General features: G+C 36.9%; 94 protein-coding genes and 7 pseudogenes (2 of these 101 cut by a window edge). 28 read left to right on the top strand and 73 right to left on the bottom strand.

What is annotated here, in order from left to right:
- Positions 1 to 483, bottom strand: the 5' portion of a protein-coding gene (locus GMB29_RS09605; protein ID WP_227551642.1) for a beta-glucosidase. The gene continues 1,905 nt to the left of window position 1, outside the view; 483 of the gene's 2,388 nt are visible here — the first part of the coding sequence; the start codon lies at positions 481 to 483; its stop codon lies beyond the left edge, outside the window.
- Between the two features lie 740 nt (positions 484 to 1,223).
- Here GMB29_RS09605 and GMB29_RS09600 point away from each other — a divergent pair.
- From GMB29_RS09600 to GMB29_RS09580, 5 genes and pseudogenes are all read left to right on the top strand, one after another.
- Positions 1,224 to 1,670, top strand: coding sequence for a PTS sugar transporter subunit IIA (locus GMB29_RS09600; protein WP_136356502.1), 447 nt, complete (start codon positions 1,224 to 1,226; stop codon positions 1,668 to 1,670).
- 269 nt (positions 1,671 to 1,939) lie between these two features.
- Positions 1,940 to 3,373 carry a PTS fructose transporter subunit IIC gene (locus GMB29_RS09595; RefSeq protein ID WP_136356503.1) on the top strand — a complete coding sequence of 478 codons (1,434 nt, stop codon included), beginning with the start codon at positions 1,940 to 1,942 and terminating at the stop codon, positions 3,371 to 3,373.
- Positions 3,363 to 4,226: a ketose-bisphosphate aldolase gene (locus tag GMB29_RS09590; protein ID WP_136356505.1), complete on the top strand. Its 864-nt coding sequence runs from the start codon at positions 3,363 to 3,365 to the stop codon at positions 4,224 to 4,226. Before GMB29_RS09595 ends, GMB29_RS09590 begins: the two co-directional genes overlap by 11 nt.
- A 133-nt stretch (positions 4,227 to 4,359) precedes the next feature.
- Positions 4,360 to 5,145: a DeoR/GlpR family DNA-binding transcription regulator gene (locus tag GMB29_RS09585; protein ID WP_136356507.1), complete on the top strand. Its 786-nt coding sequence runs from the start codon at positions 4,360 to 4,362 to the stop codon at positions 5,143 to 5,145.
- A 383-nt stretch (positions 5,146 to 5,528) separates the two neighbouring features.
- Positions 5,529 to 5,812, top strand: a pseudogene (locus GMB29_RS09580) (cell wall hydrolase); the annotation flags it as partial.
- Positions 5,813 to 6,108: 296 nt separating this feature from the next.
- Here GMB29_RS09580 and GMB29_RS09575 read toward each other — a convergent pair.
- From GMB29_RS09575 to GMB29_RS09560, 4 genes are all read right to left on the bottom strand, one after another.
- Positions 6,109 to 8,145 carry a glycoside hydrolase family 3 protein gene (locus GMB29_RS09575; protein WP_211091267.1) on the bottom strand — a complete coding sequence of 679 codons (2,037 nt, stop codon included), beginning with the start codon at positions 8,143 to 8,145 and terminating at the stop codon, positions 6,109 to 6,111.
- Positions 8,146 to 8,646: 501 nt separating this feature from the next.
- On the bottom strand, positions 8,647 to 9,432 hold the full coding sequence (locus GMB29_RS09570; RefSeq protein WP_136356509.1) for an SDR family oxidoreductase: 786 nt from the start codon (positions 9,430 to 9,432) through the stop codon (positions 8,647 to 8,649).
- A gap of 431 nt (positions 9,433 to 9,863) precedes the next feature.
- Complete coding sequence (locus GMB29_RS09565; protein WP_136356511.1) at positions 9,864 to 11,132, bottom strand: (Fe-S)-binding protein; 1,269 nt, start codon at positions 11,130 to 11,132, stop codon at positions 9,864 to 9,866.
- The gene (locus GMB29_RS09560; protein WP_406600342.1) at positions 11,125 to 12,534 is read right to left on the bottom strand and encodes an FAD-binding oxidoreductase; all 1,410 of its coding nucleotides are present in this window, start codon (positions 12,532 to 12,534) and stop codon (positions 11,125 to 11,127) included. Before GMB29_RS09560 ends, GMB29_RS09565 begins: the two co-directional genes overlap by 8 nt.
- A gap of 565 nt (positions 12,535 to 13,099) precedes the next feature.
- Here GMB29_RS09560 and GMB29_RS09550 point away from each other — a divergent pair.
- Positions 13,100 to 13,774 (top strand): hypothetical protein, encoded by a 675-nt coding sequence (locus GMB29_RS09550; RefSeq protein ID WP_136356516.1) that lies wholly within the window; start codon positions 13,100 to 13,102, stop codon positions 13,772 to 13,774.
- Between the two features lie 198 nt (positions 13,775 to 13,972).
- Here the strand turns inward: GMB29_RS09550 and GMB29_RS09545 are convergent, their stop codons facing one another.
- The 9 genes and pseudogenes from GMB29_RS09545 to GMB29_RS27320 all read right to left on the bottom strand — a co-directional run bounded on the left by GMB29_RS09545 (position 13,973) and on the right by GMB29_RS27320 (position 23,960).
- Entirely contained in the window at positions 13,973 to 14,770 is a 798-nt protein-coding gene (locus tag GMB29_RS09545) for an ABC transporter permease (RefSeq protein ID WP_136356616.1), read from the bottom strand.
- Positions 14,770 to 15,711: an ABC transporter permease gene (locus GMB29_RS09540; protein ID WP_136356518.1), complete on the bottom strand. Its 942-nt coding sequence runs from the start codon at positions 15,709 to 15,711 to the stop codon at positions 14,770 to 14,772. The genes GMB29_RS09545 and GMB29_RS09540 overlap by 1 nt, the downstream gene beginning before the upstream one ends.
- Complete coding sequence (locus tag GMB29_RS09535) at positions 15,675 to 16,775, bottom strand: ABC transporter ATP-binding protein (protein ID WP_136356520.1); 1,101 nt, start codon at positions 16,773 to 16,775, stop codon at positions 15,675 to 15,677. The genes GMB29_RS09540 and GMB29_RS09535 overlap by 37 nt, the downstream gene beginning before the upstream one ends.
- 16 nt (positions 16,776 to 16,791) lie before the next feature.
- Positions 16,792 to 17,892 carry an ABC transporter substrate-binding protein gene (locus tag GMB29_RS09530; protein ID WP_136356521.1) on the bottom strand — a complete coding sequence of 367 codons (1,101 nt, stop codon included), beginning with the start codon at positions 17,890 to 17,892 and terminating at the stop codon, positions 16,792 to 16,794.
- Between the two features lie 19 nt (positions 17,893 to 17,911).
- On the bottom strand, positions 17,912 to 18,910 hold the full coding sequence (locus GMB29_RS09525) for a TAXI family TRAP transporter solute-binding subunit (protein ID WP_168733914.1): 999 nt from the start codon (positions 18,908 to 18,910) through the stop codon (positions 17,912 to 17,914).
- 161 nt (positions 18,911 to 19,071) lie between these two features.
- Positions 19,072 to 20,448 (bottom strand): sigma-54-dependent transcriptional regulator, encoded by a 1,377-nt coding sequence (locus tag GMB29_RS09520; RefSeq protein WP_136356525.1) that lies wholly within the window; start codon positions 20,446 to 20,448, stop codon positions 19,072 to 19,074.
- Positions 20,423 to 22,390, bottom strand: a complete 1,968-nt coding sequence (locus GMB29_RS09515; RefSeq protein ID WP_136356527.1) for a transporter substrate-binding domain-containing protein — start codon at positions 22,388 to 22,390, stop codon at positions 20,423 to 20,425. Before GMB29_RS09515 ends, GMB29_RS09520 begins: the two co-directional genes overlap by 26 nt.
- A 530-nt stretch (positions 22,391 to 22,920) precedes the next feature.
- Positions 22,921 to 23,256 (bottom strand): annotated as a pseudogene (locus GMB29_RS09510) (ATP-binding cassette domain-containing protein); the annotation flags it as partial.
- Positions 23,257 to 23,876: 620 nt separating this feature from the next.
- On the bottom strand, positions 23,877 to 23,960 hold the full coding sequence (locus tag GMB29_RS27320; protein ID WP_227551729.1) for a putative holin-like toxin: 84 nt from the start codon (positions 23,958 to 23,960) through the stop codon (positions 23,877 to 23,879).
- A 577-nt stretch (positions 23,961 to 24,537) separates the two neighbouring features.
- Here GMB29_RS27320 and GMB29_RS09505 point away from each other — a divergent pair.
- Complete coding sequence (locus GMB29_RS09505; RefSeq protein ID WP_136356529.1) at positions 24,538 to 25,233, top strand: helix-turn-helix transcriptional regulator; 696 nt, start codon at positions 24,538 to 24,540, stop codon at positions 25,231 to 25,233.
- A gap of 144 nt (positions 25,234 to 25,377) precedes the next feature.
- Here the strand turns inward: GMB29_RS09505 and GMB29_RS09500 are convergent, their stop codons facing one another.
- From GMB29_RS09500 to GMB29_RS09490, 3 genes are all read right to left on the bottom strand, one after another.
- The gene (locus GMB29_RS09500) at positions 25,378 to 25,824 is read right to left on the bottom strand and encodes a nuclear transport factor 2 family protein (RefSeq protein WP_136356531.1); all 447 of its coding nucleotides are present in this window, start codon (positions 25,822 to 25,824) and stop codon (positions 25,378 to 25,380) included.
- A gap of 119 nt (positions 25,825 to 25,943) precedes the next feature.
- Positions 25,944 to 27,584: a flavin-containing monooxygenase gene (locus GMB29_RS09495; protein ID WP_136356533.1), complete on the bottom strand. Its 1,641-nt coding sequence runs from the start codon at positions 27,582 to 27,584 to the stop codon at positions 25,944 to 25,946.
- 105 nt (positions 27,585 to 27,689) lie between these two features.
- The gene (locus GMB29_RS09490) at positions 27,690 to 28,637 is read right to left on the bottom strand and encodes an alpha/beta hydrolase (RefSeq protein ID WP_227551639.1); all 948 of its coding nucleotides are present in this window, start codon (positions 28,635 to 28,637) and stop codon (positions 27,690 to 27,692) included.
- Positions 28,638 to 28,937: 300 nt separating this feature from the next.
- Between GMB29_RS09490 and GMB29_RS09485 the strand changes: the two genes are divergently transcribed.
- Both GMB29_RS09485 and GMB29_RS09480 read left to right on the top strand, forming a co-directional pair.
- The gene (locus tag GMB29_RS09485) at positions 28,938 to 29,084 is read left to right on the top strand and encodes a BH0509 family protein (protein WP_136356535.1); all 147 of its coding nucleotides are present in this window, start codon (positions 28,938 to 28,940) and stop codon (positions 29,082 to 29,084) included.
- A gap of 401 nt (positions 29,085 to 29,485) precedes the next feature.
- On the top strand, positions 29,486 to 31,051 hold the full coding sequence (locus GMB29_RS09480) for an MIR domain-containing protein (protein ID WP_136356537.1): 1,566 nt from the start codon (positions 29,486 to 29,488) through the stop codon (positions 31,049 to 31,051).
- 310 nt (positions 31,052 to 31,361) lie between these two features.
- Here GMB29_RS09480 and GMB29_RS09475 read toward each other — a convergent pair whose 3' ends face one another.
- The 9 genes from GMB29_RS09475 to GMB29_RS09435 all read right to left on the bottom strand — a co-directional run bounded on the left by GMB29_RS09475 (position 31,362) and on the right by GMB29_RS09435 (position 42,526).
- Positions 31,362 to 31,508 (bottom strand): hypothetical protein, encoded by a 147-nt coding sequence (locus tag GMB29_RS09475; protein ID WP_155443865.1) that lies wholly within the window; start codon positions 31,506 to 31,508, stop codon positions 31,362 to 31,364.
- A 25-nt stretch (positions 31,509 to 31,533) separates the two neighbouring features.
- Positions 31,534 to 31,725 (bottom strand): hypothetical protein, encoded by a 192-nt coding sequence (locus GMB29_RS09470; RefSeq protein WP_136356539.1) that lies wholly within the window; start codon positions 31,723 to 31,725, stop codon positions 31,534 to 31,536.
- Positions 31,726 to 33,180: 1,455 nt separating this feature from the next.
- Entirely contained in the window at positions 33,181 to 34,017 is an 837-nt protein-coding gene (locus tag GMB29_RS09465; protein WP_136356541.1) for a DMT family transporter, read from the bottom strand.
- A gap of 618 nt (positions 34,018 to 34,635) precedes the next feature.
- Positions 34,636 to 35,688, bottom strand: coding sequence for a zinc-dependent alcohol dehydrogenase family protein (locus GMB29_RS09460; RefSeq protein ID WP_136356543.1), 1,053 nt, complete (start codon positions 35,686 to 35,688; stop codon positions 34,636 to 34,638).
- 86 nt (positions 35,689 to 35,774) lie between these two features.
- Entirely contained in the window at positions 35,775 to 36,197 is a 423-nt protein-coding gene (locus GMB29_RS28015; RefSeq protein WP_136356545.1) for a Zn-ribbon domain-containing OB-fold protein, read from the bottom strand.
- Complete coding sequence (locus tag GMB29_RS09450; RefSeq protein ID WP_136356547.1) at positions 36,198 to 37,367, bottom strand: thiolase C-terminal domain-containing protein; 1,170 nt, start codon at positions 37,365 to 37,367, stop codon at positions 36,198 to 36,200. It abuts the gene before it with no gap.
- A 283-nt stretch (positions 37,368 to 37,650) separates the two neighbouring features.
- Entirely contained in the window at positions 37,651 to 39,237 is a 1,587-nt protein-coding gene (locus GMB29_RS09445) for an AMP-binding protein (protein ID WP_136356549.1), read from the bottom strand.
- A 50-nt stretch (positions 39,238 to 39,287) separates the two neighbouring features.
- Positions 39,288 to 40,874, bottom strand: a complete 1,587-nt coding sequence (locus tag GMB29_RS09440) for an AMP-binding protein (protein WP_136356551.1) — start codon at positions 40,872 to 40,874, stop codon at positions 39,288 to 39,290.
- Between the two features lie 158 nt (positions 40,875 to 41,032).
- Complete coding sequence (locus tag GMB29_RS09435; RefSeq protein ID WP_136356553.1) at positions 41,033 to 42,526, bottom strand: aldehyde dehydrogenase family protein; 1,494 nt, start codon at positions 42,524 to 42,526, stop codon at positions 41,033 to 41,035.
- A gap of 181 nt (positions 42,527 to 42,707) precedes the next feature.
- On the opposite strand from GMB29_RS09435, the gene GMB29_RS09430 reads away from it, so the two are divergent.
- A complete protein-coding gene (locus GMB29_RS09430) occupies positions 42,708 to 43,298 on the top strand; it encodes a TetR/AcrR family transcriptional regulator (protein ID WP_136356555.1) in 591 nt (196 codons plus the stop codon).
- Between the two features lie 176 nt (positions 43,299 to 43,474).
- On the opposite strand, the gene licT is transcribed toward GMB29_RS09430, so the two are convergent.
- The 12 genes from licT to GMB29_RS09370 all read right to left on the bottom strand — a co-directional run bounded on the left by licT (position 43,475) and on the right by GMB29_RS09370 (position 62,059).
- The gene (licT, locus tag GMB29_RS09425) at positions 43,475 to 44,305 is read right to left on the bottom strand and encodes a BglG family transcription antiterminator LicT (RefSeq protein ID WP_136356622.1); all 831 of its coding nucleotides are present in this window, start codon (positions 44,303 to 44,305) and stop codon (positions 43,475 to 43,477) included.
- Positions 44,306 to 44,518: 213 nt separating this feature from the next.
- Positions 44,519 to 45,931 (bottom strand): aryl-phospho-beta-d-glucosidase, encoded by a 1,413-nt coding sequence (locus GMB29_RS09420; protein WP_136356557.1) that lies wholly within the window; start codon positions 45,929 to 45,931, stop codon positions 44,519 to 44,521.
- A 44-nt stretch (positions 45,932 to 45,975) separates the two neighbouring features.
- Positions 45,976 to 47,397, bottom strand: coding sequence for a 6-phospho-beta-glucosidase (locus GMB29_RS09415; RefSeq protein WP_136356559.1), 1,422 nt, complete (start codon positions 47,395 to 47,397; stop codon positions 45,976 to 45,978).
- A gap of 65 nt (positions 47,398 to 47,462) precedes the next feature.
- Complete coding sequence (locus tag GMB29_RS09410; protein ID WP_136356561.1) at positions 47,463 to 49,358, bottom strand: beta-glucoside-specific PTS transporter subunit IIABC; 1,896 nt, start codon at positions 49,356 to 49,358, stop codon at positions 47,463 to 47,465.
- A 329-nt stretch (positions 49,359 to 49,687) separates the two neighbouring features.
- Positions 49,688 to 50,323, bottom strand: a complete 636-nt coding sequence (locus GMB29_RS09405; protein ID WP_168733915.1) for a histidine phosphatase family protein — start codon at positions 50,321 to 50,323, stop codon at positions 49,688 to 49,690.
- 781 nt (positions 50,324 to 51,104) lie between these two features.
- Positions 51,105 to 55,574, bottom strand: coding sequence for a hypothetical protein (locus GMB29_RS09400; RefSeq protein ID WP_136356567.1), 4,470 nt, complete (start codon positions 55,572 to 55,574; stop codon positions 51,105 to 51,107).
- Positions 55,552 to 56,298, bottom strand: a complete 747-nt coding sequence (locus GMB29_RS09395; RefSeq protein WP_136356569.1) for a DUF6063 family protein — start codon at positions 56,296 to 56,298, stop codon at positions 55,552 to 55,554. Before GMB29_RS09395 ends, GMB29_RS09400 begins: the two co-directional genes overlap by 23 nt.
- A complete protein-coding gene (locus tag GMB29_RS09390; RefSeq protein ID WP_227551637.1) occupies positions 56,295 to 57,809 on the bottom strand; it encodes a hypothetical protein in 1,515 nt (504 codons plus the stop codon). The genes GMB29_RS09395 and GMB29_RS09390 overlap by 4 nt, the downstream gene beginning before the upstream one ends.
- Positions 57,800 to 58,873 (bottom strand): Wadjet anti-phage system protein JetD domain-containing protein, encoded by a 1,074-nt coding sequence (locus tag GMB29_RS09385; protein WP_136356573.1) that lies wholly within the window; start codon positions 58,871 to 58,873, stop codon positions 57,800 to 57,802. The genes GMB29_RS09390 and GMB29_RS09385 overlap by 10 nt, the downstream gene beginning before the upstream one ends.
- A 723-nt stretch (positions 58,874 to 59,596) precedes the next feature.
- Positions 59,597 to 60,457, bottom strand: a complete 861-nt coding sequence (locus tag GMB29_RS09380; protein WP_136356575.1) for a sulfurtransferase — start codon at positions 60,455 to 60,457, stop codon at positions 59,597 to 59,599.
- A 328-nt stretch (positions 60,458 to 60,785) separates the two neighbouring features.
- A complete protein-coding gene (locus GMB29_RS09375; protein WP_136356577.1) occupies positions 60,786 to 61,508 on the bottom strand; it encodes a DUF6060 domain-containing protein in 723 nt (240 codons plus the stop codon).
- A 62-nt stretch (positions 61,509 to 61,570) separates the two neighbouring features.
- Complete coding sequence (locus GMB29_RS09370) at positions 61,571 to 62,059, bottom strand: hypothetical protein (RefSeq protein ID WP_136356579.1); 489 nt, start codon at positions 62,057 to 62,059, stop codon at positions 61,571 to 61,573.
- Between the two features lie 301 nt (positions 62,060 to 62,360).
- On the opposite strand from GMB29_RS09370, the gene arfA reads away from it, so the two are divergent.
- A complete protein-coding gene (arfA, locus tag GMB29_RS09365; RefSeq protein ID WP_227551634.1) occupies positions 62,361 to 62,501 on the top strand; it encodes an alternative ribosome rescue factor ArfA in 141 nt (46 codons plus the stop codon).
- 2 nt (positions 62,502 to 62,503) lie between these two features.
- Positions 62,504 to 62,707: a hypothetical protein gene (locus tag GMB29_RS09360; protein WP_136356581.1), complete on the top strand. Its 204-nt coding sequence runs from the start codon at positions 62,504 to 62,506 to the stop codon at positions 62,705 to 62,707.
- Positions 62,708 to 63,070: 363 nt separating this feature from the next.
- On the opposite strand, the gene GMB29_RS09355 is transcribed toward GMB29_RS09360, so the two are convergent.
- The 5 genes from GMB29_RS09355 to pxpB form a co-directional block, all read right to left on the bottom strand.
- On the bottom strand, positions 63,071 to 63,250 hold the full coding sequence (locus tag GMB29_RS09355) for a hypothetical protein (protein WP_136356583.1): 180 nt from the start codon (positions 63,248 to 63,250) through the stop codon (positions 63,071 to 63,073).
- 141 nt (positions 63,251 to 63,391) lie between these two features.
- Positions 63,392 to 64,744 carry an acetyl-CoA carboxylase biotin carboxylase subunit gene (gene accC / locus GMB29_RS09350; RefSeq protein ID WP_136356585.1) on the bottom strand — a complete coding sequence of 451 codons (1,353 nt, stop codon included), beginning with the start codon at positions 64,742 to 64,744 and terminating at the stop codon, positions 63,392 to 63,394.
- Between the two features lie 39 nt (positions 64,745 to 64,783).
- Positions 64,784 to 65,266 carry an acetyl-CoA carboxylase biotin carboxyl carrier protein gene (accB, locus tag GMB29_RS09345; protein WP_227551631.1) on the bottom strand — a complete coding sequence of 161 codons (483 nt, stop codon included), beginning with the start codon at positions 65,264 to 65,266 and terminating at the stop codon, positions 64,784 to 64,786.
- A 23-nt stretch (positions 65,267 to 65,289) separates the two neighbouring features.
- Positions 65,290 to 66,309, bottom strand: a complete 1,020-nt coding sequence (locus GMB29_RS09340; RefSeq protein WP_136356587.1) for a 5-oxoprolinase subunit C family protein — start codon at positions 66,307 to 66,309, stop codon at positions 65,290 to 65,292.
- Complete coding sequence (gene pxpB / locus GMB29_RS09335) at positions 66,306 to 67,067, bottom strand: 5-oxoprolinase subunit PxpB (protein WP_136356589.1); 762 nt, start codon at positions 67,065 to 67,067, stop codon at positions 66,306 to 66,308. The genes GMB29_RS09340 and pxpB overlap by 4 nt, the downstream gene beginning before the upstream one ends.
- Positions 67,068 to 67,558: 491 nt before the next feature.
- Here pxpB and GMB29_RS09330 point away from each other — a divergent pair, with 491 nt between their 5' ends.
- The 3 genes from GMB29_RS09330 to GMB29_RS09320 are packed head-to-tail and all read left to right on the top strand — an operon-like array spanning position 67,559 to position 70,403.
- Positions 67,559 to 68,320 carry a LamB/YcsF family protein gene (locus tag GMB29_RS09330; protein WP_136356590.1) on the top strand — a complete coding sequence of 254 codons (762 nt, stop codon included), beginning with the start codon at positions 67,559 to 67,561 and terminating at the stop codon, positions 68,318 to 68,320.
- 35 nt (positions 68,321 to 68,355) lie between these two features.
- Positions 68,356 to 69,573 carry an NRAMP family divalent metal transporter gene (locus GMB29_RS09325; RefSeq protein ID WP_227551728.1) on the top strand — a complete coding sequence of 406 codons (1,218 nt, stop codon included), beginning with the start codon at positions 68,356 to 68,358 and terminating at the stop codon, positions 69,571 to 69,573.
- A gap of 38 nt (positions 69,574 to 69,611) precedes the next feature.
- Positions 69,612 to 70,403, top strand: coding sequence for a putative hydro-lyase (locus GMB29_RS09320; protein ID WP_136356593.1), 792 nt, complete (start codon positions 69,612 to 69,614; stop codon positions 70,401 to 70,403).
- A gap of 201 nt (positions 70,404 to 70,604) precedes the next feature.
- Here the strand turns inward: GMB29_RS09320 and GMB29_RS27315 are convergent.
- The 5 genes and pseudogenes from GMB29_RS27315 to GMB29_RS09295 form a co-directional block, all read right to left on the bottom strand.
- Positions 70,605 to 70,776: pseudogene (locus GMB29_RS27315) on the bottom strand (aldo/keto reductase); the annotation flags it as partial.
- Positions 70,777 to 71,202: 426 nt separating this feature from the next.
- Positions 71,203 to 71,634 (bottom strand): YsnF/AvaK domain-containing protein, encoded by a 432-nt coding sequence (locus GMB29_RS09315; RefSeq protein ID WP_211091268.1) that lies wholly within the window; start codon positions 71,632 to 71,634, stop codon positions 71,203 to 71,205.
- A gap of 68 nt (positions 71,635 to 71,702) precedes the next feature.
- Positions 71,703 to 72,191: a YsnF/AvaK domain-containing protein gene (locus GMB29_RS09310; RefSeq protein ID WP_136356596.1), complete on the bottom strand. Its 489-nt coding sequence runs from the start codon at positions 72,189 to 72,191 to the stop codon at positions 71,703 to 71,705.
- A gap of 311 nt (positions 72,192 to 72,502) precedes the next feature.
- Positions 72,503 to 72,712, bottom strand: a complete 210-nt coding sequence (locus tag GMB29_RS28010) for an LbetaH domain-containing protein (protein ID WP_211091269.1) — start codon at positions 72,710 to 72,712, stop codon at positions 72,503 to 72,505.
- 427 nt (positions 72,713 to 73,139) lie between these two features.
- Positions 73,140 to 74,084 (bottom strand): DMT family transporter, encoded by a 945-nt coding sequence (locus GMB29_RS09295; protein ID WP_136356598.1) that lies wholly within the window; start codon positions 74,082 to 74,084, stop codon positions 73,140 to 73,142.
- A 121-nt stretch (positions 74,085 to 74,205) separates the two neighbouring features.
- Here GMB29_RS09295 and GMB29_RS09290 point away from each other — a divergent pair, with 121 nt between their 5' ends.
- Positions 74,206 to 75,096 carry an AraC family transcriptional regulator gene (locus GMB29_RS09290; protein ID WP_136356600.1) on the top strand — a complete coding sequence of 297 codons (891 nt, stop codon included), beginning with the start codon at positions 74,206 to 74,208 and terminating at the stop codon, positions 75,094 to 75,096.
- 827 nt (positions 75,097 to 75,923) lie between these two features.
- Here GMB29_RS09290 and GMB29_RS09285 read toward each other — a convergent pair.
- From GMB29_RS09285 to GMB29_RS09265, 6 genes and pseudogenes are all read right to left on the bottom strand, one after another.
- Complete coding sequence (locus GMB29_RS09285) at positions 75,924 to 78,464, bottom strand: glycoside hydrolase family 32 protein (RefSeq protein WP_406600341.1); 2,541 nt, start codon at positions 78,462 to 78,464, stop codon at positions 75,924 to 75,926.
- 30 nt (positions 78,465 to 78,494) lie between these two features.
- A pseudogene (locus tag GMB29_RS28005) lies at positions 78,495 to 79,538 on the bottom strand (glycoside hydrolase family 32 protein); the annotation flags it as partial.
- A 48-nt stretch (positions 79,539 to 79,586) separates the two neighbouring features.
- Positions 79,587 to 80,573: an ABC transporter permease gene (locus tag GMB29_RS09280; protein ID WP_155443864.1), complete on the bottom strand. Its 987-nt coding sequence runs from the start codon at positions 80,571 to 80,573 to the stop codon at positions 79,587 to 79,589.
- Between the two features lie 6 nt (positions 80,574 to 80,579).
- Positions 80,580 to 82,136, bottom strand: a complete 1,557-nt coding sequence (locus GMB29_RS09275) for a sugar ABC transporter ATP-binding protein (protein WP_155443863.1) — start codon at positions 82,134 to 82,136, stop codon at positions 80,580 to 80,582.
- A 384-nt stretch (positions 82,137 to 82,520) separates the two neighbouring features.
- Positions 82,521 to 83,480, bottom strand: coding sequence for an ABC transporter substrate-binding protein (locus tag GMB29_RS09270; RefSeq protein WP_136351500.1), 960 nt, complete (start codon positions 83,478 to 83,480; stop codon positions 82,521 to 82,523).
- A gap of 643 nt (positions 83,481 to 84,123) precedes the next feature.
- Positions 84,124 to 84,876, bottom strand: coding sequence for a DeoR/GlpR family DNA-binding transcription regulator (locus GMB29_RS09265; protein WP_136351501.1), 753 nt, complete (start codon positions 84,874 to 84,876; stop codon positions 84,124 to 84,126).
- A gap of 114 nt (positions 84,877 to 84,990) precedes the next feature.
- On the opposite strand from GMB29_RS09265, the pseudogene GMB29_RS27310 reads away from it, so the two are divergent.
- Positions 84,991 to 85,125: pseudogene (locus GMB29_RS27310) on the top strand (IS110 family transposase); the annotation flags it as partial.
- A 537-nt stretch (positions 85,126 to 85,662) separates the two neighbouring features.
- Here the strand turns inward: GMB29_RS27310 and GMB29_RS28000 are convergent.
- The 3 genes and pseudogenes from GMB29_RS28000 to GMB29_RS27825 all read right to left on the bottom strand — a co-directional run bounded on the left by GMB29_RS28000 (position 85,663) and on the right by GMB29_RS27825 (position 87,282).
- Positions 85,663 to 85,818: a DUF2750 domain-containing protein gene (locus tag GMB29_RS28000; protein WP_227551726.1), complete on the bottom strand. Its 156-nt coding sequence runs from the start codon at positions 85,816 to 85,818 to the stop codon at positions 85,663 to 85,665.
- A gap of 53 nt (positions 85,819 to 85,871) precedes the next feature.
- A complete protein-coding gene (locus GMB29_RS09255) occupies positions 85,872 to 86,687 on the bottom strand; it encodes an STAS domain-containing protein (protein WP_136351502.1) in 816 nt (271 codons plus the stop codon).
- Between the two features lie 178 nt (positions 86,688 to 86,865).
- A pseudogene (locus tag GMB29_RS27825) lies at positions 86,866 to 87,282 on the bottom strand (MarR family winged helix-turn-helix transcriptional regulator).
- A gap of 143 nt (positions 87,283 to 87,425) precedes the next feature.
- Between GMB29_RS27825 and GMB29_RS09245 the strand changes: the two are divergent.
- Entirely contained in the window at positions 87,426 to 87,902 is a 477-nt protein-coding gene (locus GMB29_RS09245) for a GNAT family N-acetyltransferase (RefSeq protein WP_136351504.1), read from the top strand.
- A 272-nt stretch (positions 87,903 to 88,174) separates the two neighbouring features.
- Here the strand turns inward: GMB29_RS09245 and GMB29_RS09240 are convergent, their stop codons facing one another.
- Both GMB29_RS09240 and norA read right to left on the bottom strand, forming a co-directional pair.
- The gene (locus GMB29_RS09240; RefSeq protein ID WP_155443862.1) at positions 88,175 to 88,339 is read right to left on the bottom strand and encodes a hypothetical protein; all 165 of its coding nucleotides are present in this window, start codon (positions 88,337 to 88,339) and stop codon (positions 88,175 to 88,177) included.
- 178 nt (positions 88,340 to 88,517) lie between these two features.
- Positions 88,518 to 89,720 carry a multidrug efflux MFS transporter NorA gene (gene norA / locus GMB29_RS09235; RefSeq protein ID WP_136351506.1) on the bottom strand — a complete coding sequence of 401 codons (1,203 nt, stop codon included), beginning with the start codon at positions 89,718 to 89,720 and terminating at the stop codon, positions 88,518 to 88,520.
- A gap of 120 nt (positions 89,721 to 89,840) precedes the next feature.
- On the opposite strand from norA, the gene GMB29_RS09230 reads away from it, so the two are divergent.
- A complete protein-coding gene (locus GMB29_RS09230; RefSeq protein WP_136351508.1) occupies positions 89,841 to 90,674 on the top strand; it encodes a MerR family transcriptional regulator in 834 nt (277 codons plus the stop codon).
- Between the two features lie 1,203 nt (positions 90,675 to 91,877).
- On the opposite strand, the gene GMB29_RS09225 is transcribed toward GMB29_RS09230, so the two are convergent.
- The 3 genes from GMB29_RS09225 to fbp all read right to left on the bottom strand — a co-directional run bounded on the left by GMB29_RS09225 (position 91,878) and on the right by fbp (position 95,228).
- Positions 91,878 to 92,636 carry an IclR family transcriptional regulator gene (locus GMB29_RS09225; protein ID WP_136351510.1) on the bottom strand — a complete coding sequence of 253 codons (759 nt, stop codon included), beginning with the start codon at positions 92,634 to 92,636 and terminating at the stop codon, positions 91,878 to 91,880.
- 440 nt (positions 92,637 to 93,076) lie between these two features.
- Positions 93,077 to 93,160: a putative holin-like toxin gene (locus GMB29_RS27305; RefSeq protein ID WP_227551724.1), complete on the bottom strand. Its 84-nt coding sequence runs from the start codon at positions 93,158 to 93,160 to the stop codon at positions 93,077 to 93,079.
- A gap of 136 nt (positions 93,161 to 93,296) precedes the next feature.
- Positions 93,297 to 95,228 carry a fructose-1,6-bisphosphatase gene (gene fbp / locus GMB29_RS09220; protein ID WP_136351851.1) on the bottom strand — a complete coding sequence of 644 codons (1,932 nt, stop codon included), beginning with the start codon at positions 95,226 to 95,228 and terminating at the stop codon, positions 93,297 to 93,299.
- Positions 95,229 to 95,803: 575 nt separating this feature from the next.
- On the opposite strand from fbp, the gene GMB29_RS26970 reads away from it, so the two are divergent.
- From GMB29_RS26970 to GMB29_RS09210, 3 genes are all read left to right on the top strand, one after another.
- A complete protein-coding gene (locus GMB29_RS26970) occupies positions 95,804 to 95,950 on the top strand; it encodes a hypothetical protein (protein ID WP_168733750.1) in 147 nt (48 codons plus the stop codon).
- Between the two features lie 429 nt (positions 95,951 to 96,379).
- Entirely contained in the window at positions 96,380 to 96,991 is a 612-nt protein-coding gene (locus GMB29_RS09215; RefSeq protein WP_136351512.1) for a cell wall hydrolase, read from the top strand.
- A gap of 189 nt (positions 96,992 to 97,180) precedes the next feature.
- Positions 97,181 to 97,357, top strand: a complete 177-nt coding sequence (locus tag GMB29_RS09210) for a hypothetical protein (protein ID WP_319941494.1) — start codon at positions 97,181 to 97,183, stop codon at positions 97,355 to 97,357.
- Positions 97,358 to 97,587: 230 nt separating this feature from the next.
- Here the strand turns inward: GMB29_RS09210 and GMB29_RS09205 are convergent, their stop codons facing one another.
- Both GMB29_RS09205 and GMB29_RS09200 read right to left on the bottom strand, forming a co-directional pair.
- Positions 97,588 to 98,430, bottom strand: a complete 843-nt coding sequence (locus GMB29_RS09205) for an aldo/keto reductase (RefSeq protein WP_136351514.1) — start codon at positions 98,428 to 98,430, stop codon at positions 97,588 to 97,590.
- Between the two features lie 960 nt (positions 98,431 to 99,390).
- On the bottom strand, positions 99,391 to 99,825 hold the full coding sequence (locus tag GMB29_RS09200; RefSeq protein WP_136351516.1) for a DUF1801 domain-containing protein: 435 nt from the start codon (positions 99,823 to 99,825) through the stop codon (positions 99,391 to 99,393).
- A 281-nt stretch (positions 99,826 to 100,106) separates the two neighbouring features.
- Here GMB29_RS09200 and GMB29_RS09195 point away from each other — a divergent pair, with 281 nt between their 5' ends.
- Positions 100,107 to 100,478, top strand: coding sequence for a VOC family protein (locus GMB29_RS09195; protein WP_136351518.1), 372 nt, complete (start codon positions 100,107 to 100,109; stop codon positions 100,476 to 100,478).
- Positions 100,479 to 100,735: 257 nt separating this feature from the next.
- On the opposite strand, the gene GMB29_RS09190 is transcribed toward GMB29_RS09195, so the two are convergent.
- Together GMB29_RS09190 and GMB29_RS09185 are read right to left on the bottom strand one after the other, a co-directional pair.
- A complete protein-coding gene (locus GMB29_RS09190; protein ID WP_136351519.1) occupies positions 100,736 to 101,131 on the bottom strand; it encodes a VOC family protein in 396 nt (131 codons plus the stop codon).
- A gap of 173 nt (positions 101,132 to 101,304) precedes the next feature.
- Positions 101,305 to 101,763, bottom strand: a complete 459-nt coding sequence (locus GMB29_RS09185) for an SRPBCC family protein (RefSeq protein ID WP_227551628.1) — start codon at positions 101,761 to 101,763, stop codon at positions 101,305 to 101,307.
- Positions 101,764 to 102,653: 890 nt separating this feature from the next.
- Here GMB29_RS09185 and GMB29_RS09180 point away from each other — a divergent pair.
- Positions 102,654 to 104,153 carry a malate:quinone oxidoreductase gene (locus GMB29_RS09180; RefSeq protein ID WP_136351523.1) on the top strand — a complete coding sequence of 500 codons (1,500 nt, stop codon included), beginning with the start codon at positions 102,654 to 102,656 and terminating at the stop codon, positions 104,151 to 104,153.
- A gap of 217 nt (positions 104,154 to 104,370) precedes the next feature.
- Here GMB29_RS09180 and GMB29_RS09175 read toward each other — a convergent pair.
- The 5 genes and pseudogenes from GMB29_RS09175 to GMB29_RS09160 form a co-directional block, all read right to left on the bottom strand.
- Positions 104,371 to 104,710: pseudogene (locus GMB29_RS09175) on the bottom strand (YmaF family protein).
- Positions 104,711 to 104,797: 87 nt separating this feature from the next.
- Positions 104,798 to 105,592, bottom strand: coding sequence for a DUF2935 domain-containing protein (locus GMB29_RS09170; RefSeq protein ID WP_136351524.1), 795 nt, complete (start codon positions 105,590 to 105,592; stop codon positions 104,798 to 104,800).
- A gap of 188 nt (positions 105,593 to 105,780) precedes the next feature.
- Positions 105,781 to 105,987, bottom strand: coding sequence for a UxaA family hydrolase (locus GMB29_RS27655; RefSeq protein WP_235883118.1), 207 nt, complete (start codon positions 105,985 to 105,987; stop codon positions 105,781 to 105,783).
- On the bottom strand, positions 105,941 to 106,264 hold the full coding sequence (locus GMB29_RS27650) for a UxaA family hydrolase (protein ID WP_235883125.1): 324 nt from the start codon (positions 106,262 to 106,264) through the stop codon (positions 105,941 to 105,943). Before GMB29_RS27650 ends, GMB29_RS27655 begins: the two co-directional genes overlap by 47 nt.
- Before the next feature lie 147 nt (positions 106,265 to 106,411).
- Positions 106,412 to 107,845 carry an NCS1 family transporter gene (locus GMB29_RS09160; RefSeq protein WP_136351526.1) on the bottom strand — a complete coding sequence of 478 codons (1,434 nt, stop codon included), beginning with the start codon at positions 107,843 to 107,845 and terminating at the stop codon, positions 106,412 to 106,414.
- Positions 107,846 to 108,412: 567 nt separating this feature from the next.
- Between GMB29_RS09160 and GMB29_RS09155 the strand changes: the two genes are divergently transcribed.
- From GMB29_RS09155 to uraH, 4 genes are read left to right on the top strand one after another with little or no spacing between them, the layout of a single operon-like run.
- Positions 108,413 to 109,738: a nucleobase:cation symporter-2 family protein gene (locus tag GMB29_RS09155; RefSeq protein ID WP_136351528.1), complete on the top strand. Its 1,326-nt coding sequence runs from the start codon at positions 108,413 to 108,415 to the stop codon at positions 109,736 to 109,738.
- An 18-nt stretch (positions 109,739 to 109,756) separates the two neighbouring features.
- Complete coding sequence (uraD, locus tag GMB29_RS09150) at positions 109,757 to 110,272, top strand: 2-oxo-4-hydroxy-4-carboxy-5-ureidoimidazoline decarboxylase (protein ID WP_136351530.1); 516 nt, start codon at positions 109,757 to 109,759, stop codon at positions 110,270 to 110,272.
- Between the two features lie 57 nt (positions 110,273 to 110,329).
- Positions 110,330 to 111,757, top strand: a complete 1,428-nt coding sequence (locus GMB29_RS09145; RefSeq protein WP_136351532.1) for an NAD(P)-binding domain-containing protein — start codon at positions 110,330 to 110,332, stop codon at positions 111,755 to 111,757.
- 58 nt (positions 111,758 to 111,815) lie between these two features.
- On the top strand, positions 111,816 to 112,169 hold the full coding sequence (gene uraH, locus GMB29_RS09140) for a hydroxyisourate hydrolase (RefSeq protein WP_136351534.1): 354 nt from the start codon (positions 111,816 to 111,818) through the stop codon (positions 112,167 to 112,169).
- 163 nt (positions 112,170 to 112,332) lie between these two features.
- Here uraH and GMB29_RS09135 read toward each other — a convergent pair whose 3' ends face one another.
- A complete protein-coding gene (locus GMB29_RS09135) occupies positions 112,333 to 113,709 on the bottom strand; it encodes an allantoinase (protein ID WP_136351536.1) in 1,377 nt (458 codons plus the stop codon).
- 648 nt (positions 113,710 to 114,357) lie between these two features.
- Positions 114,358 to 115,343 carry the 3' portion of a YfcC family protein gene (locus GMB29_RS09130; RefSeq protein WP_136351538.1) on the bottom strand. 463 nt of this gene lie beyond the right edge of the window, so only the last 986 of its 1,449 coding nucleotides appear in the window; its start codon lies off the right edge, out of view; the stop codon is at positions 114,358 to 114,360.

Raw genomic sequence — 115,343 nt, 5'->3', positions numbered from 1 at the left:
TTCATTTCCTTGTGCTTGGCCAACTTTGTTTACAACACTAGTATCCCATGTTGAAGCAAGGGATGTTGCGATCGGAAAGGCTGTTGAATAATACGTCTTCGTTTCCCCAGGTCGTGTTGGACTTATTCTTAATCCAGCGGGTCCATCAGCATAAAACATGGCAGGTATTCCCAAACGTTCAATAGCAGGAGTTCCCCCTACAGCACCTGCAACTGATAGTTTAGGGATTGTCATACCAGGCATACCTACACCAACAACTAACTTAGCTTTTTCCTCAACAGTCATGGCTGCTATAACAGCATCAATTGACGCCTTGTCTATAAGCTGAGGCACTTCCTTTGATATCTGATCCGATTGTTGGCTTCCTGCTTTTCCCTCGTTTGCAGCTAAAGCTGATTGAAAGCTAAAACCCGAAAATGCGACACCCGTTGCTAATGCGATGGCTAACATTTGTCTTCTTTTCTTCTTCATTTTTTTTAACATGTTCCATCCCCTCGGTTTCCTGCGATTTATTGTTAACGCTTCCAATTCTATTTTATCGCGCTTTTTAGCCTGTTATATATGGACTATTTTGTTATTCCTAGCATTTTTTTATTACTATTGTTCTAAGAATGTTTTGCTAGTGATTCAAACCATGTTCTTAATCTTAATTAAAATACCTCTCACCATTCACTGGTAAGAGGGTATTCGTCAATCTTTACATTAACTTTAAAATTTCGTCGAACAGAATAGGTTCATTTTCTGCATCTGAATTTCTTTCGATCCTCGATTTGAATCTACACGTCTTTTTGAAAAATATTTTCATTAAACTATTAATGGAAATTTAGAAAAGGTTATGACTTGCATCTTAACTAGCCCTTTCCTGGGATTACTAGATTATTTGTTTGATATGGTAATTGATTTAGCGACCTCTTCCACCCTTGCCAATGGTTAAAATAGTCATTAGCAGATGTCATGGTTGATACTTGTTAAGTACTAATTTTTATATAAAAGGTGCGTGTAATATATAGATTGCAGACTTAGGCTAACTTACTATTGAGATGGTTAACTTGTCCTCCGAGTCTTCCTTCACAATTGATCTAAATCGTTCATATTTTTGAGCCAAAACGTTTATTTATAGTTTAATAATAAAAAACCGTTCAAAGGTTTGACGTATTTCGCTCACGGTGCTATTCTCAATTCATAAGAAAGCGCTTTCTAAAAATATGAAATGGAGGGTAAATATGGATATTTCTTCACTGTTGCAGCCCAAAAATATTCTATTTGATGAAACCATTCATTCAAAAAAAGATTTATTTAGAACGATGGCTGAATTACTTGAAAAAAATGGGTGTATCAAAAACAAAAAGAAATTAATCGTGGATTTAGAAAAAAGGGAAAAGGTTGTTTCTACAGGTATAGAAGATGGTTTTGGTATCCCTCATGCTAAAAGTAAATGTGTAGTGAAACCTACAATCGCTTTTGCCCATACGAATGAGATCTCAGATTATATTGCTTTAGATGATACGAAGGTTCAATGTAGTTTTTTGCTAGCTATTCCTTCCGATTCAAATGATCTTCATTTAGACATTTTGAGTTCGTTATCAAGAAAATTAATGAATGAAGATTTTAGAAACAAGTTAAAACAAGCAAAGACACAAGAAGAAGTTATGACCATTCTATCAGACTAGCTTAATTGAAATCATTGCCATTGCTTTAACTTACTTATGACATGGTAATGAAATTAAACTAATTATCTATTGAATAATAAAGATTCCACCCGAAACACACACGAAGTTTTCGGAATATTCAACAATTGTTCAAACTCCCGCTAAGTGCAACTAACAATACTCGGTGTCTAATATTACTTAGAATGATTACTCCTTTACTCTTGTGAAAAAACCTTATCACACTTGGTCAATGTATTGTGGTTTCAACCAATTTATAAGGAGGTTTTTAGGTGAAAATTGTTGGAATTACATCATGTCCCACTGGAATTGCTCACACGTATATGGCAGCCGAGAAATTACAAAAGACGGCTGAAGCCAAAGGGTATGAAATAAAGATTGAAACTCAAGGAGCTAGAAGTGAAAATATCTTGACCACACAAGAGATTGAAGAAGCAGATGTTGTGATATTAGCAATAGATAAAGAAGTTGATATGAGCCGGTTTAGTGGTAAAAAAATTAAAAAGGTTTCTACTGCAAAGGCAATAAGAGATGCAGATACTATCATTGACGAAGCAATAAATGAAATCGGAACCTATACAAGTAAAATAACAAGTGATACACATACGACTAATAACCAAGGTATAATGAAGAACTTATACAATCATTTTATGAACGGTGTCAATTACATGCTTCCATTTGTCATTGCGGGCGGAATTTTAATCGCTATTAGTTTTGCTTTTGGAATTGATGCTTCGAATCCTGAAAGTGAAAGTTATAATGCGCTAGCTGGAGCATTAAGCAAGATCGGTGGAGATACAGCCTTTGCTTTAATGGTACCTGCCCTAGCAGCAGGTATTAGTATATCGATTGCAGGGAGAGCAGGACTGGCAACTGGCTTTGTTGCAGGTACTTTAGCTGCCGCTGGTGGTTCTGGATTTCTAGGCGGGATGATTGGTGGTCTTTTAGCGGGATACATTACGAATTTGTTTGCTAATAAAGTAAATATCAAGGCATCTATTGCTCCCATCTATCAATTAATTGTTGTTCCATTACTAGCTATTTCTTTAACAGGTTTCATCATGATATTTTTGGTAGAAGCCCCAGTCACAGCTCTTTTGAACCTTTTGACAGGTTTCTTAAACGGTTTAGGTGAAACAAGCGGCATTATATTTGGATTATTAATCGGAATCATGATGGCAGCTGATATGGGTGGTCCTATCAATAAATCCATTTCAACTTTCTCCATAGGATTAATGTCTGCTGGTGTAAATGCCCCGATTGCGGCTTGTATGGCTGCTGGTATGGTTCCACCTTTAGGGCTAGCACTGGCAACAATACTCTTTAAAAACAAATTTACAAAAGAAGAAAAGACTTCAGGTAAATCATGTTGGGTTTTAGGTTCCTCTTATATCACTGAAGGTGCTATTCCATTCGCTGTAGCAGATCCAATCCGAGTCATTCCAAGCTTAATGGTGGGTTCAGCAGTAACTGCATCTATATCAATGGGAGCAGGAATTACATCAATGGCACCACATGGCGGTATTTGGGTCATGTTTATTCCTAATGTGATTAATAATGTTCCTATCTATCTATTAGCCATCGTTGCAGGAACGATTGTAACGGCAGTAATGGTTGGACTATTAAAAAAAGAAGTTGTCTCTAATAAGGATGAATATTCAACTGAATCACTTCAAAGAAATGGGGATCGTACGAATGTTATATAATATGAAAGATTTGCTGAAAGTAGCAAAAGAAAATAAGTTTGCTGTTCCTGCCTTTAATATTTGTAGTTATGACATGTTGAAAGCAATCATGGAAGAAGTAGAAGAACAAAACGCACCAGTTATATTCGAAATTCATCCCGACGAAATTGCCTATCTTAAAGACGAATTTGTTGCAAGCGTTCGAGAATTCGCCTTAAGAAGCGCTGTTCCAGTAGTTATTCACTTGGATCATGGAGGTTCCATTTATGATGTGATGCGTGCCATCAGAAATGGATATACTTCCGTCATGATTGATGCCTCCTTAGAAAGTTATGAGAAAAATGTGGAAATCACAAAGAAGATTGTGGAACTAGCACATGAAGTAAATGTTTCTGTTGAAGCTGAGTTAGGAACAATAGGAAACAATGGTTCTTATGAAGGCGGTTCAGACCAAATTATTTATACCGATCCTGAACAGGCAATCGACTTTGTTGAACAGACAGGAATTGATACCTTAGCTATCGCTATCGGAACGGCTCATGGCTTATATCCAAAAGATTTCACTCCAAAGTTGAATATGGAATTATTAAAAGAATTAAACGATAAAATTGATATTCCATTTGTACTTCATGGCGGATCAGGAAATCCGGATCATGAAGTAAGCGAATCAGTAAAATATGGCATTGGAAAAGTAAACTTATCATCGGACCTAAAAAGTGTGTTCTTTAATGAAATTCGAAAAATATTATTAGAAAACCCAACTATGTATGAACCAGGCGAGATTTTTCCTATACCAAATGAAAAAGTAAAAGAAGTAGTAAGACATAAATTACAAGTATTAAATACTGTAGGAAAAGCAGAGTTATATAATTAAAAAAACAGCATGGGCACATGAAAGGTGCTCATGCTTTGTTCATTCTTTTCATCTACCGTACTGGAAAAATTGTAAGCGAAGTGATCAATCTCTAGTTAACTTAGAAAGTATTGTAGCAAAATGAGGTGATATTGTGGTTACTAACGCTAGACAAGTAAGGCAAAATAAAATCATAAACTACCTACAATCAGAAGGGTTTGTAAAAACGTTAGATTTAGTTGAGATGTTACGTTATAGTGAAGCAACAATCAAAAGAGACCTTGTTGATTTAGAGAACAAAGAATTAATTCGCAGAACTCGCGGCGGTGCGATGATCATTGATAAGGGAAAAATTGATATTCCATATCTAATGAAAATAAATAGATTTAATAATGATAAAAAGATGGTAATGCTAGCTAAGATTGCTCAGAAACTATTAAAAGATGATATGGTCATTTTCATAGATTCCAGTAGTACGGCTTTACATTTAGTAGATGTTTTAACAAAATATGACGGACTACAGATCATTACGAACGGATTAATTACCGCAAGCCTTTTATCAGAGTACACAACTGCACGGGTTAATATTGTTGGCGGCTCTATCGTTCCGAAAAGATTCACTATAAATGGTTCAAAAGCTCTGCATGATATAACTACTTATTATGCAGATATCACTTTCGTTTCTTGTAGAGGATATGATTTTACCCTAGGGGCTACGGAAACCACAGAAGGAGAGGCTTATATCAAGCAGGCTTTTCGTAAGCAATCCAAAGAAGTAGCTTTAATTATTACTTCAGAGAAGTTTAATCACCGTTATATGAGACAAAGTTTAAGTAATCATGATATAGACTATATCATAACAGATAAAAACTTGAGTAAAGATGAGAAAAATATATTGGTAAGAAACAATATTCGATTTATGTCTGAGTCTGAGCAATAATCAAGAATTATTCAGATAGTAGAAAAAGCATAAACTAAAAAAGACTGTTCGGTGGTAGAACACCAAACAGTCACACAATAGCTAGATTCACTTCAAGGGATCAGCGATGTTGGCAAATAATCCACCCTATCTCCGTGCTATGCTCAAGGCTGGGTTATTTTTCGTCTAAAAAATGTTTGAAACACCAATCTATTACAAAGCAGTAAATCGGATTCCTTTTCAAAAATAATAAGAGATCTTTATTCTACATCCTTATTAATGACCTCTTGTTCGACACTAACTTCTTCCATGTTCTCTAAGATCCGCTTTGCCATGAGTTTATATCCGCTCGTGTTTAGGTGGAAATGATCATCAGATAATAGCTCTTGTCGGAATCACTAAAAACAATACCTCACGTGATTTTTCAAGTACAGGGAGGAAATTTTTCTTTTGAAGCCGTACAAAAAGGTAATGTTTTTTATCAAAGAGCAAGAAGCGAAGAAAAAAGATTAGCCAAACAAACGTTAGACTATTGGAGAGAACATCCTTCAAAGTATGCTCTTTGGTATTTTAACCCGTATGCTCCATGCCCCCAACCTGGTACAACCAACCAATTGCAGGACAATATAAACAGCATTGTTATTATGAGCCACAGGCTAATACATGTGAAGGTGCTTATACTTGGTAAATCCCCACATATTGTGGGGATTTCAGAGTGTAGACAAACTCGATGAAATTCGAGTTTGCCTACACTCTTTTTTATTTGGAAGTAACTTAATTCTTGAGGTGATGACCATGCTTTCAAAACACAATTTAAACCAACGAGATCAAATCGAAATGATCGCTTTAGATCAACTTGTACCAGCTGTAACAGTTATTTACTAATTTAATCTTTGAAAGGAATTCTCGAGAACAAAAAGAGCTGCCCTATTGGACAGCCCCCTTTCAAATATTCGAGTTAACTTATTAGGAAAACCTAACTACCTACTTGTCGTAGCTTAAACCGAAGCCGAATGAGTAATCGTCACCAGCTTTATTTCTGTAGGTGTAGTCGAACGATTCAGCATAGCCTGGAACATCTGAAGCGTTTTTATCAACGGCTTCTTGGTTCGCAGGGATTGTGATTGGCAGTTTACCCGTTGGGTTAAAGCGACCACGTAGCACGTCTAACAGTGCTTCACCCTTCACATTGTAGGTTGCTACAACTGCTGCAGCATGAGGCTCGACCTCATCAATAACCCACGGATTGTTCATATTGATGACGAGAGCTGTTGGAACAGTGTTTTCAATCTCCTTCACTCTGTCAACGTCAATACCAGTCAGTGTACCTAGCTTGATGTCAACAGGTGCATCAAGGTTGACTGGGTTTTCAAATGGACTTGGACGCAGCATAACGAGAGCGGCATTTGCCTCTTCAAGCGTGTTGACAATTGTCACTGACGGATCTTCTTTTTTAATAAGTTCCTTCAGCGAAGATGTACGTATAGCACTGTTATTACCAGCGAATACTTCAACGTAAAGCTTAGTCGTTGCAATTTTTTCATCAGTCAGTGGCAGCATATTTTCGTCGTTACGCAGAAGTGTCACTGATTTCAGGTGAGCCTCGTCAGCACGTGCCTGAGATTCATCCGAGTCAGCGATTTTTTGCGCCTCTGTCGGGTCAGTATACGGATCCTCGAACAGTCCAAGATTGAAAATCTCAGTAAGAAGCTGCGACACTGATGGATCAAGTTCCTCTTCTTTAACTAGGCCTTTATTTATCGCAGATATCAACCCGCTTGGATCGTTGTTGTCTGAGAAAATATTCGTTCCAGCATCAATCGCTTTTGCGAATTTCTCCTCGATCGTTAGATCTTGTACACCCCAGTCACGGTTAGTCAGCACACCGCTATCACTGTTCACGTAGCCCTTGAAGCCCATTTCACCACGAAGCAAGTCGGTTATGATTTTCTTATTATAAGCAGCTGCTACTTCTTCGAATTGCTGAGTCTCAGAGTACCAAAGCTCCTTCGGAAGCTGGACTGCACTCATATCATTTTTAGGGACATTATAATATGACATAATTGAGCTTGTCCCAGCGTCAATCGCAGCTTGGAACGGTGGGAGATGGTATTTATATAAGCTTCCCTCAGTCGGATAGATGGCCCACTGGCCTTGCTCATTGTGTGGATCAAGACCGTTTAAGACCGCACCATCACCAGGAAAATGTTTCACCGTTTGTGCAACAGACTGGCTACTTAGCTTATTTCCTTGGAAGCCTAGTGTTACCTCACGGGCAATCTCGGCATTTAACGTAGGGTCCTCACCAAAGGTACCAGAAATACGTCGCCAGCGTGGCTCAGTCACTGTTTCAATTTGGTAGCCGTAATTTTTCTGGATTCCTGCTGAGCGCCATTCATCCTGAGCAATTTCAGCGAAATCACGGATTAGCTCAAGATCACGTGTTGCCGCAAGCCCTAAAGTACCTGGCCATGTCGAGAATTGACCAGAAGCCTCACTGATACCAAATTGGTTTTGCTCATTGATATGGTTACGCGGGTTAGAAGTAAAAACAATCGGGATACCTAGTGGTGAAGCCTCTGCGATCTCCTGGTAACTGTTCGCACGCTTTGCTAAATCTTGAGCTGTTGGGTTGTCGCGAATAATCATATATCGAATGTGTCGGTTATTAACGTAGTCCTTCACCACATCAGCGTTTGCTCCAAGAGACGTGATTTGCATCATCCCTGCCTTTTCCTCCATGCTCATCCGCGGCAGGAGGTCAGCTACACGCTCCTCTGTAGACAAGCGCCAGTCCTCGTAACGGTCAAGCTTGCCGTTGTTATTGAGATCCTTGAACTTGCGTTGACCAACTTTAATGATTGGCTTAACATGAGCCTCAACTGATGGAGCCTTCTTACCACCAGCATTTGAATGTTCTGGTGGAGCAGCTAATGCCCCGCTTGCAATGGTTGTTGCTGCTACAGTAGTCACTAGTGACGCCATTACTATTTTTCTTAAGCGTTTCGATAAACTACCCAATGTTTCAATCCTCCCCTTCATTTTGTTTCATTAAGATTAAATTACTAATAGCTTTCTCATTATCGTTAAACTGTTTCAACACACCTCCTCTTTTTTTCATTTAGGATTACGTCTCATTTAAGCGCTTTCACATGGTGTTGATTCTATTGTATAAAATATCTTTCTATTTTGAATTGTGATAACTTTGGGACTTTTTGTGAAAAATATAGTTTTATTTGTGATTTTTTTGTTGAATAATTGAAAGGTAGTTTTTTCTATATAGAAGATGAAAAAAAGCGAACACAATAGTCCGCCGAAGATTATTTTTCTTTTTGAAGTTTTCGAAATGGATTGTTTATTAAGTAATCAATTGCCCACTAATTAACTTCCTTTAAAAAATCTGTGGCATCCGCCGGAGGCTTTAACTTTATTCAGTCGAAGTTTGAACCCCGACTGAATTGTAGGGCTTTTATCGCATTCATCCCACCACTTATAGTAGTGGGGGACTTCTGCTGAATAAAGTTAAATTGATTTAATCATTCCTCCGTCAACTAAAATTGAACTGCCAGTTACATAAGTACTTGCATCAGAAACTAAAAATACTATTACATTAGCAAATTCCTCTGGAGTTCCATACCGTTTTAAGGGAATTGTATTTTGGGTTCTTTCTTTAATTTGCTCTTTAGAAACGCCTAATCTCTCGGCATTCATTTTATCAAGGTGTGCAACACGCTCTGTTGCAATTCTTCCTGGGCTAACTGTATTAACTAATATGTTATATGGAGCCAGTTCTTCTGCCAATGTTTTAGCCAGTCCTACAATACCTAATCGAAATGTATTCGAAAGAATAAGTCCAGGTATAGGTTGTTTAACAGAAGAAGAAGCAATATTAACAATTCGTCCACCTGCCTCTTTCAAATCTGGAAGAACCCCACGGATTATTCTAATATAACTCAACAAATTTAGCTCAAATGCATTTTGCCAGTCTTTATCAGAAAATGATTCAAATGATCCTACAGGAGGTCCACCAGCATTATTAATTAATATATCAATTTTACCGAACACATCATTAGTTTTGCGGACTAACGATTTAATGTCTTCTACTTTTGTAATATCAGCTGGGCAATAGGAAACTCTTCCTTTATTTAAGGTCTCTAATTCTTTTTGAACAATAGCTAACTTTTCAGCATCTCGGCTAGTTAGCATAACATTTGCTCCTTCTTTTACTAGTTGCATTGCTATTGCTTTCCCTAGACCTTGACTGGAGGCTATTACAAGTGCAACTTTATTATGTAAATTTAGCTCCAAATCTAAACACCTTCTTTTTCGTATAGTTTAATAGAATATTTTTTTTATAACATGAACTCCCTGTCGAAAGCGTTGCATGAAACGCAGCATTTAACTGAATATATCGTTGATTGGTTTCGTCACATAATTGAAACTCTTCCATTTGAGTTAATATTTCTTTTAATTAGTTTTTGTCCTAACCCAATCGTTCAGCCCATTCCTCTTGAATAAGACAATCCGAGTTTACATTCACGAGATACTCTGAGCAGCTTGTTGTAAAAGCAAGATAAGATGTTCGATATCATACTCATCGTGACGAATGTAACGAAATGTTATAGACAACGCACCTAGTAATATTGCCGATTAGCAATAATTGGAACACTAATGGAAGTAGCACTTTTGACCCGTTTCCCTTTTGTCAAAGCATAGCCTTGATTGTCGTTGTTTATGAACTAGTATATCTCACAGGCTTCGGCTAGAAGCTCAACAATATGAACAACTTTTATTTTTTCTGTTTTCCCTTCGCGCTCAACACCTAATTTCATCTGTAAATGGCATCCTGGATTACTTGTGACGATGATATCTGGCTCCACTTTTTCAATATGAGTCATCTTTTGATCCAACACTTCCATTGCTTCATTGTAGTGGACAACATTGTAAATTCCTGCAGATCCGCAGCACATGTCCTGTTTTTCAAAAGTACGATAATCAATTCCCGGAATCTTCTTTATTAATTGGTGGGGCTCATCAATGACTTTTTGAACATGCCGTAAATGACACGAAGGTTGGTATGCTACGACTTTTCGAATTTCTTTGGTAAATGGCAATGAACTCTCAGCTAATAAAACGCTAATATCTTTACACCGCAAGGCAAATTTTTCTGCTCGAGAATGCCATTCTGAGTGTTCGTCAAACAATTCAGGATACTCCACTAACATCGCACCACAGCCACCGATACTATTGATAATAAAATCAAAATCATATTTTTCAAAAACTGCAATATTTTTTTTGGCTAGTGCAATTGTCTCTCTTTTTTTCCCGCTATGATGTAAAAGAGCTCCACAGCATGTTTGTTCTTCAATTAAGGTGACTTCATAGCCAGCGAGCTGTAGCAATTTCATACTGTCATCATTGATTTTTGAGAACATCATATCCATAATACAGCCAACAAAAAATCCAACAGTATAGGTCTTCTTCCCAATTGGAGGTAATACTCTGTATTTTCTTTCTTTTTTTTTCGGCATCTTTATCATGGGTGCAATTGATTCCATTGCCTGAATACTTTCTGGAAATACCCTCATGATGCCTGCTTTTCTCGCTAAAGATACCATTCCTGTTTTTTGTGCTATTTCTAACCCTCTTCCAGCAGCTTTTTGCCACTTTTTATTTGGTAATCCTTTTTCAAGGAGTAGCAATTCCATTTTAGAAGAAGGCATCTCTTTTGTGATTAATTCCTTGGCAGATTGTAAAATTGTCCCGTATTGAACATTGGTCGGACAAGCTGTTTCACAGGCTCTACAGCCTAAACATAATTCAATGGAAGAAGCTGCAGAATCTATCGAAATTTTTTCTTCTGCTAATAACTTCACTAAATTAATTCGCCCCCGTGGTGACTGGGTTTCCACACCTGTCGTCTCGTAGGTTGGGCATTTTGGCAAACAATAGCCGCATTGGACACATGCAAACGTTTCTTCATAGGCTAATCGATAGCTTTTACTCATTTGTTAATGCAAACCTTTGTCCAGGATCAGGAAACATTTTCCCGGGATTTAAGAGGTTATGAGGATCCCAGGCTTCTTTAATCCGTTTCATCATGTATAAACCGGTTGTACCAAGCTCCATCTCCATAAAAGGGGTCTTCATCATTCCAATTCCATGCTCTCCTGATAAAGTGCCACCCATTTCCAATGCGGCTTTAAAAATCTCCTCGACTGCTTTTTCAACTCGCTTCATTTCTTCGATATTACGTTTATCCGCTATTATATTGGGATGTAAATTCCCATCTCCAGCATGGCCAAATACAACTAAATCGATGTTATACTTATCTCTTATTTCCTTTAAGCGTTGAAACATTTCTGGAATCCTACTGCGCGGAACAGTAGCATCTTCTGAAATTTTCGTTGGCTTTTTTCGGACTATCGCTGGAGAAACTAGTTTTCTCGCCTTCCAAAGTTCGGCTTCTTCTTCCTTTGTTTCTGCTGTTTTCACTTTAATAGCGCCAATTTCTAAGCAAATTTCCTTCACCCTTTTGGCTTCTGCCTCTATGGCAGCAGGATGTCCGTCCAATTCTATTAATAAAAGTGCTTCTATATCGGTAGGTAACCCTAATGGATCAAATTGCTCTACAGCGACAACAGATGCTTGATCCATAATTTCTAATTTAGATGGTAAAATGCCACCTGTCAGGATGCTAGAAATGGCTTTTCCGGCAATGAATAGATCATCAAAAAGGACCATTAAAGTTCCTGTAGACTGTGGTTTAGGGATTAGCTGTAAAATCGCTTTTGTTATAATCCCTAAGGTCCCTTCAGATCCAACAATTAATTTTGTTAAGTCATATCCTGTTACATTTTTTACAGTTCTTCCCCCAGTTTGGATTACTTCACCGTCAGCAGTAACAACTTCAAGGCCGAGCACATAATCTTTCGTAACCCCATATTTAAGTCCACGCGGGCCACCGGCGTTTTCCGATAAATTTCCACCAATCGTTGAAACATGAGAGCTGCTCGGATCAGGAGGATACATAAGACCAAATTTATTGGCCATTTTATTAATATCTGCCGTTATAACTCCTGGGGAAACAATGGCGACTAAATCATCTGGTTCGATAATTAAAGTATCTGTCCATTTAGAAAAATCAAGAACAATTCCTCCATGAACAGGTAGTGGTCCCCCGCTTAAGCTTGTTCCCTTTCCCCTTGGATAAATCGGGGTTTTATGTTTATTGGCCACTTTGACAATTCCAACCACTTCATTCGTAGAAGTTGGCTGTACAACAACATCCGGGGGAAAAACGCCGAAAGAGGCATCATATGAATAACTGGCAAGATCCGCTTCATTTGTAAGTACTCGACGTTTATTATTGATCACTTGGCGTATTTCTTTTTCTATTTCTGCATGTATCAAGACCCAACCTCCCTTTGAAAAAATATCTAATATCCTATTGTAACGTTCTCGTATCTCCTAGTTTTAATCTTGCGTTAGTAATATGCTGCTTAATTGCATGAGCAGCTGAAACGGCATCTCTTTTTTAAATTCCAATCAAATGCGCCTTGGCGTATTTACGCCAAGATTTTTTTCGAGCTTGCTCGAAAAACTTCCTTTAAAAAATCTGAGGCATCCGCCGGAGGCTTTAACTTTATTCAGTGGAGTTTGAACCCAAACTAAAATTGTATGGCTTTTATTGCATTCATCCCACCACTTATAAAAGTGGGAGACTTCTGCTGAATAAAGTTAAAAACTTGTAAATGTTCTTTATACACCTGTTCTCTTCTCCATGGGAGTCCTATATTTTTCCTCAAAGAAAAGGCCAATCCTCCACGATTAAGCTCATCAAGATTTTTCATAAACTCCATTAAATAGCGGCTACCAGAGGCTTTTACGATTTCACGATAAAAGAGATAATCTGCATCATTCCCAATATTATAATAATAATGAACAAAATAAGAATGAAAGAGGATGAAAAATTTTGAAAGTAGCCTTGATCCATGCAACGACCACAGCCTTAAAGCCTATTGAAAAAGCTTTTCAGAAAGCAGCCCCTGAAATTGAACTGTTGCATTTTATGGATACAAATTTGCTTTCCATGATGGAAAGGTCCGGGGGCTTAACCCCGGAAATTATTCGCAGATTTTCGGCATTGGTAAACCTTGCTGCTGAATCTGAAGCAAATTGCATTCAATTGACTTGTTCAGCCTTTAATAACATCACATCGATTTTGCAGCCAATGCATGCAGTTAAACTTTTTCGATCAGATGAAGCCATGTTAGATGAAGCACTTGCCTATGAACGAATTGGCCTAATTTCCACAGTTAAAGAAACACCAGTTGCCTTAATGAGTTATTTAAGAGAAAAAAAACCGGATTGTAACATTGAATCTCTAGTAGATCCAGGAATTATCCATCTTCTTTTTAAAGGGAGGAACGATGAACATGACGAAAGAGTACGAAACATGATACAGCAAATGGACGGAATAGTGGATGTAATAATCCTTTCTCAGTACAGCATGGATCATATTGCCCATCAGGTTCAGACCTCTGTTCCTATTCTTACTGCTCCACAAGCAACTGTGAATAGGTGTATAAGCTATTTAAGAAAAGCACAAGCGCCTTGTTCAGGCCCGACAGGCATAAGACGCGTATGAATAGAAGGTGTATTTTACCTTCAATTCATACGTGGCTTATGACCCGAGGGACTAGGCGCTGGAGCTAGACACCGACACTAAGTTCAAAATTTATACTTATTATTTTAAAAAATCATTCTTCTTGAACTGAAACAGTCGGCCGTTTTGCTTTAACAAGTAAAACGGCCGGCTATGTTATTTTTTTCACCTCATAATTTCCTAATGCTGAGTGCCACCGAATACCTTTCCAACCCCATGAATTTTTTCAAGTACTACTATTAATATGACAGAAATAAAAATAACCACACTTGAAACGGAAGCTACTATTGGATTATAAGCATCCTGCATCGTTGAGAAAATCTCGATTGGAAGTGTTCGCATATCAGGGGAAATCATAAACAATGAGATTGTGACATTATCAAAAGATGTCAAGAAGGCAAATAATCCTCCAGATATCATTGCCGGTCTGATGAGCGGCAGTGTCACCTTCCAAAAGACGATTAATGGATTTGCCCCAAGAATAGCTGCAGCTTTTTCCAAATTGTAATCAAATCCACTTAATCCTGTTAGTACCAAGCGAATAACATACGGGATACAAATGATCGTGTGTGCAATCAAAAAGCCTGTTGATGTACCTGCAAGCATCATCGGTGTGAAATAAATAAGCAGGGCAATCCCCAATACTAGTTGTGGTACACTTAACGGCGCTGTCAATATTGATGTAATATAGTTCTTTCCTGGAATATCATACTTCGCAATTGCCAGTGCACCTAGCGTCCCGAATAAAACAGCAAAAAATGCGGCTAAGAAAGCAAATTGCAAACTATTATAGAAGGCTTCGATGAATTCAGAACGTTCCAAAATCATTGTATACCATTGCAGAGAAAAACCTTTTGGTGGAAAGCTTGGATAATTTGCACTTGTAAAAGATGCAGGAACGACAACAACTAATGGAATTAATATATAGATGATCCCCAACACAGCAAGGATCGTTCGGAACTTTCCAAGTATTTTCATCATCGGAACACCTCCCTAAACTTACTTTTTTCAAATGCTCGTGTAAAGACGAATACTGAAAGAAGCGTAATGATTAGAAGTACGTACGACAATGCTGAACCAAACGTCCATTTCAACAGGTTGTTAATTTGATCGTATACAACAACTGGCATCATAGGAACATTCGCTCCTCCCATTAAAGAAGGAGTGACATAGGCACTCATCGATAAACTAAAGACAAGCACACAACCTGATACGATTCCTGGCAAGCTAAGCGGAAGTGTAATGGAAAAAAAACTGCGCAGTGGACTTGCCCCAAGAATTGCTCCCGCTTTCTCTAATGAAGGGTCAATATTATACAAGCTAGTCACAATTGCTAAAACCATGAAAGGCAAATAGGCGTTTGAGAGCCCAATTACGACACCAAGTTCAGAGAATAATAGATTTAGCGGCTTATTAATAAGGCCTAGATTCATTAATACTTGATTGATTGTACCGTTCGGCAATAATAATAAGTACCATCCAAAGTTACGTACGACGATGCTTACCAAAAGAGGAGAAGCAATTAATAAAGTAATATATCCCCGAACTTTAGGTGAGCTTTTCGCCATCGTTAACGCGATTGGATATCCTAGGATAAGGGAAACAAGCACAGAATATAAACTGATTTTCACTGTCAGCCACATCGAAGATAAGTAATAGCTATCGGTAAATAAAGTTATATAGTTTTGTAAGCTATAAACAGCATCCGTACCATTCAATTTATCAGTAGAAATAAAACTTAAATACAAAATATATAGCATAGGAACAACAAAAAATCCAAAAATGAATAAAAGGATAGGGACTAAAAGAAGCAGCCCAGCGATCCAACTTCTTCTTTTTCTCACTTTCGTCTTTTTTTGCGGTTCTACTTTTACTTGTTCACTTACTTCTTGATCAGCATAATGTCTGATGGGTTCCATCCAACATACACCTCACTTCCATATTGCCAAGTTGAGTCATATGAATTTGTTAATAATTGAACCGTTTTCCCTTGTAACGAAACATCTACTTCCCATGAAGTGCCAAGGTAATTAAGCTGAATGATTTTAGCTAGCTGAAGGTCCAACGTTGGTGATGCTGTTTCCCTAGTAGAGGAAATGTGCACCTTCTCAGGACGAATATAAAGTTTCACCTCATTCCCTGCTCTCAATGAACGATCCTCGCCAATAATATTTGCCGAATCGACATGAATAATTTCCTCACCTACTTTCACCGAAATTTTCCTACCTTCAGTTTCCACAATCTTTCCTTCAAAAGAATTCGATTTTCCAATGAATTGAAATACAAATTCAGTTTTAGGATGATTGTAGATAGCGGTCGGTGTGCTGATTTGTTCAATTTTCCCTGCATTCATAACAACTACTCGGTCAGACATAGATAGAGCTTCCTCTTGATCATGTGTAACAAAAATCGTTGTTACACCAATTTCTTTTTGTAAACGTTTAATTTCCGCGCGTAGTTCATGTCGTAATTTTGCATCTAGATTTGATAGTGGTTCATCAAGCAGCAGTAATTCTGGCTCAACTACAAGCGCTCTAGCGATAGCCACACGCTGCCTTTGACCTCCTGATAATTCCCTTGGATAACGGTGTTCAAGCCCAGACATCTTAACAAGTTCAAGAACTCGATCAATTTTCTTTTTTTGTTCTGTTTTAGCCACTTTTCGCAACTTTAGACCAAAGCTAAGGTTTTCTTGTACCGTCATATGTGGAAACAAGGAATAGGTTTGAAATACCATACCTAAATCGCGCTTATAGGGGGGAACTTTCGTTACTTTTTTCCCTTTAATATAAACATCCCCCTGATCTGCTTCAAGAAAGCCTGCAATTAAATTCAATGTCGTCGATTTCCCGCAGCCTGAGGGTCCAAGTAGTGTTAACAGCTCACCCTGTTTTACTTCTAAGTCAATATCATTCAGTACTACATTGGAACCAAATTGCTTTCTTGCACCCTTTATCTCTACATCGCATATCATTGCATTCATGCAATCCCCTCCATTCCTATTTAAGTAATTTACCGATTTCTGGAACTACTTCTTTTGCCCAACGATCAGACCATTCAGCACGAATTTCCGCGTATCCAGCAATATCTGGTTTATATGTTTTATCTGTATCTTTTAGCCCAATAGATTCTTGGTATTTCTCTGGAAACTCCACACCTTCTGCAACTGGATAAAACCCTTGTTCTGCAATTAAAGATTGTGATTCTTCACTGACTAAATAGTTGATGAAATCTAGTGCCTCCTTCTCGTGAGGAGTATTTTTCACAAGGGTTGCACTAAAGGCTTGAATAGGTACTCCTTCTTTCGGTACAACCATTTTAATTGGAACACCTGATAATGCTAATTCACCAATGGCATAGCTTCCCATTACTGTTACGTCTGCAGCACCTTGCTGAAGCGCTGGCATTACTTGTGTTGAATTTTTATAAAAAGTCGTTGAGTAACCGGCAAGCTCTTTTGCCTTTTCTAGCCCTGGCTCTACATTATCTGTACCGCCACCGTTTGTCATCGCCAGCGCGTTCAATGTGTTAAAGCCCCAGTCATTTGTAATATCCACAAACGCTGTTCTTCCTTCATATTGACCGGATGCTAAGTCGTTCCATGATTCGATTGGTTTCAAACCCTTCTCTTTAAACGATTCTGTATTATAAGCAGGGGCAATGACCAATCCAAATGCTGGAGCGCCTGCACCCTCAACTGAAATGAAATTCGGATCCACATTATTCATATTAGGGGCATTAGATTCATCAACTTTATCGATAAGCCCTTTTTCATTTGCCCGATATACATCTGTTGGTACAAAGATGGCAATATCAATTTGTGGAGCATTTTTTTGTAATTCTACCTTAGATAGAATCTCTCCAGAAAGTCCTGGAACATAGTTAACAGTGATACCTGTTTCTTCTTTGAACTTCGGAGCAATGACGTCACGAATTGTTTTTTCAATAACCCCGCCATTTCCTGCAATCGTAATTGATTTTTCCCCATCTTTACTCGCTTTCGTACTAGCTGTTTCTCCGGCTTTTTGTGGAGTAGGAGCACCACAAGCTGATAGAACAAGTAGAAAAGCGATTGAAATTACTGTAATGATCTTTTTCATTTTCTCTTGCCTCCTATTTTCAATTTGTAGATTTAGTATTTAAATGGATGATTTCTTCGAAAAATTGCTTTGCTCCAGGATGGAAATCTATTGGAACCCCTAAATTTGTTTCTGCTAAATTGATTTCCAATGCTTCTGGGTGGGCGTTTTGCAATTCTGGTAAATGGTCATATAACGTTTTTACAATTTGATAAGCTTCTTGTTTAGGCAAATCTGGGTATGTAAGAAGTACATTTTTTACTGCTAATGTAGGTGTACTCTCCATGCCTTTGTAAGTTTGACCGCTTATTTCATCTAGTGTGTAAAATCCAAATTCCTCATGAAGGCTTTCAGCAATTTGTTTTGGAATCGGAACAAGTGAAAGTTCCATCTCTGAAGCAAGTTCCGCAATCACTGGATTCGGTAAACCAGAAGAAAAGAAAGCAACATCAATCGTTCCATTTCTTAAAGCATCCGCCGATTGTGTGAATGAAAGAGTAGATAAATCCATTTCATAGCTTGCTAGATTGGCAGCCTTTAGGATCCTTTCAGACATCAGCTTTGTTCCGCTCCCGACTGTTCCTATACTTACTCTTTTCCCTCGTAAATCCTCTAAATTATGAATATCACTTTCGGTCGTGACAATATGGATGAAATTAGAGTAAAGTCCAGTAAGGGCGAGAATTTCGGATTTTTTAATTTCTGGCAATGCAAGGACATCCACTGTACTAAATCCTAATTCAGTCTGTTTCTGACTCACTAGTTTTGTATTCTGAATCGAAGCGTTCGTCACTTGTGTTCCAGATGCTTTTCCATTGTACTTTTGATTTAAGTCTGCTATAGCTTTTCCCAAAGGAAAATAGACACCTGACATATCACCAGTAGCAATAACCAATGTAGTTTGACTTCCTGTGAGTTCCTCTGATAGTAGTGGAACTGTTTGAACCCCAGTTAGAAATAATTCCTGTTTTATCTTTATAGACCCAATCAAAAGAAATATTAAAAGGAACGAGATTTTTAAAAGTGTCCCTGTTTTCAATGACTGTCCTCCTTTCGCAAATAATACTTGCAATTAATGTGCCAATTTTAAGATTGTTTATTTTGTATGCGTTTTCATAATATTAATTACTTTCTTGTAAACAAAATCGGCAAATTCTGCCGCTATATTCAGAAAAATTTGCCGATAACCAAATTTATGTATTAATTTCGTGATTTTTCAATCTCATACAGTTTAATTTTATCTCGGAGACTTCTTTCAGAAATTTGTAATGTCTGGGCCGTCCTTTGGCGGTGTTTTCCGCAATGTTCTAAAGTTTTGGATATCACCTTTTTCTCAATTTCCTTCATTGATAGACCGATAGGAATGACGATACTTTTTCCATTAGAAATACCTCCTTCCCCTTTCTTTTGCTCTAGAATGTAATGTGGCAAATCCCCCTCATGAATGACTGTATTAATAGAGAGCGCTACTGAGTATTCAATTATATTCCCTAGCTCACGAACATTTCCCGGATAGTGATAGTCTAGTAAAAGTCTGCGGGCAGTTGTAGAAATAGATCTCTTTTCTCTGTTCATTTCTTTACAATACTTTTTCAAGAAATAATCAATCAACAGTGCTAAATCTTCTTTTCTTTCTCTTAGTGGCGGTGTTTTAATAGGAATAACGTTCAATCTGAAATACAAATCCTCTCGGAAAGTCCCTTCTTGGACCATTTGTTCAATATTTTTATTAGCAGCACATAAAATACGAACATCTAATGGGATCTTCTTATTAGAGCCTAGAGGTGTCACTTCACGTTCCTGAATTACCCGTAATAATTTAGCTTGAAGAGGTAGGGGCATCTCACTAATTTCATCAAGAAATAGAGTTCCTCCATTTGCTGCGACCCACTTTCCTTCCTTTGACTGTGTTGCCCCTGTAAAAGCTCCCTTTTCATAGCCAAACAATTCAGATTCAAGTAATGTTTCAGGAATGGCTGCGCAATTCAAAATTTCTAATGGTCCATCCTTACGTTTCCCTGAATAATGAATCCTTTTTGCTACAAGTTCTTTCCCAGTTCCACTTTCTCCTGTAATCAAGACGCAAGAGTCGATATCTTTAATGCGATCGATCATCGAAAATACATATTTCATAGCCATACTATTTCCTAAGAAGTCTTTATGGCCCTTCCTTTCCTCCAGCTCTTCATGAAGTGTTTCTAGTTTATTAGATATTTGTTTAAACTCAGCGGCTCTTAATAAAAGCAATGATAAGTTCTCGATATTAATCGGTTTTTCAATATAATAATAGGCACCCATTTTGATTGCTTCAATGGATGTTTCTATTGAAGCATAAGCGGTCATCATGATGACCGTCACTTTTGGGTCTTTTTGTTTAATTCTTTGCAAAACGTCTATCCCATTGTAAGGTCCAATACGAAGATCTAGCAGAATAATATCTACTCGTTCTTTTTCCACCATGAGTATGCCTTTCTCCGGATCCGTTGTGGTCATAATGAAATAATCATCTTCAAGTGCAAAGCTAAGTGAATTACAAATTGCTTGTTCATCGTCAATAACCAGTACTCTTGGCTTCATTCCGAATCTCCTCCTTTTGATATAAAGGCAATACAACCGTGAATGTGGTTTCTTTATTAGGAATACTGTTTACTTGTATATCTCCATTGTTTTCTTTTATTAAATTGTAGGATAAGCTCAACCCCAATCCGACGCCTTTTCCCTTTGTCGTAAAAAATGGTTCAAAGATATGGTTTAGTTCCCCTTGCTCCATTCCTTTACCAGTATCTCTAATCATAATCCTCCCTTTCTCGAAATCCTCTTTCTCCATTATGATTTTAATTTCCTTTACTTCTGATTCTTCCACTGCATGAATGGCATTTAATAATAGATTAAAGAGGACCTGACGAATTTGCTGTGGATCAATGTTAAAAACAAGGTCAGGTTCTATGTATTGTTTAAATTCAATCCTGTTTTTATCCATGTTTACTTGTAGTATAGCTAGTAAGGATGTCAGCTCGAGGGCAGTGCAGTGTTGAATATTAGGTAAGCTAGGACGAGCATAGTCAATTAAGTCTGTTACAATCCTATTTAGTCTGTTCACTTCTTCTGGTAAATGCTCCATAAGTACCTTTTGAAATTTCGGTTGATCGTATTTCTTTGGAATTAGGTCTATGAAGGTTTTAATTGACGTTAACGGGTTCCGAATTTCATGAGCTACACCAGCTACTAACTGGCCAAGCGCGTGGAGCTTTTCCTGTGTAATTAGCTTTTGTTCGAGTTTCTTTTTTTCTGTTTCGTCGTTCATTGAGAGCAAATAGCCTGCCTGGTTTTCAAGTGAGTTAAACATTTTATTTAGAGAATAATAGATTACCTTGCGTTCTCCATTATCATTTATTTCTAAAAAGCGATAATATTCAGCATTTTCTTGTTGCAAAACTTGACCAAAACGATAATGCTCAAAAAGCTTCAAAAAAATGGGAGAATGCTGAAGGTTGTACTTTGTATCGGCGGGAAGCTCAAGAATTTCCAATGCCCGCTTATTACAGCTCGTTATCTTAAAATCGATATCGAAAGTTACGATGCCCGTGTCTATATTATTTAAAATTTGATCTTTAAATGCATGGCTATCAGCAGTTCGTTGCCGTTGTTTTTGTAAATCTTCATTTAATAGTTGGAGGTCTTTTGTATGAATGTTCACAGCTTCTTTTAATCGTTGATTCCAAATATAGATTACAATAAGAATGAGTGCACCAATCAAAAGAAATATAAATAATAAGAAGATAAAATGTTCCAAACGAGCAATTTTAGCCTCGTTTTCTGGACTAACCCATTCATCAATTAATTTACTTACTTCTCCCGTAGCCTTTAATTTTGTAAGCGTTTGATTAATTATTAAAAGGAGGTCCTCATCCCCTTCCTTTACTGCAATCGCATAATCTACCGGATTCATTACTTCATCTAGAATGAGGTAATTTTCTTCTTGACCAAACTCTTTTAAAAAGAAGGAAGATGTAAATTTATTCCCAATAAAAATTTCAGATCGGTCATTTAAAAGCATCAAAAGACCAGTGTAGTGATTTGTCACCAAAGTAAGATTCGTATTCCTTAAATTTAATAACGTGCTTAGAACAGGAGTATTATCTTGCAGGACAATATGCATTTCCCTAATATCCTCGATACTTTTAATTTTATCCCTACTCTCCATAGGGATAATCAAAGAATCTGACATCGTAAAGTAGGGTTGAGTAAAATCAAATACTTTATCCTTTTCGGTGCTGTATGTTATCCCTGCTATCGCATCTACTTCACCATCTCTTAATGCCTGTTCCGCTTCATGAATCTCCATTGGTATATATTCAAAAGTAAGCCCATTTTCATCTGCGATTTTTTTCATTAAATCAATATTTATGCCAGTCAGTGATCCTCGTTGATCTTTATAAGAAAAAGGAGGAAGAGCCCATTCCCCAGCGATTTTATATGTTTTATCTTCAGCAATTACTAAACGTTGTGATAATGACATAAATAAAAGGAAACTAATGATAATAAAAAATACCCTAACCTGTTCTTGAATAACGCTACCTCCTTCTGGGTAATAATTCAAATTTTGGATATTAATCTAATAATATGGAAATCTGCATATGATAGCAAGCCTTTCCTATTTATCAACTTGCTTGCTTTCTCTTAAGGCCCCAAAATGACTTGGACAGCTCTAATTAATTATTTTATTATAAAAATATCAAAAGGATCTGACATCATGAAACGTAAACATCATCCAAAGGAATTTAAAATTCAAGTTTGTAAAGAAGCAATCGAAACTGGCAATGCTGCTGTCGTTGCTCGCAGATATTAACTTAGTCCCCATATGGTTAATCGCTGGGCAAAAGAATATAAAGAAGGGCAAATTCGAATCGGTTAACAGTCCGGTGGATGCTACTCCACTTGAAACAAAGAAACTATCCCAAGAAAATGATCAACTAAAGAAATTACTTGGCGAAAACCCTAGTGAAAATTTCTTCACCTTTATGCTGAACCTCGACTAATTTTACCTTCACTTTTTTCCACGCCTAATAGTTTTCTTGTAACCTCCAAGTTTTCATATGCTGTTAAATGTCCGTAATAAGAAGGTGTTTAAACCATGGAACCAACACGTTTTTTTAAAATATCCAGCCGCTCTTTCTTTATCGACTTTCCAAATACCTTTACTTCCCCTTTTGTTTCCTTAATTAGTCCGAGCAACATCCGAATTGTTGTTGATTTCCCGGCACCATTTGGTCCAAGAAATCCATAAATCCCACCCTTCGGAACCTGTATATTCACTTGATCCACTGCCAAAAACTTTCCAAACTTCTTCGTTAAATTTGATGTTTCAATAATATAAATTGATATGTAATTCTCCTCCATTACCTATCGTTACACTTACTCTAATCCAAGTACCTTAACTCTTAATTTGCAGTACCTTAACTAAACATTAAAAATAAAAAAACAAGGAATCCCCTATTTGGAAAATCCTAGATTTCTAACGGCATTCGTATTAACTTTCTTTCACTTTTTGCCTTTCTATTCATTCGTTTTCAATCATGTAATCTTTGTCTATAATAAAAGTATTAAATAGAAATATATATAAAAAGACTGCTCGGTGCTGGTACACCAAACATTCATACAATAGCAAGTCCCATCAAGGGGTCAGCTTTGTTGTTGGGTAAATAACTCACCCTATTGTTCAGCCTCGCTCAAGGATGGGGTATTTTTTGTCTCTGAAAGATATGATGGACAATACCAAACTTGCAAATGCTATCATGAGAATTGAGTTTCTTTTTATGCTTTTCTTTTCATTGCTTTTCAAGCATTGTATCTTTGGATATAATAATACTAGAAAAAGCATAAACTAAAAAAGACTGCTCGGTGCGGGAACACCAAACAGTCATACAATAGCAGGTTCCCTTCAAGGGGATCAGCGTGTTAAGGTAAATAACTCACCCTATTGCACTGCAGAGCTCAAGGGTGGGTTATTTTTTGTCTCTAAAAGATATGATGGACAATACCAAAGTTGCAAATGCTATCATAAGCATTAACGTCTGAAATACTGTCATCATAGGCATCACCCCCTTTCCTTCCGGGGTAACACTGACCACCCTTGAGTTTCCTAGCTATTGCAAAATTATTATAGCATAAAACAGAACATATGTTCGTATTTTTATTTCTAAAATATTAATATACCTTAAGTGTTTACATTGGAACTGAAAATAAAATTTAATAGTACTTAAATAGATCCAAAGAGTTGTGCCTCCTTTTTATCAGGGATTTTTGTTATAATGAATTCATTATCGTATTCTTTTAATAGCTAATATTCTAATACCCCCCTCAAAAGTGGGGGGCATCAACCTCGTTTAAAGGACTTTATCTACTAACTTCTGCAGTATAATATTGGTTATATATCTTACATTAATTTTCAAAAAATAATAACAAGGAGCATGATAAATGGATAAAATTTTACAATGTATTCTTACATAATAAGAAGCTTCCTTCTGTAAAAAGAGATTTAGATCTAAAAAATACATAACTCCTAACATACCGAATTAGCTTATTACTTTATCATTTTTGTAAGCGTTTACTTTTATTGCGAAATTTACGAGATAAACCCCACAAGGTAGATAAGGGAGGTTAAATATGTTAAATGAATCAACAATACACGAGTATATATCAAACCTTAATAAAGCCTCAACTCATGAAGAAAAACTAAATCTATGCACGAAAGGTTTACTCGAATTATTCCCTATCCAGGAAGTACATTTATTTAGATATTCACCACTTGGAAACATCGCTGAAGGAATCCTTAAAATCAATTCATCAGGTTTACACTATATTGGACACGTGAGAGATGACCTCCGAAACTTACCTCCTATTTATAGCTCCTTACGAAAAAGGAGAGCCATGTATATTTCGAACGAAGAGTTTTTTGAAAAATATGGTAGTAAATATACGAACCCTAATGAAAAGAATGATCACTTCATCATACCGATTTGCTTTAGTTCAACTCCAGTCGGCTACTTTATTGGACGTGAATTACCTAGAAATTTTACTTGCGACGAAAAGCTTTTATCGTTTCTTACTTTATACGGAAAATTAGTTGGAAAAATCATTGAGAGCAACAAGGAAGGGCAATCAATTGGCAAACTAAGCAAACGAGAAAGCGAAGTCATGCAACGAATTTCATGCGGCGAGAGTATAAAGGAAATGACAAAATCCATGGGAATTAGTGAATATACAGTAAAGGATTACATTAAATCTGCCATAAAAAAGCTAGAAGTAAATAACCGAGTTGAGGCAGTAGCTGAATTACTTCGAAGAGGTTCTATTTCATAATGCGTCTTCATGAATTAAATGTTCATCATCTAAATAACCTGTAATCCAACTATTATGGAATTACAGGTTATTGATCATATTTGGAACACCTTAATGTTGTTAAAAACTTATTGAAATAATAATCTATTATTACGTTAGGAAGATTTATCTGACCTCTGAAACAGGTGTTGAGTGATGGATTTTTATCTTCCTTTCGATAAAACGCCATTTACCTGTTCGATTACTGAATGTATCATAATAAGAACCAGCTATCATTGAAGGTACACCTTCCTTATCAATGACAGTTGCATCAAGATCTGAAATGGCTGTTGCTTCACTATTCTTACTTTCAAAAGAAATCACGGTATTTACCGTATAATGATGTGTTTGCGGAATATCCCTCCAACTAATCTGCAGCCTTTCTAAAATCTCCTCTTTATTTTGATAAATTTCTTGTGGTGTACCCCAATCCCAGATGGCATTCTCTTCCCAAATATCCATAAATAATTCGATATCCTGTTTATCGTATCCATGATTATAGTTTGCAATCAATTCTTTAATTTTGTGACGAGCTTCTAATTCATTGATCTTTTCTTCCAATGTTTTTGCCATAAAATACCCTCCTATTTACATGCTGCCTGTCACTGATCGATATGATTAGTGACAGGGCATGTCATTATTTTTGTAAACCGGCAACCATTATTAAATCTTCATTTGACAAAGTTACCATTTCAGACTTTTTTTAATGTGGATTGTAATAAGAATCCCTCATATCCCTTTGACGCAACATCGCTGCATTTTTCACGGTACGGTCCAACCCCGCCAAGATAGATGAGGAATCGTTGCGGCTTACCAGGGACATTCGCACCTATATACCAAGATTCAGTCTTCGTAAACAGAGTGGCTTCTGCCACTTCACGACAATGCTTACTCCATTCCTCTTCCGCTTCTGCTTTCGCCTCAAGGGTATCAATGTCATTTTTTTGAAGATATTCGATACAATCTGAAATCCATTCAACATGTTGTTCAATCGAAGTAGGTACATTACTTAATACAGAAGGACTCTCAGGACCTGTGATCATAAACATATTAGGAAAACCAGAAGTTGCAATTCCTAGATATGTTTTGGTTTGCTCACCATTCTCCCACTTTTCTTTTAGTGTCAGCCCATCTTTTCCACGAATATCAATTTTAAATAACGATCCTGTCATCGCATCATAACCTGTTGCAAAAATAATGATGTCAAGTTCATACTCCCCATCGGTTGTTCGAATCCCTTTTGGTGTAATCTCAACAATTGGATTTGCCTTGACATCTACTAAACTAACATTTTCGCGGTTATAGGTTTCATAATAATTCGTATCCTGTATCGGCCGTTTCGTTCCATAAAAATAGGTCGGTGATAATTTCTCTGCCACTTCTGGATCGTGGACGATCTCTTTAATTTTTTGACGGATAAATTTTGACAATGTTTCATTCGCTTCTTCGTTAACAGTCAAATCTTGGTAGGTTTCGAGAAAGAAACTACTAACCGCTCCTTTTTGCCAAGCCGCCTCGTACAACTTCTCACGTTCTTCTGGAGTATCATTTAATGCCGAAGGTCTAGCTTCCACATCATTAGGGAATCCACCAAATGAATAGCGCCGTTTGCGCTTAAACTCACTGAAGTTGTCTTTCACTTGTTTTAAATATTCCGGGTCATATGCATGGTTCCTTGAAGGCACACTGTATTGTGGTGTTCGTTGGAAAACAGTAAGGTGGTCTACCTCTGGTGCAATCGCTGGAATCACTTGGATACCTGTGGAACCAGTCCCTATCACCCCAACTCGTTTCCCCTTGAAGCTTACATTTTCCTTTGGCCAGTTTCCAGTGTGGTACCACTTACCTTCAAAGCTCTCTAACCCTTTAAACTTTGGAATGTTAGCTGCAGAAAGGCAGCCCACTCCTGAAATAAAGTACTTAGCACTTAGTGTACTTCCTTCATCCGTTTGAATCGTCCACCTATTATCCTGCTCGTCATAATGTGCCGCAGTAATACGAGTATTGAGCTGAATATCACGACGCAAATCAAATTTATCTGCCACATAGTTAAGGTACTCTAATATTTCCGACTGCTTGGAAAACTTTTCAGACCAATTCCATTCCTTGAAAAGTTCTTCTGAGAAAGTAAAGTTATAATCGATACTTTCATTGTCACAACGGGCTCCAGGATAACGATTTTTATGCCATACCCCGCCTACACCATCAGCTGCTTCGAAAACTCGCGTACGAAAACCAGCCTCTCGTAAGCGGTAAAGCATGTACAAACCTGAAAAACCAGCTCCTACGACAACAGCGTCTATTTTCATGACCTCATTTTTTTGATTTGTCATCTTGATTATTCCTCCCTTAAATTCATATTAAAAAATACTTATTGTGCACACACATAGGGAAGCTCTTTGAAAACATGAAATCGATTAAACGTTAGATAGTAGGAATTAAGCATTCTTAACCTTTTGATTGGTTTCAGTCAAAAACTGAGCTATTTTAGAAATCGTACCTTTAATCCGATCTGGAAAGACAGCCATGTTTGTAAAATAGCCATGAACTAATCCCGTTTCACAAATCGCGTCGACGATGACACCCGCATCCTTTAAACGTTTTGCATAAGCTAACCCTTCATCCCTTAAGACATCACATTCCGCTGTGATGACTAATGCTTGTGGGAGATTGCTTACGTCTTCTGCTAATAAAGGTGCTGCATATTTGTTTTTTTGATCTGATTCGTCTCTGATATAATGGCTGCCAAACCATATCATGAGATCTTTATCTAATCCAAAACCTTGTTGAAATTCTTCATAAGAAGCTGTATTAAAGCTCAAGTCTGTCACTGGATAGATGAGTACCTGTGCTGAAATTTGCGGTCCATTTTGATCCAAAGCTATCATCGAGACAACTGTTGCAAGATTTCCTCCAGCGCTATCTCCTCCTACCACAATTTTGGAAGCGCTACCATTTAACGACGCAGCATTTTCATATACCCACTCTAAAGCCGCATAGGAATCTTGCACTGGAATTGGAAACTTATATTCCGGAGAAAGTCGATAATCAACCGAAACGACGATATGACCTGTTCGATTTGCGATCATTCTACAGCTTGCATCAGAAGTCTCAATATCTCCTAAAACCCATCCACCGCCATGATAGTAAACAAAAAGCGGAAAAGGACCTTCACCTTCTGGCGTATAAATTCTAATGTTAATTTCCTCATCCTTACTAACAGGAATGAGGCGGTTCTCAATCTTTGCGAGTGGTGCCAACTCCACCTCAACTGGAGGAGCTTGGGCAAACATTTCTCTTACTGTTTTCGGATCCATCGATTGAATGGCAGGCATCTGATTAAAAATCTCTAAATATGCTTTTGCTTCTGGTACTAACTTAGGCAATGAAATCACCCTTTCGTTTTCATTTAACTGCTAATTGCTATATCCATCGTACACTTTTCTGAATTATTGAAAAATCCCCATTTTAGTGTAGGTTGATTCCCTTTAAAGAGGATAATTTGAGAAGGAAAAGGGATAAGTCTTCTATAAATAACTTTTCTATATTAGTTTCCTAAAAAACAATCTCAAATTGATATTTGTTTCATCTCAATTTGAGATATATAATAAAAACAAGAAAATAAAACAAACGCTTACAGAACTGTAACTTCATTGTTACTTCTTATACATAAGGAGGACTTACCTATGAGCCAATTAGCAAGAGATTCTAAAGTGAAAAATTTATTAGGCAAACAAAAATTCACTGAGAAAGAAATTGCAAAGATGACAGATCCACAGATTGAATATTATCACTGGCTCTATTTTGAAGATTCTGTTTACGATTATATGTAAGATGAAAATATATTGATAATAAAAAAGCCTAAAGCCTTTGTACCGAGTACAAAGGCTTTAGGCTTTTTTGAATGATACTGCTGATCGGAATAGAATTGGAGCATATATTGAGTTTTCATATTTGAATTTGAGATCCTTGACAATTAATTGGATTTGTTTGTTGAATTCATTTGCTTTGTCACTAAAAAATGCCTTTCCACTTATTAGAAACGCCCCCGTTCAAATTAGAACCCCTTTTGACTAAGGTTTTTAATTTGAACATTTCTTCCCCGTTTTATTGTCAATATTATTATTTTATTCACGGGCTGTCCATATTAGCATAAAACGATTAATAAGCACATATCCATTTTGAGTAGCAATTTTATTTTATTGTTCGATATTGAGAATGGAGTGATTAAAAGATGGCCAACCAACTTCAGCCAGGGCAGGAACTCCTGGCAAACCAACAGATCACCGCAAACAATGGGCGAACATTCCTAATCATGCAGGAAGATGGAAATTTCGTACTCTATGAAGTACATAAGGGCAGAAACATCCCCGTTTGGGCGTCTAACACCAATGGTAGCGGCGCCGTGAAAGCAGTCATGCAGGGTGATGGCAACCTTGTCGTCTACAAGGCTAATGGCCAAGCGGTCTGGGCCTCTGGCACCGATGGGAACGGCGGAGCATACCTCACGCTTCAGGATGATGGGAATGCCGTAATCTATACCAACCAAGGAAACGCTCTCTGGGATTCGGGAACATGGCGCCATAGTCGAAAGCTTGATTTCAACCCAGCAGTTCACGGATTTTTGTTTAGAAACAATTTCGTCAACAATGTAGCTAACATCCCAGGATATGGACAAGTGCAAACACAGGGAAGGTGCGGAGGAATGGCTTTTGCCGCTCTCGATTACTTCCTCAAAGGCATTCCGGTTCCAAAATACACAGGGAACCTGTTTAACCAAGAAGTTCCCCCTGATGGACACTGGCTTGCGGATTACCTATACAGTCGACTGATGGACAGCTTCCTTGTCCCTTCCTCCATCAAGTATATTAAATGGACGGTCGCATCAGATCATTCTACCGTTTTTGGAGGAAAGGGAGTCAGCCGCTGGACAAAGGAGGAGGAATTTCCAAAGCTTCGGTCGCGCATCGACTCTGGTAAGCCTGTTGTCCTCGGTATGATAGATGCAACCAACCTTGGGCAGATCGGATCAGAGAATCACCAGGTTCTAGCCTATGGGTATGAGTGGCATTCGAAGGCTAACATTATGAAAGTATTCGTGTACGATAACAACACGGTAGGAAGAGAAGTCGTTTTGTCCTCTGAACCAGGCAACCAACACTTTGACGCAACAAATACCGACCCATGGAGAGGCTTTTTCGTTGTCGACTACTCGCAGAAGAATCCGCCTGTGTTCACGACCAATCCACCAGCGGCCAATGCTGCGGTTCGATACGGTCAAACCATTAAGGTAAGTCATCTCATGACAGGGCTGACTCTACATTCGCATGCACTTAACTATGGCCATGAAGGCAGCTCTGGTCAACAGCAGGTTACCTGCTTCAGAGGGGCCGATGACAATGACCTTTGGAGAATCAAGGGGCCAGATGGTACGGATGCAAACTATAGGATCAATGAAGTAGTCCAGCATGGCGATGTGATCCGACTCGAGCACGTGCTCACAAAACGTAACCTGCACAGCCACTCGGGACACCCTTCTCCTGTCACTGGTCAGCAAGAGGTTACCTGCTTTGGCTCTGAAGGCCAGGGAGACAACAACGATAACTGGCGGGTCGAGTTTGAAGGTGGCGGTCAGTGGACAGCGCAGCGACGAGTCCGACTTGTCCACCAGAACACGAACCATTCGCTCCACTCCCACCTCGAGCACAGCCATTCCGATTGGACTGCAGGCCAGCAGGAGGTAACCGGCTTCGGCGGCCGTGACGATAATGACTGGTGGTGGCTCCTCGAAATCCGCTGAGAGACCTGGTATCTAGACGTCCAGTTACGTTAGATGGGCATTGATGTTATATACTTTGAAAAGTAGCTAATCGGTTGAGCGTTAACAATATTATGAAGATGACACGTTTTACTATTTACTCAATAAGTAAAAGAGTTGAAACTAAGCAAATAAGCGTCCTAATATGAAGTGACTCCAAAAAGTTAGACACGGTTATTTATTCAGGCAGCTGGTTGGGTATGAGTCCAATATTGTACTGGACTCATACCTTTTCATTTTGCCTTAGTAGAAAATGAAATGGGTAACACTTCTTCCCTTACTGACATATTTATCAAACAGCTTCAAAATCATGCAGACCGAGATTTTGAATATATCGTTTCATTTTATTGATTTCATTATCGAATTCATAAACCCAGCTGCCTTCGTCCACTTGTTTTATTTCTTCTTCATTGGTTAAAGCGTTTTCTTCACTCAGCAATGTAAGACTCGTATACCGTTTCTACTTAAAATGTCCAAGGGGGATTTCTGAATTCTCCTGTTTTTAACTTTCCTCTTTTTTCAAAGTCCATATAATGGATGATCTCAGAGAGAATCTTATATTCATCTGCTTTTTCAAACTCTACTCTGGCTTCATCCTTATTGTCATACTCAAACATTTTTATGCTGTCTTGTAAAAAAAGGGTTAAAATCCACACATCAATTCCTCCCTGGATAGTAAGATTAACTGAAGAATCTTTAAGAACGAACCAAAATTAAAATGAATAAACTGTTTCATGTATAATCTGGCTGTATGTATCAAGTATGTAAAAACAGATTCAAAACGTTCATTTCTCTTTCTAGATTCTCTGTTTGTTATCTTAAAGCTTCCTCCGATAAAAACATTTGATAGAACTTCATATCTTTCCTCAATACGTTTACATCTATCAGCCTACCTTTTTAACGACAATTGATTCTATTCAATAAACAGATTAAAAACGATTGTAATCAGCCAGCCAAGAGCAAGAGTAACCGATAGATATATGCCAATATAAAGGAAAATCTCCATCATGATTCCTCCTCGTATCGTTTTAGCTTGGATTTTTTAAAAATCATTCCAAAATACCTTTTCACAAAGTGGTTAGGATTCTTGCTGCTAAATGCTGATCTAAAAAACACTAGGCAACAAGTGAAACCTGTTAAATATAAAGCGTTTTCATTTTCTTCTATTTAGCTGTTTTCAGCTCCTTTCCTTCTAAAACAATGTCATTATAACAATTGATTCTTAAAAAGATGTCGAACCACCGGACATTCACTTAATTGTAAATAGACTGTTAACTCCCCTTAATAAACCGTTATAAAAACTAATATTTGTCTTATAGATGAAATCCTGAGGCGTGTGTGGTTGTACATTATGGACTATGGTATTAGCTACATCGCTTTCATCCGCATGGTTTTGATTTCGTGTTAGATCTCCAATGTCTACACCATCTACCAGATGTAAAATGACAATAAAGTTATTTAATTTTAAAAGCTCAAACAAGCATAACCCCGTTCTAAATTTAGGACGGGGTTAAAAATATAGTTGTTTAATTTTGATGTAAGATACTACACTACACTAAAAAAATAAAATATAGTCGTTTGAAAATCTAAGTTTTATTCAACAATAGCGCCGGATCGCAATATAAGTTTTACCAGTTTTTACTAAATGAACTTCTTTATTTGGTTTTATTATAGCGGTAGTCGGGGCAGAACGTAGCGCCTGTGGGACTTGATCCCGTCCGCAAAACTGTTTACTCCCTACTTGTATAAGCATGTTTCAGGCTGGTTGGGACAATGATCCCGTTTTATTGAAGATAATAAAACCTTCTATTCATTGATTTAGTTGAAATAAATTTAATAACTCTTTGATGTGCTATTTTTCTGTTTCTTGTAATTTATTAATAATAAGACAACATAAATCGGTATAAACCCTAATATACCTCCAAGTGTATTTAAAATGAAATCATCAACATCGAAACTTCCAAATTTACATACAAGTTAAATGAGTTCAAATGCCAAACTTAAAAATCTTTCTGATAATAAAGGTAAAATGAAACTTTTAGAAAATATTATTAATTTTATAAAGCCCCTCTTATGGAATCTAGCTGTTAAGTCCAAATAAATGTCTTTCGTTAAATTTTCGTTAGCACAATACCAACTAGTGCAGATATAACCCCGACGACTTGATACAATTTAAGCCTTTCTTTATATAGTAAACAGCTACTGAGAACGACAACTAAACAACTTAAGCTAACGATTGGGAATACAATACTCGCGACTCCTGTATTAAGAGCAAAAAAGTAGCTACTATAACCTACAACACTAAAACATCCAATAATTGCACCAAATTTCAATTCTGTACGCTGCCACTTCTCCTTCATAATAAAGCTATTAATGATTAAATAAGAAGCACCGCCACCATACATACAAACAAGCGTATTGATTGAATCAATATGTAGATGAGAAGACGTCTTCATAAGCACACCGAGTACACCAAACGATACAACAGATAATAAAACACGGTACATCCACGGCTTATAATTCATTTTAACACCATTACCTGGTACATATTGGATGACTGCTGCTGAAGCAAGCATAACAATAATGCCAATCCATTGAATGAGTGTAATGTGCTCGTGGAATATAAGTGCCGCACTTAGTATTGGAATAACCGTATTTGTGCTAATAAGCGGCGACGTTAAACTCGCAGGTCCTTTTTCGAATGCCTTTGACATTTGAATATTACCGTTTGCATTCAATATTCCGATGATTGCACCTAGTACAATCGTTAATCCATTAAATGATGCAAACCCTGCAATTATTCCATAGCCGCACATTAATAAAAACGCGATAAGGTAAAAGAAAAACTGCATATGCACCTTTGATAGTCCTTTTCCTGCAGTGACCTTAAAAATCATATTATTGATTCCAAAGCAAAACATTGTCATTACTGCTGCTACAATCCACACTTAAAATCCTTCTCTCCCATTGATAGAGTTATTTTAATATAAATTTCTAGGATTTCAAATGATTTTTATCATTTAAAATAGAAATTATTGCGCATCAGACCTAGATGATGTATATGCTTTTATCACTTTTTCACACGTAGTTTTCGAATGATTGGATGATATTGCTCTCTCATGTTGTTGAAGCCATCGTTGATCAACGAATGAATGAGGTGCCTCTACACTTCATCCTTCTAGTTCAGATGATGAAGAACACTTTTTAACTCCAAAGCAAATTGATTTTATACTTTCGGTCATTTACAAGGTAAAGGATGAATTTGAATTAGCCATTAATCCAGCTAAATGAACTGTCAACGATTTAAATAGGTTAATAGCTTATAATCGATATAAAAATAAAGGGACTCTTATAAATTTGGCAAAAAAGGGTGTATGAAAGATAAATATAATAGGAAAAATCCTCTGTCCAAACGCGAGGCTTTTTTTAATCTATCAACAGTCCGCTACATTTTTGTTAAAAATTATGGAAGAGTATCATACCCTTTTGATCAACGGCTGAAATCCCTTTCTAACACCCCAAAATAAAAAATTCCCCTGCTCAGCAGCAGGGAATTTCATCTCACATCACCATCTATTCAACACCGTAATACCTGGTGTTTTAAACTCGGCCATATCGTAAAGGATGTCAGCAGCTTCTTCTAAACCGACTGTTTTTGTAATCATTTTATCAGGCTGGATCATGCCGCTTTCTACCATTCGCATCATATCTGGAAAGCGGGAAACAGGCATATTTGAAGATCCGATTACCTCTAGTTCTTTTACGACAATGAGATCAATCGGCAATTCAACCTTTCCTTTTTCATCCTTTGAGGTAAGACCTAATTGGAGATGTCTGCCTCTTTTTCTTAGGCTGTTAATGGCATTTTGGCAGGTTATTGCGATTCCTAACGCGTCAACCGCTACATGAGCACCGCCATTTGTGATATTGATAATTTCTTGAACAGCATCTTTTTCTTTACTATTAATTGTGATGTCTGCCCCGAATTCTTTTGCTAGTTTTAGTGCTTCGTCATTAATATCAACAGCAATGACTTTTGCACCAATTGCTTTTGCTATATGAGCAAGTGAAAGACCCAGCCCGCCGCTTCCATGGATCGCAACCCACTCGCCTGGTTTTACTTTCGCCTGGTCTACTAAGCCATGAAAGGCCGTCATAAATCTGCATCCAAGCGCTGCACCTGCTTCAAAGCTTACGCTATCCGGTAAGTGAACGGCATTTCGATCAGCATCGGGAACGTTCACATATCTTCCGTAACCACCCCAATACGTCGTACCTGCTACACTCCCATGGTCACAAATATTTGAATGTCCTGTTAAACAATACTCACACGTTCCTTCTCCATGTGCATGTGGAACGACAACTCGGTCTCCTTTTTTAAATTTTGTTACTTGACTTCCTACTTCCTCCACTACCCCGGAAAATTCATGACCAAATACGTGTGGCAATCGTACCTGTAAACCGATCCAGTCCCAATCTCCCATCATAAAATGCCAGTCACTTCTACAAATCCCATTTGCCTCAACACGAATCACAACTCCTGTATCTGTTAACATTGGTCTTGAAACTTCTTGAACTTCCATCTTTTTACCAAATTCAGTTAATACAAGCGCTTTCATATTATTCCTCCTCAAAGTTATCTTTTGAATTCATATTGTAATAAGCATGAAAAGCTATAAATCTAGCAAACTAATTAAGATGGGACCTACTTTTCCTTATAAAAAGGAGAAAATTTCGGCATCGTTATTGTATCGGACCAATTCTCAAAAACCACTTCAACCTCCATCCCTATTTCCACAGCTTTTGGCTCACATTGTACGATATTACTCATCATTGTTGGACCTTCTTCTAATTCAATGATGGCAACAACATATGGTACGTCAGAAAGGTATGCCTTAGATATGGCACGATGGACGATTGTGAAACTCATCACCTTTCCCCTGCCTGAAGCCTTCATCCACTCGACTTTCCTGCTTGAGCATTTGGTACACATCAGACGAGGATAAAACTGGCAGTGATGACAATCAGAACATTTTTGGATTAGGAGTTTATGCTCCAAGCACCCTTCCCAGAATCGAGCCGTTTCCACAGTTGGCTGGGGAAAGTTTTTTCCTGACGATTCATGCATTTAGTCAACCTCCCGACCAAGAATAAGTGTGGTATGACTGGACATAATCCCGCCCTGGCCATGTACAAGCGCTACCTTTGCAGTCTGCACTTGCCGCCCCCCAGCCTGGTGCCTGAGCTGAGTGACTGTCTCTGTTAGAGCGAACATTGAACCAGGATTACCTGGATGACAATGTGACAGGAGACCTCCGTGCGTATTGACTGGAAGGGAGCCTCTAAGTTCAATTGCTCCGCTTTCCACAAACGCGCCGCCTTCTCCTTTTTCACAAAAGCCAAGGTCTTCAAGCTCGATTATTACAGTTGGTGTAAAGCAATCATATAGTTGAGCAAAATCAATTTCATCTGGACCAATACCGGCCATTTCGTAAGCTCGCTTTCCAGATTCTACAGCTGCAGAAGTAGTGAGGCTGCGTGCTTGGCTAATATGTTCATGTCCATGTCCTTCCCCAACACCAAGTAAGTAGACCGGATGATTAGGGTATTCGACAGCCCGTTCTGCGGAAGTTAGTATGACAGCGGAACCGCCATCTGATATTAGTGAGCAGTCCAAAAGGTGTAACGGGTCTGCAATCATACGAGATGTTAAGACATCATCGACAGTTATGAGCTCGCGCATTTGAGCATGAGGATGTAAGTTAGCGTGTTTACGAGCGGCGACAGAGATAGCAGCAAGTTGTTCGGGCGTTGTACCATATTTCTCCATATGTGCTTTGGCAATCAGGGCATAATAAGCAGGGATCGTTGGACCATATGGTAATTCAAACTGTTTATGTCCCGTAGAGACTTGTGCTGCCATCGCCTGCTCTTTAGTTAATCCACTATAAAGGCTGTCTGCCATTGTGATCAACACGGTATCGCAAACTCCTGTTAAAATAGCGGAAGCTGCATGGTGCAAGACCGAAAACGTTGTTCCCCCGCCTGTCCCGACACTCATGCAATATTTAGGGAAAATTTGTAAATACTCTGCAATCGCCTCTGCGTGATACAGCATTGGTTCGGCCATGGAATTACAGGTAATTAATCCATCGACCTTTTCTTTACTTATCCCGGCATCAGCTAATGCTCTTAATGCTGCATCAATACATAGCTGTGTTGCTGACAGATGGGGAACAATGCCAACTTCCGTGTCAGCTGCCCCGACAATCGCTACTTTTCCGCGTAATGACTGCATGTTATTCCTCTTTTCTTGTGGCTGTTTTCGTAAACTTTGTTGCTTTATAACAAGTATTAGGAATGGTTGATTGTAACGAGAGGATGCTCGATGACCGTAGGGCGGGCGGTGAGCCTCCTCGGCGCATGCGCCTGCATGAGTCTCACCTGTCCCGCTACTCCCACAGGAGTCTCGCACCTTCCGTTCCAATCAACCTAAATCGTTTTTGTTCCAGGAACCCAATTAAAAACAACAATCTTTTAGAAAAGAGCCTTTCTTATCATTAAATAAATGAATGAAATGTTTACCGTTTTACTTGGTAGCCTACACGTTCACGATCCCACGTATCTGATGTGATCCCTTCAGAACGCAATTTGTATTTTTCTACCCTTTGGGAAGGTGTTCTCGGCAATTCTGTTACGTAACGGATATAACGAGGGATTGCGAAATGAGCCATACGTGTTTGACAAAACTCGAGAAGCTCTTCTGGTGCAACGGTTTCTCCTTCTTTTAGAATCACAACGGCAAGTACTTCCTCTTCAGACAGTTCAGATGGAACTCCGATAATGGCTGCTTCCAATACCTTAGGATGATCGTTCATGACACGCTCAATCTCATAGGACGAAATGTTTTCACCTCGCCTGCGAACAACATCTTTTTTTCTGTCGATAAAATAAAGATATCCATCTTTATCGAAACGGCCCGTATCCCCTGTATGAAACCAGAGGTTTTGCCATGACTTGACGGTTGCCTCTGAATTCCCATAATAATCGGTAAACATAATTCCTGGCTTTTTTGGGCGGACAACGATTTCGCCGTTCTTGCCAACAGGACAAGGGAATCCATTTTCATCATGTATTTCTACTTCAAAAATAGGCCGTATCTTCCCACATGCACCTTTTCGAAAATTTGCAGCAGGATTGGCTGCGACAGTACCTAATTCGGTTGACCCATACACTTCAGAGATTTGCACGTGAAAACGGGTTTGAAAATCCTCATAAATTTCCTGCGGAGTTGGCGCGCCGTATGCTTTTCGAACAAGATGATCTGCATCTTGAGCACTTTCCTTTTGTTTCATTAGTATGGTTAGCATAGACCCCATAAAGTTAAAGGCCGTAATCTTTTCCATGCGGCAGATATCCCAAAATTTCGAAGCAGAAAATCGATTATGCATGACAACGTCGCATCCAACTAGTAGAGCGACAAGGATGGTCGTATAACGTGCGTTTACATGAAATAATGGAAAAACAGTAAACAAGCGATCTTCCGGATGATATTCCATTACTTCACATGCTGTTTTCGCCACGCTAAAATTCGCACGATGGGTAAGGACGACACCTTTTGACGGTCCGGTTGTCCCTGAAGTAAAAAGGATGAGAGATGGATCATTCGGTTTCATTTGACTTTCTACACATTCATCACTTGCTTCAGAGAGAAGTTTTTCAAAGGAATACCAAGTAAATCGGTTCGATTTTATTTGTGGTTCATCTCCTACTACAATCACATCGCGAAGATATTCAAGCTGTGCGGAGATTTCATTAAGTCGATCCACCCATTGTGCTGAAATGACAAGTGCCTGACATTCTGCTTTGTTAAGAATATAGACTAGTAAATCACCTCGAAACGCTACATTAATCGGAACTTCAACCACACCGAGCCTGGCAAGGCCCAGCCAGGTTATCAAAAATTCCGGGCTGTTTGGCAGCATAACCGCACAAGTATCTACTTTGTCCAATCCTAGAGACATGACTAGATTCGCCAGCTTATTCCCTTTTTGATGAAATTCTTGATAGGTAAGATCACCACTCTCAAAACGTACAAATCGTTCATTTGGTCTCGTTTTGGCCCGATATGCAACAATTTCACCAAATGTCTCAGGTCCGTTGTACATTTTTTATCCCCCATTTGACACTCATAGTTTAGTATGTTTATAAAAACTGATTAACGAATAACTTTATAGCTAGTAAATTCACGATCCCATGTATCTTCTGTCACACCTTCTTTTCTAAGCTTATATTTCTCGACTCTTTGTGAAGGTGTTCTAGGCAGCTCTTTAACAAAGCGGACATATCGCGGGACAGAGAAATGAGCCATACGGGACTGGCAAAAATCAAGTAATTCCTCAGGTGAAAGAACTTCCTCGTCTTTCACATTTACAACAGCAAGTACTTCTTCCTCTGAAAGTTCTGATGGTACACCGATGACTGCAGATTCAAGAATTTTCGGATGTTTATTTAAAACACGTTCAATTTCATAGGATGAAATGTTTTCGCCTCGTCTCCTCACAACATCCTTTCTCCGATCGACAAAGTAGAAATATCCATCTTCATCCATATAACCGCTGTCACCTGTGTGAAACCATAGATTTTCCCATGATTTTACCGTTTCAACAGGCATACCATAATATCCTGAGAACAAAACCCAAGGCTCCTTAGGGCGGACAACAATTTCACCTGTTATGCCAGGCGGGCATTGTTCATCATTGTCATCGTGAATCTCAACCTCATAGATTGGAACAGCTTTCCCACAAGATCCTTTACGAAATGAGTCTGCACGATTGACTGCTGCTAATCCAACTTCTGTTGAACCATATGCTTCTGTGATTTTCACATTGAATCGTTTTTGAAAATCCTCATAGATTTCCAGTGGTGCAGGCGCACCTTGAATCATCCGCACAGGATTATCTGCATCATCCGGCCGTTCTGGCTGCTTCATCAAAATCGTAAGAAGCGATCCCATGTAATTAAAGCAAGTGATTTGCTCTCTCCGGCAAATATCCCAAAAATTCGAGGCAGAAAAGCGATTATGCATGACAACATCACAATCGGCAAGTAATGCAACAAGAATCGTGGTATAACGTGCATTAACGTGAAATAAAGGAAAAACGGTATATAAACGATCGTCAGGTCCATAATTCATAAGGTCACAAGCAGTCCTGGCAAGACTAAAATTCGCACGATGTGTAAGAATCGCACCTTTAGACGGACCTGTCGTGCCTGAGGTAAATAGAATAAGAGATGGATCACTAGGTTTAATTTCAACATCTATTTCAGCTTCATTTGCATGAGACATAAGATTTTCATAGGAATACCAAGTCATTCGGCCGTCTTCCACCTCTTCCTTCCCACCAACTACTAAAACGTGGCGAAGATGGTTGAGTTCAGGGGATAGTTCCTTTATTCGGTCAACCCATTGTGAAGAAATGACGAGCGCCTTACATTTTGCCTTGTTTAGGATATTGGCAAGCAAATCACCTTTATAAGCACTATTAATTGGAACCTCAATAACGCCAAGTCGTGCAAGCCCTAACCATGCAACTAAAAATTCCGGACAATTCGGCAGCATAATTGCACACGTATCGCTCTTTGCAAGACCTAGAGACGACATAATATTAGCAACTTTATTACCCCCGCGATGATACTCGCTATATGTTAGTTCATCGTTTTCAAACTTAACAAAACATACGTTCGGTTTTAGTAGAGCACGATTCTTAACAATTTCACCAAAGGTTTCGATTCCGCTATACATTTCAGCCTCCTATGAAACTAGCATTTATTAAGTTTTCAATTTACGAGATAGCGATTTTTAACACCTCGGGTATCTATAAAAAGAGTACCCGAGGAAGGATCCTTCATTTCCCATTCTTAACGGGAAGTAAACTAAACTGCTAGATGTTAACATTATTTTCATTCCAAATTCACCCAAATATTTTTAATCTCTGTATACATATCAATCGAAGCCGCACCGTTTTCTCTACCTAGTCCGCTTTGTTTATAGCCTCCAAAAGGTGAACCAGGTTCTGTAATATTGTACGTGTTGATCCAAACATTCCCTGTTCGCAGCGCATGAGCTACTTTATGAGCTTTGCGGATATCTGTTGTACAAATTCCTCCGCCCAATCCATAAACCGTATTATTTGCTTGTTTAATTACATCATCGATATCATTAAATGGCATAGCTGAAACAACTGGACCAAAAATCTCCTCTTTTGCAATCGTCATTTCGTTATGTACGTTCGCCATAACAGTTGGTTTGACAAAATGGCCATTTGCTAAATCAGCTTCTCTTGCATCACCGCCGATCAGCATTTCAGCTCCTTCTTTCAGTCCGATATCCAAATAGTTTAAGACACATTCTTTTTGTTTCGATGAAATTAGCGGTCCAATAACGGTATCCTTATCAAATCCATTGCCTACTTTATAATTTTTTGAGTACTCAGCTAAGTCAGCTAAAAATTTATCGTAAATGCTATTTTCAATATATAGCCTTGAACCGGCAAAACAAACTTGACCTGAGTTAAAGAAGATAGAGTTCGCTGCATTGGCTAGAGCTATTTCATAATCTGAATCAGCAAAAATAATATGTGCTGATTTACCGCCTAGTTCAAGTGTTACTTTTTTTATGTTCACAGCACTATTTTGAATGATTTGTTTACCGACACTTGTTGAACCCGTAAAGGCAATTTTATCGACATCTGTGTGTGATGCTAAAGCAGCACCTACAGTTGTACCGTAGCCAGTGACAATGTTGACAACACCATCTGGGAATCCTGCTTCTTGTACAAGTTCAGCAAATCGCAGCAAACTAATCGGCGTTTCTTCAGACGGCTTTACAATCACCGTATTTCCGACCGCAAGTGGTGCAGAGATTTTCATAATCGCATTCATTAATGGTGCATTCCACGGAACAATTCCTGCACAAACGCCAATTGGTTCACGAATGGTATAGTTGAAAATGTTTCCTGGTGTCGAGGAAGGAATCGTTTCTCCTGTTATTTTCGTTGCCCACCCAGCATAATAACGAAAATTATCGGCTGCAGCTGCTGCAAATCCTCTTGTTAATGATACCGGCTGTCCGTAATCAAGCGTATCTAAATGAGCTAACTCCTCAGCGTTTTCTTCGATTAAATCGGCTAATTTAAGAATAAGCCTTGCTCGTTCATTTGGTTTCATTTTCGGCCAGGGACCTTCTTCAAACGCTTTACGCGCCGCTGCAACGGCAAGATCAACATCCTCTTTGTCTCCTTCAGCAGCCGTCGTAATTAATTCACCAGTAGCTGGATTTCTAATTTCTGTTCGTTTCCCAGAAATGGCGTCTACCCACCTGCCGCCAATCAACATTTTTAACGGTTTTGCGGTAAACTGAATCGCCTTTGAATTTAATGCAATTAAAGTGGACATTACGAATTCCCCCTTTTCATAATGAGAAACATGAACATAAGCAAATATCCTGTTTGTACATTCATTATAAAAATGTTCGAAAGCGTTTCCAATAGTCAAAATAGTAAAAATTGTACAAAACTTAACACATTCGTATATATTGTATAATAGAGAACAATTTTCTTGGAAAGAGGGTATGATAATGGACAATACGGCAAGTAAAAAGGTCGTACGCTCAAAAAAATTATTTAAGCACACCCTATTAACTTTACTTAAGAAAAAACACTTTGACGAGATTACGATAACGGAAATCGTAAAAGAAGCTGGCTATAATCGAGGAACCTTTTATTTTCACTACGAACAAAAGGAAGATTTATTAGAAGAAATCATTGATGATGTGTTTGATGAGTTACATAAAGCCTTTCGACATGGATATATGAATTATGATAAGGAAGTAAACATATTAGAGCTTTCCACAATCGCATTATTTGATCACTTTATCGAATACAAAGAATTTTATCAAATCATGCTGGGAGGAAATATTAATCATAACTTCCGGGATAAAATGATTGATACGATGAAAAAACACTTTAGGGAAGATATTGACTTCACTGCAAATGATGTAGACTCAAACATTGACATCGAGCTTTTTTATACATATCGTGTCAGCGGAATCATTGGCATCATATTAGAATGGATCCTGCATGACTTCCATCACTCAAGGGATTATATGGCAGAACAGATTGTTAAGATTGCTACGTTTTATACGAAGAAGGTGTATATTAAAAAGTAACGATCATCCTTTAAATCTACTGTTATATCTTTATATAAATCTACTATTCTGTGATTGAAGGATTCCGCTTTAAAATCATTTTTTCTATGGAGTCCTGAGAAAAAAACGGGAAATTAGATCAGAATAGTATAGGCGCATGGGATAACCTTCATGCGCCTCCTAGAGCTACTTTAACCTCACCGATTTACAACTCTTTCAATATGAACCGTTAAATATAATTTCTCATCATTCGTTAATTCATAGTCAAATTTTCTTTTTACATAGTCGTTTATTTTTTCGGTGCATTCAAAAGCATCTTTATGCTTGTTTTTTACAGCTTCAAAAAGGAAGTCATCATCACTTTGCATGTACGTTTTACTGTACAACCTTTGTGCGAAAAACTTTAAATGGGTAACGAATCGAAAGAAATTTAATGACTCTTCATTAAAGTCGATGCCAAAGTGATATTTGACGATTTTAAGGATGTCTTGCATCGTTTTTGTAATATTTACAATATTAGGCATTTCTTCATTTAGCTCTGCATTCACAATATGCATGGCGATATAGCCTGCTTCATCCTCTGGAAGTGTGACATCCAGCTTTTCCTGAATCATGCTTAGAGCTTTTAATCCAAGAGAGAATTCATCTTTATATAATTTCTTGATCTCCCATAATAATGCATTTTTGATATTAAGGCCTTTTTTGTTTCTTTCTATTGCAAAATTAATATGGTCGGTTAATGAAATATAGATACTATCGTTTAATTCTCTTCCTAGCTTTCCTTTTGCTAATTTTATGATTTCTTCTGCTACTTCCATTAATTCAAGTGACACTTCATATAGTAGCGTTTTAAACCGCTCTGATAGATCATTGTTTTTTAGAGTGAAGACTTTTTCTATTTTTTCTTCATCTATTTCATCACCAGGTTTTTTTTGAAAAGCAAGACCCTTCCCCATGACGACCAGCTCTATATTTTCTGCATTAAAAGCACTTACGACATTATTGTTATAGACTTTTTCTATTTTCATACGATCACCTAAATCATGTTTAATGGCGTTCATTTTTAAAACAGTCTTTCTCTTATAATCTCTTTATATTACAGTATATTATACGGTTTATTCGGTTCCTTTTCTTCTAGTAGACACCAATTTATCATGGTAAAAGCTTATAGGACAAAGCCTGTTTTTTTTTAAGAGAAGAAGGAAAGCTCTCTCCTTGAGCTTTCCTCACCATCATTCCTTTTAAAAGTCTTCCCCATTTGTTGCAATCACATTTTTGTACCAATCAAAGCTTTTCTTTTTATATCGGTTGTTCGTACCTTTTCCTTCACTATCGCGATCTACATAGATGAAGCCATATCTTTTTCTAAGCTCAGCAGTTGACGCACTCACAAGGTCAATTGGGCCCCATGATGTGTATCCCATAATTTCAACACCATCACCGATCGCATTTTTCATTTCTCGAATATGGGCATCAAGGTATTCAATTCGATAATCATCTTGAATCGAGCCATCTTCTTCGACTTTATCCACGGCACCAAGTCCATTTTCAACGATGAAAAGTGGTTTTTGATAACGATCATAAAGTTGGTTACAAACTGTTCTTAATCCCACAGGATCAATTTGCCAGCCCCATTCTGAAGCTTTCAAATATGGGTTTTTCACACCAGCAAGCAGGTTTCCAGCTGTTTTTTCATCTTGATGCTCAGGAGCTGTGCTAGCCACAAATGACATGTAATAGCTAAATCCAATATAGTCGACTGTATGATTTTGAAGGAGCTCCAAATCTCCATCAGCCATTTCTATTTGAATATTTTTGTCTTTGAAGTAATTCAACATATAAGTTGGATATTTCCCTCTTGATTGAACATCTGAGAAGAATAATGTTTTACGATCTTGTGTAAGAGCCGCAAACATATCCTCAGGCTTTGACGTGTATGGATACGTAACCATAGAAGCAATCATGCATCCAATTTGTGAGCCAGGGATGATTTCATGACCTGCTTTTACTGCAAGCGCACTTGCTAAAAATTGATGGTGTGCCGCTTGGTAAATATCTTGTTCATTTTTTTGTCCATCTTCAAATAATAGTCCTCCACCTGTAAACGGTGCATGTAACAGAACGTTAATTTCATTAAATGTCATATAATATTTTACTTTGTCTTTAAAACGAGTAAAGATGGTTTTTGCTAATCGTTCATAGAACTCTACTAATTGACGATTCTTCCATCCACCATAGTTTTTCACTAAGCCTACTGGCATTTCATAGTGTGAAATCGTAATAACTGGTTCAATTTTATGTTTTAACAGTTCATCAATCATATTGTCATAAAATTGAAGCCCTTTTTCATTTGGCTCTACTTCATCACCATTCGGAAATAATCGTGTCCAAGAGATGGAGAAACGAAATGCCTTAAATCCCATTTCTGCAAATAATGCAATATCTTCTTTATACTTGTGGTAGAAATCAATTGCGTCATGATATAAGTTAAATTGCTCCAATGAGAAATCTGGCGGACTCATAATTCCATTTGGAGAAACATCAGCCGTTGAAAGACCTTTTCCATCCTCTTTATAAGCACCTTCTAATTGGTTAGCAGCGACTGCTCCTCCCCATAAAAATCCTTCTGGAAATTTTCTTGTGTTTGTATTCATTCGTATCACCTTTCAAATTTTTATATAGTCAACCTGTATAATAATTAGAGAACTTCTCCGTTACTTTCGATTACTTTTTTATACCAATCAAAGCTTTTCTTTTTTGATCTAGCAAGTGTTCCTTGTCCATGATTATCTTTATCAACATATATATAACCATAACGTTTTTTCATTTCACCAGATGATGCACTAACAATATCAATTGGGCCCCAGCTCGTGTAGCCAATGATTTCAACACCATCTTTAATTGCTTCAGACATTTCTTCAACATGCTTTTTCATGTACTCAATACGGTAGTCGTCATTCACTTTTCCGTCTGATGTAAGCTGATCCACAGCCCCTAACCCATTTTCCACAACGAATAATGGTTTTTGATAGCGATCATATAATTGATTCGCAGTAATTCGGAATCCCTTAGGATCAATCGTCCATCCCCACTCAGATTTTTCTAAATAAGGATTCTCAATTGAGCCAAACACATTACCTGCTGTCATATTATTGATTTCTGGATCTGTGCTTGTCGCTCGGCTTGCATAATAGCTAAATCCAACATAGTCGACTGTATGGTTTTTCAAGAGCTCTTCGTCTCCTTCTTCCATTTCAACTATTAAGTTATGGTCTTTAAAGAATCTTTTTGCATATCCTGGATATTCTCCTCGTGATTGAACATCAATGAAGAAAAAGGATTCACGGTCTTTATCCATCGCATCCCATACATCCTCTGGGTTACAAGAATATGGATAAGTCATACCTGCCGCTAACATACAACCAATTTTAGCCCCTGGACTAATTTCATGACATGCTTTAACAGCAAGTGCACTAGCAACCAACTGATGGTGTGCTGCTTGGTATTGAATTTGTTTTTTATTGTCTCCTTCATTGAAAACAAGGCCTGCTCCTACAAATGGTAAATGTAAAAGCATATTGATTTCATTAAACGTCATCCAGTATTTCACTTTGTCTTTATAACGTTTAAAAAGCGTTGCAGCATACGCTTCAAATAATGAAACAAGCTTACGATTTCGCCAGCTTCCATAATTCTTTACTAAATGAACGGGTATATCAAAGTGAGCAATTGTCACGACTGGTTCGATGTCATATTTTAATAATTCATCGAATAAATTGTCATAAAATGTTAGGCCAGCCTCATTTGGCTGATGGTCATCTCCATTTGGAAAAATACGTGCCCATGACACCGATACACGTAAAGCCTTAAAGCCCATTTCTGCAAAAAGCGCAATATCCTCTTTATAGCGATGGTAAAAATCGATCGCTTCATGTGAGGGGTAAAATTCACCTTCAAGTGGTTGAAAAGAAGGAAGATTCCCAAACATAATATCCCAACGCTTTTCACCAGTTGGAAGTAAATCAACTGTTGTTAATCCTTTACCATCTTCAAGATAGGCACCTTCTGTTTGATTTGCTGCAATGGCACCGCCCCATAAAAATCCTTTTGGAAATGTCATTTGTTACTCTCCTTTCAATTGGAGGAGGAAAGAAACCGTATCTTTCCTCCAATTGTCCATAACTTCTAGATTAATTGAAACAATTGATCTCCAAAGTTCATTTGTTTTTCGCTTGTTTTTTGTAAGTTAAAATCTTTATAATTCGTTACCACAATTGGCGTTGTAACAGGTAATCCTTCCGCTTTAATTTGCTTAATATCGAATTCAATTAATAACTGTCCTTTTTCTACTCGTGCACCTTGGCTAGTATGAGATGAAAAATGTTTCCCACCAAGTCTCACTGTATCCATACCAATGTGGATTAAAATCTCAGCTCCTTGATCTGTTTTAATCCCAATCGCATGGTTTGTTGGGAAAAGTGCTGTAACTATACCGGAAGCTGGTGCGACTAACTTTCCTTCAGTTGGTTCAATCGCTACACCATCACCAAGTGCTCCAGATGCAAACGCTTCATCTTTAATTTCAGATAAGATCTTAACTTCACCTTTTAATGGGCTTGCGATTTCTTCTGTTGCAACAGCTGTTGCTCTTGCTGCTGCAGCTTCGTTTTGAGCAGAATTTGTTGCCTCGCTTTTACCTTTGCCCATTCCGAATAGATACGTAAAAATGAAAGCTAAGCCAAATGCTGCTACGAATGAGATAAGTGCTCCCCATAAACCGAATGTAATTCCGTCAGCTGGGCTAATAAATGATGGGACAGAAAATACGCCCATACCGCCAACCATATAAAGTTGTGTGCCGGCAGCTCCAATAATTCCTCCACCGATAGCAGCCCCGATACAGCTGATAATAAATGGCTTTTTAAGTGGTAATGTAACACCGTAAATTGCTGGCTCTGTTACACCAAAGATGCCAGAAATAAATGCCGGAATACTTAAAGTTTTTAATTTTTGTTGCTTTGTTTTTAAATAAACAGCTAGAACCGCACCAATTTGTGCAAATGAAGCTGCCATAGTTGTAGCTAAAATCGGATCTTGGCCCATTGTTGTAATATTGTTAATTGCAATTGGTACAAGACCCCAATGAAGACCAAAGATGACTAATACCTGCCATAGACCACCAACAAAAATTCCTGCGATGATTGGGCTTAAGTTATAAATGAAAAGTGTTCCCTGTCCTAATAAGCTTCCCGCCCATGTTGAAATTGGTCCAATAATGATAAATGTGAGCGGTACAACAATTAGTAATGTAAACATTGGTACTAAGAATGCTTTTACGACATCTGGAATGATTTTCCTTAAACGTTTTTCAACTACAGATGCGAAATAAGCTGCAAGGATAATTGGAATAACAGATGATGCATAACTCATTAAGATAACTGGTATACCTAAAAATGTAATATGGATTGGTGATTCAAACATTGTGCCTGCAAATAATGTGTAAAGTGGTTCACCTGCTGTTAATCCAGATAAAGTAGGATAAACGAGTGATCCTCCAATCGCCATCCCGATGAATGGGCTTCCACCAAACTTTTTAATCGCTGTATATCCTAAGAAAATTGGGAAGAAGTAAAATAGTGAGTCACCAATTGCATTTAAAATTTGATATGTTCCTGATGTTGACTCCAACCAACCCATTGCTATAAATAGAGCGTTAAAACCTTTAATCATCCCTGTTGCTGCTAATACACCAAGAACAGGTGTAAATATACTTGAAATAATATCGATGAAGCTAGCTTTTTGTTTTTCTTCTTCATCAACTGGAGTTTGCGCTTGTAATCCGCTTACTTCAAGAACAGCTTTATATACATCTGGGACATGATTTCCAATTACGACTTGATATTGTCCCCCGCTCTGCATGACAGTGACAACACCATCCATATTTTTTAAAACTTCTGTATTTGCTTTTGATTCATCTTTTAATTTAAAACGTAATCTAGTTATACAATGCACGATACTGTAAACGTTTTCTTTTCCGCCGACATTAAAAATAATATCTTTAGCCAACTGCTCATATTTCATGAGTTGTCCCTTCTTTCTTCATGTTTTAGACAAATAAAAAACCTGAGCCAAATAGATAGCACAATTGCTTATCGCGATCGCAATAATGTGCATCTATTCAGTCCAGGTTATGCCCACTTAAGGTAACATTCCTTCAACGGAATATTTATTATTCATTTGTTATATGTAATTTATCATGGTAAAACAATAATGTCAACGCTTTCTTTTTTGATTCTTTATAAAATGATAGTCTTTTTGTATCAAAATATTAATCTATCTATCTTCTTGAAATATAAAAAACAGAGACTAGATAGGAAGATCTACCCTCCATTCATATGACAAAAAGATTTTTACGTCAATTGTTTACTGCCTTCATTTCTATAAGAAGTATCAGCAATTTTTTCAACATTTAATTGACCATTTTCATAACTAATAACTGAAACACTACAGTTTTCATGTACTTGAAATTCTTTACTTTTTGTTACCTGAATGATGTAATTTCCGATCGTGACTCCGTGTGAAAAGATGAGAATATTTCCACCTTCTGAAGCATGTTTTTCAACTATTTCTTTTACAGCTTCTTCTGTTCGTGTGAAAAGCTGTGCATAAGATTCACCTTCAGGGGCAGATGCATTTATATCAAGGCTGAATAATTTCTCAAGTGCATCACCATGTAATTTCGGAATTTCATCTTCAAGTAAAGCTTCTAATACACCAAAATTCATCTCCTTTAGTCTTTTATCAATGACTAACGGAATATCTCTATCACCGATTGCATACTTCGCAGTGTCTTGAACCCGCTGGCTGTCACTTGAATAAGCCGCAATAAAAGGGATGTTAGATAAACCTTTTCCAACAGACTTTGCCTGTAAAATTCCTTTTTCAGTTAGTGGAGAATCACAAAAACCTTGCATTCGTCTTTCAACATTATATTGCGTTTCTCCATGTCGAACAAAATAGAGAGTTACCTTGTTTTCACTAATCACGATTGAACACGTCCTTTTTTTGATATCTCATTAGTATCTTAGCATATCTCTCTGGAATATCTATGTAAGTCTTTCTTAACTAATAAAAACGGTCTTACTATTTTATCATAGCAAGACTGTTTCTAATCATTACCTTTGATGCTCTACTATCACACTATTTCAAGTTTTAAAGACTTACAGTACAGTTCCCAATCACTTTTCAAATAATTTCCCCCAAAAGCATATGGAATCTGACACAATGCAATCTGGCTGAAATTCTCTTAATTCCCCACATACCTTTCCATCTAAAGTAATAGTAGAAAAAGCATAAACTAAAAAAGACTGTTCGGTGCGGGAACACCAAACAGTCGTATATTAGCAGGTTCCCTTCAAAGGGATCAAGGTGTTAATGTAAATAACTCACCCTATTGTACTTCAACGCTCAAGGTGAGTATTTTTCGTCTCTAAAAGATATGATGAACAATACCAAACTTGCAAATTAATCATTAGCATGTCGTCTGAAATATTAAAGAATGAGGAATAACTACATGTACGAGAACACCCAACCAAAGAGCTACTCTAGTTTCTAAATAGGATACCAATCTATTAAGATTGCTCCACTATTTTAGCCAAGATCACACCGGCTGCTTCTACAGCACCGTCCGCATTTCGAAAGTCTTCAGAAAGTTTCTGCGCATTTTCCAGGTATGTTAGATACTCCAATACATCAGCTACTGCTTTAGCCAAATATTTCGGCCTGTTTCCTTCTAGTTTTACGCCTGCACCTAGTTCAGCAACCCGGTTACCTTCCCTGACTAACTTCCTCCCCTTGAAAAATCCGAAATGCAGGTACAATCGTGTCCGAAACAATTTCTTTTCCTTTTTCACGAATGAAGTCCAATTTATAATAAGCGTCAAACCTTTGGCTGATTTCTGTTTTTACCAGTTCGGGCGGAGTGACGACGATGAATTGAAACTTTAGTTTTTCGGCAACTGCGAAGATCGGATCTAGTACATGTGCAGATGCAGCTTGTCCGAATGGATTATCACAGACTAAAGGAACCCAGCTGTGATCGGTTTCGCCTTTTACGGATAGTAACATCATCATCATCACCATTCGGGCTGATAGCTTTTGCCCTCCGCTCCCATCGGATTTTGTCTTCGAACCTTGATTAATTGTCTGCCAGGTTGAATAATGCTCTCTTTTCGGTTTCCCGTACATAAAGGCATTATCTGTTCGCATATTATAGACGAGGAGCTCAGGATAGCGATTCCTGAGCGAGACGAATAAAATTTGCTCATCACTAATGAGTTGGTTTATTTCTTGGTCTAATTCTCGGTTATGATCATCAATCCGTTCAAATTGTTTCGTGATTTTGTTAATGGCCATGACGAAATGCTGCTTCAGCAGTGGTTCAATTTCTTCCGCCTTTTTAGGTAAGATGTCTTCTTTGAGCTGGACGAGCTGAAAGGAGCCTCGTTCATTTTTTAGCTTCATTTTCGCAATCATTGAGCGAATCGCCTCTGAAATACTCATCACTTTCATGCTGGCACGGCTGGCCCAGAAGTTTTGAGCATTCTCTGCCCTTTCTTTGTCGCGTTCTAATTGCTCCAAGCCACTTTGTGAAAAACGCTTCATATTTTTAACAATGCTTTGAATATGTGTATAGTGCCTTGTATCGATATGATCTAGTGTTGTTAATACTTCATTTTTAAAACGAATCTCCCAATCTTTCCCTTCAATCGTGAGCTTTAAATTGCGCAGGGATTGTTCGATTTTCGCATGTTTCTCTTGGCTTTCTTCCTGAATACTTTGATGTTCTTCACACCAGGATAAGATACATCTTTTTCCTTGGTTTTTAATTTTTTCTACATCATGTTCCGTAAATGCTGCAGCTTCTTCTTTTAGGATAACTGATAAGGTTAACAGATCTCCTTCATACCCAGTAATAGTTGTTTCTGTTTCTTTTTGACGTTTCTCCGTCTGCTTACCTTCATCTTTCGTTCGTTTCGTTTGATCTTTAATTTCGACAGCCTTTACTTCTAAGTCAAGATCTTCCCATTTTTCAGGCTGTTTTTCATGCTTTGCCACTTTTTTTCCTAGCTTGTCACGCTGTTCGGTAGCATGTTTTAAGGACGTTTCGGCTACTGTTACGGCCGTTCCTTGTTCGCGTTCTTCTTTTTCCGCTGCCTTTGTTTCCTTTTGTGCGGTTTGCAGCATATTTTCTAATATACTGATTGGTTCATCTGGTTCGTGTGCATTCTTCCAATCCTTATTAAGAACACCCAGTTTTTTCTCTAATTTCTTTTGCTGTTTTTGTTCAGTTTCTTTTTTTGCTTGAATAACGAGAAGTTCTCTAGCTTGTACTTCTTTTGATTTTTGGAGCTGTTTTAACTCTTCAATACTTCCATTGATCTCTTCTAATAAATGGAGTGATAAGCGTGGGATCTCTTCAGATGGATCCGCATGTTCATCAGCAGGAAAAAACACGTCCTCTATAAAGAAGGCGATCTCCTTTATCGTTTGTTCAGTCGTAAGCTTCCATTCTACATACGTTTGATTCCACGTGTTTTGCTGGTCAACGAAATGTTGGTGCTCTTTTCCAATTTCTTGCTGCTGGGTGACCAAGGCTTCCTTTTGTTTCTCTTTCTCTTGTTTCACTCGTTTATTTTCTTGATAAAGCGTTTTTTCACGTTCAAAAGCCTCGATTGTTTGTACATCTTTGGTAAGGTTGTCGATTCTTTGCTTTGTTTTTTGTCTTTGTTCTTTTAACTGAAGCTGTAATTCTTTTTCTTTTTGTTGTTGTGTTGTGATCTCCTGTAATTTCGTTTTCTTCGACACGAGCGCATTCTGTTCCTGATCTAACGCTTTTAAGATTTCACTTGAAAGATCGCTTGATAAAAATCGATCGATTTCTTTTAATATACGTCGCAACGAAGTTTCTGTTTTTTCAATTTCAATGAGTGTATCTTTCTTTTCTTCTATTTGTTTCGTAATCTTTATTTTCCAGTTTGTGAAATGGTTTTTATCTGTTAATAGCTCTTTTTCTGTTCCGTTTATTATCACAAAAGATGATGGGTGATGTTCATGGTTCATTTCCTCACGCATGAAAATCGGAACAGGACTTTTATACATTCTTCCTGCAAGAACCTGCTGATTAATTTTTTGCCATTGCTGCCTGCTTACGACTAACCCGTATGGAAGCAGCGGATATGTCAAAGATAAGTTCGCCATTTCCTCTGCACGCAAGGATTGAAGAAATTGTGTTCCATAAAACACATCAATGCCCGTCTTCTCATCGATCCATTCCTTTAATTCCTTGATATCTTTATTGGCAATCCAGAAGGGCTCATCATTTAATGAATGGTCGAGTTGTGTTTCCCAAAGTTCTTTTTTGATTTGTTCCCCTTGCTTTCGGTTTTCGTTCAGTAAATCTTCAATCTTGAGGGAATACTTCGAAAGAAGCGCTTGGGTTAACGGCTCAGTAACATCATCTATTAACCCATGAAGCTTATCGACTAGTTTGGATTCTTTTTGCTTTTGCTTTTCATTTGCGTCGTTTAACTGTTCCAATTTTTCTTCTGAAAACTGAATGGATTGGACAAGTGTACCATGTGATGTGGCCAATTCATGTTGCTTTTCACTAGTTACTTTCTCTTTTGCCCGCAGTTCTTCTAACATCGTCTTTTTGTTTTCAATTTGTGTCAAGAGACTCTCGACCAAACCCTTTAAGTCATAGGTTAATCGGTCACCAAATTCTTTGATAAGTGCCTCTTCCTTCGTCTCAAAGGCTTGCATTTTTGTATAAAGAACGTCGATTTCCGTAGCAGCTTGAGCAATGTCTTTTGTCTTTTGTTTGTCCTGCACAGACAGCTCCGTTCCTTTTTTCTTTAAGTACTTTTGATAGCCAACATACTGTTTAATCGCCTCTTGGAGTAATTGATAAGCATGCTTCCATTGCTTTACCGCTTCTATTTTGATTTCATCCATTCTTTGATTCACTTGCTCTAAGCCGCTATTTTGTTCCAATGTCGCGATCTGCTGGGAAAGAGAGCGAATACTTTGTTCATTTTCACTCCACTCTTTTAGTAACGTTTGAAAGGATAGCTGTTCTTTACGTTCTTGTTTATCCTTCACAATCTCAAGTAAAGAATGATGCTTATTCCTTTCCTCTACTAATTTTTTTTCCCAATCCAGGATCTCTCTGTGAGCTTTTGCATACTCTAAATTGTCTTTTTGATAGCGTAAATCTGCTTGCTTTATCGTTAATTTTTCGATGTCTTGCTCTAAAGAAAGCAGCATTTCCCTTTCTGCTTGAAGCAAATGTTCTAAAGCACCGAGTAATTGTCTTCCTTGCTTTATACTGGCTTGAACAATTTCTTTATGCTGTATCCCCTTATCTAAGTGCTCTTCAAATGGAACAATATCTTCTAAAAACTCTTTATGGGCTTGTTCTCTTTTTAAGAGAATAGGCAGGTCCTTCGCGATACTTGCCTGGCTCTTGAAAATCTCGACAAGATCGTTCTTTTGCTGTTCCGTTCGATGCAAGACTTGACTGATCGTAGGAATGATTCGTTTTTGGAACAGAGAATGATCATCCTCAGCGCCCTCAAAGTATTTCCCAACGCCGCCTTCATCCTTGTTAATGTCCTTCATGATATCCCAATCTTTGCGGTTAATTCCATATGTATCAAGGATGCGATAATGCTTCTTGTTATCTCGATAAACGTCATATCCATTCCATTTTAAATAGTCCTTTAAGCTTTCGGTTTCAGCAACCTCATCATTTTCGTAGAGTGGAATATGCTCAAGCGCTGCCTCTTCTTTCCGTTCAAATTCTCTTGTATAAAAAGTAATATTTGGTAGTACTTTTGCTTCTTGTTCCAATGTTTTCTTTTCATTTTCGCTTTCTTCACTCATCGAAATCCGCTGTTCGGCTGAAAACATTCCGCCAGTGATCAGATGACGGCGGTCACCACCGTCCAATTCCCATTGAATAACAACATGAAAAGTATACGGAATAAATTGCTCTTTATTATTAAAGAAAAATTGCTGATAATAACGATTGTTTTGTTTTCCCCACGAAGTTCCAGGCTTTAGGATTTGGAAAATCGTTTGCAGGAACACACCTTTTCCACCGCCATTCATCATCGAAATGAGGCCATTTGTTGAGGTCTCATCATTATGGAAATTGAAAGTGGTATTTTTATATTGTTTTTGCATGCCATCATACTTCAGGCCAACAATTCTAATTCGATGGATTTTCGGCATGCTCTTCCTCCTCTGTCTTCATTAACTTTTTAAACATTTCATAACGATCATAATCGTAATACAAGTATTCAATTCGATCAAAAAGCTCATTCTTAGGAATCGCTTTTGGAATATCGTCCCGATCAAGAATGACGATTAGCCCCTCCGACTCTAATAAGCGCATTGCTGTGGTAATGAATCCGATTCTCGTTCGTCGATTTCCTTTTTTAACCCCATAATCATCTGTGTCAACCTCCATGTATTTCCATGTGGTCACAACTTCCTTCATATCAATTCGTTCTTCTTCACCAAAGGTAGGTTGTGTTTTAAGAATACTGTCCCAATTCATCACAAGATCGTTGACTTGGCGTTCTAATGCGTAGAAACTAATCCCTTCCCGCTGTGTGCGGATTTTTGCAGCCTGATTGCGGTCGATGCTAGCTAAAAAGGACATAATAACCACACTAATCAGATGAAAGTGTTTTTTTGTTTCGATTTGGCGATGCTTTTCTTTCATATGGGTGAAATTTGTCGCAAACACGGAGCCTGTTGGCTGGACGACTAATTGAATCCGTCTAGGTGATTCAATGATATATGTCCCTGATTCATCTGCTAATAATAAAACTGTCTGTCTAACTTCCGGATCAAAATACGTCTGGAAGTGTTCACTTGTTTCGCCGATTACTTTCTCTTTTAATAACGAAAAATAGACAGCAGAAGCTTTTTTGATTATTTCTGCATTCATCCATTCTCCTCCTGAACACATATTTTAAAAGGGGTCATTTTCATCTGATGCCATAGTATTGGCTTGGCACGATGATCAAACTGTGTAAAAATCTTCAAGCCTTCAAACATTTGAAATTGCGGATATTCGTTCATTAGTTTATAAAGAAGAATCTCTCTCTCGTCGCTGATTGTTTCTTCCTTCCGGTGCAGCACTTGAACCTTCAGCGGCTTTTTATCAAACATCATCCATAAATCAATTGTTTCCGATTCTTCAAACCATAAATCCTGCACTTCTGATGGCAGCTTAGCTAAATCTGCTAACGAAAACTCTCTGTATGTTTGTAAATATTGAAACACATAACTCCAAGCCTTCATAATAGAATCCCAGTTTGTCACTCGCTTACGAGGAATGCTTTCTTCTTCCTCCTCTTCAACGACGGGATCCGCTACTTGTGTTTCATTAAATTCTTGTTCGCCCCATATCCAATCAAGCGGCAAAATAAATTCGTTCTTTGGTGAAAATAAAGGAGAAAGCACGCTTTCGATCACCTCGAAACTTTGAACGCCTTCCTTCTTAAACCAATTTTCATAAAAATGCTCGCGAAAGGAAACGATGCTGGTCTCCCAAAACAAAGATGGGTTTTCCGCTTTTAATTTCATCTCATAAGAAATATTCTGAATGACCAGCTTGGCGAGACGGTCATGCAATTGCCTTGTATGGCCAATTTTTTCTTGGAGAAGAATCAATTCTTTCTGTATATAATCATCTTCTTCATTTCTTCGTATCGTTTTTTCGATCATGCTAGTAATGGTACGGAAATGATTTTTTTCTTCTTCAAATTGCTTTTCAATTTCAGCACGATTGTCGGCCCTTTGCCATTCCTCTTCAAACAATAGGATTTTAGGATTGTTGATCATTTCCTTTTGGAAAGTGAATTCTCTTGCCATTAAGCGGTTGACACGTGAAATGAGGTGATCGAGGTTTCGAGTAGCTTTTCTGAAATTACCATTTTTAATCAGCTGCATACTATAGAGTTGTTCGATTGTGATCGAGAATTCCTCAGCCATTTCCCTGCTCATAAAAATCATTTCCTGAGCGACATCTGTGAGTTTATAAACAATGGATCCGCCCATCTCTAAATTCGTGTATGCTTCATCCATTGTCACATATCGGAATGTTTGTGTCTCCCATGATTGTCTTAGTTCATCGTAATATAAGGCTTCAAACGCTTTACTATACTCTTCTTTTCCCTGATATAACAGCCCGCTTGTCATTCGATCAATTTGCTTATCATCTGCTAAAAGCTTCATTTGCTTAATAGCGTCTTCCACCATATACTTGATATCGATCTTTCGTCTATGATCATCATCATTTAGTTCTTTATAAAAGATTGCCAGAAGCACTTGCATGAGAATCGTTTGGATATGAGGCTTAAGCTCTCCTACTTCCATTCCCCTGCCAAGCTCAAACAGTGGATTCAATCGTTGCATTCGCTGGGCGAATCCTTCCCATGATTCGTTCACATCCATCTCCTCCATGTTTCAATTGTTAAGACTTCTTGTGGGATCCGCTTATTTTCTTGCCATAATTGCAGGAGCAGCGCTTGTTCTTCTTCAGTAAACCACTGAAAGAATAAATCACGGTATTTACTATTTTGTGTTTGCCCGATTTTCTGGTCATTCCTTTGTTCTAGACAATCGAGCATTTTGCGATAAATTTTCAAGGCAGGCTGAATACTACAATCCGGATATTTTTCGATTAGTCGAATGAAGATTCCATATCCAGCAGCATCCAGATCCCCTGCGTAATAGAAAAGATAGGATTTTAGCGGAAACATTCGAAAGAAAAAGGAAAAGCTCCGTTCAATTTTAGTCCCTTCCCCATAAATGATAAGTTCAGGTTCATAATCGAGTTGGTTGTCTTCCAATAATTTAATAGAAGTATGAAAGAATGAGAGATTTTCGACGATAAGTACTCTCTTAATATCTTTCATTTCCTTCCCTTGTTTCATCCAAAATACAAAAGGCTCTCCGTAGTTCACCACTTTCAGCTGGTCTTCGGTTATCCCAATTCTTGCTAAAAAGCCTTTACCATCAGGGAATAAATCACTATCTATTAAGAATTTTTCATGGCCGAAGAGCTCCAGGCTTCGTTCTTCTAATGACACGATGTCACGCTCTTGACTAGATTGTAGAAACGTATATATATGTAGTATTCGCTCCCATTCGTCTTTCGTTTGCCATTGGGGATACCGTTCATAATAGGAAAAATCAAACTGATCATTTAATTTCATCATCTCGAGGCGATCCCATTTGGTTGTCTGAACTTTCGTATTCACCCAGTAAAATAATGGAAGAGCTGGTATTCTTCCATTGTATTGATTATTTTGAATTGGAATTAATTGTTCTTCCGCTTGCAATGTTTCGATTGCTTGATAAAACAACGAATAACCGTCCATTTCAAAATAATCATCTAAAAGCTTACGCAACTGAAGCTCTAAATCGTTTATATTTATTTTCTTTTTTTGGTTAGGGTGTTGAATGTCTTCAATAAAACCTCTCACCCGTGTTTCAATGACATCGATGATATTCACCTACTTACATCTTCATAGTGTAATAGATATAGACTTCTCTTATCCAATTTGAACACCATTCATTATAAACTAATTGGTGTATTGTTTGTAAATGAAATTACTTTGATATAATGACCAGCAGCTGATCAGCAAGAACAAGAACTAGAAGATCTGAAGTGGAATGCAATATTTAACAAATTAATATGGATATATAAATAGGAAGGAAATCATAAAAAAAATGGGAAGGTTCATGGTGTTGGAAAAATAAAAGAACCGTCCCTTTGTTTCCAAGTGAAGGACCAGCCTTCTTTACCCTTAAAGATCCAGATGGTCATCAGATTTTGGTAGATTAACATGTATACAAAAGGAATAACGATACAAGGAACACCAAACAGGCTGGGAAAATAATTTGGTAAACAGAAATATAATGCGCTTTCTCTTACGTCAATAACTGACTCTGTCAATACCAAATGAAAAGCACATCACTATTAATAAGTGATGTGCTTTTTATTGGTCATATCCGTCATTTTAAAACGCCTCATATGCAGCAGGATCTTGATTTTATCCTGAAATTGCACTTTGTTGATGCGATTCTTTACATCTCGAGCATAAAGTTACATCTTTACCTATGAGAATAAACCCTTGTAAAGGAAATGACTTTTAGAATTGGATGTTCTACAAAAGTATCGCCGATTTCTGAAAGATCAGCAACATAAGAGGAATGCGCCTCATTCATTTGTTAATCTACTTATCTCTTTCCCATTCATTCCCTACTACAACTGGATTAGTTGGATACGAAATCCAATCGCTCCAGCTCCCGGCGTATAGCTTAACATTAGAGTATCCTGCTTCTCTGAGACCCAAAATATTTGGACATGCTGAAACTCCTGATCCACAATAAACGATTACTTCTTTAGATAATGGAATGTCAGAAAAATGAGTGATCAGCTCTTCTCTTTCCTTCCATCTTCCCTTTTCGTTCAAGACGTTCTTCCAAAAATAATTCTTTGCACCTGGTATATGTCCGGCTACAGGATCAATCGGTTCAAATTCGCCAAGATAACGCGGGTTCTCTCTTGAGTCGATTAAGATTGTGTCTGTTTGATTAAGCTTTTTCTTTACTTCTAAATGATCCACCCATTTCCAATCATTGTTTATTTGTGGAAGTAAAGTTATTGGTGCAGGATTTGGAACGACAGTCGTCAATAAGTTGATTTCACTTGTCCATTTTTTCCATCCCCCATCCAATACAGCTGCATCAGGTACTCCTATGTAGTTTAACAGCCACCATAGCCGTGAGGCATTCATTCCTCCTTGATCGTCATAGATAACTACTTTGGAATCATTGCTTATTCCTAGTTTACCAAGCGTTTTTGCCAATATGTTTATATCGGGTAATGGATGACGCCCTCCATGTTTTTCAATTTTCGCTGAAAGATGTTTCTCAAGGTCAACATAAACAGCACCAGGTAAATGTCCCTCTAAATAATGTTTATACCCTTCCTCAGGTTCGCTCAAATTAAATCGTGTATCTACTATAACTAGCTTTTTATTTTCTCTTTTCATTTCACCAGCAAGCCATTCTGCACTTACAATATACTGCATATCCATTCTCCTTATCTAAATTAATTTAGTACTTTCATTAGACTGTATACAAATTTAAAATCGTTTTGACTATGAACTTTTACAAATTTCGTTAATATGTGAATAAGATTTTTAGAGTCAAAAAATAACTATTAGATTGAAAATATTATATAATAATCGACTTTTCATAGCATAATTAAATGTAACTATATTTCTTTTAAATTAAAAATTCCATGCTCTTTCAACTAAATTAGTATTATGTTGAAAGAGTGGAAATCAAAAACTACCCCTCTTTTCTAAAGATAAAGGGCGTCCTTTTAGGGACACCCGCTATTTCTATATTAATCTATTAATCAATAATGTACGAAGTAGTAATAACCATCAGCTTCACCCGAAGCAGTTTTTCTTGGAATATAAGCGTAAGCTGATTTACTATACAAATATCCATCCCAGTTTGAATACTTTTCAATGTACCGGAAGTTTTCTTTAAGTATGGCTTAAACCCAATATATCCTGTGTCACCTTTTGAAAGTGTGAAAGAATATGTACTAGTGTCAGAAGCGCTACTAGTCCAAGTAAAGCCAGCGTTTGCCTTAATAGCAGATCTTTCTGATGATGCTGAAACACTATAAGAAGCAGATATTGTCACACTAACGGCTTTTGAAATACTACAAGAAGTTGTAGTACAACCTATGTCTGCTGTCACCTTTCTAGTGCTACCAGTCACTTTGCTAATAGTGGCCGGATAGTATTTCCAGTATTCATAGTAATCCATCGTTGTAAAGCCACCATCTGAATCATCAGTATACAGGCCTTCAGTTTCAACCTCGCCACCCTTAGAATTTTGAGTTTCATATTCTTCTGTTGAAGCTGGAACTAATTGCCCATCTACTTCTTTAAGAGGTGTGACATACTTCCCTAGTGATTCATCATAGATTGCTTTTTTCTTGTCAATCTTGACAGTTTTAGTAGTACCCTCTGGCTTTGCAACTGATGAAGACTCTGCGAATACTACTAGAAAAACAATACTTAAGCTTAAGACAGTAAGAAACGATTTAAGATATTTTCTCATATACTTCCTGCTTTACCAGAATTATCACATCTTTAGTCTAATTCAGTAAAGGTACTTATGCTTTATTTAGTAGGCTCTATATAGAAATATATCCCGGTTTTTTTGTCGATTGCAGGGCTTACTTCACTAGTTGATGTTTTAACAATAGGACTTTGGTCTTCGCTTACTCCGATATAAATTGTAAAACTCTTTCCTGATTGTGTTGTTGTTCCCCAATTTATCTGAGAGAAATATTTTTTAACTTTATTATTTTTAACAAGGACATCTTGATCAGGGTCATACCAAGCATATTTTCCATCTTGTTCACTTATGCTTGATACTCCTACTCCCAAGCCTTCCTCTAATTGTTTCTTATAAATAACAAATGTTTCTCCGTTTTCACTAACTTCCCCTATGATGTCTTCTTTTTTCATCTTTTCTTCTTTAATGCCATGATCAATTGTTTCTTCTTTGGTTTTAAACCATTTCAATTCACTGGCTTCATCATTCGCTAATGCAGAACATCCTGTAAGTGCAAGCATGGCTATTGCAAAAGTTAGTACAACTTTCATTTTAAACTTCCCCCTTTTAAGAAAAGGTGTAATATATACATAATACATTCGGCTTGAATAAAACTTACAATATATAGAAAATATTTTCTTACAGTACAAGTTTGCACTTTTTCATACAAAGGGTTTTATTAAGAATGTAAGTTACCTCACAAGTTTAACACCTTCACACCTCCCGTGAATATTAACTTGAATAAGCCTATCTATATTACCTAGTTATCATTATTTTCCTCCCTCATTTGAAGAAGGCAGCCACCCGGCTGTCTTTTTCTTTTGATAAACATTACAGAAAGAAGGTTTTGCTGTGAAGAAAAATAAGAAAAAGAAAAGCATTGGTGAAATGACAAACAGCCGTATGACTTGGGGAATCAATCCTACAACTCGTGTAGTTAAGAATAAAAAAGGAAAAGGCTCTTACTCTCGTAAAAATTTAAAGGTGGTGTAATTATGACTAAAAGTATTTTGTGGTTCACTGGTCACTACACTAACGAATTCTGTAAACAAAAAGCAGTTGAAATTAAGGAAAAAATTAAAACTGGTGATGAAGATTACAAAGATTATGCAGCGGTTAGGATCGTCGATAAGGTTTTGGATTATGATAAAGACAACAACCTTAGACAATACAATAGATTAAGATTGGTTTATAAATAAAAAGGAGCAAAACCGTTATGGTCTGCTCCTTCTTTTTATATTGTTTCTAATGCTTCGTGGCGATAAGGTAATTCAATCTCTCTTAAGATTGGTACATTGTCCCCTGCTGTTTTTAGAATCGTTTTTACATATACTGCTTAAATTGGTTGAAAGATATCAGTTGAGAAATCAAACTGCTCTGTCAGCCCTTTATCGAAGTACAATTCGTGCTTTACTGTGTAATCATTGAATGGCGGGCATCCAACCGGAACCGTTACTTTTGGTGCATTTACATTTATCGGATCATTTATTCTTCACTAGCAAAGCTAAGTACTAACATATTAAATAAGCAAAAAAACCCTTTGGGTTTCAGCTTCCTCAATCTCAGCCAACACGATAAAGATCCTGATCACCTGCTAAAGCAAAACAAGGATCATTATAGTAAACAACCTCGGTAAGAACCTTACAGCCTTTTATTTTTTCAAAAGCTGCCCTGGCCTCTTCTTCAGTGTCAAATTCGAACATTGTATTTGTTTGTTTTGAATAAACAGTTATAACCCACATAAAATTCCCTACCTTTAGAAGTTAACTTTTCCCCTTTTCATAGATTTAAAGGGAAATGCACAATATATTTATCGCTACAGAAACGTAAAACTTTAGATATATTTCTTATTCCAAACATATAACATATTACTACTTCACTTTTTATTTTTCAATATCAAGTTGATACGTTTCTAAAAACTTTGTATTAAAATCCCCGTTTACAAATGCCTCATGCTCCAGTAATTTTAAATGAAAAGGAATCGTTGTGTTAATTCCTGTAATGATAAACTCATTCAGAGCACGCTTCATTTTTTCAATTGCTTCTTCCCGGTCTTTCCCCAAAACAATGACTTTTGCGACCATTGAATCATAAAAAGGAGAAACGGTATATCCAGGGTAAACCGCACTGTCGATACGGACCCCAAAACCACCAGGTGGAAGATACATATCCACTTGACCAGGAGATGGCATAAAGTTTTTTGCCGGGTTTTCTGCATTTACTCGACACTCAATTGCCCAGCCTTTGATATGGATATCACTTTGGTTGAATGAAAGTGGATAACCTGCAGCAACCGAAATTTGTTCCTTAATAAGGTCAATTCCTGTGACAAGTTCTGTTACCGGATGCTCTACTTGAATACGTGTATTCATTTCCATGAAATAAAATCGGCCATGTTTATCTAGAAGAAATTCGACTGTTCCAGCGCCGTGATAATGAACGGCTTCTGCTGCCTTAACAGCGGCATCGCCCATTTCTCTTCGCAATTCTTCGTTAAGAGCAGGTGATGGTGACTCTTCAACAAGCTTTTGATGCCTTCTTTGGATTGAGCAATCTCTTTCTCCTAGATGGACGACATTCCCGTATTGATCAGCTATGATTTGAATTTCCACATGGCGGGGTTCTTCCAGATATTTTTCAAGATACACACCTGGATTGCCAAAAGCCGTTTCTGCTTCCTGTTGAGCCTGGCGAATGGCTTTATTCAGCTCGTTTTCATCATAAGCTAATCTCATGCCTTTACCGCCGCCCCCGGCAGTTGCCTTTACAATGACTGGAAACCCAATTTCGCTTGCAACCAGCAGTGCTTCGCGATCATCTTCAATTAACCCATCTGTACCGGGAACAGTTGGGACCCCTGCTTGTTTCATCGTGTCTCGTGCTACTGCTTTTGCCCCCATTTTGTTGATCGCTTCTGGATCTGGGCCAATAAAAACAAGATTGCATTTCGCACATATTTCCGCAAAGTCAGCGTTTTCGGCAAGAAAACCATATCCGGGGTGAATCGCATCCACTTTCGTGATCGTAGCCACACTGATTAAATTAGGGATATTCAAATAACTGTCCTTCGCAGCTGTTTTGCCAATACAATAAGCTTCATCCGCTAGCATGACATGCAAAGCTTCCTTATCTGCTTCTGAATAAACAGCTACTGTTTCAATTCCCATTTCCCGGCAAGCTCTGATAATACGAACAGCAATCTCACCTCGATTGGCAATTAGGACTTTTTTAAACATGTTGATTTCTCCTCTTTATCAAATTATTAATCTTTTAGCTTATGAATCTTTTTTAATTACGATCAAAGGCTGTCCGTACTCAACAATTTGTCCATCTTCTACTAAAATATCGACAACTTCCCCACTAACTTCTGCTTGAATTTCATTAAACAATTTCATCGCCTCTAGAACACAGACCACTTGAACTCCGTTAACTTTTGTTCCGACCTGCACAAAAGGATCAGCATCCGGATTCGCACGAGTATAAAAAGTTCCGACCATTGGAGATAGGATTTGATATTCTTCCACTTCGTTTTGTTCGAGTGTTGTTTCTACATGTTTCGTCTCTTCTTCTTTAGCGCTTAAAGGTTTTGAATTTATTTTATGAGAAGCTTGCACTCCCTCAACTTTTTCTGAAAGGTTGGGATAATCCGTTTCTTTTTCGATCTCAACTTTCATTCCTTCATACTCATATTTGAATTTTTTTATTGAATATTCATCAAGAGTTTTCATTATTTCTTTTATTTCATTCATATTTATCATGGTAAATCCCCCTTACTTATCTCTTATAGTGGCGATTCCTTTTCAATTTTAAATAAAATGCTAACTTTCAATTCTTCCATTCTTTGTTCTTCTTTGAGATAGAGCTGCTCTGCCTCTTCTAATGTTATTTCTTTAAATCGAATGTTTTCACCAGGTTTTAATTGCGCAATAATGGGAAGATCAACAGTTGCGACATGGGCGATTCTTGGATACCCTCCAGTTGTCTGCCGGTCAGCAAGAAGGATTATCGGATTTCCATCTTGCGGTACTTGAATCGTTCCGTGTGATACAGCCTCAGAAAGAAGTTCAAATGATTCCTCTAGCTCTAATAAAGGACCTGACATTCGGTACCCCATACGGTCAGATTTTGGTGTAATTTGAAAATTTTGATCAAAGAATTGTGATTGGCTAGATTGAGTGAACCGATCAAACTCTGCTCCACGTATGACACGAATCATAGAGTCTTGTATCGTTTTCGTAAAATGTACTGGGTTGACATACCAAGCAGTGGCTATAAATAAACGGGACTGGCATTTACTTTTCAAGTGTTGAAAAAGGGAATTTATTTTTTGCGGTAAATGATTACTGTGTAACGTATCCCCGGTTTGTAAAGCACGCCCTTCATATCCGCCGATTCCGCCTCTTAAATATGTACTTTTGCTGTTCATCACTTCTGGAATAGCAAAACCACCGGAGACTGCTACATACGATCGGCTGCCTGACTTGCATGCCTTAAATTGAAGAACACTCCCCTTTTTAATATAAACAGGCCGCCATTGCGGGACAGCTTCTCCATCAATAACAGGAGATAAGTCTCCACCAGTAATCGAAATTAATAAGTCTTCCTCAAATAATAATGAAGTCCCCATAAGTGTAACTTCTATAGCAACTTCTCCTTCTTCATTACCAACTAACAAATTAGCGATACGAAGAGAAGCACTATCCATTGCACCACTAATAATGACCCCGTATTTTTGAAAACCATATCTTCCCAAATCTTGCATGCTGGCAAGTAAACCAGGACGAATCACTTTTATACTCATATCGTTTTCTCCTTGTATGCTTGATATTCTTCAAGAGAAATAGGCACGAACTTTACAATGTCACCTGATTGGAGAAGTGTAGGGGGATTTTCATTTGGACAAAAAAGTTCAAGTGGTGTACGGCCAATTAATTGCCAGCCACCAGGTGTTGATATCGGATAGACACCTGTTTGCATCCCAGCAATTCCGACTGTTCCTTCAGGTATCGATAAACGAGGAGAATGGCGACGAGGTGTCGCAATTTCTTCTGACATCCCACCCAAATAAGGGAATCCAGGGGCAAATCCAATCATATAGACGAGATATTCTCCTTTTGAATGAATATCTACAACTTCACTTGTTGATAGATGATGATACTCTGCAACGGCTTCTAAATCCGGACCAAACTCTCCTCCATAACAAACAGGAATTTCAACAATACGCTGCTTAGCTTCTTTCATCTCTTCAAGATTCATTAGGATCTCTTTAAGAATCGCGCAAACAATTTTATAAGGTGAAATATTCTTCTCTACGGGATTCACATCTTTTTTGTAGGAATGATGAACCAGCAATGGATGATAAAAAACGGTCACGCTTGTAAAAGCTGGAACACATTCAATAAAACCCTGAAAGGATTTTTTATCAAGATGATCGACTAACCCTTTCACTTTACGGTGTATCTCAGGATTAATTTCCGTACCAAATTGGACACAGATTGATGAATCTCCTATTGGTTTCATTTCAATATTTGTTTTTCCATCGAAAATGGTTTGAAGCATTTGATCACCTCTTATCCGTTTTTCGGAACTATCGTTTTATTTATCGGAATATAAAATCATTATAATTATCAGAAAATAAAAACACAAGTACTATTCTCTTAAAATGCATAAAAGATGATTTCTTTACAAACACTGCAACTATTCATTTAAATGATTGTCTCTTAACGATACTTTTTTAGATTTTCTGACAAACTAATTGAAAATTTAAATTATGTACAATAAGATCGTTTTATGCTATTATTCGAAACAACAGTTCCTTAATTCGGACTTAAATTATCTTAAAATTAAAACTAATTAAATTATTCTAAGCTGCAGACTCATTTTAGAAATCATTTCTTGTTCTTAGGATTTCCTAACTTAATAAAGAATTATGTAATGCAAACGCTTACTCTGACTATTAATATCCCCTTTTCATAGTATCCATCATTATGTCAATACTTTGATTAGTGGTATTAATCATATTTTCAATAGATAGATAGGAGGTTTTTTAGTTGTCTCAGATTGATTTAAATTGTGATTTAGGAGAAAGTTTTGGAGTTTATAAGATCGGGATGGATGATGAGATTCTTAGTTTCGTTACATCAGCAAACATCGCCTGCGGATTTCATGCAGGGGATCCATCCGTGATGCGTAAAACCGTCCGACTCGCTCTTACTAAAGGAGTTAAAATTGGGGCTCATCCTGGACTCCCTGACTTAATGGGCTTTGGCCGGCGCAACATCAGCATTTCACCTCAAGAGGCCTACGACATCGTCGTTTACCAAATCGGTGCTCTTAGTGGTTTTATGAAAGCAGAGGGTGAAAGAATGCAGCATGTGAAACCGCATGGTGCACTGTATAATATGGCTGCAAAGAACAGAGAACTATCAGTAGCGATTGCGGAAGCTGTTTATAAGGTTGACCCGCAGCTCATTCTTTTTGGCCTTGCAGGCAGTGAGTTAATACGTGCTGGAGAAAAAATTGGTCTGCAAACAGCGCATGAAGTATTTGCTGATCGAACCTATCAGCAGGATGGCTCTTTAACACCAAGAAATCAGGCTGACGCACTTATCTATAATAATGATCAGGCAGTCTCGCAGGTTGTCCGTATGGTGAAAGAAGGAAAAGTTCTCACCCAGCAAGGTGTTGATGTTTCAGTTAAGGCACATACTGTTTGCATTCATGGGGATGGCCCAGAAGCGCTTACTTTCGCTCGCCAAATTCGTGAAACTCTCGAAGCCTCTAAAATTAATGTAAAAGCAATTAGTGAATAAGATCACGAAGGAGGAATAAAATGGAACCACTTAACATGTCTTCGAAACAAGACAAGAAACAATCCAATACACCAAAATTAAATTGGTCCTTATTAATGGGTGCTGCATTCTTGATGGCAACCTCAGCAATCGGGCCGGGTTTCCTGACTCAGACAACGGTCTTTACACAAACGTTAGCAGCAAGCTTTGGCTTTGTCATTGTCATTTCCGTTATTCTTGATATTTTTGCCCAAACAAATGTATGGCGAATTATTGCTGTGTCTGAAAAAAGAGGACAAGATATTGCCAATATGGTATTTCCGGGACTCGGTTATGTTCTTGCAATATTAATTGTATTGGGTGGAATTGCTTTTAATATTGGTAACATTGCTGGTGCAGGTCTTGGGTTAAATGTATTGTTAGGAATCTCACCAAAAATGGGAGCCATTATTAGTGCTATTATTGCTCTTCTCATCTTCTTAGTAAAAGAAGCAGGTAAAGCGATGGACCGGTTTACACAAATTGCAGGATTTGTCATGATCGGGTTAATGATCTATGTTGCCTTCTCAACAGCGCCCCCTGTCGGTGAGGCTGTTGTTAAATCGATTGCACCGGACAAAATTGATATATTAGCCATTGTCACATTAGTTGGAGGTACAGTTGGCGGATACATAACTTTCGCAGGGGGACATCGATTATTAGACGCGGGAGTTAAGGGTGTAGATGCATTACCACAAGTGACAAGAAGTTCAGTTATTGGAATTTTAATTACATCAGTCATGCGTATCGCCCTATTTTTAGCTGTACTTGGTGTCGTTTCAAAAGGACTGCAAATTGATCCCGATAATCCACCTGCTTCTGTGTTTCAGCTTGCTGCCGGTAACATCGGTTATAAAATATTCGGTATTGTCATGTGGTCTGCCGCCATCACATCAGTAGTTGGCGCAGCTTATACATCCGTTTCATTTATCAGAACATTTAATAAAGGTTTAGAAAAAAACCATAAATGGATTACGATCGGTTTTATTATCATTTCGACCGTCTCATTTATTTTAATCGGACAGCCTGTTAAAGTGCTCATTCTTGTTGGGGCATTAAATGGTCTTATTCTTCCGATTGCTCTTGGTACACTTCTCATTGCCGCATATAAAAAGAGCATCGTTGGTGATTATAAACACCCATTATGGCTGACAATTTCAGGAATACTTGTTGTCGTTGTTATGGCATTAATGGGCGGATATACCATTATTAAGTCGATTCCACAGCTATTTTAATAAAGAGGCATTATTTTATAATAGGGGGATGATCGGTTATGAAAAATTTTGCTTCAATGCAACCATCTGATATACGTGAAATGATTCGACGTAATGAACTTGTAAGACCAACAGCCGGAATGGCGAGCGGATTTGCACAAGCTAATTTAGCGATTTTAAAGAAAGAGGATGCATTTGATTTTCTTCTTTTTGCACAGCGCAATCCGAAGTCTTGCCCGATTCTTGATGTGACAGAGCCTGGTTCACCTATTCCTCAAATGATGGCACCTAATGGTGATATTCGGACAGATATTCCAAAGTACCGAATTTATAAACATGGCGAGCTCACAGAAGAAGTGACCGACATCACGAGCTATTGGGAAGATGATATGGTTGGTTTTCTCATTGGATGCAGTTTCACCTTTGAACATGCCCTCCTTAATAACGGTATCTCGGTACGTCATATTGAAGAAGATTGTAATGTCCCAATGTATATGACAAATATTCCGTGTGCCAAAGCAGGAAAGTTCCATGGGATGACAGTTGCCAGCATGCGCCCAATTCCTCAAAAAGATGTTGTGCGTGCTACACAAGTTACTTCACGTTTTCCAGCAGTACATGGAGCACCTATTCATATTGGAAATCCTGCAGCACTTGGAATTAAGGACATTGCCCGTCCTGATTTCGGCGATGCTGTTACGATTAAAGACGGTGAAGTTCCTGTATTTTGGGCATGCGGTGTCACTCCTCAAGCAGTTGCGATGGCAACAAAGCCTGCATTGATGATTACACATGCGCCAGGGCATATGTTTATTACCGATGTGCGTGATGAAAAGCTCGGTGTTATGTAAGGAACATTCACCTGTTAGATGATGAAAAAACATGGATAAAAGGATATGGATAAAAATATGAGTATTTCAGATACTGGGGAGAAAATGTAAAAACATAGACTAAATAACAGAAGGAATAGTTAATCAAAATATAGCCTAATTAACACACAAAAAGCTTGGATTAAAAAAATATAATCCAAGCTTTTTAAATGTATGAAATCATTAACTATCAAGTTTATTGGTACCGAGCCATTTTACGATTTCGGGATCCCTATGTGAAAAAACAAGCTCTCTTTCGTATTTTCTCCATAGCTTCTTGGCTTAATTCAAAATCGAAAATATTGAAGTTTTCGATGATTTTTTCCTTACAAACAGACTTTGGACTCGCAACAATTAACGATATTTGAAGGTCTTATTCCATTATCTGTCCAGTTTGTTGAATATATAGTTATACTGGTTATCTGGCTAGTCCAATGAGAATTCAACTTTTCATAAAATAGAGATTATACACGAAGTTAATGTTGGTAATTAAAGATAGAAATCCGCCACATCTTGTAATACTTTACAAACTATAATAGAGTTTTATTTTTCATAAAGAAATAGAATTGCGCCTGTTAGTTCAACAAGTACTTTTTCCTACAACAAAGAAAGAGCTTTCTTCACCTTGTTTGTTAATTCATTGAAAAATTCTTGCGGGGATACTAAGCAAGTAATTAATAAAAGGATGAATAAATTTAAAGTGAATATAGTTCATTTTAAATTTTAGTGTACCAATAAGAAGCCTAACCTTCCCCTCCCTGAGGTCTTTCTAAAGTTATTTTTATAGTATCTCAGAAGTTGATCTTTGATTATCAACCATTACCCTTATATCTCCTACAGTATCAATGTTAAGTTTCTCCTCCTTTAAAGTTTCATTAACTTGTATATGTTCTTCAATTTTTTTCTTATAAATTTCAACATCCTCAAAGATTATTGGGTGTTTCGTTACCTCAATACGCTCTTCACTTAGAGGAATACGTATCGTTTCATCTCTTGCATCCGTGGTACTTTCGGGATTTAATATCTTTTTCTCAATGATTAGTTCTTCATGGGTTACTGGAACCGAAATTTGCTTTTCTACGGTATAAGTTTTCTTATATACATTAACTTTTGCTGTTTCAATAATTTTTTTACTTACCTGAAGTTCTTCCTTATGTAATTTAAGTGTTATTTCCTCGTGATGATCTTGAGTTGAATTCTGCTCATTATGCAACTTTAATGTCCCCCCAAAAAAATGGTTAAAACACCTTTTCATTAAGTAATGAAAAGGTGTTATTGTTTTTATCTTTTATTTATATCTTCAAAGCCTGAACCATCTGTAATAATATCTACACTTCCAGTTGTATTAACATGTGCCTCTTCGTATTTAAGAGTTTCTTGTACTTGCTGAGTTTCCTGAACTTGACGTTTAGAGGCGGAAATCTCCTCAGTAGTTACCGTGTACTTGTTTACCTCAACTTGTTCTTGGGTAACAGGAATATGAATAGTCTCCTCAGAGCTGATGGATTCATCACTTCGCTCATTATTAATCGGAGTTCTCTTAATAACAACTTCCTCATGCATTACAGGAACCTCAACGGATTTTTGTTCTTCAACAACATCTTTAGATAGGACCACTTCTCCTGCATCGACATTATTTTTTTTAATATCTAACTCTTCTTTATGAAGCTGTAATGTACCGCTTGCTTGATTATCTTGAATTTTTGTTTCAGTATCATTTTCTTGATTTCTCGATTTGTCATCACCAAATAAACCTAAAAAGTCGCCCATAAAAATCCCCCTCACAAGTTGAATTAATCTAGCATTTTTATAATGTACTCTTGAGGGATATTTATTCTTTAAAAAATAAGTTAAAGAATTTTTTTGGATAATAAAATAATAAATTGAGCATTTTATTAAAGGGATTTTTAAGTTTGAAAATTTGAGTCAAATACGATATTAAAAAGGGAAATAGAATTTTATTCCTCTTATTGAACTAAGCACCAATTAGTTTAAGTGTAATAATTCACAATCTTTCTTCTGATTAAGAAAAAAGACGACCTCCATCTTGAAGAATCGCCCTAGCTAGAAGTAACAAAATTTCACATCTTCCATCCCATAAAATCTTTTGCGGTGATAGGTCTGATAACTTTACATGGACACCTGCGGCAATAACATTTGCAGGTATGTCTTTTCACAACACTTCCAGCACCAATGATTGTTTTATCACCAAGAGTTACTCTTGGAACAATTGTTACTGAACCACATATCCATACATTTTCCCCAATAGTAATAGGCAAATGAACGCTCATAGCCTACTTTACGCTCTTCTGCTTTTGCGTGATTTGATGTATACAAACTAACATTTGGACCAATAAACACATTATTACCAATAGTAACTTTCGTACAATCCAGAATGGTACAATTTGTATTTGCATGGTATTATCATCAATTCGCAGTTAAACGGTGATTCGATCCATGCATTTTCTCCTATCGAATAAAATAACTTATGAATAATTTAGTTTCTTCATCTCTTTTTGATGGTTTTGTGTTATTAAATTCAAACAATAGATCCTTTGCTCTCTCTTTCTTCAGTTAACTCTTTGTCCTATCTTACCGAGTACTCTTGATTTAACATTTTATCTATTTCAGTCATAGTATTTTCTCCCTTAACTGATTTTAGTTTACTCCTTACCAAGGATTACATTATTCTTAATCTGAATAATATTTTCTCTGGAACTAGCTGACTCTAATCGGCTTTTTATTCGTATGAGGTTCGTTATACTTTGATGCAGGCTTTTTATTCAGCGCTAATAAAAATATCATTCCAATAATACATGCGGTACCAATCCATTGAAACAATCCAAAGGGTTCTTTTAGCCAAATCACTGTGGTTAAAACAGCTGATAGTGGCTCAACGCTTCCTAAAAGGCTTGATTCTTTAGGTGAAAGACTTTGTAAGCTTTCTATATAAAACCAAAACGCAATCATGGTACCAAATATAATTACGAAAACTAGGTATAGATAAGCTTCTAAAGTTAAACTTTTAAAGTCCATTTGCCAAGGGGGATGGAAAAAACTTAAGGCAAAACCACCGATAATCATAGCCCAGCCAACAATAACAAGGGAATCGAATTGTTTCAATAACGGAACGGCATATAAAGTGTAAAATGCTAAGGCTAGGGCAGATAAAATCCCCCAAACTATTGAAGGTATAGGTACAGATAGTTGATATACGGAACCGTTTGTTAATAAGAAAAAAGAACCAATTAAAGCAAAGGAAACTGTTACTAAATCTCGTTGCGTGAGGACTGAATGCTTGCGCAAAATCAAATAAATAATAATCATGACAGGGGCTAAGTATTGTAAGAGAGTTGCGACAGCAGCATTCCCGTGATTAATGGATGACATATAAGTGTATTGGACTGCAAGCATTCCGATTATTCCAAAGATCATTAGTTGAAGCGCAGTCTTTCTATTTTTCCAAACACCAGTTATCTGGGAACTGTCTTTTCCACAATACTGAACTGATAAGAGTAAGAATCCAGCAATGAGTAAACGTATCGTTACAAGCCAATTTACATCGATTGCATATTGTTCAAACAGCTTTTTTGAAACTGCCCCACCAATGCCCCAACATATTGCTCCCGTTATAACTAGAAATAATCCCCTTCTTCTATTCATATTGTATTCCGCCTTTAAATATAAAAATAGTGTTATGATACTGTAATAATAGACGGATAAAACTTCAATTAATACTTAAATTGAATAAAAAAATATAAATATATTGAGGTGTTGTGATTATATGCAAATAAAGGATTTTATGATTGATCAAAGTTTGAAAGAGTTAACAGACCATCGTACTGTCGTGCTTCCAATGGCATGTTACGAAACAACGATCAACCAAAATATAAATGGATATATACCCCTTCATTGGCACGATGAAATTCAATTTGTTCTGGTTATTAGAGGTGCAGCTATCTTTCAAATAAATGAAGCAAAAACAGAAATTCGAGAAGGCAATGGACTTTTTATTAATAGTGGCTGCCTACACATGGCGGAAGATAAGGATCAAACCGACTGTATTTATATTTGTTTAAATGTCTCACCTCAATTTGTTTTATCACAAGAACTCTATACAACCTATGTATATCCGTATATTCAAGCGACGAACTTATCCTATTTATGTTTAGATCCAAAAGAGAGTTGGGCGCGAAACATCTTAGATTCCATTTTAAAAATTAATCAATTGATTCAAAAAAAGTCAGCATTCTATGAAATTGAGGTCTCCTTACAACTTAATCTAGTTTGGCAAAACTTAATCATTAATGGTTTTCATTTAGAGTATGAACAGACGAAAATATTAAAGAGCCATCGAATGAAGCAAATGCTAAATTGGATACACCTACACTACGCTGAAAAAATCATGTTAGACGATATTGCTCGAGCAGGTCAATTAAGCCGTTCCGAATGTTGTCGGTATTTTAAGCGGGTTTTAAAGAAATCACCGTTGAGTTATGTTATCGATTATCGAATACAACAAAGCCTAATCCTGCTGCAACAACCTGAATCTAATGTCACAGACATTGCCTATCAAGTAGGATTTAATAGTACGAGCTATTTTATTGATAAATTTCGAAAGTCGATGCACATGACACCATTAACTTATAAAAAAATAAAAATGGAAGATGACTAAATTAAAACATTTCCAATTGCGCTTAAAATAATAAGGCTATTCAATTCAAAAAGAATTAAATAGCCTTATTTAATCGTTTCTTATTCAACTTAATTGCTCCGTTTGTTCAATTAGAAAAAGGATTCCCCGCAGAAATCTCTTGTTAAACTCAAGCTACCCGTTCGTTCAAGAAAAGCATACCTTCCAGTAAAAAGCCAAATGGTACACTTTTGTGTGCAGTATTTTTCTTTTCTTAGCTGGTAATGCGTAAACCTGTTACAAGGTAGTTTACTTATACTCTACGACTTGGGGATTTTCCATTTTTTTACCTACAACTGTTTTCTGCTAAAATTTCGCACCTTTACCTAAGGTTATCAGCAAGGTTTAAACCTTGCTATTCATCTTCAGGTAGGTTTGTAATAAGCTTTGCCTTTATACGGATAACTAATTTAGCAACCATAAAAACCAATATTAATAACAGAGATATCCTTTCGAACAACAAATACCATGATCCTAGAAGCGATGCATATGGTTAAAAAAGGCAACTTGTTTTACAGGACAAGTTTGTCCAAAATCAAATGAAAAGTATTCATAAACTTTTTGAAATCGCGCTTAAAAAGAAAGTCAATTAGGTATCTATATGTCTTTTTAAAAGGCTGTTTTCGCAAACTTTGTTGCTATTTAACACGTATTAGGGAGAGGTTGATTGCAGCTCCAGGATGCTCGCTTCAATCAACCTTAAAAATTTCCCCTGAAAGAATTATTAAAAACCTTTTAGAAAAGAGCCTTTTTAAATAAATTCAATCTTTGTAACAGAACCAAAAATTTTAATGATTAAGGGACATAATTTATTTCTTGATTTTGTTATCCTTGTTTTTTACATGATTAAACACAACAGTTGAATCCCAGACATTCAGTCCAAAGTAGCCTTCCTTATAGGTTTGGTCGTTTGTATCAATGACAAGCTTGTCATCTAAATAAGCTTTAATGTTATCACCTGCCGTCACTACTTTAAGATGATAAATTTCATTTGCTTGCAGTTTAAGATTTCCATCATTGTTAAAGGATGCAATGTCATGGCCAACACCATTTACAAATTTGATTAATTTGACGACATTATTTTTTCCATCAACATTGACAGCATATGCGTTTTTCCCTTTTGAATCTGAGCGAAAAACCAATGCTCCTGCACCAACTAAATTTCCAACTGTATCCTTATTAGGATCATTCGGATGTGAGTCAGTATCAAGAATTTTTATATCTGCTTGGTATTTAAAATTGCTTCCTGCTTCATTTGATAAAATGAAGGCATCCCCATTGCTTTGTCCCTGTTTTCCAGCAATTGTATCTGCCCAGTTGCCATTTATCGTTTTCCAGCCATTTAAGGTTGATTGAAAGCCGCTTTTTTTCCAGATACTTTCTACTGGAAAGATATTCAGTGATTTCAATGCAACATTGCCGTCCTTACTATAAATCTTTACTCCGTTGCTTGTTGGACTTGGGAAGATTTGATCGGTAATAACCGTTTCTCCATTGTTTCCAAATACTTCTACAGCAGAACGATCGACAAAAATATGCATCTTAACAGTTCCATCTGACACAGGTAGAGGACCTTCATGCATGTTTACGACATTGTTGCCGTAATCAAAGCTATCAGAGTTCGTACGGTCAACAAATAATTTCTGGTTCGCAACGTCATAGCCTATTTTTGTAAACTCATCAGTAGAACCCTTGCGAACTTCAAAGCCAAATTCAGACGCAGTTGAGCTAGAGACATCAAATTCAGCAATCATTTCAAAGGTATCTCCTGAAAAATCATCTAGTAGATGACTTTCATTTGAAATCACTTTATTTTCAAATGATACTTTTTGGCTATTGTCACGGATCGAATCGATCGAAACCGGCGTTTGTTTTAAACGTAATCCTTCTTCTGTTTGAGTAAGCTCCATTTTACGAGGCAGGCTCATTGAACTTCTCCATGTTGACGTTGGTGTATTGTTGGCGTATTGCCAGTTACTCATCCATCCTAACCAATATTTTTCGCTATTCTCACCTTCAATTCCACTCCATTCGACTGCTGCGTAGAAATCAGCTCCATAATCTGTCCATAATACCTGATCAGTCGGATTCTCATTTTTGAACGTTTTTCCGTCAAAACTGCCGACAAAATACTGCATACCAGACCCGCCAGCTGGGGCTCCGTCATTTATACTTACTTGCAGCACCCACTTTGTTTTTGTTGGATCGCCATCAATTGGCAATTCAACTAAAGCAGGACATTCCCAGATGCCACCGTTGCTACCGTTTGTAGAAGGTATCCATTCTCCTGAAACAGCAGACCATTCTGTAATCGTTCCGCTTTGCTTAACTTCACCTTCCACAGGTTCTTTTGCAACATTGTCAACTTCTGCTGGCATAGAACCTTCATTATAAACATGAACATCATCAACATTTATATGGCCCCAGCCTCCTAAAGCTTGGTCAACCACTTTTATATAGAGCACTTCACCAATATAATCAGACGCATCCCATACGTATTTGTTATACTTTTCTTCATTAAATTTTGTATTCGCCTGACGAATTAATTCTTTGTTATCAGAGGCTCTCACCAATGAAACATAGCGGTTATTAATGTCGTTGCCACCGCCTAGTAAGAAATTAATTTCACCTGTTCCACCTAACTTAAAGTAAGAGGAATGCAGTTCACCTGTTGCATCGTCTCCATTATGAAGATCCGAAAATCCCCATAAATGATAGTTCCCTTCATGGCCAAATGGCCCTCCCCAATAGGATGCTGCTGTTGTCACATGGTCATTAGTAAATGCATTGCCACTTACTGCTCTCCAACCAGTTAAATCCCCTGTTTCGAAATCATGATTTATGAGTTCCTTCTCGTTTGTTACGATATTCTTATTCAATTGAACATCTTGAAAAATCGTTGAGGAATTCCAAGTGTTCAAGCCTACATAACCAGATGAAAACGCTGTGTCATTTATGTCATGTATGAGCTTATGATCTAGATATACTTTTATGTTTTCGCCGTACGTTCTAACTTTTAAATGGTAGGTCTGATCTGTATCAAGACTTACTGCTTTTTCAGTTATGACTGAAATCTTTCCATTTTCAATTTTCATTAGCTTCATCGTATCATTCAGCACATCAATATTTGCAAAATAACCATTCTTTGCATCAGCATCTGCTCGGAAAACGAGTGCTCCAGCACCATTTCCTCCTTTATCTCCAGAAATCGTGAGATCTGCTTCATAAATTAAGTTCTGAGACGTGTTGCCGCTCATGATAAAAGCGTCATCCGTGGAGCTCCCGCTTTTCCCATCCAACGTATCTTCCCATGAGCCATTTACTACCTTCCATTTAGACAAGTTCGTCACAAAATTTGATTTATTTTCAAATTCTACTTTTCGAAAAGCAGCGGTAGAATTCCACGCTGACAAGCCGTAGTAACCGCTTTCAAAGGTTAGATCATTTGCTTCAATAACAGGTTGATCATTAACGGAAACTTTTATTTGATCTCCATCCATATCTACCTTTACATGATAAGTCCTTGAGGTTTCTAGAGTGAAAGGTTTCCGAGCAATTTCTTCCGTTACGCCCTCTTCATTTTTACTTAATGTGACAACATCATTTTTTGCATCTAGGTTGGCCACATATCCATTCTTTGCACTCTTGTCAGCATGAAAAACTAGGCCGCCAGCTCCTTCTCGCCCATTCTTTTCGTTAAGGGTGATATTGCCCTCATAGCTAAACGATCCGCCTGATTGTTCAGACATTGAATAAGAGATACGATCAAGACTATTTGCTTGGATCCCGCCATCTGGACCAAATTCACTAGCAAACTCCCAGTCTTTTAAATTAGGTGACGTATAAAACATGACCTTATTCTTTGCAGCTAATGACATCACCCACTGGCTTGAATCTTTATGCCAAAAAACCTTCGGATCACGCCAATCCGGTATTGGCGGATTAGGCATAACGGGATTACCTTCATATTTTTCCCACGTTCTTCCTTTATCAAGACTGTATGCAAGACTTTGGACTTGGCCTTTTTCCCCCGAATGAGTAAAAATGGCAACCATCGCTTCCTTTCCAAATCCTGCTGTATTGTTCCAATCGATTACAGCACTTCCTGAGAAAATATCACCGTTTTCATCAGGTGATAAGGCAATCGGCAAATGCTCCCAATGAACAAGGTCTTCACTTACAGCATGCCCCCAATGCATCGGTCCCCATGTCGTTCCATATGGATGATGCTGATAAAATAAATGATATTCACCTTCATAATAAACCATGCCATTTGGGTCATTCATCCAGTTTGCTTCAGGGGAAAAATGAAATTGATTACGAAAAGTTTCATTGTAATACTCAGAATCTTCCGCGAAAACAGAGGTTAATGGAAAGCTAAGGACAATGAAGCAGATTAGAAATATAGAAATCTCCTTTTTAATCATGGACATTTTAAGAAAAACCCCTTTACATTTAATCACAAGGGAAATTTATGCTGCACTGCTTCCTCTTAAACGATCCAATAAAACGGCTGCGACAATCACACCGCCTTTAACAACTAACTGCCAATAATAATTCACATCCATAAGAGTCAAACCATTGCTAATCACACCCATGATTAAAACACCGATGATCGTTCCTTGTATTCTGCCCTTTCCTCCAGTCAAGCTAGTTCCACCTAAAATAACCGCAGCAATCGCATCTAATTCATACATTTGTCCTGCAGTTGGCTGGCCGGAATACAATCTTCCTGCTAATACGACGCCGCCTAAACCAGCTAACAAGCCGCTGATGGAATAAACGTTTATTAATGTTTTTTCAACCTTTATGCCTGTTAATCGTGCAGCTTCTTCGTTTCCGCCGATAGCATAAATATGGCGTCCAAACATTGTATACTTAAGGACAAAAAACATTACGCCATATACCAAAAGCATGATATAGATCGGGGTAGGCACTCCAAAAATAGCTCCGCCGCCAATGAATTTAAAGGTTTCATTTTGCAAAACAATTGGATAGCCGCCACTTATGACATAAGCAAGACCGCGAACATATGTAAAGCTTCCTAATGTCACGATAAATGATGGCAATTTCGTTTTTGCTGTAAAAAAGCCATTTATAAGACCTACTGCATAACCTACTGCTGCACCTGATAACATCGCAAGTATTGGGTTAACTCCTGCAGCAGAAACCATAACTGAGATAACGCCAGATAGAGCAACTGTAGAACCAACTGATAAATCAATTCCACCTGTTAAAATAACAATTGTCATTCCTACAGCTAATATCGCAATAATGGAAACCTGCTTTAATACATTTAACATATTGGCAGTATCCAAAAAGTTAGGTGCTGTAAATGAAAGGACAACACATAATAGTAATAGAATCATAATCATCCCTAAACGATTCCATAGTCCATGAAGGATATTTCCTACTTGCAGGCTTTGTGGTGGTGAAGCTGATTGAATATTTCCCTTCATTTTTCTCTACTCCCCTCTAGTAGCTAAATACATAATTTTTTCTTGTGTCGCTTCTTCTCTCGAAAGTTCCCCCGTTAATCTTCCTTCGCACATGACAAGGATTCGATCACTGATTCCTAGTACTTCCGGCAGCTCAGATGAAATCACCAATACGGCTAAGCCTTCATCAGCAAGCTTTGAGACAATTTTGTGTATTTCAGTTTTTGCCCCAATATCAACGCCCCGAGTTGGTTCATCAAGTAGTAAAACCTTAGGTGCAATGGACAACCATTTAGCAATGACTACTTTTTGTTGATTGCCTCCGCTCAAGTTTGAGACCTGCTGTTCTGGAGAGGCAATTTTTATATTTAAGTCTTTTATAAACTGGTCGGCACTTGCATTAACCTGTTTCCAACGAACAATTCCTGACTTAGAATGCTTTTTTAATTCTGCCATTAAAAGATTCTCTTTTACTGACATTGATAAAAATAATCCTTGTTCCTTCCGACTTTCAGGCACATGGGCAATTCCATTTGCAATCGCATCGATTGGTGATTTTATATTAACAGTCTTGCCATCTACGAATATTTCCCCGCTTTTCAGCTCAGATGCACCAAATAGAGCCCTAACAAGCTCTGTTCGACCTGCACCTACAAGTCCTGCTAAACCAACAATTTCACCTGGGTAGATTTTAAACGAAACTTCTTTTACAATGGTATGATCCGAAACATTTTTCAGCTCTAGAACAGGGGCAGCCCCAGATGATACTGTTTTCTCAGATGCTTTCGTACGATTAAATAAATCTTTTAAATCACGACCTACCATTAGCTTTACAAGGTGGTCGGGATTTGTCTCTTCAATCGGACCGCTTGCAATCCATTCGCCATCGCGTAATACTGTGAAGCGATTCGAAATCTTAAAGATTTCATCCATCCTATGAGAAATATAAACGATCGCAACTCCTTGTTTTTTTAAATCACCAATAATTTGAAACAGCTTTGTAATCTCTTTATCTGTTAGCGAGGCTGTAGGTTCATCCATGATCAGAACCTCTGCCTTAAAGGATAATGCTCGTGCGATCTCGACCATTTGTTGTTGGGCGACACTCAAGGTTGAAACGAGTTGACGGGGATTTAGATTAGATCCCATAGAATCGAGCACTTTTTGCGCACGTTCATGGACATCGTCCCATTTGACCATTCCTAGTCGATTTCTTGGAAAAGTTGAACCCATTAAAATATTTTCACTGATTGTAAGATTAGGAGAGAGGTTTAACTCCTGGTGGATAACACTGATCCCTCTGTTCCTTGCATCAACAGGATCCTTCCATGCTATAGGTTGATCTTTAAAATAGATGGTCCCGCCATCTTGATCAGGAGTATGGATCCCTGCAAGAATTTTCATAAAAGTGGATTTCCCGGCACCGTTCTCTCCCATTAATGCGTGTACTTCACCTGGATAAAGCTCAATTCTCACATTGTTTAATACCTTTACACCTGAGAATGTTTTGCTGATCCCTTCCATATTCAGCACCGGCATTTTTATTGTGTGCTGTTTTTTTATTAACATCTCTTTAATAGCCATACTCTAATCCCACCCCTTATTTATCCCATTCTTAACGGGCAGTAAGAAACTCAATTCACTATTCATAAAGAAGTAATGAAGTTTGATTAAGGTTAACTGCCCGTAAAGATCCGATAAGTTTCGCTAACCATCAGTGGGGGATGAAGAAAACCCCCACTGATGGAAGTCTCACTTTATCCCATTCTTAACGGGCAATAAGAAACCCAATTCAATATTCATAAAGAAGTAATGAAGTTTAATTAAGGTTAACAGCCCGTAAAGATCCGATAAGTTTCGCTGCCATTCAGTAGGGGATAAAAATAACCCCACTAAAATGAAGTCTCACTTTATTTGAAAGAGGCTGAGTAAGGAATGGTCCATATCAGCCTTATTTTTCAAAGAGGTTTACCAACCCTTGTATGAATCTAAAGTATCTTGAGTGACAAGATCAACAGGTACTTTGATAAGCTCTTCGACATCTTCGCCATTTTTTACTTTCATTCCAATTTCAACTGCTTTTTTCACCATTTCGCTAGGTGATTGAGCTGAAGTTGCCATAATAGAGCTTCCTTCTTTCGCCATTGCTTCTGTTACTTCAGGAGCACCATCGACACCAACTATGAAAAACTCATCCTTCCGTCCAGCTTGCTCTTGAGCAATTTCCACTCCAATTGCTTCAGGGTCATTGATTGCAAATACAGCGTCAATTGATCCCGCTGGATTCGCTTGTAAAACACTTTCCATAACGGATAATGCTTTTTCACGGTTTCCTTCACCATTTTGCTTCGCTACTACTTTAATTCCAGACTCTTTGATCACATCCTCAAAGCCTTTAATACGATCTGTAACAGCTGAAACTGGAGGTCCATCAATAATGACAATGTTTCCTTTTCCATTTAATTGTTCAACCACATATTCACCAGCAAGCTGACCTGCTTGGTAGTTATCAGAAGTAACCGTTGCATCAACACCGCCCTCAGCATTCGTATCAACTGCGATTACTGGAATACCTGCCTCCTTTGCTTGTAGCACAGCTGCCGCAATTCCCTTGGTATCAACAGCATTTAATAAAATCACATCTACCTTTTTGGTAATAAAGTTTTCAATTTGGGAGGTTTGTTTTGCAAGATCATATTCAGCGCTTTCTACAAGAACCTCTGCACCTAGTTCCTTCCCTGCTTCTTCAGCACCTTTTCCCATTGCAACAAAAAATGGATTTGCCAAAGTACCTACAGTTAATCCAATTTTTAACTTATCGTCGCTGTTTCCCTGCCCAGTGCTGTCATTTGAAGATTCACTTGCACTGCTGCATCCAGACATTAGAACAATAACAGACATTAAAACTAGCACTAATAATTTTTTCATTGTGAGCCCCCTAGAAATTAATAAAAACGAATTTCATTTTTCAATAGAAGTTCTTATATTGAGGATCTTCAGTGACAACGCTTACAAATCCGTTAGTATATCACCCCCCTTAAGACATGTAACGATCATTTCATTTTTCTTTATAAATGTTCTTGAATGATTTTTGTATATATCGATGATGGAAATTCAATATTTGTTGCTTAGTTCAAGGTTGTAATAAATAAATGATTTTTTTTGATTGATTCAACAGTTAAATTCACTTGTTTTTGACTATTTCTGATTGATTATGATTATATTATGCCTTCCAACCAATGTCAATATATTGTAAAAATTCTGAAAATTATATTAGAAATGTTTAATATTAGCTTCGTTTCCTTTTGCAACGAATCCTCAACATGAGTATTATTAAGAGTTTTTGAATGAATAATGGAAGATTTTTAGTATTTAGCACATTCTTTCCAATTCAAAAAACATTTTACTGAAGTATTTATTTTGTTAAAAATAAATGTAAAAGTTGAAAATTTTATTTGAGATGTTGCATATTCAAGGCAAAATAAAAAGAGCTTTAAACCCCTTGTCTATTTAGTAGACATCTGAGTCAGCTCCAATTAAAGTTATTTTATGTAGAAAAAATAAGAGTTTATTAAAAACCTACACAGTAAATTTCAGTTTTCTCCTTATACTTCTCCATACTTATCGAATCTTCTTCATTTGTAATGATTTTAGCTTGATGTAGATCTGCAAATTTAGAAAATGAGACTTCTCCAAATTTAGTATGATCTGCTAGTACAAAAGATTCACGCGTGAGATAGATAGCTTTTGCTTTCAGTTGTGCTTCTTCAGGGTCTGGAGTAGTAAAACCTAGTTCATGGTGGATTGCATTTGTTCCTATAAAGCATTTATCAAATCGATAATTTTGAATGCTGTCGTATGCATTACCGCCAATCATAGCTTTTGTTACTTTTTTTACAAATCCTCCGATTATATATGTCTTTATATCTTTTTCAAGTAATGCATCTAAATGGTCAATCCCATTTGTAACCACAACAATGTTCTCTTGTTCTAAATACTGTATCATTTGATAGGTTGTTGTACCTGCATCAAGATATACACAGTCTCCATCTTCAATTAGTTGGGCAGCATATTTTGCTAGCATGTTTTTTTCTTTAAGATTCTGAGTTGATTTTTTAATCATGCTTAGTTCTTCACGTTTTCTTTGTAACAGTGAAGCACCGCCATGTACACGTTTTACATAGTTCTCCTTTTCTAGTTGATCCAAATCTCGTCGCAATGTAGATTCCGAACTTTTTGTTAACTCTACTAGTTCATGAACCTTAACATGCTCTTTTTCCTTTAAATAATCTAATATCAAACGATGACGCTCAGATATAAGCAAAATACCTCCCCCTAACTATCAATAGTAAAATGTAAAAATTCTTATATAACTAATTTCTTTACTTTAACAACATGTTTTCAACGAGTATAACATATCGTATCTTTTGTTGATTGACAAAGTCACATTCTAAGCATTGGTATGTATGTAAATTTACTTCTTCAATATAAAGAGGATCTATCAAAGTTAGAGGCTGAAATAGACTCTCTCTCTAGTAGTATTGAAGAATACTTGATCAATCAATCTATCCCCTGGAATCGGACGATTCAATCACCCTTCTTACATAGGATTTTTGCCTTACTAAAAAGCAGAACTACTTTCCAAGATATTGAGAATAAAGGTTATTTGGTATGCACTTTTTAGTATATCACGTTGTATTTTTATTTTTCATTGAAAAATGTTGACAAACTATTAGCTGGTTTAGTTCAAGAAGATACTTTGACTAGCTTTTTTAATAATTAGTTTTTAGCATCTCTAGTAAAGTTGTTATATTAATAGCCCTAACAATTGGAACTTACTAAATTGTTTCTGCTAGTCTCCAAAATTTTAGCAGTTGTAATACAGGGGAAGTAGGATTTTTATCTACTATTATCATAGGCGGGGATTGGAAATGCCAAGTCAGTCAAGACTTTTGGAAAAAGTACTTGGCTAAATACAATTAGGCTGACGGTACGGACATAACCACGGCTTAACCGTTCCAGTTATGAAAAAGAGATGTGTCTCGGTTCACACATAATTCCTTCCTTACCTCCCAAAAAACCATCAATATTTACTACTGCTGTATTTTCATCAGTTGTAAATATTGATGGTTTTTATTCTATCGTTTTCTATTCTAGTAAGCCACTTATCAATAAAATATTCCAAGTCAATCGATTTAGCCTTACATCCTAACCATTCATTTTTAGCAAAGAATTCTGCGAATTCTTTTTTAGGATAAAAGGGAATAAGAATAAAAAAACCAGCAGATGTAATGCTGGTATAATGTGTTTTATTTATTATTATTTAATGCTTTCTAATGCTTGCTTAACGTTTGCAAAAGTAGTAAATTCGGACATATTAATTCCGCTTTTGACAACGGTTTTTGCTAATTCAGGGCGTAGACCTGTTGTTAGGGTTTGTAATCCTAACAAATTGAACATTTGTCCTATTTGATGAAGATGATGTGCTATATCTGTATCAATTTTCAATATACCTGAGAAGTCGGCAATCACATAGTTTATCCGTAGTTCAGCAACTTTTGGAACGACTTTTTCCATTATGTAATTCGCCCTATATGAATCGATAATGCCAATCAAGGGGAGAACCGCAATACCTTCTTTAATTAATACAATAGGTGCTGAAAGCTCAGCTAGTTCTCTTTGCGTCTCCACTTTATATTCGTCGGATAGGCGTTCGAAAGCAAAAACAGTTTCATTGAGGCTAATGTCCAACATATTGTTTATCCGCTTAATAATGAAAGAATGATCTTTTAATGAAAGCCCAAACTCAATGCTAATATTCGTAATTATGTCAGTAAAAACGTCCCTTGTTGGTGGATAACGAACAATGATCTCTGAAATTTTCCCTTCTGGAGATACCTGTCTAGCTGCGTTCTTCTTACTCCATTCAATGAGTGTTCGTGGTACTCCCTCTTCCTCGACAAAAAGAGAATCACCTAAAAAATTAATAAATGCAATATACATTTCTATTGCTTGTTCTTTTTCCCACTGAGGAATTTCTAATTTTATACTATGCAGAACACCGTCAACGATTTCTTCAGCTAGAGATTTTGCATTAGCTTTTAAGTGGTTTGAAACATTAAAAACCAAGGTCATATTAGGACAACACCTTCTTTTAAACTAATTAACTCTTATATTAATAATAATCATTTACGTTATTGAATGGAAGTAAAAAAACAGGGATGGTGGTTCAGACAATTTACTAAAATAGAGTCATCTAAATATTGGTATCCTAACTAGATCATCTAACATTCAAAATTTATTTTTTTCTAATTTATTTTTCTTTTATTTTCATCATTGAAATACGAATTTCATTAATCTCACTATCAGTTAGTCCATTAAACAATTGATTTATTTGTTCATCTGACTGAATATTAATTTCACCTAGCAGCTCCTCTCCTTTTTTGTTAAAAAGAAAAAGTTTTTACTACTGTCTATTGTTGAGCTTATTTTCTCTATTAATTTTTCCCTCTTTAATTTACGTAAAATTCTGCTCATATAGCATCTATCAATAATTAAGTTCTTTAACGAGATTATTCGCAACACACTCAGTAATCTCGCTTATTTCAAATAATATTCTTGCTTCGGTTAAAGAATAATCTGTATCTAGAATTTGGTTATTAAATAAACTAAGTACCTTTGTATAAAATTAATTGAATTGTCTGATATCATAAATAATTTCTTTATCTATACTTTCTCCTTTAGTTGACTTAATCCACTTTTGAAATTACTATACCAGTATCTCTTAAATGTAGACTAAGTCAACATTTAAGAGATGCCATTTTCAAAAATCTTCCGCAATCTTTATTAAGACCTAATTGAAGGAGATCGTATATGATTATTCGCGAAATTAAAAAAGAAGACAATGCAAGAGTAAAAAAAATAATACAAGATTCATTAAAATCCCTAGGATTAGCGATTCCTGGAACAGCTTATTTTGATCCTCAACTTAACGACCTTCACCAATATTATAATAATTTAAAACATGCGAATTATTGGGTAGTAGAAATGGACGGAGAAGTTGTTGGCGGAATTGGTATAGCACCGTTTAACGAACATGATAAAGTTTGCGAATTGCAAAAGCTATACTTAAATACAAAAACACAAGGTTTAGGATTAGGTAAGAAGCTAATGGAAACAGCTTTGTCATTTGCCTCTAAACATTATGCAAAGTGCTACTTAGAAACAAAGCATGAATTAAAAAATGCATGTATATTATATGAAAAATTTGGTTTTACACTTTTACATGAACCACTATCAGGTTCTGACCATTCTGCTATGGATGCGTGGTATTTAAAAGATTTGAATTAACCATAAGAAGTCCATTAAATAAATTATAATTAGAAATAAATATATAGAAAAAACGCCGATTTCCTAATGTGGAGCTTGGCATTTTTCTAACTTTGTGAAGGATACCGTTAGCTCAACAAGCAAGGAGTCAATCTACGAAAAAAAGACCCAAAAAGCGAAAGCACCGATTACAACTGGAAAAAGTGATAACAGTATAAGAATTATTTTTGCAATAATGTAGGATTTACTTGCTAAATGTCCAGCACACGCAATACTTTCATTGTCGTTTTCAATTACAAAATGATTAGCTCTTCCAGTTTCATATCATTTATTATAGGTGTTCTCAACTTCCTTAATAAAATCTTCTCTAAAAATGTCTTCCATCCAGCTTCTTTAAACATTTTTAGTTTGAGTAATGTAATTACAGGAATATCTAATAAAGTTGCAGCTCGTATCAATTTACTCTCCCCCGCATTAAGTTATAAACATTAAAACTTCCTTGCCTCCCAAAAAACCCTTATTAAACTCACCTGCACCGATATTCTAACAAGAAAAGCTGCCCTGGTAAGGCAGCTGGATCTTCAATTATTGCTACCCTTTTGTATAGTACAATGTTTCACAATTTTCGTCTTTATTTCAATTTGATGAATTAGCTACACTAGCCTTTACTTCGTTTGAAGAATCATTTGCTTGCTTCTTCCAGAACAATGTAATAACTATTCCCAGAGATAGTATCACAGTCGCAAAGTAGTAAGGGTAGTTAATATCTATATCAAATAATATCCCCCCTAGAATTGGTCCACTAATGTTCGCTAAACTTGTAAACATAGAGTTCATTCCACCAACGAAACCTTGTTCGTTCCCGGCGATACTTGAAAGGTATGAAGTAACTGCTGGTCGGAATAAATCGAATCCTACAAAAACAATAAATGTAACAAGTAAAATAGAGAAATATGAATGAACAACAGTCATTAAAAAGACAAGTAAGGCTGATACTATTAGGCTATATCGAATCAGTTTAATTTCACCCCAAATTCGAGTAAGCCTATCAAATAATAGAACTTGTGAAACTGCACCAAAAATTGCACCACCTGTGATAACAATGGCTATATCGAATGGTTTAAATTGAAATTTATGGTCCACAAATAGACTAAAGAACGATTCAAAAGCAGCTAAACCAAATGAGGCAATAAAAATTAAAATAAACGCAAGGAAATATTTTGGAGCAATAATACGTTTGAAGCCAATCTTACCATCTGAGCCTTGTTCATTAATTTCTTCTTTACGATTCGGCTCAGATAATAAAATAATAGAAAGTATAGCCGCAATTGTACCAAGTGCTCCTGCAAAGAAGAATGGTATACGTGTTCCAAATCCCGCTAAGAATCCACCAATACCTGGACCAATAATAAATCCTGTACTAATGGCAGCTGACATATAACCCAGTGCTTTCGGGCGAGTATCCAAATTTGTTATATCAGCAATAAAAGCTGTCACAGCAGGCATAATGAACGCAGCACTAATTCCACCTAAAATACGAGAAATAAATAGCATTTCGATTTCTCTGCCGATCCCAAATAAAAATTCTGAGATGCCGAAAATAAATAAGCCAATTACAATCATAATTTTTCTACCCCATTTATCTACCGCTTTCCCTGCAAATGGTGAAACAATCAATTGAGCAATTGCAAACGCCGCTGTTAAATAACCAACTGTTGTTCCAGTAATGCCTAATTCATTCATCAGCGTAGGTAAGACGGGTATTACAAGACCAATTCCCAAAAAGGCTATAAATAAATTCATTAATAATAATCCTAAGGTGACTTTATGAGTCTTCATCTTTTACATTCTCCTTATCAAAACTAATTACCGTAAACTAACTTATATTGTTTTCATTTGTTTACAATTTCCATCCTAGTGTATATAGTAACTATATAGTCAAGGGTGGAGTTGTAAAAAATGGATAAAAAAAATGGAAAATATTTAACTACAGGGGAATTCGCGAAGCTTTGTAAAGTCAACAAACAGACACTCTTTTACTACGATCAAATTGGGCTTTTGTCTCCTGTATTGAAAAATGAAAAAGGTTACCGATATTATTCAATTCGCCAGATAGAGCTATTCTTTGTTATTGATTTATTAAAATATCTTGGTATGTCGCTAAACGATATTCAACAATATACGCAAAATAGATCTCCTGAAAATTTTTTGGCTTTAATGTATCAAAAAAAAGTTGAGATTGTGAAAAAACGTCAGGAGATTGAAATGAAGGAAAAAATTATCGAGACAAAAATAGCATTAATGGAAGAAGCGTCACACCTTGATTTACATCAAGTTACGGTTGAACAATTACCAGAAGCAACACTTTATTTAAGTAGAAATATTGAAAATATAACCGATGAAGAATTTGTAGAGGTCGTTTCAGATTTTATTAATGAATTAAATGTATTACAACTTGATACAGGATATCCAATAGGTGTTATAACGAAACGGGAGCATGTATTAAAGGGAGAATTTACTAATTATAGCTATTTATATATTGAGCAACCAAATCCAAAGAAAGGATATCCTTATTTTAAAAGTGTTAAGGGTGATTTTCTCAGTGGTTATCATATAGGGGATGAGAAAACAATACAAAAAACATATAAGCGACTTTTTTCAGAGATGGATCGTTTAAATTTAGCCTTAGGTGATTATGTTTTTGAAGAGTATATTTATGATACAGTTGTCATGAATCATAAGGAACATTACGTCACCAAAATTATGATACAAGTCGATCAAATAGAGAGTTAATTCTTTAATAATTCTTGTATAGAAGAGCTTGGGAAAATTTAAACCAAGCTTTTTTTATTTTGACATTAAGCAACACTTGTTAAACTAACCTGCACCGTAGCAAATAAGAAAAAAAGCTGCCAAAGCAGCATTCCTCAATTAAACTCAAGCTCCCATTAGCTCATCACTCGTGAATTATTTCTTGTTCTTGTTCATAAAGTACTCAACAAAAGCGATTCCAAAAGAGATTGAACTAGTCGTAAGTAATGTTCGGACTATCTCGTGAAGATTCAAATCGGAGGGGATCATAATTGCTTTCAAAATTAAATTACTGACTGTAAAAACTGCAAAGTATAGTAAAAACTTTAGAATTGCTCGTTTTAAAATCATAAGACTACCTCATTTTTCTACATTTCCTCACTCACTTTTAATTAAACTTTATTAAACTAACCAGCCCATATAATTGAATAAGAAATTATTTCTTGCTAGCTATTGCTACCGTTACAATTTGATAAACTAGGTAAGAAAAGCCACTTAAACCCATAATTCCTATTAAAATTAATAAGGGTGCTTTTTCAACATACAGCATACTTACACTGAACATGATAAAACATAGTATGAAACCTACAATATTTAGCAGGATATTCTTATTATTCATTATTTAATACGCTCCATATGTATTTCCCTTTTAAATTCACAATCTGCCTGGTTGGATTAATATCACTTTCAATTTTAACATTAGTTTCCTTACTATTGGGTATAAATGGAATATCTTATTGAAATAAACTGTTCTTTACTTTAAGTAAACTTTCTCACAAACTCTATATTTTTTTAACATAAAATTATAATTACCCTTTAATGTACCTCAGAATCAACACCCTAATTCCCACATGGACAATAGCTGTTGTCATTATACGAATTAGGTTGTGATTTACTCAGCGATTTCTTATGTTAAAAATCAACAAAAGTTGCCATAAACATAAAAGAACAGACCAAATCAACTCTGAGATTTGGTCTGCAAATTGGTATGCTATTACATATGTTTATCCACGATATTTGAACTAGTTAGATAAAAATCTATGTCCTTTTATTTACGTATACGAATAGAACAACATTCTATCTAATTGCTTGATAAATTTCAAAATGATTCATCTTTCAAAATAGACTTATTCCCACGTTTCATTGACAGTCTATTAAACTATTTTCATATCTAATTTAACCATGTCAATTTTGGATATATCCAAAATTCTGCGAAATTTCGAATGCTGCATGTTTAACCTTTTCAACCAATTGGGGCAGTGCCTCTTGCTGGTAATTCACATCAAGTCCTGCAATACTAATACCCGCTATAACTTGACCATTATAATTAAAAATAGGTGCAGCAATTGCAGAAGAATAATTTTCAAGTTCTGAGTGACTGACGGTATATCCTGATCTTTGTGTTTCTTCAAGAAGAAGGCGTAGTCTCTCCTTATCTGTAATCGTACCAGACGCAATTGGCTTTAATTCAATTTGTTCTAAATATTGCTCCCTCTCATCATGCGGCAAAAAAGCAAGAATCACCCGAGAACATGCTCCGGCATAAAGCGGCGATCTTCGCCCTATTGCCGTGTAAAGTCTTACAGGCTGTTTTGTATCTAGTTTTTCAATATAAATGGCTTCTTTACCATCCTGAACAATAAGATTAACCGCTTCTCCAACCTCATGATGAAGCTTTTGCATAATTGGCAAAGCAATTTGCCGGATATCAAGTCTTTCCGCTACTAAGTGTCCAAATTGAAGAAATAATAATCCAAGCGAATACTTTCCATCTTTATCTTTATCAAGAAAACCCATTTCCTCTAGCGAAATAACCATTCGATAAACGGATGTTTTGGGGATACCTGAAAAAAGCACCATTTCATTAAAGCTCAACTTTGAATGTGTTAAGAAAAGATTAAGGATATCCATTGACCTTACGACCGTCTTATTTTTGCTTTGCATGGGCTACCCTCCTTTAGAGCTTGAATAAGTAAGTTCCGAATTTCGGTGTGTATATAATTATACTTCCATAAATAAAAAACACAATCATATCAAAAATTTATATTGTTTTAGGATTCGTTTTTTAGTTTTGGTTCAACTACTCTATTATCCGCTAAAGCTCAAAGCTTTGTTATTTTTTGTCTCTAAAAGACGTGATGTACAACAATAAACGATTAAATGCGATCATTAGCATGAACGTCCTTTTTACTTCCGGCTTTCCTTTTTCATTCCTTTTCAACCATGTAATCTTTGGTTATAATATAAGTAGAAAGTGACATATATTAAAAAAGACTGTTTGGTGCTCATACACCAAACAGCCATACAATAGCAGGTTCCCTTCAAGGGGATCAGCGTGTTAAGGTAAATAACTCACCCTATTGCACTCCAACGCTCAAGGGTGGTTATTTTTTGTCTCTAAAAGATATGAGGGACAACACCAAACTAGCAAATGCGATCATTAGCATGAACGTTTGAAATACTGTCATCATAAGCATCACCCCCAATCTTTTCGGGGTAATGCTGACCACCCTTGAGTTTACCTAACTACTGTAATACAATTATAGCACATCCATAGAACAAATGTTCTATCAAACGTTATCTATTAAAACATAATCATTTCTCTCACTTCACATACCGATATTCCATCAAACGATTTAAAATCGAGACTTCCTGCAGTAATTCCTCTCCTACATTTGTTTCTAAAACCTTTTTTCGCTCCAGCTCTTTATCCACCAATCTTTTTACAGATAAGACATCTGTTCCATTGAGGAGAACATCTTCTTTTGATTGAAAATGTTTATGGGCAACAAGCTGCATGCCGTAGGAATTGTATAATAACGTGTATCCAGCAATGCCTGTTGTGGATTGATATGCCTTTGAGAAGCCTCCATCGATGACAATCATTTTTCCATTTGCTTTGATTGGATTTTCTCCGTTAATTTCTTTTACTGGTGTATGGCCGTTTATGATATGGCCCTGGTCAGGGTCCAGGTCAAATTCTGCGAGGATTTTGCTGCACGTTTCCTCCTCTTCACGTAAATGGTAGTATGGGTTCTTTCTTTCTTTATGGGTTGCTTTATCCTTGATGAAATACCTTTCAAAGGTTGTCATTTCTCTTTTCCCAAAAAGTGATGAATATTGTCCTGTCCATAAATACCAAACCATATCTGTTGCTAGATCGTCCGTTTCTTCAGGATGTGCAAAAGCATGTCGTAAATAGTGTTCAAAAATATCAAGTAACTCACGGCCTGCATACGTTTTACTTTCAATCTCCATTTTTTCCATATTGCCTAGTTCATCTAAAGGAATACAGCCATGTATTAATAAGTTTCCGTTATATTTCAAATATAGACTGCCTTTTTTCATTAGAAAATTCATATGTCTGGCGAGCTTTTCCGAATGCTGGACAGAAAATAACAGCTTGTCCAGCACTTGTTCTTCTTCCTCTAATAATTGATCAGGCTGAAGTGTATTAACCGTCGCAAAGCATGTATTTTCCAGCGGATACGTATTCCCATGAAGCGTGATTTCGTTTTTGTCATAATCAACCTTCTCAAGCAGCAGCCTTTCTGACATATCAAAGGTCGGGCGTCTCTTTATAATCGGGCTTTCAAGCTTGAATTGAATCATTGCAATGGCTTGATGAATTTTCGTTATTTGTAATTGCTCTTCCTTAGATAGGTTTTCATCCCCTTGGGACTTTGGTCGAAAGACTGGATTGTCCTCATAATATCTCTCCGCAAGATTAAGAAGCGGTCTAAGATTGATTCCATACACATCTTCAATAATGTCCAAGTTGTTGTATCTGGCACAGATCCGAATAATATTGGCAAGACAAACCTTTGAACCGGCAAACGCGCCTATCCAAAGGACATCATGATTTCCCCACTGAATATCAACGGAATGATAATTAATGAGCGCTTCCATTATTTTATCAGGTTCGGGTCCGCGATCATAAATATCCCCTACGACATGAAGATGATCCACAACCAATCTCTGAGTCGTATAAGCAAGGCCTATAATGAGTTTATCAGCCTGACCGAGGGAAATAATTTGCTGGACAATACTTGAATAATAAGGTTCCCTATTTTGGAAATCTTCCGTTTTGTAAAGTAACTCTTCTATAATATAAACAAACTGATCAGGCAATGCTTTCCGTAATTTCGAGCGTGTATATTTGGAGGAGGCATAAGAAATGAGCTTAATCATACGCTCAATCATTTCTGTGTACCATCCGTTTAATTCTTTTTCATTATCAAAGCTATTTTTAATTAACTGGATTTTTTCTTCAGGATAATATACTAATGCAGCAAATTCATTTATTTCTTGTTCAGATAAAACCTCTTCGAAAAGGTCTTTTATTTTCTCTTTTACCTTCCCAGAGCCATTTCTTAACACATGCTGAAAGGCTTGATACTCCCCGTGTAAATCACTGACAAAATGCTCTGTCCCCTTTGGCAGATTAAGAATGGCTTCAAGATTAATAATCTCAGTGACTACTTTTTCTTCACTATCATATTTTTGAGCCAGTAAATCTAAGTATTTCGTGTTCAACATTTTGTATCCCCTTTCACAACTCTCTCTCTCTATTTTACAACAATTCGTTTTAAATGAAATACTATTATAAGAGAAAACTAAAATTGAAATGATTACGGTAATCTATTCGTTTAAAGAAGAAAAATTTAACTATTTTTTTAGTATATCAGATATTCAATATAATTCAAAAAGTTTGGTAAATTATAAATATTATAATTATTCGATGTATACTATTTTTCTGATGTAAGCCATAAAGTATTTTTCCTACGGATCTCCAAAAGGCGCCATCCTCACTTTCTTGTAAGAGAAAATAGCACCTACTTATACTGTTTATAAAAACAACCTGCTCAAACACGATTTATAAAACAACAATCTTTTAGAAAAGAATCTCACGAAACAATCCAGCAACTCTTATAGCCTGTCTTCCGACTCAGGCGACATCTAAATAACATTTCTATATTAGTTTTTAAATATCTATCTCAATTTGATATTTGTTTAATCTCAATATGAGATATATAATAAAAACAAGAAAAAGAAAGCGTTTACAAAGCGGTAACTGCTTCGTTACTTCTCATATATTAGGAGGATTTAAAATGAGTAAATTAGCCAGAGATTCTAAAGTGAAGGATTTATTAGACAAACAAAAATTCAGTGAAAAAGTTATTGCTGAGATGTCAGATCCACAGATTGAATATTACCACTGGCTCTATTTTGAAGATTCTGTTTACGATTATATGTAAGTAAAAAATTATATAATAATTATGAAGCCTTTGTACCTAGTACAAAGGCTTTTTTGTGTAACAAAAACAACGAATATTTATTTAAACCATCAAAGCAAAAGCCACAACTAATCACGTAAAAACAAGCATCTACTTTTTTGATAGCTTGCTTGTTTTTAGGTAAAACTTTCAAAATTGATATCAATGTCTTGATATTTGTCGTCATCAAGATAGTTTTCTTATTCAATTTCACGTATAAATTCATTAAACTGATCAATCTTAGACTCAACCTTCACTCCCGCATCTTCTTCAACATCCTTTTCTTATTCTCTCTTTTAAGACTTTTTCCTTATTTAGACATGGTTAAAATCGGAACTAATGTAATATAAATCTATTTTTATTGTGTGATAAAGTAGAATGGTAGCAAAATAAATCGAAGGATGTGATTTTTTGTTAAAGGTAATGTCGTTTGTTTTTTTTCTTTGTTTCATGTTTTTTATACCAAATTCAACCTTTGCTCAAGAAATTTTACACAATGGAAGTCAAGGACAAGAAGTTTATGAGTTACAAGAAAAATTAGAGAAAATGGGTTACTTTAACAGTCAACCAACAGGGTATTATGGTTCAATTACTGATGATGCTGTGAAAAAACTTCAACTAGATTCTGGACTGTTACCGGATGGAGTATTTGGATTCCAAACTCAGGCAAAATTAAATAATATTGACATGATGGCTAGGGTTGTACATGGAGAAGCTCGTGGAGAAACGTATGAAGGAAAAGTAGCTGTTGCTGCAGTCATTTTAAACCGAATGTCAACGCCAGGTTTTCCTAAAAATATTTATCAGGTTATTTTCCAAACAAATGCTTTTACAGCTGTACATGATGGTCAATATGATTTGACCCCAAATAGCTATGCTTATCAAGCTGTTATTGATGCATTAAAAGGTTGGGATCCTACTTATGGTTCTGTTTATTACTATAATCCGCTCCTGGCAACAGATGAATGGATTTTTACTAGGGATACAGTCATTAGAATAGGTAACCACTTATTTGCAAAGTAAAATTAATTTACATACATTATGTAATGATATTTTTATCGTTATATCACAATTTTCTATACCTTAAGGTATAGTTGAAAGGTCGGGCTGTTTATGCCGGACCTTTTTTGTTGCTTCTTGTAAGAAACTTTCAATAGTTAACAAAAATTTAACGAATTTTAAGAGCTTCATACAGTGTAAGAGCATATACTTTTGATGAAAAACGAACAATGTGTCATTGGGCTAATCCAAGGAATGTTTGACAAGAACAACATGACGTTTAATCCAGGATGGAATGAAGCCAAAAATCTCGAATCGTTTACAGACGTTCGAGAACTTCAAAAGCAGCTTAAAGAAAAAGGAATAAAAATACTGACTAAAAGCAAATGAATTATGTGAAGCACCTGCCCATTTAAACTTGAAGATCAAGATGGTAATCAGATTTATTAGATCAACATGAAATTAAAATGAATAACGAAAAAGGAACTTCTAACCATACTGGGTTAAACATAATATAATGTCCTTACTATTACGTCAATAACTGACCAGGCCTATACCAAACAAAAAGCACATCACTTATTTAATTGTGATGTGCTTTTGTTTGGTCAGATCGTTATTGTTTAAAACTCCTCATATGCAGCAGGATCTTGATTTTTCAGCCTGCCGTCAAAACGAGTTAGTCCAGAGATCATGTTCATTTCTGTTTCACTTAGGGTGAAGTCAAAGATTGAAATGTTTTCTAATTGTCGTACCGGTGATGCTGATTTTGGTATTGAAATCGCGCCTAGTTGATAATGCCAACGTAAGATCACTTGTGAAACCGACTTGTTGTGGTTGTTGGCAATTGATTGAATCGTGTCATTATGTAAGACTTCACTTGCTCTGGCTAATGGACTCCAAGATTCTGTCTTAATGTTATTCTCTTCATGCCATTTTCTTTGTTCAGCTTGATTGAAAAATGGATGTAATTCAATTTGGTTTGTGCTTGGTTTAACACCCGTTTCCTTTTCTAAGCGCTCAATATGTTCAGGTAAGAAATTACAAACACCAATTGAACGAATGAGCCCCCACTTTTTAGCGTCAATTAATGCTTGCCATGCTTCTACATATGTATCCTGTTTAGGATTAGGCCAATGAATTAAGTATAAATCATAATAATCCAGATTTGCGCGATATAAAGATTCTTGAATCGTTGTAACGGCTTTATCATATGCTTGATAGCGACCTGGCAATTTGGAGGTGATTCTTAATTTTTCTCTAGGAACGGAACTTCGTCGAACAGCCTCACCTACTGTTCCCTCGTTTTCATAATTATAAGCAGAATCGATGAGACGATAACCAATATCTATGGCATTTTGTATGGCGTTGCCCCCTTCATTTCCCTTAAGTAAATATGTGCCTAAACCGATCACCGGCAAAGTAAGCCCGTCATTAAGTGTCGTTTCTGGAACTAAATTATTCATAACAATCACTCCTTTCCCTATTAATGTAAGATTATCATAATTATGAATTGTTTTCATTTTTCAAACACTTTTATCGTCTACTTACTCACCTTATAACGAGAGATGTAGGTTGATAACCTTGGATGAATCTACATCTGACAATTTTTAGAATGAACGACAACAGCAGATTCGTAATCAAATGGAATCATTTTCTCGGAATGTAACAATACTGGTCTTTGATCATCCAGTATAAACTGTAATTTTTTTACAAATAATAACCAATACATTATACAAATAGGAGAAAAATAAATGAACTTATTTCTTGTTATCCTGGTTATCGCATTGTCTTTATGGAAGGGAGATTGGAAAAATTGGGAAAATTATTATCCAACAATGCTATACGTATCTTTGGCAACTTTCCTTTACGAGTTTATTTCACATAGTCATTACCATTTGTGGGAGATAAGAAAAGATTCGATTTTTAATCTTATGAATGTTCATTTTACACATAATCTCATCATAAACCCTTTCATTGCTTTTGTTTTTTTGTCTCATTATTCGAGTTGAATAAAGAAACAACTCATTTACTTACTAAAATGGATTCTTAGTTTTGTGGTATTAGAGTGGGTAGCTGAATGGTTAGGGGTTTTATCCTATCACAATGGATGGCATTTGGGATGGTCATTCTTATTTGTTATCATCATGTTTCCAATGATTAGGCTTCATCATGTCCATAAGCTTCGGGCATTAGTATTATCGGTCTTTTTTGCTGTGTTTTATTTGGCTGTTTTCGATTATATTTAGTTTAAGGCTTACTATTTCACTTTTATATCAAGATATCGGTACGAAACGTTCTTTCTATATCTGCATCGTGCATCGTACCATCACTCATCGTGCTTGGCAGATTTTTTCTAATATAATTTGGTTAATTAAAAAAGTTCTTCTCCATTTTGTTTTAAATAAAAAATCCACCCGAGTAACTCAGATGGATTTTTGTCGCTGCAAACATTTCAACCTGCAGCCCGGTACTGCCTTTGTGTAAGTTTTAATCGTCTCATTCAATGCAAGTGCTTCTTTAATTAGATAAGCGAAAGCTTCACTTTGAATATCTTCAAACTTTTTTATTCTAATGTGTCTCATTGTTTTTCCTGTACCTTGTAATAATTTGTTCGTATCCTTGTCTAGAAGTTCATTCCCTCTATGAAAACCAAGATTAACGTGTTTCTTGGATGCTTGAAGATAACATAACAATCCATGATAAGAGTAATTTGGCATAGACCATTTAAACTCTTCAATTAGTTTTGTTGAAGAATGAAGGATGATTTTTCTTAATTCACCAGTAATGATTTGTATATCCTCTGGTAAATCCATCATATATTTGTCTACCGCTTCAATCGTTCTACCTTTTTCATCCATAAATGATCACATCCCATATGATAATTGTAAAATAGTCTAGTATGTATCAACAAATACATGTCTTGCGCTTCATACTATACTATTCTTCACTTCTGCCTTCTTAATATAATCTGGCAAGTGGTACCTTACAAGCGGTATTTCCTACATCAACATGCACTTTTCCGATATATCTACCCACGTCCTCCTATACTAGATGGTAAATATTGTGTATTTCAAACTACTCATTTATAGTTATATGTAAGTAAATTATTTACCCGCATGTGAATAAAAAGGAGGAAATGATGAAACTAGGTGCATTTTCTGTAAGTTTAAATGTAAAAGACATTAACAAATCAAAGGTATTTTACGAAAACCTAGGATTTCAAGTTTTAGGTGGTGATATCACGCAAAATTGGCTTATTATGAAGAATGAAAATTGTATAATCGGGTTGTTCCAAGGTATGTTTGAAAGAAACATCCTGACTTTTAATCCTGGATGGAATGAAAATGGCGGAAATCTCGATTCGTTTACAGACATTCGAGACATTCAAAAACAGCTTAAAGCAAAAGGAATCAACATGTTGACTGAAGCAGATGAAGCAAGTGAAGGACCTGCACATTTTACAATTGAAGATCCAGACGGAAATCAAATTCTTGTCGATCAACATCGATGAAAAAGAGGAAATAACGGTACCTACATATGACTTTTAACAAACAATCGACATATGATAGATAACCGTAATGCGCCTTTCGCCCAATATAAGGTTAAAGCTAAATTGAGCGAAAAGCTTAATAGAGTTAATATACTTCAAAATGAAAAAAGGCACTTTTCTTATTAAAAAGTACCAGATTGTTGAAAAGTTAAGCTTTTTGATAGCTATTTAGTAGTAGCTACTAAATGGATCAGCCGAACTTACTTCATGAAAAAATTCTATTTGGCGTTCTCATCCGGTTGATGAATGCCAAAAACATTTCCTTCCGTATCAACAAAGTATCCCTGCCACGCCATTCCAGGCAGAGCATATTTTGGCATTGCGACCTGGCCACCGTACTTAAGAATTTTCGCTTCAGTAGAATCGTAATCTTCTACTCCCATTGTACAAGCATAGCCAATCAAAGCCTGGTTTGGTTCTGGAGGAGCACTTTGACGCTGCATCAAAGCTCCGTTAATTCCAGGCTCATTTGCATCACCAGTCACAGCACCACAATAAGGCATTCCAGCATAATCACTCCAATCTTCAAATGACCATCCAAATACCTCTCCATAAAACTTTTTAGCGCGTTCTATGTCATCAACATGTATTTCGAAATGAACTAATCTTCCCATAAAATTGCCTCCTACTTTTTCATACCTTTTTCATTCCCTTGCATCTTCCGTATGTATTTTCTACCTATGTACTCGTTCTCCTTCTTCATTATTGTAATAGACATGGAAATTTATTCAATTTCACGATCATTGCCTCATACCAAGATTTCATAAACAATGAACCGGGAACAATCTCATTTCTCCAAATAGCTTTTTAATGAATCCAAATCTTTCGCACAGGCTTTTTTAAAGGCTCCTGCCATCATTTTACCGAAAAATTTTGATAGGCCAGTAAGACCATTTATCTCCCCGATTAAATGAATCTCTGTCATATCATTTGTTGAAGCAAGGATGTATGTAAACACATATTCTCCTTTGCCCGTTGTTCCTTTCGTTCCATCACAGCGAAGTACAATTTTATCTGGTTCATTGAGCTCGACAACTTCAAAATGTTCAGAGGCCTCTTTTCCAAACATCTTCCTTGTTTCCTTCCACTGACTTCCCACTTGCAATGGACCATCATCCAATCGCTCTATTCGCACTAAGCCCTGCATCCAGCTCTTGGCAGATTCTAGATCCAGCAAACCTGTGTACGCTGTTTGTTTAGATACTTGGATGGTTTTATTCACTTCAAAACGAATACTCAAGCACATTTCCTCCTAAAAAACCTTGTATTTACAAAAAATCATTTCATTTTAAACCTTATGTGAACATAAGTTATAACTATAAGTTCAACATAAAATATCTTTAGACCAGCTTAAATGAATCTACCATTCCTTCTCATACGAAATAAAAAAAAGCAGAAATCCCTCTTCTCCTTTCTTCATCAACAAAACCACACCATGGAAACCCCTTTTCAATGTAGTGTAATGTATAAATACTTAAAAACTAAGCATGAAAAAATCCCTTCTTTCAATCAAAAAGAGTGATTTTAAGCATTTTAGTTGACTTAGGAAAAGTTTTTCGAGAAAACCTCACGATAATTTAAGTACAATTTTGCACATTCAATACAGCTGTAAGAGAAAATGAAATAGCAGTCTAAATAAAGATCGTTTACTTCATTGATTGCTTAAGGTTACCATAATCTTCTAATATTCATGTTCCTTTTCATTTTTTCATACAAACTATTTTTTAACCATAATAGTAATAGATACTTTTTGGAACCTATAATCATCAGAATCCAAAGTAAGTATTCTACTCTCATTAACGATCAAAAGTAGATTATTTAGAATTATATTTAATTTCCTCAACCATTTTTTGATGTCTGCTAGTAAGTCAAACCAAAGCTTTAACCCTTGTAGGAAGCTGAGTTAAGACTCATTTTTGTGTATTCTTCGACCTTATTAACGGACTTTTCACTTTTACTAGCTTTCAAATAATTTATAATTATCATATAATAGTAAATATTAATCTATAAATTTTTGTAATACTTGATGATACGGTTTTAACTGAGTCAGAAAAGAAGTGTGTGGCTAGTTCGCACATAAGCTTGGTGTGACGCCTGCATCTTTTCTGCAAATTTAAGGGGAAAAGGTTGGTAAAAATGGGCAACAGAGAAACGAAATCAGATGTCATTTTAATTGGGGCCGGAATCATGAGTGCGACATTAGGGACACTTTTGAAGGAATTAGTTCCGGAATGGGAAATTACAGTTTTTGAGAAGCTCGCAAACGCAGGCGAGGAAAGCTCTAACGCATGGAATAATGCGGGAACTGGGCATGCCGCACTGTGCGAGCTTAACTATACGGTCGAAAAACCTGATGGATCTGTCGATATTAGTAAAGCGATCAACATTAATGAACAGTTTCAGGTTTCTATGCAGTTTTGGTCTTATCTTGTAAACAGCGGGCTGATACAAAATCCACAGGACTTTATCATGCCATTGCCTCATATGAGTATGGTACAAGGGGAAGAAAATGTATCGTTCTTAAAGAAACGTTTTGAAGCGCTGTCAAACAATCCACTCTTCCAAGGGATGGAATTTTCCGATGATCCGGAAAAACTAAAAGAATGGATTCCGCTTATTATGCAAGACCGCAACTTGAATGAAGCGATCGCAGCAACAAAAATAGACACTGGAACGGATGTCAACTTTGGCTCTTTAACGAGCATGTTGTTTGACCACTTAAAAAGTAAAAATGTCGATATCAACTACAAGCATAGTGTGAATGATATCAAACATACTAGCGAAGGCTTGTGGGAATTGAAAGTGAAAAATCTTGATAGCGATACTGTCGAACGCCATACGGCAAAATTCGTCTTTATCGGAGGCGGTGGTGGAAGCCTGCATTTACTGCAAAAATCAGGTATTCCTGAAGGAAAACATATTGGAGGATTCCCTGTAAGCGGAATCTTTATGGTGTGTAAGAATCCGGAGGTTGTCGAGCAGCATCATGCAAAGGTATACGGTAAAGCGAAGGTCGGTGCTCCGCCAATGTCTGTTCCACATCTTGATACACGATTTATCGACAATGAAAAATCGTTGCTATTCGGACCATTTGCCGGCTTCTCACCTAAGTTCTTAAAAAATGGTTCAATGTTGGATTTAATCACTTCCGTCAAACCGGATAATGTCTTAACGATGTTGGCGGCAGGCGCAAAAGAGATGCCATTGACAAAATACCTGATTCAGCAAGTGATGTTATCGAAAGAACAGCGCATGGAAGAGTTACGTGAGTTTATCCCGAACGCTAAAGCTGAGGATTGGGATTTAGTGGTAGCGGGTCAACGTGTACAAGTTATCAAAGATACGGAAGCTGGCAAAGGAACGCTTCAATTTGGTACAGAAGTGATTACTGCCGCTGATGGCTCGATCGCAGCATTACTAGGTGCTTCTCCTGGAGCTTCTACTGCTGTTCACGTTATGCTTGAGGTCATCAATAAATGCTTCCCGGAACATATGTTAGAGTGGGAACCGAAAATCAGAGAAATGATTCCTTCTTATGGCATGTCATTAATGGAAAATCCAGAGCTTCTTCATAAGATTCATGATTCAACAGCAGAGACGCTTGGTCTTATCGAAAAAGAGCTGGTCTTAAGTTAATTCTTCAGCTGTAGAAAACATGGTTTTCAATGAAAAAGATAAAATAAAACTTCACTTAATCGATCTTTTTATCAATACCTAAATGAAAAAAGATCGATTAAAAAGGACATTACCTATTAGTCAGATCTATTATGTAATGTCCTTTCTTCTTTCCCTGCTTTTGTGTTTGTTTCCAGAATAGGTTTTTGCATAGTCGTATTAGAATAATCCTTTGTTTTTATTTGTTACCTGGTGCTGGCTGGTCCACACCTCTTATTCGGTGTTGATGTCCATCATCTTCAGTCGTATAAAAATCATAATAATGGACATGCATGCCATTTCCAACTGGAATCGCTGGTCTTAAAATATGCTTTATAATAGTGGGTATGCCCATTTTCAAATACAACATATCCCTCAGTATAATGAATATGGTTGTTATCCTGAGTAAGTATAGGAGGGGAAGTGACATCCAAGCACTGGTGAACATGACCCGCATCAACTGAAGTATAATCAACCGAACCATGATTACGGCGTGGTACAAATCCATTTACAAAATCATTTTTTCCCACCTCAGGCATATCCTCAACTCCTTTTAAATCCTCTCCAAGGGAACGTTCAATTCTAAAGAGATTTTATAGGAATCTATCATAATAAAAATCAAAATTTTACTTGTTATTCCTTTTCAGATTCGCTTCAAATAAATCAATGATTTCCAAGAACCTTTCAGCTTCCCTAAAGGTATGGTCTGCTAGAAGTGGATGTATATTGCTTTTTATCCGACACGCTTCAATGAGTTCTCTGGCCGTTTTCTTAAAATCTCTTAACGAGACAACAGAAACTCTATTTTGGTCTAGGAATTGACTAAGTATTGGTTTCGTTTCAGATTGAGGCCGCATTGATTCTAAATCAACGGCTTGAAAAAGAAGCTGGTCAAAATCATGGCTAAACTCTCCTGCCTGTTCGACTAATTTCCTTTCAGAAGGATCTAATAAATGTCCTATAAACTTAGCATGATCAGCCATTATTCTTAAGAAGAATACATTTTCGTCAATAACTTTATCCGGAGTGGGGGCTAGTTTTCCTTCATTTAATTCTTTTAGCCTATTTGCAAAGTATGCAGCTTCTCTGCTTATATGATCAACTAATAACGGAAAATTGTTCGTACGAATTTCACAACGTAAAGTGAGACCTAATACCTTTCGTTTGTAGCTCCATATGGCAGCCGCAGCTTGGTAAACCTCGCTATTAAACGCTTGAACTTCACGCAAATCTGAATTTACCGTAAATCTCGTTAACTTTTCCTCTATCCTTTCGAACAACGTAATAAACTGACGTGCTTCAGCGATCAATTGTGTTTGTTCATAAGTAAAACCCAGGCTTAAAAATAAGGCATGCTCTTTCATAATCCTAGACCAAAATCTTATTTCATCTAATGACCTTGAAACAATTGGATTTGCCATTATATCCCTCCTTATCTTTCTATATATACGTATGATACTTAGTCCTAATTCTGATTTAAATTTGTCTACTTATCATATTGCAGCCTTCATCCTCTATTCCGTAAATAGGTAAATCGTTAATAAAATAAAAAAAACAGGATGACCGATTCGATCATACTGTTCATCCACCTTCATCACTGCCTATAAACTTACATTGTTTCGGCCAATCTCCAAATAGCAAACTCTTGATGGTTATTTCTTTCTGATGCCGTTTTCCATCCATTGGCCGTTTTGACTATTTTCTTGTAGATTTCTTTCCCTACTTCTTCTACCGTGTTTACACCTTCAATTATTTTTCCAGCATTTACATCAATATGGCTCTGCCATCCGTTCGTAAACGTTTGAATTCGTCCCAATTTTTATGACGGGAACAATGGGTGAACCTGTAGGAGAGCCTTTGCCTGTCGAAAATAGAATAATCGTTGCTCCGCCGGCAGCAAGACCTGATACGGATTCTAAGTCATATCCAGGTGTATCCATAAAGATAAATCCCTTTTTTGTTGGTGATTTTGCGTAGTCGATGACCTCCATTAACGGTGAATTTCCAGCTTTTTTTATACACCCTAATGATTTTTCTTCTAATGTAGTTAACCCTCCTACAATATTTCCTGGAGTAGGATTTGCAAAGCGAATATCTTCTCCTGTTTCTGCAATTCTTTCTTCATATGTTTTAACTAACTCTACTAATTAGGGTAAAAATACAAAAAACTCGTCATAATGAATGACGAGTTTTTTGAAGTCATGATAACTTTGGACTTCTACTTCTGCATCCTTAAATCTCTAACTTATTGATTTGATTTTTTTATCTGATTTACTACGATTCTCAAATATCGTACCATTTTTGAATTTTGAATTTTTAAATGCATACTTCGTCAATAGAAGATATGCAATCCCTGCCACAACAACACCGACGATCCATGCTAACTCTACTATTATAAAGGCAGCGCCCGCACCAATAATCATGGCAAGAAGTGCGCATGGATTATATCCGGCAAATGGTCCATCTTCCTTGTACAAATCTGCAACATTTACTTTTTGCTTTCTTAGGATATAATATTCGACTAATAAAATAGAAACAATCGGGCCTAAAAATGCGGAATAGATAAGAATGAACATCCCAAGCCCATTTGCCGAAGAATCCTGTACTAGCACCCACGGGAATGAGCAAAGCGCTAGCAGTCCCGTTATGGTAACAGCAGCTTTATATTTCATTTTTGTCAGCAATGTAATAACATATGTCGGTGGAATAATATTCGCAACCATGTTTACCGCAACTGCACCAATCACAATAAATGCGGAGACACCTACAGTTATATAAGGATTATCTACCACGATCGCAAACGCCTTAACCGGATTAGAGATGCCGGTTGCAGTAGCAAGCATGACCCCGATTGTAAGAACGAAGCCGTACGCGATGAAAATTGGCGAAAAATACAGAAACCCGCGTTTTGCGTCACTAATACCAGATTTGAGCTCTCTTGAATAATCCCCTGCACTTAAAAAGATCGCTGCATAATTCCCCAAAAACATCATGATAAATGCAAAGAACGGCAGGCCCCATGAGCCTTTTGTATGTACCCATTTTTCTACTATCACATCGCTATGGGATGTTAATAGAACACCAAATACATAGACAAGCGCTAGCATAATAACAATAGAAGCAAGAATTTCCACCCATTTAATGGCATGGAAGCCAAATAGCGAAAGCACAATTTGCACAAGCTGAATCGCAACAAAGCAAATAGCAATATGATCAAAAGCACCACCTGAAATAATTTTCACAATTTCATTTAAGGCAGTAGCCCCAATCCAGCTTTGAAAACCATACCATATGATAGCTGGGATCCCACGTAAAAGTGATGAGATGATGGCACCCTTCATTCCGAAGGACATTCTGAGCTGGACAACATATGGAATTCCTGTTCTGTATCCAAGCCGATCATTTAAAGCGAAAAAAATGGAAATGATGCCTATAGCTATGACAGCTGCGGCAAATGTTTGGAAGATGTTTAATGTTGCGGCACCCGCTACAACCAAACTAGCTCCAAGCGTCATATTCCCTAAATTAACCCCGTCTCCAATCCACATAAACATATAGGATATCGGACTGACTGTTCTGCCTTCTTCTGTTTTCGGCTTTAGTGATTCATCCACACCTGCGGCATGATATTGCTGGGACTCTTCGAACACGTGATTTTCTAAAATGGTAGACATTGTTAACTCAACTCCTTTATTCTTTGATTGCTGTATTTTTTAAAAATTCCGTTAATTCAATAGATGTTTGAGCAGCACGTTGATTCGAAATCATATCGAGCGTTTTTCTCCTTTCTTGCTCTTTTTAGTCCTTCCTTAACAAAAGAGACCATGAAAACTTTCACATCCGTATTTCCATACCGATTATCATTGTTATGTAATACAAAGCATCACTAAACGTTAAGCAATCTAACATGTATCAAGTTTAAATGATAAGACCAATAAATTCACTAGAAGAAATGTGAATTTTCACTTTTTTTGTTTGTGCGAGTTAACTAAAATTTTTCGTAATTAAGTAAGTATTTTCATGCAAATCATGAATGATTTTAATAGAAGGAGATGATAGAGAGGTCATTATCTTATCGCATCAAAATACGACAAAATCATAAATGTTATCTATTTTCTCTAATAACAATTTACATTTTTAGTTATTTTAAACAATGACAGTTTTCAGATTATTCATTATTATGTAACTATTAAGTACATTAGATGTTATATTTTCTAACATCAATAAGAAGGAGGTTCTTTATGACGAATAAAATTGGTAAACCCGAAATTTTCTCATTAGGTTTACAACATGTCTTTGCCATGTACGCGGGCGCCCTTTTAGTACCTCTTATTGTAGGCAGTGCCCTAGGATTTACCCCTCAACAAATTGCTTTTCTCGTCTCCATCGATTTACTTACATGCGGGATCGCCACGATCTTACAATCGCTGAAAAGTAAATATATAGGGATTGGACTTCCTGTTGTATTAGGGACTTCGTTTGTAGCTGTATCCCCGATGATTATGATTGGTACAAGTTATGGGATTTCCGCTATTTATGGATCTATCATTGCAGCAGGACTCTTTATTATTCTTTTTGCAAATTTCTTCGGTAAATTAATCAAACTCTTCCCTCCAGTTGTGACTGGAACAGTTGTCACCATTATCGGTTTATCACTGATTCCAACTGGTATAAAAAATATGGGCGGCGGTGCAACTAATCCTGATTTTGGTTCCGCCGAAAACATCATCCTCTCTTTTGGTGTCCTAACGATCATCTTACTTATGAATCGCTTCTTTAAAGGATTCCTCCGAGCTATTTCTGTTTTAATCGGAATTATTATCGGTACAATCACTGCTGGTTTTATGGGGAAATTAGATACTCAAGCAGTAGCGGATGCGTCCTGGTTTCATTTACCAACACCCTTTCATTTCGGTGTACCCACTTTTGAGATTGTGCCAATTTTAACGATGATTTTAGTCGGTATCGTTATCCTCGTTGAATCAACAGGCGCCTTTCTAGTTTTAAGTAAAATGACAGGTAGCGAGTTGACTGAAAAAGAAATTGCCAGCGGTTACCGAACGGAAGGGATTGCCTTCACCCTTGGTGGTATATTTAACGCCTTCCCATACAGTACGTTTGCTCAAAACATTGGACTTGTAGAATTGTCTGGAGTGAAAACGAGGAATGCGACAATTGCAGCCGGCTTCATTTTAATCGGATTAGGTTTCATACCAAAGATCGCTGCATTAGCAACCCTTATTCCAACAGCCGTTTTAGGCGGAGCAACAGTCATTATGTTCGGCATGGTTGTCTCTTCTGGGATTAAAATGCTGATCAGTGTTGACTTTACTAACAACAACAATTTGTTAATTATTGCTTGTTCAATATCTTTAGGACTAGGGGCCACCGTTGTACCTGAACTATTTGCCGCTTTACCAGATACACTTCGGATCATCGTCAGCGATGGAATTATCACCGGCAGTCTTACCGCGATTATGTTAAATATCGTCTTTAATATGCGTCCTAAACGTTCATTAAAGGTTATATCTGATACAAAATTAGAGCCGAAAGTGAAACATTTTTAATGAATGGAGCATGATGACATGTTTACGATTGACACATTGAACGAAACAACAAACGAACAATTTATTGAAATTGTCGGAGGGATTTTTGAACATTCGCCATGGATTGCGGAAAAAGCAACAAAAGCAAAACCGTTTTCTTCAATCGATCAATTATTCCAGGAAATGGTTAACATTGTTGAAAACTCTTCAACAAATCAGAAACTCACCCTTATTAAAGCCCATCCTAATTTAGGTGAACGAATCTCTATGACAACACATTCGATAAACGAACAAAAAGGTGCCGGATTACAGGATCTCACTCCTGATGAATATGAAAAATTAATCAATCTTAACAAGCAATATATGGACAAATTCGCATTCCCCTTCATCATGGCTGTACGCGGAAAAAATAAACATCAAATTTATGAAGCGATGGAATCTAGAATCCATCATCAAAAAGACACTGAGTTTCAAACTGCCTTAAAGGAAATTTATAAAATCGCCCGATTACGATTAGAAGAAAAAATGAGAGACAAACCCGTTTATAAAACATAATCGCCAAACTAATTTGGAGTTTTACCGCCCGTTAAACAAATGAAAGGGATGAAAATAATGAGTCTAGAAACCTTAAATGAACAAATCAAAAGAGATCTTTCCTATCTCGCATTCGGCAGTAAGGATTGGGTGCAACCTGTCAACCACCCTGATGGACACGTGTATGATGTCATTATTATCGGCGCCGGCCAAGGAGGATTAGGTACAGCTTTTGGTCTATTAAGGGAACGGATATCGAACATTCTCGTTATCGATGAGAATCACGAAGGTTATGAAGGACCTTGGGAAACCTACGCTCGAATGGTCACATTGCGAACTCCCAAACATATACCTTCCGTTGACCTTGGCATCCCCTCTCTTACCTTCCGATCCTATTGGGAGGCTCAATTTGGGGAAAAGAACTGGGAGGCAATTGATAAAATCCCTCGCGGAGATTGGATGGACTATTTGCGCTGGTATCGAAAGGTTCTCAATCTACCTGTTAAAAACGAGGTGAAATTAACGTTGATTGAGCCTTTAGAAAATGGAATACACAGGCTTCACGTTGAAGGAAAGGGCGCCCCATCTGATTCATTATTAGCACGTAAAGTTATTTTAGCTACCGGCATTCAAGGTGGCGGCGAGTGGCATGTACCACAAATGATTATAGATAACCTGCCGTCACACCTTTATGCACATACATCAAAAGCCATTGACTTTCGTTCATTAAAAAATAAAAAGGTTGCGATTTTAGGAGGCGGAGCTTCAGCCTTTGATAATGCTAATTTCGCCCTGTCTGAAGGAGTCGCTGAAGCACATGTCTTTGTAAGACGTAAGGAGCTGCCGCGAATCAATCCGATCCGGCAAATGGAAGGATCCGGTCTCATTGAACGGTACTATTCATTATCTGATGATGATAAATATGCAGTGATGTCCCATTTCTTTAAACATAATCAACCACCTACAAACGATACCTTTGAACGGGCATCTTCATGGCCTGGGTTTCAGCTTCACTTAGGTTCACCATGGCTTCATGTTGAGGCAACGAGTGAAGGTGCGGCGGTGACGACACCTCAAGGGACATTCACCTTTGATTTCCTGATCATCAGTACAGGTCTTATGACTGATCCCGCACTGCGTCCTGAGTTAAAACTTGTTGAAAAACATATTGCTCGTTGGGGAGATTGTTATAAAGCTCCAAAAGATCTGGCACATTCTACACTTGATGCACATCCATATCTCAGCCAAGGCTTTGCACTTCAAAGCCGGGATGAAGCAGGCAAAAAGCTTCTGCACGGACTTTTTACTTACAACTATTCCGCTCTCATCAGCTGCGGGATTGTCGCTTCAGCCCTTTCTGGATTGAGATTCGGTATTTCTAGACTAGTATCTTCAGTAGCCGAACAGCTTTTCCTTGATGATCGCAAAGATATTCTTGATCAATACTACACTTATAAAAAGTCTGAATTTATCGGTGACTTAAAAAATACAGTGAGTAGTTCCTAAGTTACTCGCTACTACTCTATTTTTTATTTAACAGATTTAAGTAAAGGAGATTCTTAATATGTCAGGATTAACAACACACGTACTCGATTTATCACATGGCCAACCAGCCAGCCATATGAAAGTTAAGTTATATTACTCAGAAGCTCAAGAATGGCAATTGATTAAAACAGTTGTTACAAATTCAGATGGACGACTAAACGAACCTCTCCTATCAGAAAATGAGGTAAAAATCGGAACATATGAACTCGTCTTCCATGTCGGTGACTACTTTCGCAGTAAAAACATTGAACTACAGAATCCAGCCTTCTTGGAACAAGTACCTGTGCGCTTTGGAATCGCGAACCTTAAACACCACTACCATGTCCCATTATTGATTTCACCATGGGGTTATCAAGTTTATCGCGGCAGCTAAAACACCCGACATTCTATCCTTTATCCAAATAGAATGTCAGGCGTTTTTCATATTCTTTAAGCTATTATTCTCTCCTTTCCTACCCTTTCAACTTTTACTTTACACTAAAGCAGATATAAAAACCCTTCTTCCATATTCAGAAGATAGGGTTTTTTCGTTTTCCTCATTTAACAGCTGCGTACTTATTAGGCTTAACCCACTTTCCACCTGCTTGTTCTGCCAGGATCTTTCCATCTTGATACACAACCTTGCCTCTGTTGATGGTTCCGACCACTTTACATGGAAATGTATGGCCAATGTATAAGCTTTCTTTATGTTTTGCCAGAAAATTTTCCTTTGATACGGTAAAAGTTTCTTCTATTGTAACGATGGCAAAATCCGCATCTGCCCCTTCGACGATTTTTCCTTTTCGATCAGAAAGTCCGAATCTCTCTGCAGGTGCTGAAGAAGTCAATTGTGCAATCGTTTCAAATGGTACGTTATGTTGTAATGCTAACTCAATCATTGAAAGCAAAGAGAACTGCCCGCCGCTAATGCCTCCCCACGCTTCAAACAAATTATAAACATTAGGGTCTTTTAAATCATACGTACAAGGAGAATGATCAGATGAAATCATATCAAATTTTTGATCAATAACGAGCGAGATTAATTTCTGCTGCTCCGCTTTTTCTCGTAATGGAGGGGCACATTTTGCAACACTTCCCAATTCTTTTAAATGATCGTGATTATACAGTAAATAATGCGGACATGTTTCAACTGTAACATCCATTCCTCTTCGCTTCGCTTCTTCAATTTTTTCTATTGCTAAGGCAGAGCTTATATGAACAAAATGCAGAGGACATCCAGTGAGTTCTGCATAGCATAACGCACGCTCCACAGCTTCAACCTCAGCGATAATCGGACGTGTTTCCAGGTAATCATCCGCACCGAATGCTCCTGCTTTTTCTTTCTCAGCCTTCAGCCAATTAGTCAACGGCGCACTTTCTGAATGCAGTGCTAAGACCTTCCCTAATTCCGCAATGATCTTCATTCCATTTAGCAGTGTTATATCATCAGCAGACTCAAATTCTTTATTTCCTGTTGTGGAAAGAAAAGCTTTAAAACCAATAACACCTGATTCCGCCATGGCTTCAAGATCGCTTTCATTACCTGGCACAAGACCGCCCCATAAGCCAAAATCAACGAAAGACTTCTGATTCCCGATCTCTACTTTTTGATCAAGTGCCTCAACATTAACCGTTGAAGGAATTCCATTTAAGGGCATATCAAAGTAAGTCGTACATCCGCCTGCAGCCATCATCATTGAACCTGTATGAAACCCTTCCCAATACTCTCTACCTGGTTCACTAAAATGTACATGCACATCAATCATCCCAGGAAAAATATATTGGTTCTTAGCATCCCAGATCCTATCTGCTTTCGTTGTGAGGTCTTTTTGAATCACAACAATTTTCCCATCCTTCACACCGATGTCAGTTTCCTCCACACCTTGAGGAAGTACTACATTTCCATTTTTAATGATGAAATCTAAATGCTCCATAAGTAAACCCCTCTCACTTACATATTTTTCCTTTATGTACCTTGTAATGTTTTGAAACGAAATACTTCATTTATGCTGTTATTTCTTACACAAGACGTTAACATATATGACATTTACATATAGTTTATTATAACGTCATTCAATATTCATTAGAAAAATTGTGAATTTTACGTTTTTTGTTTGTATATATTACACAAAATAACACAGAAACACGGGGACGGTTCCTGTGTTTCCCCACTTTAAAAGTCCAAATCATGGTTCTCTATTTTTCTCCAATCTTCTATCATTTCTCTCACCCGTTGTTTTTCACAAACCCAACATCAGGGGCCTGACTCACTAAAATTGCTCGTAAGTAATTTAGTTTAAAATATTCTATCATTAATCTCGAGTTGTCAGATGAAAAAAGTGAACAGGGGATATAATGACCTTTTTTCTCATTTTTCTCCTTATAATGATTTCCTTTTACTTTTTTATGTTTTTCTTTATACATTGGGACGGTTCCAACAAATAGGTTTTCTTTTTTTCGAGGTGTAAGAATTTTCTGACTTCCCTTTGTTTTTTCTTTTTTCAACTAAATTCTTTAAGTAAATTTTTGATAGGCTGATACTTCTGATCCGCCCGTTCTATAAAAAGACTTTTATTTTCACTTCAGCCATTCCATTGAATTATTTGTGCAGTAATCAAGAAAATAATAGCAAGTACAAGCCAGATAAGAAACAATGGCACATAGAAGCGAACCCATTTTTGCCAAGGTACACCAGCTAGTGCAAGTGTTGCCAAGAAGTATCCTGATGTTGGAAATAAAATATTCCCAAGACCATCACCAAATTGATAGGCTAAAACTGCAGTTTGTCTTGTTACTCCAATCAAATCAGATAATGGTGCCAATATCGGCATAGTAACTAATGCCTGTCCACTACCTGACGGAACTAAGAAACTAAATAACATCTGCACAAAAAACATTCCAATAGCACTAAACACAGCCGGGAATTCACCAACAACAGTACCTAAACTATTAACAATCGTGTCCATAACTTGACCATCTTCCATAACAACAGCAACCGCTCTGGCTACACCTATAATGATTGCACCAACTAATACCTCACGAAAACCTTCATTAAATCCCTCACATATTTCCGTTAGCTTTAAACCAGCAATTAATCCAACAACAATTCCCATGAAGATAAACAACCCTGCCATCTCTAACATAAACCAACCTTTAGCTAATACCCCATAAACAAGTGAAATAAAAAATCCTACAAGTGCAACGGAAGCTACCTTTTGACGTATTGTTGCTAGGTGTTTTTCAACTGCAGTTTTGTTTAAATAATCCCTTCTTTTACTCGAATCTTCATTATAGACCAAGCTACTTTCCGGATTTCTTTTTACCTTTTGAGCGTAACGAATAATATAAATGATTCCTACTGAAACAAACACTACAAAAGCTGTGAACCTTAACTCGATTCCCGAGAACACGGGAAGCCCAGATATCTTTTGACCTAATCCTGTATTAATCGGATTAAGAAATCCTGTCATAAATCCAGCAGTAGTTGCAACTAAAGCCACCGCAACTGCTACCACTGAGTCATATCCTAACGCAATCATTAATGGCAAAATAACAGGAACGTATACTA

This window comes from Metabacillus sediminilitoris (genome assembly GCF_009720625.1).
Lineage (GTDB): Bacteria > Bacillota > Bacilli > Bacillales > Bacillaceae > Metabacillus > Metabacillus sediminilitoris.
The sequence above is the reverse complement of the archived record's forward strand: the minus strand, read 5'-3'. Positions and strand labels throughout refer to the sequence as shown.

Excerpts from the sequence above, each read along its gene's own strand:
- GMB29_RS09600 (WP_136356502.1), top strand. The coding sequence starts at position 1,224 with ATGGATATTTCTTCACTGTTGCAGCCCAAAAATATTCTATTTGATGAA.
- GMB29_RS09590 (WP_136356505.1), top strand. The coding sequence starts at position 3,363 with ATGTTATATAATATGAAAGATTTGCTGAAAGTAGCAAAAGAAAATAAG.
- GMB29_RS09565 (WP_136356511.1), bottom strand. The coding sequence starts at position 11,132 with ATGAGTAAAAGCTATCGATTAGCCTATGAAGAAACGTTTGCATGTGTC.
- GMB29_RS09545 (WP_136356616.1), bottom strand. The coding sequence starts at position 14,770 with ATGAAAATACTTGGAAAGTTCCGAACGATCCTTGCTGTGTTGGGGATC.
- GMB29_RS09540 (WP_136356518.1), bottom strand. The coding sequence starts at position 15,711 with ATGGAACCCATCAGACATTATGCTGATCAAGAAGTAAGTGAACAAGTA.
- GMB29_RS09535 (WP_136356520.1), bottom strand. The coding sequence starts at position 16,775 with ATGAATGCAATGATATGCGATGTAGAGATAAAGGGTGCAAGAAAGCAA.
- GMB29_RS09530 (WP_136356521.1), bottom strand. The coding sequence starts at position 17,892 with ATGAAAAAGATCATTACAGTAATTTCAATCGCTTTTCTACTTGTTCTA.
- GMB29_RS09520 (WP_136356525.1), bottom strand. The coding sequence starts at position 20,448 with ATGAAGCCAAGAGTACTGGTTATTGACGATGAACAAGCAATTTGTAAT.
- GMB29_RS09515 (WP_136356527.1), bottom strand. The coding sequence starts at position 22,390 with ATGTCATTATCACAACGTTTAGTAATTGCTGAAGATAAAACATATAAA.
- GMB29_RS27320 (WP_227551729.1), bottom strand. The coding sequence starts at position 23,960 with ATGACAGTATTTCAGACGTTAATGCTTATGATAGCATTTGCAACTTTG.
- GMB29_RS09505 (WP_136356529.1), top strand. The coding sequence starts at position 24,538 with ATGTTAAATGAATCAACAATACACGAGTATATATCAAACCTTAATAAA.
- GMB29_RS09500 (WP_136356531.1), bottom strand. The coding sequence starts at position 25,824 with ATGGCAAAAACATTGGAAGAAAAGATCAATGAATTAGAAGCTCGTCAC.
- GMB29_RS09495 (WP_136356533.1), bottom strand. The coding sequence starts at position 27,584 with ATGACAAATCAAAAAAATGAGGTCATGAAAATAGACGCTGTTGTCGTA.
- GMB29_RS09485 (WP_136356535.1), top strand. The coding sequence starts at position 28,938 with ATGAGCCAATTAGCAAGAGATTCTAAAGTGAAAAATTTATTAGGCAAA.
- GMB29_RS09480 (WP_136356537.1), top strand. The coding sequence starts at position 29,486 with ATGGCCAACCAACTTCAGCCAGGGCAGGAACTCCTGGCAAACCAACAG.
- GMB29_RS09460 (WP_136356543.1), bottom strand. The coding sequence starts at position 35,688 with ATGAAAGCGCTTGTATTAACTGAATTTGGTAAAAAGATGGAAGTTCAA.
- GMB29_RS28015 (WP_136356545.1), bottom strand. The coding sequence starts at position 36,197 with ATGCATGAATCGTCAGGAAAAAACTTTCCCCAGCCAACTGTGGAAACG.
- GMB29_RS09450 (WP_136356547.1), bottom strand. The coding sequence starts at position 37,367 with ATGCAGTCATTACGCGGAAAAGTAGCGATTGTCGGGGCAGCTGACACG.
- GMB29_RS09445 (WP_136356549.1), bottom strand. The coding sequence starts at position 39,237 with ATGTACAACGGACCTGAGACATTTGGTGAAATTGTTGCATATCGGGCC.
- GMB29_RS09440 (WP_136356551.1), bottom strand. The coding sequence starts at position 40,874 with ATGTATAGCGGAATCGAAACCTTTGGTGAAATTGTTAAGAATCGTGCT.
- GMB29_RS09435 (WP_136356553.1), bottom strand. The coding sequence starts at position 42,526 with ATGTCCACTTTAATTGCATTAAATTCAAAGGCGATTCAGTTTACCGCA.
- GMB29_RS09430 (WP_136356555.1), top strand. The coding sequence starts at position 42,708 with ATGGACAATACGGCAAGTAAAAAGGTCGTACGCTCAAAAAAATTATTT.
- licT (WP_136356622.1), bottom strand. The coding sequence starts at position 44,305 with ATGAAAATAGAAAAAGTCTATAACAATAATGTCGTAAGTGCTTTTAAT.
- GMB29_RS09420 (WP_136356557.1), bottom strand. The coding sequence starts at position 45,931 with ATGAATACAAACACAAGAAAATTTCCAGAAGGATTTTTATGGGGAGGA.
- GMB29_RS09415 (WP_136356559.1), bottom strand. The coding sequence starts at position 47,397 with ATGACATTTCCAAAAGGATTTTTATGGGGCGGTGCCATTGCAGCAAAT.
- GMB29_RS09410 (WP_136356561.1), bottom strand. The coding sequence starts at position 49,358 with ATGAAATATGAGCAGTTGGCTAAAGATATTATTTTTAATGTCGGCGGA.
- GMB29_RS09400 (WP_136356567.1), bottom strand. The coding sequence starts at position 55,574 with ATGCCGAAAATCCATCGAATTAGAATTGTTGGCCTGAAGTATGATGGC.
- GMB29_RS09395 (WP_136356569.1), bottom strand. The coding sequence starts at position 56,298 with ATGAATGCAGAAATAATCAAAAAAGCTTCTGCTGTCTATTTTTCGTTA.
- GMB29_RS09390 (WP_227551637.1), bottom strand. The coding sequence starts at position 57,809 with ATGGATGTGAACGAATCATGGGAAGGATTCGCCCAGCGAATGCAACGA.
- GMB29_RS09380 (WP_136356575.1), bottom strand. The coding sequence starts at position 60,457 with ATGCAGTATATTGTAAGTGCAGAATGGCTTGCTGGTGAAATGAAAAGA.
- GMB29_RS09375 (WP_136356577.1), bottom strand. The coding sequence starts at position 61,508 with ATGAGAAAATATCTTAAATCGTTTCTTACTGTCTTAAGCTTAAGTATT.
- GMB29_RS09370 (WP_136356579.1), bottom strand. The coding sequence starts at position 62,059 with ATGAAAGTTGTACTAACTTTTGCAATAGCCATGCTTGCACTTACAGGA.
- GMB29_RS09360 (WP_136356581.1), top strand. The coding sequence starts at position 62,504 with ATGACTAAAAGTATTTTGTGGTTCACTGGTCACTACACTAACGAATTC.
- GMB29_RS09355 (WP_136356583.1), bottom strand. The coding sequence starts at position 63,250 with ATGTGGGTTATAACTGTTTATTCAAAACAAACAAATACAATGTTCGAA.
- accC (WP_136356585.1), bottom strand. The coding sequence starts at position 64,744 with ATGTTTAAAAAAGTCCTAATTGCCAATCGAGGTGAGATTGCTGTTCGT.
- accB (WP_227551631.1), bottom strand. The coding sequence starts at position 65,266 with ATGATAAATATGAATGAAATAAAAGAAATAATGAAAACTCTTGATGAA.
- GMB29_RS09340 (WP_136356587.1), bottom strand. The coding sequence starts at position 66,309 with ATGAGTATAAAAGTGATTCGTCCTGGTTTACTTGCCAGCATGCAAGAT.
- pxpB (WP_136356589.1), bottom strand. The coding sequence starts at position 67,067 with ATGCTTCAAACCATTTTCGATGGAAAAACAAATATTGAAATGAAACCA.
- GMB29_RS09325 (WP_227551728.1), top strand. The coding sequence starts at position 68,356 with ATGTCTTCGAAACAAGACAAGAAACAATCCAATACACCAAAATTAAAT.
- GMB29_RS09320 (WP_136356593.1), top strand. The coding sequence starts at position 69,612 with ATGAAAAATTTTGCTTCAATGCAACCATCTGATATACGTGAAATGATT.
- GMB29_RS09310 (WP_136356596.1), bottom strand. The coding sequence starts at position 72,191 with ATGGGCGACTTTTTAGGTTTATTTGGTGATGACAAATCGAGAAATCAA.
- GMB29_RS28010 (WP_211091269.1), bottom strand. The coding sequence starts at position 72,712 with ATGAGCGTTCATTTGCCTATTACTATTGGGGAAAATGTATGGATATGT.
- GMB29_RS09295 (WP_136356598.1), bottom strand. The coding sequence starts at position 74,084 with ATGAATAGAAGAAGGGGATTATTTCTAGTTATAACGGGAGCAATATGT.
- GMB29_RS09290 (WP_136356600.1), top strand. The coding sequence starts at position 74,206 with ATGCAAATAAAGGATTTTATGATTGATCAAAGTTTGAAAGAGTTAACA.
- GMB29_RS09280 (WP_155443864.1), bottom strand. The coding sequence starts at position 80,573 with ATGAAGGGAAATATTCAATCAGCTTCACCACCACAAAGCCTGCAAGTA.
- GMB29_RS09275 (WP_155443863.1), bottom strand. The coding sequence starts at position 82,136 with ATGGCTATTAAAGAGATGTTAATAAAAAAACAGCACACAATAAAAATG.
- GMB29_RS09270 (WP_136351500.1), bottom strand. The coding sequence starts at position 83,480 with ATGAAAAAATTATTAGTGCTAGTTTTAATGTCTGTTATTGTTCTAATG.
- GMB29_RS09255 (WP_136351502.1), bottom strand. The coding sequence starts at position 86,687 with ATGACCTTGGTTTTTAATGTTTCAAACCACTTAAAAGCTAATGCAAAA.
- GMB29_RS09245 (WP_136351504.1), top strand. The coding sequence starts at position 87,426 with ATGATTATTCGCGAAATTAAAAAAGAAGACAATGCAAGAGTAAAAAAA.
- norA (WP_136351506.1), bottom strand. The coding sequence starts at position 89,720 with ATGAAGACTCATAAAGTCACCTTAGGATTATTATTAATGAATTTATTT.
- GMB29_RS09230 (WP_136351508.1), top strand. The coding sequence starts at position 89,841 with ATGGATAAAAAAAATGGAAAATATTTAACTACAGGGGAATTCGCGAAG.
- GMB29_RS09225 (WP_136351510.1), bottom strand. The coding sequence starts at position 92,636 with ATGCAAAGCAAAAATAAGACGGTCGTAAGGTCAATGGATATCCTTAAT.
- GMB29_RS27305 (WP_227551724.1), bottom strand. The coding sequence starts at position 93,160 with ATGACAGTATTTCAAACGTTCATGCTAATGATCGCATTTGCTAGTTTG.
- GMB29_RS26970 (WP_168733750.1), top strand. The coding sequence starts at position 95,804 with ATGAGTAAATTAGCCAGAGATTCTAAAGTGAAGGATTTATTAGACAAA.
- GMB29_RS09205 (WP_136351514.1), bottom strand. The coding sequence starts at position 98,430 with ATGAATAATTTAGTTCCAGAAACGACACTTAATGACGGGCTTACTTTG.
- GMB29_RS09200 (WP_136351516.1), bottom strand. The coding sequence starts at position 99,825 with ATGGATGAAAAAGGTAGAACGATTGAAGCGGTAGACAAATATATGATG.
- GMB29_RS09195 (WP_136351518.1), top strand. The coding sequence starts at position 100,107 with ATGAAACTAGGTGCATTTTCTGTAAGTTTAAATGTAAAAGACATTAAC.
- GMB29_RS09190 (WP_136351519.1), bottom strand. The coding sequence starts at position 101,131 with ATGGGAAGATTAGTTCATTTCGAAATACATGTTGATGACATAGAACGC.
- GMB29_RS09185 (WP_227551628.1), bottom strand. The coding sequence starts at position 101,763 with ATGTGCTTGAGTATTCGTTTTGAAGTGAATAAAACCATCCAAGTATCT.
- GMB29_RS09180 (WP_136351523.1), top strand. The coding sequence starts at position 102,654 with ATGGGCAACAGAGAAACGAAATCAGATGTCATTTTAATTGGGGCCGGA.
- GMB29_RS09170 (WP_136351524.1), bottom strand. The coding sequence starts at position 105,592 with ATGGCAAATCCAATTGTTTCAAGGTCATTAGATGAAATAAGATTTTGG.
- GMB29_RS09160 (WP_136351526.1), bottom strand. The coding sequence starts at position 107,845 with ATGTCTACCATTTTAGAAAATCACGTGTTCGAAGAGTCCCAGCAATAT.
- GMB29_RS09155 (WP_136351528.1), top strand. The coding sequence starts at position 108,413 with ATGACGAATAAAATTGGTAAACCCGAAATTTTCTCATTAGGTTTACAA.
- uraD (WP_136351530.1), top strand. The coding sequence starts at position 109,757 with ATGTTTACGATTGACACATTGAACGAAACAACAAACGAACAATTTATT.
- GMB29_RS09145 (WP_136351532.1), top strand. The coding sequence starts at position 110,330 with ATGAGTCTAGAAACCTTAAATGAACAAATCAAAAGAGATCTTTCCTAT.
- uraH (WP_136351534.1), top strand. The coding sequence starts at position 111,816 with ATGTCAGGATTAACAACACACGTACTCGATTTATCACATGGCCAACCA.
- GMB29_RS09135 (WP_136351536.1), bottom strand. The coding sequence starts at position 113,709 with ATGGAGCATTTAGATTTCATCATTAAAAATGGAAATGTAGTACTTCCT.